The sequence below is a fragment of the Pedobacter zeae genome (assembly GCF_014196715.1).
GTDB classification, from domain to species: domain Bacteria; phylum Bacteroidota; class Bacteroidia; order Sphingobacteriales; family Sphingobacteriaceae; genus Pedobacter; species Pedobacter zeae.
On sequence record NZ_JACIEF010000001.1, the window covers coordinates 1,033,942 to 1,149,284 of the forward strand.

General features: G+C 39.8%; 103 protein-coding genes, 1 tRNA gene, 1 other RNA gene and 1 riboswitch. Of the genes, 48 read left to right on the forward strand and 57 right to left on the reverse strand.

All coding sequences use genetic code 11. The features are described from left to right. The first annotated feature begins 11 nt into the window (after positions 1-11). Positions 12-644, forward strand: coding sequence for a TetR/AcrR family transcriptional regulator (locus tag GGQ60_RS04300; protein ID WP_183760200.1), 633 nt, complete (start codon positions 12-14; stop codon positions 642-644). 210 nt (positions 645-854) lie between these two features. Here GGQ60_RS04300 and GGQ60_RS04305 read toward each other — a convergent pair whose 3' ends face one another. Continuing rightward, entirely contained in the window at positions 855-1,229 is a 375-nt protein-coding gene (locus tag GGQ60_RS04305) for a winged helix-turn-helix transcriptional regulator (RefSeq protein ID WP_183760202.1), read from the reverse strand. Positions 1,230-1,336: 107 nt separating this feature from the next. Between GGQ60_RS04305 and GGQ60_RS04310 the strand changes: the two genes are divergently transcribed. Beyond that, entirely contained in the window at positions 1,337-1,942 is a 606-nt protein-coding gene (locus GGQ60_RS04310; protein WP_183760204.1) for an FMN-dependent NADH-azoreductase, read from the forward strand. Between the two features lie 273 nt (positions 1,943-2,215). On the opposite strand, the gene GGQ60_RS04315 is transcribed toward GGQ60_RS04310, so the two are convergent. The 5 genes from GGQ60_RS04315 to GGQ60_RS04335 form a co-directional block, all read right to left on the reverse strand. Further along, positions 2,216-2,767 (reverse strand): carboxymuconolactone decarboxylase family protein, encoded by a 552-nt coding sequence (locus tag GGQ60_RS04315; RefSeq protein WP_183760206.1) that lies wholly within the window; start codon positions 2,765-2,767, stop codon positions 2,216-2,218. A 258-nt stretch (positions 2,768-3,025) separates the two neighbouring features. After that, a complete protein-coding gene (locus tag GGQ60_RS04320; protein WP_183760208.1) occupies positions 3,026-3,892 on the reverse strand; it encodes a helix-turn-helix domain-containing protein in 867 nt (288 codons plus the stop codon). 523 nt (positions 3,893-4,415) lie between these two features. Continuing rightward, positions 4,416-4,488, reverse strand: a tRNA-Lys gene (locus tag GGQ60_RS04325). Between the two features lie 173 nt (positions 4,489-4,661). Next, positions 4,662-5,360, reverse strand: a complete 699-nt coding sequence (locus GGQ60_RS04330) for an NUDIX hydrolase (protein WP_183760210.1) — start codon at positions 5,358-5,360, stop codon at positions 4,662-4,664. A gap of 1 nt (position 5,361) precedes the next feature. Next, positions 5,362-6,033: an HAD family hydrolase gene (locus GGQ60_RS04335; protein ID WP_183760212.1), complete on the reverse strand. Its 672-nt coding sequence runs from the start codon at positions 6,031-6,033 to the stop codon at positions 5,362-5,364. A gap of 198 nt (positions 6,034-6,231) precedes the next feature. Between GGQ60_RS04335 and GGQ60_RS04340 the strand changes: the two genes are divergently transcribed. Then, on the forward strand, positions 6,232-7,383 hold the full coding sequence (locus GGQ60_RS04340; protein ID WP_183760214.1) for an aldose epimerase family protein: 1,152 nt from the start codon (positions 6,232-6,234) through the stop codon (positions 7,381-7,383). A gap of 144 nt (positions 7,384-7,527) precedes the next feature. On the opposite strand, the gene GGQ60_RS04345 is transcribed toward GGQ60_RS04340, so the two are convergent. The 7 genes from GGQ60_RS04345 to GGQ60_RS04375 form a co-directional block, all read right to left on the reverse strand. Continuing rightward, positions 7,528-8,697, reverse strand: coding sequence for an alpha-hydroxy acid oxidase (locus GGQ60_RS04345; RefSeq protein WP_183760216.1), 1,170 nt, complete (start codon positions 8,695-8,697; stop codon positions 7,528-7,530). 145 nt (positions 8,698-8,842) lie between these two features. Next, the gene (locus GGQ60_RS04350; protein WP_183760218.1) at positions 8,843-9,664 is read right to left on the reverse strand and encodes an amidohydrolase family protein; all 822 of its coding nucleotides are present in this window, start codon (positions 9,662-9,664) and stop codon (positions 8,843-8,845) included. A gap of 11 nt (positions 9,665-9,675) precedes the next feature. Continuing rightward, positions 9,676-10,005 (reverse strand): L-rhamnose mutarotase, encoded by a 330-nt coding sequence (locus GGQ60_RS04355; protein WP_183760220.1) that lies wholly within the window; start codon positions 10,003-10,005, stop codon positions 9,676-9,678. A 1-nt stretch (position 10,006) separates the two neighbouring features. Next, on the reverse strand, positions 10,007-10,861 hold the full coding sequence (locus GGQ60_RS04360; protein ID WP_183760221.1) for a fumarylacetoacetate hydrolase family protein: 855 nt from the start codon (positions 10,859-10,861) through the stop codon (positions 10,007-10,009). Between the two features lie 23 nt (positions 10,862-10,884). After that, positions 10,885-11,649 carry an SDR family NAD(P)-dependent oxidoreductase gene (locus tag GGQ60_RS04365; protein WP_183760223.1) on the reverse strand — a complete coding sequence of 255 codons (765 nt, stop codon included), beginning with the start codon at positions 11,647-11,649 and terminating at the stop codon, positions 10,885-10,887. Positions 11,650-11,867: 218 nt separating this feature from the next. Beyond that, positions 11,868-12,662, reverse strand: coding sequence for an IclR family transcriptional regulator (locus GGQ60_RS04370; protein ID WP_183760225.1), 795 nt, complete (start codon positions 12,660-12,662; stop codon positions 11,868-11,870). Between the two features lie 372 nt (positions 12,663-13,034). Then, positions 13,035-13,679, reverse strand: a complete 645-nt coding sequence (locus tag GGQ60_RS04375) for a YceH family protein (RefSeq protein WP_183760227.1) — start codon at positions 13,677-13,679, stop codon at positions 13,035-13,037. A gap of 175 nt (positions 13,680-13,854) precedes the next feature. Between GGQ60_RS04375 and GGQ60_RS04380 the strand changes: the two genes are divergently transcribed. From GGQ60_RS04380 to GGQ60_RS04390, 3 genes are read left to right on the forward strand one after another with little or no spacing between them, the layout of a single operon-like run. Then, positions 13,855-14,478 carry a (2Fe-2S)-binding protein gene (locus GGQ60_RS04380; RefSeq protein ID WP_183760229.1) on the forward strand — a complete coding sequence of 208 codons (624 nt, stop codon included), beginning with the start codon at positions 13,855-13,857 and terminating at the stop codon, positions 14,476-14,478. Further along, positions 14,475-15,458, forward strand: coding sequence for an FAD binding domain-containing protein (locus GGQ60_RS04385; protein ID WP_183760231.1), 984 nt, complete (start codon positions 14,475-14,477; stop codon positions 15,456-15,458). Before GGQ60_RS04380 ends, GGQ60_RS04385 begins: the two co-directional genes overlap by 4 nt. Positions 15,459-15,460: 2 nt before the next feature. Then, positions 15,461-17,584, forward strand: a complete 2,124-nt coding sequence (locus tag GGQ60_RS04390) for a xanthine dehydrogenase family protein molybdopterin-binding subunit (RefSeq protein WP_183760233.1) — start codon at positions 15,461-15,463, stop codon at positions 17,582-17,584. Between the two features lie 200 nt (positions 17,585-17,784). Here GGQ60_RS04390 and GGQ60_RS04395 read toward each other — a convergent pair whose 3' ends face one another. The 4 genes from GGQ60_RS04395 to GGQ60_RS04410 form a co-directional block, all read right to left on the reverse strand. Then, the gene (locus GGQ60_RS04395) at positions 17,785-19,398 is read right to left on the reverse strand and encodes a S8 family peptidase (RefSeq protein WP_183760235.1); all 1,614 of its coding nucleotides are present in this window, start codon (positions 19,396-19,398) and stop codon (positions 17,785-17,787) included. 207 nt (positions 19,399-19,605) lie between these two features. Next, on the reverse strand, positions 19,606-20,202 hold the full coding sequence (locus GGQ60_RS04400) for a DUF4142 domain-containing protein (protein WP_183760237.1): 597 nt from the start codon (positions 20,200-20,202) through the stop codon (positions 19,606-19,608). A gap of 56 nt (positions 20,203-20,258) precedes the next feature. Continuing rightward, on the reverse strand, positions 20,259-20,705 hold the full coding sequence (locus GGQ60_RS04405) for a GNAT family N-acetyltransferase (protein ID WP_183760239.1): 447 nt from the start codon (positions 20,703-20,705) through the stop codon (positions 20,259-20,261). A 41-nt stretch (positions 20,706-20,746) separates the two neighbouring features. Then, a complete protein-coding gene (locus tag GGQ60_RS04410; RefSeq protein WP_183760241.1) occupies positions 20,747-21,238 on the reverse strand; it encodes a YajQ family cyclic di-GMP-binding protein in 492 nt (163 codons plus the stop codon). A gap of 74 nt (positions 21,239-21,312) precedes the next feature. On the opposite strand from GGQ60_RS04410, the gene GGQ60_RS04415 reads away from it, so the two are divergent. The 3 genes from GGQ60_RS04415 (at position 21,313) to GGQ60_RS04425 (ending at position 24,964) form a co-directional block, all read left to right on the forward strand. Then, the gene (locus GGQ60_RS04415; RefSeq protein WP_183760243.1) at positions 21,313-21,921 is read left to right on the forward strand and encodes a hypothetical protein; all 609 of its coding nucleotides are present in this window, start codon (positions 21,313-21,315) and stop codon (positions 21,919-21,921) included. A gap of 101 nt (positions 21,922-22,022) precedes the next feature. After that, the gene (gene ppk1 / locus GGQ60_RS04420; protein WP_183760245.1) at positions 22,023-24,083 is read left to right on the forward strand and encodes a polyphosphate kinase 1; all 2,061 of its coding nucleotides are present in this window, start codon (positions 22,023-22,025) and stop codon (positions 24,081-24,083) included. After that, the gene (locus GGQ60_RS04425) at positions 24,083-24,964 is read left to right on the forward strand and encodes a Ppx/GppA phosphatase family protein (protein ID WP_183760247.1); all 882 of its coding nucleotides are present in this window, start codon (positions 24,083-24,085) and stop codon (positions 24,962-24,964) included. The genes ppk1 and GGQ60_RS04425 overlap by 1 nt, the downstream gene beginning before the upstream one ends. A gap of 282 nt (positions 24,965-25,246) precedes the next feature. On the opposite strand, the gene GGQ60_RS04430 is transcribed toward GGQ60_RS04425, so the two are convergent. From GGQ60_RS04430 to GGQ60_RS04450, 5 genes are all read right to left on the reverse strand, one after another. Beyond that, positions 25,247-25,600 (reverse strand): DUF5655 domain-containing protein, encoded by a 354-nt coding sequence (locus GGQ60_RS04430; protein WP_229685088.1) that lies wholly within the window; start codon positions 25,598-25,600, stop codon positions 25,247-25,249. Positions 25,601-25,603: 3 nt separating this feature from the next. Continuing rightward, positions 25,604-26,329, reverse strand: coding sequence for a 6-phosphogluconolactonase (gene pgl / locus GGQ60_RS04435; RefSeq protein WP_183760249.1), 726 nt, complete (start codon positions 26,327-26,329; stop codon positions 25,604-25,606). 58 nt (positions 26,330-26,387) lie between these two features. Continuing rightward, a complete protein-coding gene (zwf, locus tag GGQ60_RS04440) occupies positions 26,388-27,902 on the reverse strand; it encodes a glucose-6-phosphate dehydrogenase (RefSeq protein WP_183760251.1) in 1,515 nt (504 codons plus the stop codon). Positions 27,903-27,931: 29 nt separating this feature from the next. Next, positions 27,932-29,347, reverse strand: a complete 1,416-nt coding sequence (gene gnd / locus GGQ60_RS04445; RefSeq protein ID WP_183760253.1) for an NADP-dependent phosphogluconate dehydrogenase — start codon at positions 29,345-29,347, stop codon at positions 27,932-27,934. 87 nt (positions 29,348-29,434) lie between these two features. Then, positions 29,435-30,193, reverse strand: a complete 759-nt coding sequence (locus GGQ60_RS04450) for an ROK family protein (protein WP_183760255.1) — start codon at positions 30,191-30,193, stop codon at positions 29,435-29,437. A gap of 163 nt (positions 30,194-30,356) precedes the next feature. Here GGQ60_RS04450 and GGQ60_RS04455 point away from each other — a divergent pair, with 163 nt between their 5' ends. The 7 genes from GGQ60_RS04455 (at position 30,357) to GGQ60_RS04485 (ending at position 41,918) form a co-directional block, all read left to right on the forward strand. Beyond that, positions 30,357-31,583 (forward strand): sterol desaturase family protein, encoded by a 1,227-nt coding sequence (locus GGQ60_RS04455; protein WP_183760257.1) that lies wholly within the window; start codon positions 30,357-30,359, stop codon positions 31,581-31,583. A gap of 501 nt (positions 31,584-32,084) precedes the next feature. Then, on the forward strand, positions 32,085-35,405 hold the full coding sequence (locus tag GGQ60_RS04460) for a SusC/RagA family TonB-linked outer membrane protein (protein WP_183760259.1): 3,321 nt from the start codon (positions 32,085-32,087) through the stop codon (positions 35,403-35,405). 7 nt (positions 35,406-35,412) lie between these two features. Next, a complete protein-coding gene (locus GGQ60_RS04465) occupies positions 35,413-36,993 on the forward strand; it encodes a SusD/RagB family nutrient-binding outer membrane lipoprotein (RefSeq protein ID WP_183760261.1) in 1,581 nt (526 codons plus the stop codon). A 9-nt stretch (positions 36,994-37,002) separates the two neighbouring features. After that, complete coding sequence (locus GGQ60_RS04470) at positions 37,003-38,541, forward strand: DUF5689 domain-containing protein (RefSeq protein ID WP_183760263.1); 1,539 nt, start codon at positions 37,003-37,005, stop codon at positions 38,539-38,541. Between the two features lie 78 nt (positions 38,542-38,619). Further along, on the forward strand, positions 38,620-40,029 hold the full coding sequence (locus GGQ60_RS04475; RefSeq protein ID WP_183760265.1) for a calcineurin-like phosphoesterase C-terminal domain-containing protein: 1,410 nt from the start codon (positions 38,620-38,622) through the stop codon (positions 40,027-40,029). A gap of 160 nt (positions 40,030-40,189) precedes the next feature. Beyond that, a complete protein-coding gene (locus tag GGQ60_RS04480; protein WP_183760267.1) occupies positions 40,190-41,089 on the forward strand; it encodes a glycerophosphodiester phosphodiesterase family protein in 900 nt (299 codons plus the stop codon). Positions 41,090-41,222: 133 nt separating this feature from the next. Next, on the forward strand, positions 41,223-41,918 hold the full coding sequence (locus GGQ60_RS04485) for a GDSL-type esterase/lipase family protein (protein WP_183760269.1): 696 nt from the start codon (positions 41,223-41,225) through the stop codon (positions 41,916-41,918). A gap of 120 nt (positions 41,919-42,038) precedes the next feature. Here GGQ60_RS04485 and bioD read toward each other — a convergent pair whose 3' ends face one another. From bioD to GGQ60_RS04505, 4 genes are all read right to left on the reverse strand, one after another. Continuing rightward, the gene (gene bioD / locus GGQ60_RS04490) at positions 42,039-42,647 is read right to left on the reverse strand and encodes a dethiobiotin synthase (RefSeq protein ID WP_183760272.1); all 609 of its coding nucleotides are present in this window, start codon (positions 42,645-42,647) and stop codon (positions 42,039-42,041) included. Next, the gene (locus GGQ60_RS04495) at positions 42,648-43,769 is read right to left on the reverse strand and encodes an aminotransferase class I/II-fold pyridoxal phosphate-dependent enzyme (protein ID WP_183760274.1); all 1,122 of its coding nucleotides are present in this window, start codon (positions 43,767-43,769) and stop codon (positions 42,648-42,650) included. A gap of 74 nt (positions 43,770-43,843) precedes the next feature. Then, positions 43,844-44,296, reverse strand: coding sequence for a DUF4890 domain-containing protein (locus GGQ60_RS04500; RefSeq protein ID WP_183760275.1), 453 nt, complete (start codon positions 44,294-44,296; stop codon positions 43,844-43,846). A gap of 78 nt (positions 44,297-44,374) precedes the next feature. Next, positions 44,375-45,151, reverse strand: a complete 777-nt coding sequence (locus GGQ60_RS04505) for an XRE family transcriptional regulator (protein ID WP_183760277.1) — start codon at positions 45,149-45,151, stop codon at positions 44,375-44,377. A 133-nt stretch (positions 45,152-45,284) separates the two neighbouring features. On the opposite strand from GGQ60_RS04505, the gene GGQ60_RS04510 reads away from it, so the two are divergent. Beyond that, on the forward strand, positions 45,285-45,635 hold the full coding sequence (locus tag GGQ60_RS04510; protein ID WP_183760279.1) for a GIY-YIG nuclease family protein: 351 nt from the start codon (positions 45,285-45,287) through the stop codon (positions 45,633-45,635). 236 nt (positions 45,636-45,871) lie between these two features. Here GGQ60_RS04510 and GGQ60_RS04515 read toward each other — a convergent pair whose 3' ends face one another. Beyond that, positions 45,872-49,045 carry a peptidase MA family metallohydrolase gene (locus GGQ60_RS04515; protein ID WP_183760281.1) on the reverse strand — a complete coding sequence of 1,058 codons (3,174 nt, stop codon included), beginning with the start codon at positions 49,043-49,045 and terminating at the stop codon, positions 45,872-45,874. A gap of 175 nt (positions 49,046-49,220) precedes the next feature. Continuing rightward, a complete protein-coding gene (locus GGQ60_RS04520) occupies positions 49,221-51,674 on the reverse strand; it encodes a transglycosylase domain-containing protein (protein WP_183760283.1) in 2,454 nt (817 codons plus the stop codon). A gap of 142 nt (positions 51,675-51,816) precedes the next feature. Between GGQ60_RS04520 and GGQ60_RS04525 the strand changes: the two genes are divergently transcribed. Further along, positions 51,817-52,695 (forward strand): polyphosphate kinase 2 family protein, encoded by an 879-nt coding sequence (locus GGQ60_RS04525; protein WP_183760285.1) that lies wholly within the window; start codon positions 51,817-51,819, stop codon positions 52,693-52,695. Here GGQ60_RS04525 and rnpB read toward each other — a convergent pair. From rnpB to GGQ60_RS04540, 3 genes are all read right to left on the reverse strand, one after another. Next, an RNA gene (rnpB, locus tag GGQ60_RS04530) (RNase P RNA component class A) lies at positions 52,695-53,091 on the reverse strand. The two genes, GGQ60_RS04525 and rnpB, sit on opposite strands and share 1 nt — an antisense overlap. A gap of 131 nt (positions 53,092-53,222) precedes the next feature. After that, positions 53,223-54,245, reverse strand: a complete 1,023-nt coding sequence (locus GGQ60_RS04535; protein WP_183760287.1) for a S66 peptidase family protein — start codon at positions 54,243-54,245, stop codon at positions 53,223-53,225. A 510-nt stretch (positions 54,246-54,755) separates the two neighbouring features. Further along, positions 54,756-54,917, reverse strand: a complete 162-nt coding sequence (locus GGQ60_RS04540) for a hypothetical protein (RefSeq protein ID WP_183760289.1) — start codon at positions 54,915-54,917, stop codon at positions 54,756-54,758. Positions 54,918-55,229: 312 nt separating this feature from the next. On the opposite strand from GGQ60_RS04540, the gene GGQ60_RS04545 reads away from it, so the two are divergent. Next, a complete protein-coding gene (locus GGQ60_RS04545; protein ID WP_183760291.1) occupies positions 55,230-56,528 on the forward strand; it encodes a DEAD/DEAH box helicase in 1,299 nt (432 codons plus the stop codon). A 368-nt stretch (positions 56,529-56,896) separates the two neighbouring features. Here GGQ60_RS04545 and GGQ60_RS04550 read toward each other — a convergent pair whose 3' ends face one another. From GGQ60_RS04550 to GGQ60_RS04565, 4 genes are all read right to left on the reverse strand, one after another. Further along, on the reverse strand, positions 56,897-58,213 hold the full coding sequence (locus GGQ60_RS04550) for an OmpA family protein (RefSeq protein WP_183760293.1): 1,317 nt from the start codon (positions 58,211-58,213) through the stop codon (positions 56,897-56,899). A 237-nt stretch (positions 58,214-58,450) separates the two neighbouring features. Next, entirely contained in the window at positions 58,451-59,113 is a 663-nt protein-coding gene (locus GGQ60_RS04555) for a YdeI/OmpD-associated family protein (protein ID WP_183760295.1), read from the reverse strand. Positions 59,114-59,123: 10 nt separating this feature from the next. Then, on the reverse strand, positions 59,124-59,654 hold the full coding sequence (locus GGQ60_RS04560) for an RNA methyltransferase (RefSeq protein ID WP_183760297.1): 531 nt from the start codon (positions 59,652-59,654) through the stop codon (positions 59,124-59,126). Between the two features lie 56 nt (positions 59,655-59,710). Further along, positions 59,711-60,877: a galactokinase gene (locus GGQ60_RS04565; protein WP_183760300.1), complete on the reverse strand. Its 1,167-nt coding sequence runs from the start codon at positions 60,875-60,877 to the stop codon at positions 59,711-59,713. 76 nt (positions 60,878-60,953) lie between these two features. Here GGQ60_RS04565 and GGQ60_RS04570 point away from each other — a divergent pair, with 76 nt between their 5' ends. Together GGQ60_RS04570 and GGQ60_RS04575 are read left to right on the forward strand one after the other, a co-directional pair. Beyond that, positions 60,954-62,003 (forward strand): aldose epimerase family protein, encoded by a 1,050-nt coding sequence (locus GGQ60_RS04570; RefSeq protein WP_183760302.1) that lies wholly within the window; start codon positions 60,954-60,956, stop codon positions 62,001-62,003. A 3-nt stretch (positions 62,004-62,006) separates the two neighbouring features. Continuing rightward, positions 62,007-62,405, forward strand: a complete 399-nt coding sequence (locus GGQ60_RS04575; protein WP_183760304.1) for a DUF1398 domain-containing protein — start codon at positions 62,007-62,009, stop codon at positions 62,403-62,405. Between the two features lie 461 nt (positions 62,406-62,866). Here the strand turns inward: GGQ60_RS04575 and GGQ60_RS04580 are convergent, their stop codons facing one another. The 4 genes from GGQ60_RS04580 to ribD form a co-directional block, all read right to left on the reverse strand. Then, positions 62,867-63,727 (reverse strand): nucleoside phosphorylase, encoded by an 861-nt coding sequence (locus GGQ60_RS04580; protein ID WP_183760306.1) that lies wholly within the window; start codon positions 63,725-63,727, stop codon positions 62,867-62,869. A 148-nt stretch (positions 63,728-63,875) separates the two neighbouring features. After that, a complete protein-coding gene (locus GGQ60_RS04585; RefSeq protein WP_183760308.1) occupies positions 63,876-64,490 on the reverse strand; it encodes an IMPACT family protein in 615 nt (204 codons plus the stop codon). Then, on the reverse strand, positions 64,477-65,343 hold the full coding sequence (locus GGQ60_RS04590) for an EamA family transporter (protein ID WP_183760310.1): 867 nt from the start codon (positions 65,341-65,343) through the stop codon (positions 64,477-64,479). The genes GGQ60_RS04585 and GGQ60_RS04590 overlap by 14 nt, the downstream gene beginning before the upstream one ends. After that, entirely contained in the window at positions 65,340-66,395 is a 1,056-nt protein-coding gene (ribD, locus tag GGQ60_RS04595) for a bifunctional diaminohydroxyphosphoribosylaminopyrimidine deaminase/5-amino-6-(5-phosphoribosylamino)uracil reductase RibD (protein WP_183760312.1), read from the reverse strand. Before ribD ends, GGQ60_RS04590 begins: the two co-directional genes overlap by 4 nt. An 81-nt stretch (positions 66,396-66,476) precedes the next feature. Here ribD and prmC point away from each other — a divergent pair, with 81 nt between their 5' ends. After that, positions 66,477-67,379, forward strand: a complete 903-nt coding sequence (gene prmC / locus GGQ60_RS04600) for a peptide chain release factor N(5)-glutamine methyltransferase (RefSeq protein WP_183760314.1) — start codon at positions 66,477-66,479, stop codon at positions 67,377-67,379. A gap of 23 nt (positions 67,380-67,402) precedes the next feature. Here prmC and xerD read toward each other — a convergent pair whose 3' ends face one another. Next, positions 67,403-68,302, reverse strand: coding sequence for a site-specific tyrosine recombinase XerD (gene xerD, locus GGQ60_RS04605; protein ID WP_183760316.1), 900 nt, complete (start codon positions 68,300-68,302; stop codon positions 67,403-67,405). A 61-nt stretch (positions 68,303-68,363) separates the two neighbouring features. Here xerD and aroQ point away from each other — a divergent pair, with 61 nt between their 5' ends. After that, positions 68,364-68,780 (forward strand): type II 3-dehydroquinate dehydratase, encoded by a 417-nt coding sequence (gene aroQ / locus GGQ60_RS04610; protein ID WP_183760318.1) that lies wholly within the window; start codon positions 68,364-68,366, stop codon positions 68,778-68,780. Between the two features lie 66 nt (positions 68,781-68,846). On the opposite strand, the gene GGQ60_RS04615 is transcribed toward aroQ, so the two are convergent. Together GGQ60_RS04615 and GGQ60_RS04620 are read right to left on the reverse strand one after the other, a co-directional pair. Next, positions 68,847-69,860: a glycosyltransferase family 2 protein gene (locus GGQ60_RS04615; protein WP_183760319.1), complete on the reverse strand. Its 1,014-nt coding sequence runs from the start codon at positions 69,858-69,860 to the stop codon at positions 68,847-68,849. 19 nt (positions 69,861-69,879) lie between these two features. Further along, positions 69,880-70,185, reverse strand: a complete 306-nt coding sequence (locus GGQ60_RS04620; RefSeq protein ID WP_183760321.1) for a hypothetical protein — start codon at positions 70,183-70,185, stop codon at positions 69,880-69,882. Between the two features lie 39 nt (positions 70,186-70,224). Between GGQ60_RS04620 and GGQ60_RS04625 the strand changes: the two genes are divergently transcribed. From GGQ60_RS04625 to GGQ60_RS04665, 9 genes are all read left to right on the forward strand, one after another. Next, positions 70,225-70,836: a WbqC family protein gene (locus tag GGQ60_RS04625; RefSeq protein ID WP_183760323.1), complete on the forward strand. Its 612-nt coding sequence runs from the start codon at positions 70,225-70,227 to the stop codon at positions 70,834-70,836. Between the two features lie 3 nt (positions 70,837-70,839). Then, positions 70,840-71,961, forward strand: coding sequence for a magnesium/cobalt transporter CorA (gene corA, locus GGQ60_RS04630; RefSeq protein WP_183760325.1), 1,122 nt, complete (start codon positions 70,840-70,842; stop codon positions 71,959-71,961). 211 nt (positions 71,962-72,172) lie between these two features. Further along, a riboswitch (cobalamin riboswitch) is annotated at positions 72,173-72,365 on the forward strand. Positions 72,366-72,463: 98 nt separating this feature from the next. Further along, positions 72,464-74,332 (forward strand): TonB-dependent receptor plug domain-containing protein, encoded by a 1,869-nt coding sequence (locus GGQ60_RS04635; protein ID WP_183760327.1) that lies wholly within the window; start codon positions 72,464-72,466, stop codon positions 74,330-74,332. A 37-nt stretch (positions 74,333-74,369) separates the two neighbouring features. Then, the gene (locus GGQ60_RS04640) at positions 74,370-74,963 is read left to right on the forward strand and encodes a DUF6580 family putative transport protein (protein ID WP_183760329.1); all 594 of its coding nucleotides are present in this window, start codon (positions 74,370-74,372) and stop codon (positions 74,961-74,963) included. Positions 74,964-75,066: 103 nt separating this feature from the next. Then, positions 75,067-76,008, forward strand: a complete 942-nt coding sequence (locus GGQ60_RS04645) for an ABC transporter substrate-binding protein (protein WP_183760330.1) — start codon at positions 75,067-75,069, stop codon at positions 76,006-76,008. A gap of 6 nt (positions 76,009-76,014) precedes the next feature. Then, positions 76,015-76,701: an SIR2 family NAD-dependent protein deacylase gene (locus GGQ60_RS04650; RefSeq protein WP_183760332.1), complete on the forward strand. Its 687-nt coding sequence runs from the start codon at positions 76,015-76,017 to the stop codon at positions 76,699-76,701. Further along, positions 76,691-77,416 (forward strand): Dph6-related ATP pyrophosphatase, encoded by a 726-nt coding sequence (locus GGQ60_RS04655; protein ID WP_183760334.1) that lies wholly within the window; start codon positions 76,691-76,693, stop codon positions 77,414-77,416. The genes GGQ60_RS04650 and GGQ60_RS04655 overlap by 11 nt, the downstream gene beginning before the upstream one ends. A 131-nt stretch (positions 77,417-77,547) precedes the next feature. Continuing rightward, positions 77,548-78,045, forward strand: a complete 498-nt coding sequence (locus GGQ60_RS04660; protein WP_183760336.1) for a glycine zipper domain-containing protein — start codon at positions 77,548-77,550, stop codon at positions 78,043-78,045. A gap of 93 nt (positions 78,046-78,138) precedes the next feature. Continuing rightward, positions 78,139-78,471, forward strand: a complete 333-nt coding sequence (locus GGQ60_RS04665) for a Dabb family protein (RefSeq protein ID WP_183760338.1) — start codon at positions 78,139-78,141, stop codon at positions 78,469-78,471. A gap of 750 nt (positions 78,472-79,221) precedes the next feature. Here GGQ60_RS04665 and GGQ60_RS04670 read toward each other — a convergent pair. Together GGQ60_RS04670 and GGQ60_RS04675 are read right to left on the reverse strand one after the other, a co-directional pair. Next, positions 79,222-79,473, reverse strand: coding sequence for a hypothetical protein (locus GGQ60_RS04670; protein WP_183760340.1), 252 nt, complete (start codon positions 79,471-79,473; stop codon positions 79,222-79,224). Between the two features lie 18 nt (positions 79,474-79,491). Beyond that, positions 79,492-80,184 carry a DUF3291 domain-containing protein gene (locus GGQ60_RS04675; protein ID WP_183760342.1) on the reverse strand — a complete coding sequence of 231 codons (693 nt, stop codon included), beginning with the start codon at positions 80,182-80,184 and terminating at the stop codon, positions 79,492-79,494. A 129-nt stretch (positions 80,185-80,313) separates the two neighbouring features. On the opposite strand from GGQ60_RS04675, the gene msrC reads away from it, so the two are divergent. From msrC to GGQ60_RS04715, 8 genes are all read left to right on the forward strand, one after another. Beyond that, positions 80,314-80,793, forward strand: a complete 480-nt coding sequence (msrC, locus tag GGQ60_RS04680) for a free L-methionine (R)-S-oxide reductase MsrC (RefSeq protein ID WP_183760344.1) — start codon at positions 80,314-80,316, stop codon at positions 80,791-80,793. A gap of 12 nt (positions 80,794-80,805) precedes the next feature. Further along, positions 80,806-81,411, forward strand: coding sequence for a DNA-3-methyladenine glycosylase (locus GGQ60_RS04685; RefSeq protein WP_183760346.1), 606 nt, complete (start codon positions 80,806-80,808; stop codon positions 81,409-81,411). 54 nt (positions 81,412-81,465) lie between these two features. Further along, entirely contained in the window at positions 81,466-81,954 is a 489-nt protein-coding gene (locus GGQ60_RS04690) for a pyridoxamine 5'-phosphate oxidase family protein (protein ID WP_183760348.1), read from the forward strand. Between the two features lie 65 nt (positions 81,955-82,019). Then, positions 82,020-83,309 (forward strand): kynureninase, encoded by a 1,290-nt coding sequence (gene kynU / locus GGQ60_RS04695; protein ID WP_183760350.1) that lies wholly within the window; start codon positions 82,020-82,022, stop codon positions 83,307-83,309. An 11-nt stretch (positions 83,310-83,320) separates the two neighbouring features. Further along, positions 83,321-84,184, forward strand: coding sequence for a bestrophin family protein (locus GGQ60_RS04700; protein WP_183760352.1), 864 nt, complete (start codon positions 83,321-83,323; stop codon positions 84,182-84,184). Beyond that, entirely contained in the window at positions 84,181-85,083 is a 903-nt protein-coding gene (locus GGQ60_RS04705) for a histone deacetylase family protein (RefSeq protein ID WP_183760354.1), read from the forward strand. The genes GGQ60_RS04700 and GGQ60_RS04705 overlap by 4 nt, the downstream gene beginning before the upstream one ends. 41 nt (positions 85,084-85,124) lie before the next feature. After that, entirely contained in the window at positions 85,125-85,808 is a 684-nt protein-coding gene (locus tag GGQ60_RS04710) for a pseudouridine synthase (protein WP_183760356.1), read from the forward strand. A 38-nt stretch (positions 85,809-85,846) separates the two neighbouring features. Continuing rightward, a complete protein-coding gene (locus GGQ60_RS04715; protein ID WP_183760358.1) occupies positions 85,847-86,581 on the forward strand; it encodes a hypothetical protein in 735 nt (244 codons plus the stop codon). A gap of 207 nt (positions 86,582-86,788) precedes the next feature. Here GGQ60_RS04715 and GGQ60_RS04720 read toward each other — a convergent pair whose 3' ends face one another. The 3 genes from GGQ60_RS04720 to GGQ60_RS04730 form a co-directional block, all read right to left on the reverse strand. Continuing rightward, positions 86,789-88,147, reverse strand: a complete 1,359-nt coding sequence (locus tag GGQ60_RS04720) for an MATE family efflux transporter (protein ID WP_183760360.1) — start codon at positions 88,145-88,147, stop codon at positions 86,789-86,791. A 184-nt stretch (positions 88,148-88,331) separates the two neighbouring features. Next, complete coding sequence (locus tag GGQ60_RS04725; protein ID WP_183760362.1) at positions 88,332-88,961, reverse strand: ATP-binding protein; 630 nt, start codon at positions 88,959-88,961, stop codon at positions 88,332-88,334. Positions 88,962-88,970: 9 nt separating this feature from the next. After that, positions 88,971-89,456 (reverse strand): DUF4442 domain-containing protein, encoded by a 486-nt coding sequence (locus tag GGQ60_RS04730; protein ID WP_183761285.1) that lies wholly within the window; start codon positions 89,454-89,456, stop codon positions 88,971-88,973. 368 nt (positions 89,457-89,824) lie between these two features. Between GGQ60_RS04730 and GGQ60_RS04735 the strand changes: the two genes are divergently transcribed. The 3 genes from GGQ60_RS04735 (at position 89,825) to hemF (ending at position 92,372) form a co-directional block, all read left to right on the forward strand. Beyond that, on the forward strand, positions 89,825-90,028 hold the full coding sequence (locus tag GGQ60_RS04735; RefSeq protein ID WP_183760364.1) for a coproporphyrinogen III oxidase: 204 nt from the start codon (positions 89,825-89,827) through the stop codon (positions 90,026-90,028). Positions 90,029-90,130: 102 nt separating this feature from the next. Beyond that, a complete protein-coding gene (locus GGQ60_RS04740; RefSeq protein WP_183760367.1) occupies positions 90,131-91,363 on the forward strand; it encodes an MFS transporter in 1,233 nt (410 codons plus the stop codon). A 94-nt stretch (positions 91,364-91,457) separates the two neighbouring features. Further along, positions 91,458-92,372 (forward strand): oxygen-dependent coproporphyrinogen oxidase, encoded by a 915-nt coding sequence (gene hemF / locus GGQ60_RS04745; RefSeq protein ID WP_373284796.1) that lies wholly within the window; start codon positions 91,458-91,460, stop codon positions 92,370-92,372. A gap of 28 nt (positions 92,373-92,400) precedes the next feature. Here hemF and GGQ60_RS04750 read toward each other — a convergent pair whose 3' ends face one another. The 5 genes from GGQ60_RS04750 to gyrA all read right to left on the reverse strand — a co-directional run bounded on the left by GGQ60_RS04750 (position 92,401) and on the right by gyrA (position 99,492). Further along, positions 92,401-93,099, reverse strand: coding sequence for an endonuclease V (locus GGQ60_RS04750; protein ID WP_183760369.1), 699 nt, complete (start codon positions 93,097-93,099; stop codon positions 92,401-92,403). 14 nt (positions 93,100-93,113) lie between these two features. After that, positions 93,114-94,355, reverse strand: coding sequence for an alpha/beta hydrolase (locus tag GGQ60_RS04755; RefSeq protein ID WP_183760371.1), 1,242 nt, complete (start codon positions 94,353-94,355; stop codon positions 93,114-93,116). Between the two features lie 188 nt (positions 94,356-94,543). Next, a complete protein-coding gene (locus GGQ60_RS04760) occupies positions 94,544-95,689 on the reverse strand; it encodes a tetratricopeptide repeat protein (RefSeq protein WP_183760373.1) in 1,146 nt (381 codons plus the stop codon). Between the two features lie 99 nt (positions 95,690-95,788). Then, entirely contained in the window at positions 95,789-96,877 is a 1,089-nt protein-coding gene (locus tag GGQ60_RS04765) for a tetratricopeptide repeat protein (protein ID WP_183760375.1), read from the reverse strand. A gap of 26 nt (positions 96,878-96,903) precedes the next feature. Further along, positions 96,904-99,492 (reverse strand): DNA gyrase subunit A, encoded by a 2,589-nt coding sequence (gyrA, locus tag GGQ60_RS04770; protein ID WP_183760377.1) that lies wholly within the window; start codon positions 99,490-99,492, stop codon positions 96,904-96,906. Between the two features lie 272 nt (positions 99,493-99,764). Between gyrA and GGQ60_RS04775 the strand changes: the two genes are divergently transcribed. Beyond that, complete coding sequence (locus GGQ60_RS04775; RefSeq protein WP_183760379.1) at positions 99,765-100,976, forward strand: TCR/Tet family MFS transporter; 1,212 nt, start codon at positions 99,765-99,767, stop codon at positions 100,974-100,976. 208 nt (positions 100,977-101,184) lie between these two features. Here GGQ60_RS04775 and GGQ60_RS04780 read toward each other — a convergent pair whose 3' ends face one another. Further along, the gene (locus GGQ60_RS04780; protein WP_183760381.1) at positions 101,185-102,537 is read right to left on the reverse strand and encodes a PhoH family protein; all 1,353 of its coding nucleotides are present in this window, start codon (positions 102,535-102,537) and stop codon (positions 101,185-101,187) included. Positions 102,538-103,328: 791 nt separating this feature from the next. On the opposite strand from GGQ60_RS04780, the gene GGQ60_RS04785 reads away from it, so the two are divergent. Further along, the gene (locus tag GGQ60_RS04785) at positions 103,329-105,488 is read left to right on the forward strand and encodes an FUSC family protein (protein WP_183760382.1); all 2,160 of its coding nucleotides are present in this window, start codon (positions 103,329-103,331) and stop codon (positions 105,486-105,488) included. Positions 105,489-105,613: 125 nt separating this feature from the next. Next, entirely contained in the window at positions 105,614-106,024 is a 411-nt protein-coding gene (locus GGQ60_RS04790; protein WP_183760384.1) for an organic hydroperoxide resistance protein, read from the forward strand. A 199-nt stretch (positions 106,025-106,223) separates the two neighbouring features. Here GGQ60_RS04790 and bioB read toward each other — a convergent pair whose 3' ends face one another. Continuing rightward, positions 106,224-107,225 carry a biotin synthase BioB gene (gene bioB / locus GGQ60_RS04795; RefSeq protein WP_183760386.1) on the reverse strand — a complete coding sequence of 334 codons (1,002 nt, stop codon included), beginning with the start codon at positions 107,223-107,225 and terminating at the stop codon, positions 106,224-106,226. A gap of 102 nt (positions 107,226-107,327) precedes the next feature. After that, positions 107,328-108,677, reverse strand: coding sequence for a magnesium transporter (gene mgtE, locus GGQ60_RS04800; protein WP_183760388.1), 1,350 nt, complete (start codon positions 108,675-108,677; stop codon positions 107,328-107,330). 432 nt (positions 108,678-109,109) lie between these two features. Here mgtE and GGQ60_RS04805 point away from each other — a divergent pair, with 432 nt between their 5' ends. Then, on the forward strand, positions 109,110-110,357 hold the full coding sequence (locus GGQ60_RS04805) for a serine hydrolase (RefSeq protein ID WP_183760390.1): 1,248 nt from the start codon (positions 109,110-109,112) through the stop codon (positions 110,355-110,357). Between the two features lie 105 nt (positions 110,358-110,462). Beyond that, positions 110,463-111,866 (forward strand): sigma-54-dependent transcriptional regulator, encoded by a 1,404-nt coding sequence (locus GGQ60_RS04810; RefSeq protein ID WP_183760392.1) that lies wholly within the window; start codon positions 110,463-110,465, stop codon positions 111,864-111,866. A gap of 804 nt (positions 111,867-112,670) precedes the next feature. Here the strand turns inward: GGQ60_RS04810 and GGQ60_RS04815 are convergent. Next, on the reverse strand, positions 112,671-114,461 hold the full coding sequence (locus GGQ60_RS04815; protein ID WP_183760394.1) for a chloride channel protein: 1,791 nt from the start codon (positions 114,459-114,461) through the stop codon (positions 112,671-112,673). Between the two features lie 75 nt (positions 114,462-114,536). Then, entirely contained in the window at positions 114,537-115,259 is a 723-nt protein-coding gene (locus tag GGQ60_RS04820; protein WP_183760396.1) for an RluA family pseudouridine synthase, read from the reverse strand. Between the last annotated feature and the right edge of the window lie 84 nt (positions 115,260-115,343).

The following is a 115,343-nucleotide window of genomic DNA, read 5'->3' on the forward strand; positions in this document are numbered from 1 at the left end:
AGTTGAATCGAATGGCAAGAAAAGTTACTGATGGACCGGTTAGGAACAAAGAGCGCACTAAATCGAATTTGATATCTGCACTCGGGAAGATCTTGAAAAAGGATGGTTTTTCGGGATTAAATATCACCAGGGTAGCAGAGGTTGCAAAGGTAGATAGGAGACTCATCTATGATTACTTTGGAGGACTTGACGGCTTGGTAAATGAATACCTGAGCAGAAACGACTATTGGAAAATTAATACTGATGACATTGGTCGTATTGTGGAAGCAAGCAAGGCTGATGCCGGAAAGAAATTGACTTACCGGGTGCTGGAAGATCAGTTCGACAGCCTGATCAATAATGAAGAAATGCGCCGGATTATTACCTGGGGCCTGAGCGAAAAGCTTCCGATCCTAAAAGAACTGGATTTGAAACGGGAAACAATCGGCGATCAGATCTTAAGTGAGGTGGTAGATGGATATTTTAAAAATACAGATAAAAACTTCAGGGCCATATATGCACTCTTAATGGGAGGGGTGTATTACCTTACCCTGTATGCCAAAATGCAGGAGAATCCTTTTTGTGGGATCGATATTCAACAGCCCGCTGGCGAGCAAGCCATTAAAGATGCACTTAAACAAATCCTGGATATAACCTATGGCTAGATTCAGAATTAAGGTAGAAAGGCGTTCCCGACGTTTGGGGGAATGATTTAGACTGTTGGAATATTTCGGGTAGCAAAAAACAGCTGCAATCTATTTCTTAATTAATTTATTGATATTTAAAAACACAACAACCATACGATTGGGCTCCAGCTGTTAAAATCGGATCAATCTGTGAAAAACCAAAAAAGACCGCACTTGCAGCCTTCTGATCTAAAAATTCTCTTTAATTTTTCGTTTATGTGTCTTTCCCCACTGTGAGAGCGCAATGATGACAGGTTTTAGCGTTCTGCTGTAATCGGTTGAGATATATTCTACCACCACAGGAATTTGATCTGCATGAACAACTCTTTTTACAAAGCCATTCAATTCAAGATCTTTTAATTCGTTGGAAAGAACTCTTGCAGAAATCCCTTGAATACTTCTTTGCAACTCATTGAACCTTATATTCCCGTTTTCCTGAAGAACAATAATAATTTTCAGCTTCCATTTTCCACCGATTACGTAGATCGCATCTTCAACGGAGGAGAGATTCTCCGAACATTTTTGAGCAGTGATAGGCTCTTCAAAAACTACAGTATCTTCCATAACTACATTTTAACTAACCCGAAGGTTACTACTAACCTTTCGTTTACTACTTACTTTTAATAAGCTAATGTACATAATTTTGCTAAAGAAATTTTAATTATTAAAAAATGAAAAATATACTTCACATTATTTCAAGTCCGAGAGCAGAAATTTCAGCAAGCAGAAAATTAGGAAATGCTGTTGTAGAAAAAATTAAAGAGAAATATTCTGGTGCTGTTGTAAAAGAGCGCGACCTTACGAAAAACCCGGTGCCACTTTTAGAACAAAAGCACATTAATACTTTCTTTTCTCCTGCTGAAAGCTACTCTTCTGAACAGGTAGAAATTCACGAATATTCAACAGGATTAATTGCAGAATTACAGGAAGCCGATATTATCGTTGTGGATTCTCCAATGTATAATTTCTCTGTTCCTGCAACTTTAAGAGCATATTTTGATTTCACTTCAAGAGCCGGATATACTTTTAAATATGACGAAAACGGTCCCAAAGGTTTACTGAATAATAATAAGAAACTATACATTGCTTTTACTTCCGGAAATATTTATTCAGAAGGACCTTATCAAATTTACGACTCGAATGTACCTTACATCAAAAACGTTTTTGGATTTTACGGTGTTTCGGATGCGAGCGTTTTCCGCGCAGAAGGTTTGGCCATTCCGGGGATTATGGAAACCTCTTTGGAAAAGGCAATTGAAGCAATTACTATTGATTAATTTTTTTAGATACAAGTGTCAGAAAACGAAGCCTTCCAATTTTAGGGAGGCTTCGTTTTTTATTTCGGCTTTAATTATTGTTCTCTCGCAGGCTTGCCTGATTATGCAAATCTTTTTACCCAATTACGAGAGAAATAAAAAAAGGCATCAGCCATTTTGTGTTTTTAAAAATGAGAGCTGGCTCTAGCATAGTAGCGTGTTGCTGCATCCCATGATCTCCTGTTTTATGAAATGGTGAGATTAAGGAAGAGCGGCGAAAGCCACCTCCCCAGCTTAGTTAATTGTGGCCGTTTCCAGTTCGGGAGCTAAAGGCCAGTCAACCGGAATATCGGTCAACGCATGCAGGTAGTTGGTGATGATTTTATCACCTATCACCATAACCACGTCGATCAGGCTGGCTTCGGTATAGCCTGCCGCAAAGAAGTTTTCCAGTTCTTCTGATCTTACATGGCCACGGTTTTCAACAGTGCTTTTTGCCAGTTTGGCCAGTGCATCGAGTTTTGGATCAAAGCTGATGTTGGCACGGCGAATGTCCAAAATCTGCTCATCGGTAAAACCATTCATTTTGGCGAATTGTGTGTGCGCGCTCAGGCAATAAGAACACCTGTTTACCTGGCTAACTACCAAATTGATCACTTCACGCTCTTTAGCGCGAACAGATGTTTTTCTGTTTTGTAAAGCGAGGTAATCGCTTAGTGCGGTATCTGAGTGACCAAAAATGGCGAACAGGTTGGGTACGAAGCCTACCATACTTTTCAGGTTGTCGAAAATGTTCTGGTTAGCAGGAGATACTTGCTCTTTGGTTGGGATTGGGAAATTTTTCATAATCTGATTCATTTATTTTGTTATTGTCTTTTGACATTACAAAGGTGCGGTGGTGAGCGAAGCAGAAGAATAGAGAGAATTCCCGACGGCATGTAAAATTTACCGTTAGTGTGCTTTGCGCGCAATGTTCTTAACGGTAAGCAGGATGATAATTTTGCGGAAGAGAATTTTTTATGCAAGAGTGCAGATAACCATACGCGGAGTAGGTTACACAGAAATGTTGTAATTAAACGGGATGAAAGGTAATGTTAACCGGATTTATCTTTCTTGGAAAGTAGATTTTGACTTAGCATTCCGGAAATCAGAAGGGGCGATTCCGATTTGTTTCTTAAAGAAATTACTGAAATAAGCGGCGTCTTCATATCCTAAATCATAAGCAATTTCTTTAGCAGATTTATCTGTATACATGAGCAGGCGTTTGGCTTCCAGGAGAAGTCTGTCTCGGATCACAGTCAGCGGAGATTTATCGTTGTATATCGCGAAATAATTTGCCAGTGTTTTAGGTGATTTATTCAATCGATCGGCGTAAAATTGTACAGTATGCTGTTTACGGTAATTGTTCTCCACCAGTAAATTGAATTTCCGCAAGATATCGAGTTTGTCTTCAGTTAGGGATTCGTTGTTCAGGTATTGCTTTTTAGCTAACCGGGTTACAATTATGATGAGGCGTTTAAGCAGCATTTGCAGCATATCACGCTGTATGGTATCCTTATCATCAAACTCTTCTATAAATACCTGGAGCAAAAGGTTTAATTTTCTTTGTTGCTTTTCATCTAAAGCAATGAACATGATCTCAGCAGAGCCATAGAACAAAAAACCGACGCAGCTTACTTCTTTATCGTGATCTACAATGCAATAAAAGTTTCGGTTATATTGCCAGGCGATGACCTGTTCCGGGTGTTCAAAAGTAAAGGTCTGGTTCACCATTAATGGTAGGACGGTTTGAGAGGTGAGTGTGTATTGGATACCATCTATTGTTACGATCTGGGCTGGTCCATCATTCCATGCAATAGTCAAAAATTTATCTTTGTGATCCCTTTTAAAAAATAAACGGTCGAAATCTGGTTCGTGCAGGTTCAGGTGCAGTTCGCCGGTGGAAACCGGATCGATGTAGTGTAGCTTCATGTCACATTTAGTTGAAAATTTACTGCAAATATAACAATAGGGCAATGGTAGAACGAAAGGTCTGTGCATTCTGAACATTGAATAGGTATTTCACTTGACGCTTCTGGTGGTTTTAGGGATAAGCAATCCAATAACAGTTGAATTTGTAAGGAACCTTTACGATTACAACTTTAAAAACTTCTATTGCTTATGACGGTTTCGAGAGAAGAGTTGTTTGCGCTGAAACTGAAGAAATATTTCTTGACGCATGATAGGAAATTGCAAAATTTGAATATGAAGATTATGACGAATCTATTTTATGGCGTGAATAAAAATCGTCTGCAGAAGATACACTAGTCTTTTCCTAAATCTACTCAAAACGGCAATCACTCTAAAAATCGGTAACTTATTCAAACAAATTTACCAGGTGACCGGCTTACTGGATAAATTGACTTATATAGCCAATATGGAGACGAAATTTAGTCGAAACTGGTGCTTTTTTGATGGCAAAAAACAAAAAAGGCGCAATTTCTTGCGCCTTTCGTGATCCCGCTGGGATTCGAACCCAGGACCACTACATTAAAAGTGTAATGCTCTACCAGCTGAGCTACGGAATCATTCTCCTTTTGTTTAAGGAGGTGCAAATATAGGGATTTATCGTTTTGTTGCAAACATTTTTTTGAAAATATTTTGATGTTTTTTTGCTGCTCAGAACAGGCTATGTTAAGTGCTTGTTTTTAAGTGCAGTATGCATAAATTTATTTTTATGCTGCAACAATTCCTCAACTCGCTATTTACTTGTTTTAGGTATAAAATTTAAAAACGACTGGAATTGCGCCTTGTGTTTATTTTTATCCAGTTTAAAATAAAAGGCTCCACGGCGCGAACTCGATTTATCCTTGTCGCTCTGCTTGATCAATAGTCCGCTGGCGGTAATTTTACGTATAAAGTTCCGGTTATCTATCGGCGAATCGTAAACCTGTTCGTATAAATTCTGTAATTGCGGTATAGTAAACCGTTTTGGTAAAAGTTCAAATAAAATAGGATGGAGGGCTGCCTGGTAGCGGATTTTATCCATAGCGGCATTAACCATCGCATTATGGTCGAAAATTAATTCCGGAACTTCTTTTAATTTAAACCATTCGGCATGGAACTGATCATTGATCTGTTTACTGTATTTACGGATATCGATCAGTGCAAAGTAAACCACCGATACGGTACGTTCAATGGGGTCACGGTCGGGTGCACCATAGGCATGGAGCTGTTCCAGGTAAACATCGTGTAATCCGGTCAATTCCAATAAAATCCTTTTGGCTGCGCCATCAAGATCTTCATTTTCACCAATAAAACCGCCCATTAAACTCCAATTATCTTTAAGGGGTTCTATCGCTCTTTTTATGACCAAAAGTTTTAATTGATCGCCGTCGTAGCCAAAAATAATGCAGTCTACTGCAACAAGAACAGGTTTTTGATTTAAATATTTTCCCATGTTAAAATAGCGTATTTAATTTAGCATCGTTATAATCTGCAATATAACCCAGAATATTCGGATAATTTTCAAATTCTTCGGTTGTATGTGTTGTGGTTAATACCATGCAGCGCATACCTGCATGTAGAGCCGACTCCACACCTTTGGGTGCATCTTCAAAAACCAGGCAATCGGCCGGTGTAATGCCCAGTGCTTCAGCAGCCTTTAAAAAGGTTTCGGGATCGGGTTTGCTTGTATGCACATCATCGGCACTAACAATGGCGCTCAGGTAATGCCTAATATTTAATCCATCTACCACGAAATCGATATTGAAAGGAATAGCCGCCGAGCCAATGGCCATGGGGATCTGCGCAGCCTTTGCACGCTCCAAAAAGTTATCTAACCCGTCTATTAAAGCTAAATGAGGTAAATAACCCGCCTGATAGCGCTTTTCTTTATCTGCCGAAAGGCGTTCTATTTCGGCAGGGCTAAACCTGTCTTTGCCAAAAACACGCTCAAGCACTTCGTGGTTTTTGCCGTACATTTCTTTTTTTACACTTGCATAATCCAGTGCGGTGCCTAAATCTTCGGTCATAATGCTGTACCAGGCCAATGTATGGTATTCCATATCATTAATCATGGTTCCGTTTAAATCAAAAAGAAAAGCTTTAGGCCTGAAATTTAAATTATGCATATACTTGCTAAATTATGTGATTTTTTTTGATGTAGGGAATGATGATCAATATTAACAGAAATAATATATAATCGTTGGCCCGACGTTAATATTTTTTCATACATTAGCCTTAACCAAAAATAAATCTATATGAAAGCATCAGGAGGTTACCAGGTAAAAAACCACTATTGCTTCATCAACTTAAAACAATAATAACTGATGAAAAAAACATTTCTTAAAGCGTTACCCTTAGCTACTTTGTGTTTAGCCCTTACTTTTAGCGCATGCAATTCTAATAAGGATAAAGGCACAGCAAGCAGCACACAGCAAGATTCATTAAAATACAGTACAACCATTGATGGTAAAGCGGTTAAACTTTACACGCTAAAAAATAAACAAGGTGCTTCGGTATCGATTACCAATTATGGTGGCAGGGTAGTTTCGCTCCTGGTTCCGGATAAAAACAATAAATTAACCGATGTGGTTTTAGGATATGACAGTATAGGCACTTACCGTAAAAAAGGAGAACCATTTTTTGGGGCCTTAATTGGCCGGTACGGAAACCGCATTGGCAAGGGAAAATTTACGTTAGAGGGCAAAGAATATCAGTTACAGCTTAACGATGGTGTAAATACCCTGCACGGCGGTACCGATGGTTTTTATGGCAAAGTATGGGATGCTAAACAACTGGATAGTACCAAGCTTGAGTTAACCTATGTATCGAAAGATGGCGAAGCCGGTTATCCGGGTAAACTGGATGTGAAGGTAACTTATACATTAACAGAGGATAATGGGCTGCAAATTGATTACCAGGCAACTACAGATAAAACAACCATTGTAAACCTAACCAACCATGCTTACTTTAACCTAAATGGGGAAGGCGACAGCACGATTTTAGATCACGAACTAACCGTTGATGCGAATGCTTACACGCCGGTAGATTCGACCTTAATCCCAACCGGAAAATTACAACCCGTTGCTGGTACTGCTTTCGACTTTAATAAAGCCAAACTTATTGGCAAACAAATTGGCGATGCCGACGAGCAATTGAAATTTGGTAAAGGTTACGACCACAATTTTGCCTTAACACACCACGATGGTAAAACGCCTGTGGCGGTGGTAAAGAGCCCTAAAACCGGTATTATATTATCCATCATTACCACCGAACCAGGCTTGCAGTTTTACAGTGGAAACTTCTTAACAGGAGCTGATAAAGACGGTAAAGGCGGTAAATCTTACCCGCACCGTTCTGCTTTCTGTTTAGAAACACAACATTTTCCCGATGCACCAAACCACCCGAATTTCGCTTCTACGGTACTCAAACCAGGCGAAACGTATAAAACAAGCACAACCTACAAATTTTCGAAGTAAGGTTAATTTGTTAAAAGGTTAACTGGTTAATTGTTTAAATTGATTAACTGTAAATGAAAGATATACCTCTCAGGTTCATAACCTGAGAGGTTTTTTTATCATAACAGACTTCCGGATAAACTTAGATTTACGATACAGCCAGTTTTATACTGTTAATAACCGCTCTGGGAATTGAGAAATGTTTTCAATCGTGAGCTGTTGCATAATCTGGTACAGATGGGTTTTAAACATATTAATGGTATGCACTCCGCCTTCATCGCCCAATGCTCCAACGCCATACATAAACGGACGACCCATGAAGTTGAATTCAGATCCTACCGCATGTGCCCTTGCCAGGTCAACACCCGAGCGGATTCCTCCATCCAACATGATCTTGAGTTTTGATTTGTAAGCTTCGTTTCCGGCGAGTTTGATTAAAGAATTGATCGATGATTCACCTGCGTCGATTTGTCGTCCGCCATGATTCGAAACAATAACCCCGTCAACACCGATCTGTATGGCTGCCTGCATATCTTCATCGGTGGCTATTCCTTTTAATACCAATGGGCCTTTCCAGATTTCGCGGATGGCTGAAACCTTTTCGATATCAACTTTCCCTGTAAATGTCCGGTTCATAAACTGCCCCAACTGCGACATGTCCATACCTTTTTCCATATAGGGCTTTAAGGTGGCAAATGACGGGATACCATGCTGGAGTGTTTTAATCCCCCATAACGGCCTTGCGAATGCTTGTAAAATATTGCTTACCGACATTTTAGGCGGTATAGAAAGGCCGCTTTTAATTTCCTTATACCTTAAACCGAAGGCGGGAACATCTACCAATACCACCAATACCGGGCACTCAACGGCTTTTAAACGGGATAAAATATCATCCCTTAGTTTGTTTTCGGTAGGGTGATAAAGCTGAAACCAGGCTTTTCCTTCCGAAACTTCTGCAATGCGTTCGATACTGCTGGTTGATACTGTACTGAGCGTATAGGGAATATCATGTTTAGCTGCAGCTTTGGCCAGAATTTCGGGTGCGTTTGGCCACATTAAACCTTGTAAACCAATAGGGGAAATGCCAAAAGGCGCACTATATTTACGGCCAAAAAGCTCAACCGACATGTCAATAGCTCCACCAACACGTAAATAGTTAGGCTTGAGGTATATGTTATCAAAGTCGGTTTCGTTGCGAAGCAGGTTTAGCCCTTCGTTGCAGCCACCTTCTAAATAATCGAATGCAAATTTTGGTATTCTTCTTTTAGCTTTACGTCTAAGGTCAGCTACCGAAGGGTATTGAGGGTGATAAGGAAAGGTAATTTTTTTACTCATTATTTAATTTATTGTCATAGCCACAGGCATTAAAAATTAAAAACTAACACAATATCTTGTAATTTCCGTACTGCACTGTCGGCTACGCTGGGTTTATACCGGTTTGGGCACCGACCAACAGCACCAAACCTATCAAAAAAGCTTTTTATAGCTTATAGAAAGCTTTAGCGTTATCAGAAAAAATCAATTTCCTTTCGTCAGCGGTAAAGCGTTCTGCATATTTATTTACGAGGTTAAACCAATCCTGATAAGGTCTGCTGATCAGCATTACCGGCCAGTCGCTGCCGTACATAATTCTTGCTGTACCAAAATGTTTAAACATGACATCAAAGCAGTTAAAAAGTTCTTTTTCAGTCCAGTTTTTCCAATCTGCCTCAGCCAATAAACCCGATACTTTGCAGCTCACATTTGGATTGGAAGCCAATGTTTTAATGTTGGCTGCCCATGCAGTCAAATCCTGGCTTTTTACATCCGGTTTGCCACCATGATCCAATACCAATGGTTGATCGGGAATTTGATCAACCATTTCTATAATTGCTTTTAACTGATTGTGGTAACACAACAGATCGTAAGTATAATGGTATTTTTTTAGCTGTTTAACACCTGCAATAAAAGCCGGATTGAGGATAAAATCACGGTTTTCGGCCTGTAGTACATGTCGCCAGCCTTTAATGGTTTTATGGTTATGCCAGTAGTTTAAACGTTCGTCCAGATCGGGATTAAGCAAATCTACCCATCCCACAATACCTTTTATAATTTCGTTTTGCCCCGCGAGCCCTAACAGAAAATGATTTTCTTCTTCTGATTGATTCGCCTGTACCGCAACACAACCGGTAATCTGAAGATCCTTATAAACGCTCACCAGGTTCGTGGGAGAAAAATCTTTCCGGATCGCCATCATGTCTTCACTGATCCAGTTATCTCTAACCGGGTCGAAATTCCAAAAATGTACGTGTGTATCAATCATAAAAAAAAGGATTAAAGTTTAAAAATCTGGTCCATCAGGATCCATTTTTCCCCTGGTTTTGCACCTGGCAATGCCTGTTGGAATTTCCACATTAAAGTTTCCCATTCCTGTACTTTCGGGTTGGCCAAATCTGCTTTTGCCTTTTCATCGAAAGAGAAGCTTTCGTTAACCTCCATGATCATAAATAAGCGGTTATCAAGCAGATAAATCTCCATATTTTCGATGCCCGAAGAAATTATGCTTTCTTTAATCTCCGGCCACACCGACCGATGGTAATGCTTATATTCTTCTATCAGCTTTTTATCATCTACAAGATCTAAGGCTAAGCAGTATCTTTTCATGTTACTTTTCGCTGTAAGCTTTAACGGTTTGTTTACTCGAGCCCAGGCCATCAATTCCCAGTTCAACCACATCACCGGCTTTTAAATACCATGGTTCCGGTTTCTGGCCTAAACCTACTCCGGCAGGTGTTCCGGTGGTAATCACATCACCTGGTAAAAGGGTCATAAACTGGCTGATGTATGAAATCATAAAAGGAACATTAAAAATCAGGTTCGAAGTATTTCCATCCTGTAAAGTTTTCCCGTTTACGGTTAGCCAAAGGCGGAGGTTGTGTACATCGGCAATTTCATCCTGTGTAGCAATAAAAGGCCCGATTGGCGCAAAAGTATCGCAGCTTTTTCCTTTTACCCATTGGCCGTTTCTTTCGATCTGAAACTCACGTTCGCTGTAATCATTATGCAATACATAACCTGCAATGTGTTCTAAAGCATTTTCTTCTGAAACATAACTCGCTTTTTTACCCACAACAATGGCTAATTCTACTTCCCAATCGGTTTTTTTGCTGTTTTTTGGGATAATGAGGTCGTCATTCGGACCAACTATTGCAGATGTAGCCTTGAAGAATAAAATCGGTTCTGAGGGAATTGGGGCATTGGTTTCTGCCGCATGGTCTTTGTAATTTAAACCCACGCAGATAATTTTGGAAGGACGTGCCAATGCAGGACCAAGGCGTACACCTTTATCAACCCGTGGCAGATCAGCCGATTCGATATCTTTTTTAAGTTTCTCCAAGCCATCACCACCAAAAAAATCTTCATTATAATCTTTCACAAATGCCGAAACATCATAATAATTATCGTTTATAATTAACCCCGGTTTTTCAGCCCCAGCTTCGCCAAATCGTATTAATTTCATTCTGTTATATTTAAAAATTTGTATTAATTGTTCAAGGTAGTAAATCCGCCATCAATAGGGTAATCGCAACCGGTAATAAAAGAAGCTTCATCGCTGCACAGGTATAAAGCCAGCGCACCTACCTCTTCGGGCTTTGCCATTCTGCCTATAGGCTGTGTTTTAGAAAGCTTTTCGAACATTTCAGCGATATTATCCGGATAGTTTTTCTGTAAAAAACCATCAACAAAAGGCGTATGCACCCTTGCCGGAGAGATAGAATTACAACGGATGTTTTCGCCAATATAATCTTTGGCCACACTCATGGTAATGGCTTTTACTGCTCCTTTTGCAGCACTGTACACGAAACGGTCGGGTAGGCCGACCAACGCAGCAATTGATGCCATATTGATAATTACACCGCCGCCGGCCAAACGTAACTTTGGAATAGCTGCATGCAGACAATTGTAAACGCCTTTAACATTTACATTCATTACACGGTCAAAATCGGCTTCAGGAGTAGTATCAGCCTTTCCGATGTGCGCAATACCTGCATTATTGATCAGAATATTGATCGGTCCAACCTGGTTAAAAATATCGTGAACAGCCTGATGATTGGAAACATCGCAGCCATAGCTGAATGCTGTACCGCCATTTTCCTTAATTTCATTAATGGTATCCTGTGCCTGCTCCGTATTCAGTTCAATAATGTGAACTTCAGCACCCTGTTTTGCTAAAATGGTTGCAATAGCTTTTCCAATACCACTTCCTCCGCCGGTAACTACTGCTTTTTTATTTTTTAATGAAAACATGTATAAGATTGGTTATAAATTATAATTGATTAGAATACAAATAAAATAATTATTCCTGATTAAAAATTTTATCTTCTTGTCTAAATATTAACAGATATTGGCATCGCCGCCCCCGGTACCCGAATATTTCTGCCAGGCGTAAAAAGGCCCAGAATTTTGCGTTTACACTTGAATGTTATAATATTTTGGCCAGCATTCTGCATGTTACCTTACGCTATTCAGCCGTTTGGACATAAAGGGTTAATCCCAATCCTTTCCTCTATTTTTTTAACACATTTATGTGCTTCGGTGAGGATAACATCATGTTTAGTGTCCTGTTCTTTATTGACCGCATTTAACATGGAAATGGTTAAACAGGCCACAATTCTGTTATTACCGGTAATGCCAACAGGAACCGAAAGATCAGTTATACCCGAAACCGGGTCACTGTTTTTGAAATAGGAACCCCTTTGCTGAATATCTTGCAATGAAGCCAAAAAATCTTCTTGCTGAACCTTGGGGTATTTTTTAAAAATGACATTGTTTCTTAAAATGGTATTCCTTTCGTCATCAGGCAGGTAGGCTAATAAAACCTTTCCCGGTGCGGTTAATGGCAACGGAAAAAAGCTTCCTTCTTCAATAGAAAGTGCAATCGGACCCGGACTTTTAGCATGGATAACCACCATTGCCTGGTTCAAATACAAAATACTTAGATGGCAGGATTGGTGGATGGTATTGGCGAGTTCTTCTAACGGAAGTTGTGCTGCTTTGCGCAGTTCGTCAATAGGTGAGTGCCTGTGAGAAAGATAAAAAAGTTTTAGCGAAAGCCGGTATTTACCTGAAACTTCATCGCGCAGGATATATCCGCGGCATTCCAAGCTCATTAGCATGCGGTATATTTCGTTCGGTGTTTTTCCTATTCCGGCGGCAATTTCGGTTTGCGATAGTGGGATAGATTGCACAGATAAATATTCCAGTATATCAAGTCCCTTATCTAAAGCAGGGGCCTGGTACTTCGATTCCTTTTCATTCATAAAGGTTTAAATTTGGCTATTGCATAATTTTGCAATCTCAAACATACAAAATGCTTTACTATTTAACGATCCTGAGCAGAATTGTTAAATGTTCTTGCCTGGATACCAATCATTTTCTCCGCTGTATTTAGGGAAGGTAATGGCAAGAACGATTAATTGAAGGAGGATTTACGTGCTGATCAACCGCTTATTCACTAGGAAAGTGGGCTCGCTGCTAAGAGAAAAGTTTATTTCATTGCCGGCACTGCAATATTGGTATCGGTGTTACAGGCAAAGAAATAAACAAAAAATGGTAGCCGGAATTTTATTAAATCCGGAGAAAGAATATTAAGCTGGTTAAAGATGCAGGAAGGCTGGCAATATGATAATAAACTATTTATTCATCAGTAAATTAACCAGTTCTTTAAGTTCCTCTATTTCTGACTCCAGTTTTTCGATGCGGGTTTCCAGTTCGGTGGTGTTAAAAGTTGGTGCAGTAACCTCTGCTGTTTCCGTTATCGTTTCTACCTGCTCGCCCAAAAGGTGTATAAAGCGGGCCTCTTTTTGTCCGGCTTTTTTAGCCAGTTGTTTTACGAAAGCGGGTTCATCGTCCGATAATTTTTGGAGTTGCTCCAACACTTCTTCTATGCTTTCAAATTCATATAACCGGCCCGAGTTGCTATTGATCTCGCCAGGTGTTAAGGGGCCGCGTAAAAGCAGAAGGCAGATAATGGCCAGCTCTGACGGTAATAGGGGATAAACTATCGCCAGGTTATGTTTGTATTTGGTGGCACGGCTCGATCCGCCTGTTGCGGTTGAGATAAGGCCTTTTAGTTTAAGCTGATTTAAGGTAAGTGTAACGGTTTCTTCATCGTAGTTTACTACAGGATTTCTTGAGCTTTTTTGGTTGCAGGCAGCCGTTAAGCTGTTCAAAGTCATGGGATAATAATCGGGCGTGGTGCGGCTTTTTTCGATGAGCGAGCCCAAAACACGCTGTTCTTCTGCAGATAAATCGGGTAGTGGTTTTACGTTGTCCATTTTATAAAAGTATTAATTGGATGAACATTTTGGAAATTATTTTGTTAATGGTTTAATTACAGTGTGTTATGTAATGTGTTACTCTATAGAATAATTCTAAATTTCGGATTTAATACCATTTGAACGTTAGAATGACGAACTTAGAAGAACATCCTAAAGCTAATCCCATCCAAATATGAAACTTTCTGATCAAAAGCCAAATCAGGGCGATAGCAGGCGCGATTTCCTTAAAAAAAGTTCAGTAATTACGGCCATTGCCTTAACACCGGGCATTGCGGTTAAAGCAGCTGAAAATAATGTTGATGAGCGTTTTGCCGAACTTTTTGAAAAAATCCCCTTAAACCTTACCGTAAATAACAAAGCGTATCAAACATCGGTTGAGCCAAGGGTAACACTTTTAGATTACCTGCGCGAAGAGCTGCATTTAACCGGAACCAAAAAAGGTTGCGACCACGGCCAGTGCGGTGCCTGTACCGTGCATGTAGATGGCCAAAGGGTAAATTCCTGTTTAAGCTTAGCGGTGATGAACGAAGGAAAGAAAATTACTACGATTGAAGGTTTGGCCGAAGGCGATAAACTGCATCCGATGCAGGCAGCTTTTATTAAACACGATGGTTTTCAGTGTGGTTACTGCACCTCAGGGCAGATTATGTCGGCGGTGGCCTGCATCCGGGAAGGGCATGCCGGTTCAAGGGCAGAAATCAGTGAGTACATGAGTGGCAACATCTGCCGGTGCGGGGCTTACCCCAATATTGTGGATGCCATTGTTGATGTAAAGGATGGAGGGGCAACGGTATGATCAATTTTCAGTATTTAAGAACAAGCTCGGCAAAATCGGCCATTGCCCTGTTGTTAAAAGATAAAAACGCCAAATTCCTGGCTGGAGGTACCAACCTGATCGATCTGATGAAGAGAGGGGTTACTGCCCCCGAAAAACTGATCGATATCAATCATGTTCCCTTAAAACAGATTGAACAGGTTGGAAGTAAAATTCATATTGGCGCTCTGGCTACCAATACGGCAGTTGCAGAACATGCTTTGATCAAAGAAAAACTGCCCCTGCTTTCGTGGGCGCTGCAGGCCGGTGCCTCAGCGCAGCTGCGCAATGTAGCTACCGTTGGCGGCAACATGATGCAACGTACCCGTTGCGGTTATTTTTATGATACCGAAATGCCTTGTAATAAACGCCAGCCGGGTAGTGGTTGTGGCGCTATGGAAGGTTTTAACCGCATGCATGCTATTTTTGGCACATCAGAAAAATGTATTGCCGTACATCCCAGCGATATGTGTGTGGCCTTAGCCGCACTCGATGCCGAAGTGGTATTGGCGAATCACAAGGGCGAGCGTAAAATAGCCTTTAGAGATTTTCACCGCCTGGCAGGAGATACGCCACAGCTTGACAACAATCTAAAGACAGATGAAATGATTATCCGTTTGGAAATCCCTGTGAGTAACCTCGCTAAAAATTACCACTATCTGAAAGTGCGTGATCGTGCTTCTTATGCTTTTGCGCTCGTTTCGGTAGCAGCGGCGTTTGAGCTGAACAATAATAAAATTACCGATGTCCGTTTGGCGATGGGAGGCGTGGCGCATAAACCATGGCGTTTAACGGCATCAGAGGATTTCCTTAAAGGAAAAGAAGCTTCCTTATCGAATTTCGAAAAGGCGGCAGAATTGGCCATGAAAGGTGCTAAGGGCTTTGGCGAAAACAATTTTAAGCTTAAACTGGCCCCCAATACAATTATCGAAGCGTTAAATCTTGCAAAATCGAAAGCTTAGTTATGGAAAAGCGCATGTTAAAAGAAGATACGGATAGGGTTGATGGAATTTTGAAGGTTACCGGAAGGGCTAAATATTTTGCAGAATACGAACTCCCTGGGCTAACCTATGGTGTATTGGTAACCAGTACCATTACCAAAGGAAAAATTACCGCACTTGATACAAAAGCAGCAGAAAATGCACCCGGTGTAATCGCGGTGGTTTCGCATTTAAATAAACCGTCTGCAGCAGCTTACGAGCAAGAAGGTGGCCCGCAGATGAAGATTTTTTATACCGATAAAATCTTTTACAACGGACAGCCGATTGCTATGGTTGTGGCCAATACTTTCGAAAGGGCAACTCATGCGGCTTCTTTGGTAAAGGCAACCTATGCAAAAGAAGAATTTAATACCGATTTTGCAAAGGCATTAAAAGATCCGAAAGCCAAAAAGCTTCAGGGACAGGCTGATTATAAACGGGGTATAGAAAATGCCTATAAAACGGCAGAGGTAAAACTCGAAGAAAGGTATTTTCTACCCATAGAAACACATAACCCAATGGAACTGCATGGCATGATTGCCGATTGGCGGCCAAACAACCAGGTTACCGTTTATGCCAAAACGCAGGGTGTAAAATCAACCCAGGGTACCATTGCAAACGTTTTTAAAATCCCACCAGAAAATATACAGGTAAATTCGGAGTTTGTGGGCGGCGGCTTCGGGATGGCTTTACGTACCTGGCCGCTCGAAATCGCAACGGTAATGGCTTCCAAACATATCGGCAAGCCGGTAAAGGTAGTGATTACGCGCGCCCAGATGTTTACCATGGTGGGCAACCGGCCGGCAGCCATCCAAACCATAGGCTTAGGGGCAGATAAGGATGGTAAATTAACCGGTATTACCCACCGTGCTTATGGGGAAACATCAACTTACGAGAACTTTACCGAAGGTGTGGTGAACATGGCCAAATTTATGTACCAGTGCGATAATGTGAATACTTCTTATGCCATTGTTCCGGTAGATCTTGGTGTACCGATCTGGATGCGTGGGCCTGGCGAGGCAACCGGAGCTTTTGCCCTGGAAAGTGCCATCGATGAAATGGCACATGCTTTGGATATGGATCCACTGGATTTTAGGATTAAGAATGATCCCGAAACAGATCAACAGAAAAACAAGCCTTTTTCAAGCAAGAATATTAAAGAAGCCTATAAAATCGGTGCCGAAAAAATAGGCTGGAGCAACCGTAAAAATAAACCCGGTAGTTTGGTTGAAGGACAATGGCAAACCGGATATGGGGTAAGTGTTGGTGTATTTAATGCCAACAGGGGAAAGGCAAGCGTTAAAGGAATTTTAAAGGCCGATGGGTCTTTGCTATTACAAAGTGCAACAAGCGATATCGGTCCGGGAACGGGTACCGGTATGACCTTGATTGCCCATAAACTGATGAAAATCCCGGTTGATAAAATTACGTTCGAACTGGGCGATTCTTCTTTGCCCCCTGCACCCAGCCAGGGTGGTTCTGCTACTTTATCTACTGTCGGATCGGCTGTAAATGACGTTTGTGAGGCTTTAAAATCGACCATTTCCGAACTTGCAATTCACTCGGGGATGGATCCAACTGCGAATTTTGTTGAGGTATTGAAGAAGAACAACCTCCCTGCTATAGAAGTTACCAAAGAGAGCCATAGCGGAAAGGAAAGGGATAATTATTCGATGTATTCTTTTTCCATCCACTTTGTACAGGTAAAGGTTCATGCGTTGACAGGTGTGGTTAAAGTAAGTAAAATCGTTTCTGTGGGCGATTCCGGTACGATTGTAAGTCCGAAAACTGCCCGCAGCCAAATGTTGGGTGGCGCTGTTGGGGGTATCGGTATGGCTTTAACAGAAGAAGCGGTTATCGATCACCGTTATGGCCGGTATATCAATAACAACTTTGCCGATTACCATGTTCCGGTAAATGCCGATGTACCTGAAATCGATGTGAACTTTATCAATAAGCCTGATCCTTATATCAACCCGATGGGTGCAAAAGGGATGGGCGAAATTGCGTTGATCGGCTTTTCTGCCGCGGTAGCCAATGCCGTTTTCAACGCAACAGGGAAAAGGATCAGGTCTTTGCCGATTACGCCTGATAAAGTATTGGGTTAAAGGGTTTAACGAGGGGACAAATATCTCCTAAGGCATTTTAGACCAGGTTTCCTGGCTACCGATGCCCTGACCAATACTGTCATTGTGGAGGAGAAACGACAAAGCCTGCTTCAAGCAGGCTTTGTCGTTTGAAAAACGTCTTCCCGAAATAAGGATTTCCCGGGGAGATAACCTCATTTTGGTAAAAACCGGTATATATTTTACTTCGCCGTAGCTTTACCTGAATAAGTAGCAGCCAGTTTTAGCGCGTTGTATGCATTAACAATACCACCACTGATGCAAAGGTCTGAGAATGGAACAGATACTTTCTCGGCATCAGGCTCTTCGCCTTTAGCGTAGGTTACATTGTGGTTTACTTTGGTAACCGATTTAACAATAATTTCTTTTACCTGTGCAGCAGTTAATTTTGGGTAATAAGAACGGATTAAACCTGCTAAGCCGGCAACCACCGGAGAAGCCATACTGGTTCCATCTAAATGTTTGTATTTAGAACCCGGTACAGTAGAATATATCTGAACACCGGGAGCAAAAACATCTACCTGGGTTTTACCAAAATTTGAGAAACTTGCTTTTAATGTTTCGTCATCTTTAGGGCCGGAGGCTCCAACCGTAATCCACGATGAAATGGTTTTCTCGTCTAAATCTTTGTGGTTAGGGAAATTGTTCTCTACATCGATGTTTTTGTTTTCATTACCGGCAGCCTGTACAATTAATACGTCTTTCGAAGCCGCATATTTCATCGCTTCGTTTACCACTTCTTTGTTCCAGCTATAGGCCTTGCCAAAACTCATGTTAATTACTTTAGCACCATTATCAACCGCGTAACGGATGGCATTTGCAACATCTTTATCTCTTTCATCGCCATTTGGTGTACAACGCACCCCCATAATGGCTACGTTATCCGCTACACCCAAAATACCAAGTTTATTGGTTCTGTCAGCGGCAATAATTCCTGCTACGTGTGTACCGTGCATGGCATCGGGACCGGCTACATCGTTATTGCCGTAAAATTTCTCATTAACATTGTTCGGATCGTCGCCAACAATCGAACGCGGATCGTACTCCAGGTTTAAATTGTAATTAACCTGGCGTGTGTAATAATCGAAGCCTTCTACAATCTGATCTTCGTAAAAATCTTTGAAGCTTCCTTTTTCAAGTTGCTGCGTTAATACATTCTGTATCCTGCCTTCAACTGGTGTAGAAGGTTTAAAGTTTTTAAAATCTTCCAATGTAGGATTTTCTTTTCCGATTTTCTTCACTACGGCATCTAAAGCATTTTTGAAACCGGTAAGGCCTGCAAGATTTTCTTTAGCTTCTGCCAGTTGTTTCTCAAGGTCAGCACGTTCTGCTTTAAACGCTTCCCAATCTTTTTTATCCTTTTCTGCAACATTTGCGTCTGTAGTATTTGCAAAACGTGCCTGATCGCGACGAACCAAACGTGTTAATTCTAAGGTTTCGAAATTGACAGACTCTTTAGGGCCACCAATAAAATTCCAGCCGTTTATATCATCGATGTAACCGTTTTTATCGTCGTCTTTGCCATTACCGGCTATCTCTTTCGTATTTACCCACATCACCCGTTTTAAATCTTCATGGGTAGCTTCTACACCGCCGTCATTGACTGCTACGATAACTTTAACTGATTTTTTGCCTTTTAAAAGTTCTTTATATGCTTTTTCGGTACTGATTCCGAATGTACTGTCGCTTTTAAGATCAAGATTTTGCCAATTGGCTTTTTGGGCGTTGGCCAAAGTAGGCAGTGCAACTACGAGTGCAGCACTAAAAAGTGCCCTGAAAATTTTATTTGTATTCATTTAATTACTTTTGGTTTTAACGGCGAAAGTTAATTTTAATTTTTTTATTGAAAGAAATTGTAACAAAAAATAATGCTTTTAACACATTTTAACTAAAGTGGCGTTATCCTGAACCGACTTAAGTGCGAGGAGGATATTAACCCACAGGATAAAAAAAATCCCGAAATAATTATTTCAGGATTTTTAACTTTCGTAAAAATAGCTTAACTATTTTAAATTAGCCACAATTTTTTTCGCCATTTCATCATGCGATTCGATCACTTTCAGTGTAGCACCTGCCCATGCTTTAACACTTTGATCGCGGTTTTCAGCCCCTGTTTTAAACAAGGCTACCGTTTTAGCATGATCGGTAACCATCATGTCCATATAATGTTTATCAAAGGCGGCTCCGGTTATTTTTTTCATCTCATCCAGATGGATTTGCTGGTCGGCTGGCAGCGCATCTGGTGTAATTACTTTTTTGCTTTGAGCTAACGCTTTTAGTTCGTTATTGGCTTTGGTATGGTCGGTAAGCATCTTGGCTGCAAAGTCTTTTACTTCGGTGCTTTGGGCATTTTTAGCTGCAATTTTAGCAGCCTCAACTTCCATAATCCCACCAACAGCGGCTTTTCTTAAAAAAGTTGCGCCAGCTTCATCAATGCCTGATTCGGTGCTTTCGGATCCCACATCATGGGTACCGTTAACCATTGTCGTATCTCCTGAAACACTGTCTTTGGTAGTGGCTGATTTTTTATCTGCAGTTTGACAGGCTCCCAATGAGAGTACGAATGTAAAAGCGATAGGTAATAAGAATATATTTTTCATGTTTTCTTTACAATTGATGTGTACTAAAAACAAGAGAAACTTAAAAAGGTTTTTCTCTATTCTATACTTCTACTGTAAATATCGGGAATCACAATTCCCATTTGCCTCTCGGGGTTCTCGATTACCGAAAAACCAAATTGCTCATACAGGCCATGCGCATCTAAAGTGGCCAGCTGGTAACGGCGAAGGCCCTGCAGATCGGGGTGGAAAATCATAAACGACATCAATTTCTTCGATAAGCCCAAACCACGGTAACTTTCTTCAATATATACGTCGCAAAGCCATGCAAAAGTTGCCTTGTCGGTAACCCAACGGGCAAAACCTACCTGTTCATGACCTTTATAAATACCAAAACAAAGCGAATGCTCAATAGATCGCTTTACCGTATCAAACGGAATATTTTTAGCCCAATAAGATGCAGTACTCAAATAGTGATGGATGGCCCCGATATCTAAAAGCTCTTTTTTATCTGAAAATATAAATCCGTTTTCGCTGATTTCCATTAGTATGGTTTAATTGGTTAGTGGTTTAAATGGTTAACCTCTCAGTTACGCATGTTAATATATTGCAATGGCTGTCCGAAATCCTCACTTCTGCACAAACTGATTACCGCCTGTAAATCGTCGATTTTTTTTGCGGTTACCCGTACCTGATCGTCCATGATTGACGGTTGTACTTTTAGCCCGCTGGCTTTGATCTTCGCCACCACTTTTTTGGCAGCTTCTTTATCGAGGCCCTCTTTAATGCTGATCTCTTTCCTGATCATATTGCCTGAGGCCTGTTGTTCATCACCGAAATCCAAACTTTTAGGATCAAGGTTCTGTTTCATCATCCTCGAAATAATCGAACCTTCAATGGCTTTTAAGCGCATATCATCTTCGGTAACGATGGTAATGATGTTTGTTTTTTTATCCAAATCGATCGTACTTTTCGAGCCGTTAAAATCGTAACGGTTAAGAATTTCCTTTTTGGCATTGTTAACCGCATTGTCTAATGTTTGCGCATCAACTTTACTTACTATATCAAAAGAAGGCATGGTTTTAGCTTTAAAGTAAAAAAATAAGTAGATTTAAGAAATTAATCTTACCTCACAAAAAAACGAAAAATAATATGAAAACCACTAAACCAAAGTCTCAAAAAAAGATTACCAAAAAGGAAGTCAAAAAACAATTGGAGCAATCTATCACCGATAAATTTTTAGAGGTAATCAAAAGTTTAGGACATGATGTATCTGAAATCAGTACAGAGGTTGGAAAGGCGAGTAAGCGTGTGGCAAAAAAACTGACCAAGAAATTTACCATCGTAAAAGCTGATGTAGGTCAGAAAATTGATGAATTATTAAAAACATCAAAAGAACAAGCAAAAACAGCGAAAAAACCGGTTGAAAAGGCGGTAAGCAAATCAGAAAAGACGGCTAAAAAAGTGGTAAAAAAAGCAGTTGCCAAAGCTAAACCAGTAGTGCAGAGTGTTAAAGTAGCTGCAATAGAAACCGAAGAAAAAGCAGAAAAAATTTTGGCTAAACCTGTTGCCACAACCAAAAAGGCTGTAGCAGAAACAGCTAAGGTTGTTAAAAAAGCAGCAACCCCTGCAACAAAGGTACCGGCGAAGACAGCAACCGCAGCTAAAAAAACAACAGCCCCGGCAGCTGAAGCAAAAAAAGCAGTGGCGAAAGCAACACCTGCGCTTAAGAAAGTGGTTAAAACACCAACAAAAAAATAAATTTGTTAACGTTAACATGCAAATGAATTAACATCAATTTAACAAATTAATATGCAGATTTGAGCATCCCTGTTTTTGACAGGGATTTTTTATTTTTTTAAATGAGCAATAAGAAAATCCCCTTTTTTAACCGCGAAATCAGCTGGCTTTATTTTAACGAGCGCGTATTGCAGGAAGCTGCTGATGAAACTGTGCCATTGATTGAACGTATTAAATTTCTATCCATATTTTCTTCCAACTTAGAGGAGTTTTACCGCGTGAGGGTAGCCACCATGAGCAGGCTCACCAACCTGAACGATAAAGCAAAAGCACTTTTAGGGTTTAATCCCAAGAAAATCCTTAACGAGATTAAAAATATTGTAGTAAAGCAGGAAAGGAAGTTCGACCAGCTTTTTCAGGCTACTTTGATCAACGAACTGGCGCAGAACAGGATTTTTATTTTAAACGATACCCAGCTCAATGTAAGCAGGGGTGAGTTTGTGAAAAACCATTTCAGGGATAAGATCTTATCCAACCTGGTTCCGATTATGCTGGATATGGATAAACCCTTTCCTGAATTGAAGGATAGGTACCTGTACTTCTTCGTTAAATTATCAAAAAAAGATACCAAAGTAAGGGAGAAGTATGCAATCATTGAAATTCCGCCAAATTTACCTAGGTTTTTGGTTCTTCCAGAAACAAATGATCTCAAATTTATCATCCTGGCGGAAGATATTATCAGGTACTGTTTGAATGATATTTTCTACATTTTTACCTACGATAATTTAGAGGCGTATTCAATTCAGCTCACACGTGATGCAGAACTGGACATCGATAAAAATGTGAGCGATAAGTTTATAGAAGATTTAAAAAACAGTTTGGAAAAGCGCAAAAAAGGAAAACCCATGCGTTTATTGTATGATTCGGCCATGCCTTTGGGTATGCTCACTGTTTTGGTGAACAAACTGAAACTGGAAGCCGAAAGCCTCATCCCCGGTAACCGTTACCATAAATTCGGAGATTTTATTGCTTTTCCGAATGTGGGCAAAAAGGAGTTGGAATATGCACCGAATGTGCCACTAAAAGTTCACGATCTGCACCGCACACAGAGCATGTTCGCTAAAGTTGCACAACGCGATTACCTGGTTAATTTACCTTACCAATCGTACGATTACATTATTTTATTTCTGCGCGAGGCGGCGATAGATCCAAAAGTTACCGAAATCCAGATTACGCTATACCGTTTGGCCGAAAACTCTAAAGTGATCAATGCTTTGATCAACGCGGCCAAAAATGGTAAAACGGTTTCTGTTTTACTTGAGCTTAAGGCCCGTTTTGATGAACAGGCCAATATTTTCTGGACTACCCGTTTAATGGAAGAAGGGGTAAAAGTGAATTATGGTTTAACCGATTACAAAGTACATTCTAAAATTTGCCTGGTTAAACGGATAGAAAAGGATAAACCTGTTTACTATGCCAATTTAGCAACCGGCAACTTTAACGAAAAAACTGCTGGCTTATATTGCGATCATAGCATTTTTACAACCAGAAAAGAAATTACCAACGATCTGGTTAAACTTTTTGATGCTTTGAACAAGCGAACGGTAACCAAAGGATTTAAGCACCTGATTGTTTCGCCTTTAGAAAGCCGTTCTAAGCTGGTTAGTTTTATAAACCGCGAAATCAGGAATGCCAAACAGGGCAAACTGGCCTATATTATGCTCAAAGTAAACAGCCTGGCTGATGAAGCCATTATTTCCAAACTTTACGACGCGAGCAATGCCGGTGTTAAAATCCAGTTGATTGTACGTGGCATCTGCTGTTTGGTGCCTGGTGTAAAAGGCTTTAGCGAAAACATTACGGCCATCAGCATTATTGATAAGTTTCTGGAGCATGCCCGTGTTTATATTTTTGGTAACAATGGCAAAAACGACATGTACCTTTCTTCTGCCGATTTAATGAGCCGGAATTTTGAGCACCGGGTAGAGGTGGGGTTCCCGGTTTTGGATAAAGATGTGAAACAGGAAATACAGGATATTATCGATCTGCAATTGCAGGACAATACCAAATCGAGGCAAATTAATGCTTTGAACAATAATAAATATCATAAAAACAGATTAAGTAAAAAGATAAGGGCACAGGTAGACATCTACAACTATTTAAAAACCAAGCATCAATCATAATGTTAAGATACGCAGCTATAGATATCGGCTCGAACGCAGTGAGGCTACTCATTGCTGATATCAGTAAACAGGACGGAAAATATAAATACAAAAAGAATACGTTAATCCGCGTACCATTGCGTTTAGGTGATGATGCGTTTTTAGATCAGCATATTTCGGAGAAAAAATCGGCCGACCTGGTGAAAACAATGGCAGCCTTTAAAAACCTTATGGATGTTTATCATGTATCGGAGTACCTGGCCTGTGCAACTTCTGCCATGCGCGAAGCCCACAACGGGCAGGATATTGTAAAGCTGATTAAAAAAGAAACTGACCTTACTTTAGAGATTATAGAGGGGCAAAGAGAAGCCAATATTATCTATGCCAATCATATCGAGGAGCAGCTTGATGAAAATAAAACCTACCTGTATATCGATGTGGGCGGAGGTAGCACCGAACTTTCTGTTTTTGTAAAAGGTGTACCCGAAGCATCGAGGTCTTTCAATATCGGTACCATCAGGATGCTCGATAACCAGGACAAGGAAGAAACCTGGGAAGAAATGAAAGATTGGGTAAAAGAACATACCAAAGCTTACAAGCATCTTGCAGGTATTGGCACCGGTGGTAACATCAACAAACTTTTCCGCATGTCGGATGAGAAGGAAAATGCGCCTTTATCCTTGCAAAAGTTGAATTCGATGTATAATAAGCTTACCAGCTACTCCTTAAAAGAGCGGATCCATACCCTGGGTTTAAATCCTGACCGTGCGGATGTAATTATCCCTGCCTGCGAAATTTACCTTACTTTAATGAAATGGACAGGAATTAAACAGATTTATGTACCTAAAGTAGGTATGGCCGATGGAATTATTAAGTTATTGATTGAGGAGAAGCTGGATTAAGAAAATTTTCATGGTACTATTCCTTGCAAGGCCGTCATTTCGACCGTAGCGGAGAAATTTATGCTTCGTTAAACACTTCGTAGTTCTCTACTGCGTTGCACTCGGCTCGAAATGACGACTCCTGAGAGAGCTGTCACCCATATTCATTATAAAAATAAATCATCCCTCAGGATGACAAAACGAATGGATATGGGGTATAAGTGATCATGTCAAAAGGAATGTATACACATCCAACCCTGCGATCTTTGAGCCTTCATCTGTGTACTCTGTGCTAAAAATACATCAGCTCATTGCCAGCCTTAAATAACTTTTCACCTCTTCATTTACATCTTCGCTGAAATAAATTCTTAAATGGTGGTTAAACTGATGGGTTCCGGGTACCTGCGCAATTTTGACGAAGCATAAGTTATCTTCATATGCCTGATCGAAAGGGATCACGACATGCACGAAATTTTTGCCCAATTGGGTAATGTATGCGAAAGTGGTTTTAGATTCAATAGCAATCATCGATTTGGTGGCGCGCAGATTAATTTTGCCTATTTCAGCCAATTGCTCCATAAAAAAACGGAATAGCCCTAAGGTATATTCCGTTTTTCCGTTTAAAAAGTCTGACAACTGTTTTTCTTCAGACATCATTTTTTAATCTTCTAATAATTTTGTTGCGGCTTCATCGGTAAACCAGGTTAATTTACCGTCAATAGGATCAATTAACTGAGAAGGGTATAAATCGACATTCTTTTCTGTATCGCCTATTACGTGCTTCAATGCTTCTGCTTTGTTTTCTCCAAATACCAGAAAGGCAATATTCTCGGCTTTGTTAATTAAAGGGGCGGTAAAACTGATGCGGTAGGTATCGAGTTTCTCTACATAAACAGCAGCTACATTCACCTCTTCATCCTTAACTAAGGTGGTATGCGGGAAGATTGAAGCGGTGTGCGCATCGTCGCCCATACCTAAAAGAATCAGATCGAATACGATATCTTCGCCCTTAAAATGCTGATCAATTGCTTTTTTATACTCAATAGCGGCTTTTTCCGGAGCCAATGTGGTATTTACATAAAAAATGTGATCTTCTTTAATGCCCAATGGATCTAAAATGGTCTTTTTTGCCATTAAGCCATTGTAGTTATCATCATCGGCCGGAACGTTACGCTCATCGCCAAAAAAGAAATAAACTTTATCCCAGTCAATGCGGTGTTTACCTTCTGTTGCCAGGTAATGGTAAAGTGCTTTAGGAGAACTGCCGCCCGTAAGTACAAAATTGAAACGGTCGTTCTGTTCGATAGACATTTCTGCAATTTTAATTACATAATCTGCCAGATCGTGGTTAAGTTCTTCTAATGTTTTGTATATGAGTAGATTCATGTTGTAGTAGTTGATAGTTGATGGTTCATGGACATTTGTCCATGAACCATCAACTTAATTATTCCTTATTCTTCAATGGCAGGTTAAACCAGTGGAAACCGTCTCTTGCAATTAAAGCTTCGGCTTCTTCTGGCCCCCAGCTATCAGCAGGGTAATTAGGGAAATTGATAGATTTTTTGCTTTCCCAGGTATTCAGGATCGGCATCACCAGTTCCCATGCAGCTTCTACCTGGTCGCCACGCATGAACAGCGTCTGATCGCCCATCATGGCATCCAACAACAAGGTTTCGTAAGCCTCTGGGGTATCGCCCTCATAAGTTCCCTTATAGTCAAAAACCATATCAACAGGGTTCAATACCATATCCAAGCCCGGTCTTTTGGCCTGAACCTGCATACGGATACTCATTTCCGGCTGGATGCTGATTACCAAGCGGTTCTGTTGCCAGTTTTCGGTTACACCTGAAGAGAAGATCTGATGAGGTACATCCCTGAACTGGATGGTGATTAACGACGAAGTTTGGTTTAAGCGTTTTCCTGTTCTTAGATAGAAAGGAATGCCTTGCCATCTCCAGTTATCAATATGGAATTTAACGGCAGCAAAGGTTTCGGTATTTGAATGCGGATCTACGCCTTTTTCCTGGCGGTAGCCTGGTACTTCTTTACCTTCAACCCAGCCTTTGCTGTATTGGCCGCGAACCGTGTGGAAACGGATATCTTCGGCAGAGAAAGGACGCATGGCCTTTAAAACCTCTACTTTACGGTTCCTGATCTCATCAGCATCGAAATTGATAGGGGCTTCCATACCGATTAAACAAAGCAATTGTAAGAGGTGGTTTTGGATCATATCCCTCAGCGCACCCGAACCTTCGTAATAACCGCCACGATCGCCAACTCCCAACTGCTCGGTTACCGAAATCTGTACATGATCAATATAAGACCTGTTCCACAAAGGCTCGAAAAGGGCGTTTGCAAAACGGAAAGCCATCATGTTCTGAACGGTTTCTTTACCCAGGTAATGATCGATACGGTAGATCTGTTTTTCAGTAAAAATAGTGCTTAACAGCGCATTAAGTTCTTTTGCTGATTCTAAATCGTGACCGAAAGGTTTTTCGATAACGATGCGGCTGTTATCTTCATCCTGTGTCAGTTTATATTTCTGTAAACACTCGGCAATAATAGGAAAGAAGTTCGGTGCAACCGCCAGGTAGAAAATTACCTGAGTACCCGCACCAAATTCTTTTTGATATTTTTCTACTGCTCCCTTAAGATTTTCGAACGTTTTTGGCTGCGCAAAATCGGTAGGGCAATAATGCATGGTGCTGGCGAAATTGTCCCATTTTTCTTTTTTTACTTTTCCGCTGCGCGAAAACTGGTTTACGGCATCTTCTAAAGCAGCTTTATAGCTATCGTCAGTAAATTCGGTTCTGCCCGTACCGATAACCGCAAACTTATTTGGCATGTAACCCTCTATAAATAAGTTGTATAGGGCAGGCGCTAACTTTCTTTTGTTTAAATCACCTGTTCCACCAAATATTACAAAAATGGTAGGGTTTAATGCGGTTTTGCTTTTCATTTTATCTTGTTGTTCGTGAATTAAATAGGTTATGATAATTTATTCCAGTCGGCATGGAAAATGCCTTCTTTATCGATACGCTCAAAAGTGTGCGCACCGAAGAAATCCCTTTGTGCCTGGATCAGGTTGGAAGGCATTCTGCCAGTGGTAATGGTATCAAAATAGGTTAGGGTAGATGCAAATGCAGGGATACCTAAACCCGATGCAATAGCTGCACAGATGCTTTTACGTGTGCCAGCCAAAGTGCTTTTAATGATATTCTGGATACCGGCATCACCGAATAAATGCTCCAATGAATGGTTTTTATCATAGGCCTGGTAGATGTCTTCCAAAAATTTAGCCCTGATGATACAGCCACCACGCCAGATTTTGGCAATTTCCTGCAGTTGCAGATCATATTTATATTCTTTCGAGGCCTGAACCAATAAATGCATACCCTGCGCATAGGCACTGATCATCGAGAAGTAAAATGCATCTTCCAATTCATCAACAGTGATATCGATTTTCGTGTCTTTTTTACCGAAAGCTTCTTCTAAAGAAACCCTCAGGGCCTTAAATTTAGATAAATCGCGGTTGGAAACAGCTTCGTTAATGGTAGGCACCGGTAATTGAAGTTCCATCGAAACCTCTGAGGTCCATTTTCCGGTACCTTTTGAGCGCGCTTCGTCTTTAATCTGGTCTAACAGGTCATTTTGTGTTTCGGTGTCTTTAAACAGGAAAATTTCAGCAGTGATTTCCAATAAGAAAGATTGAAGCCTGCCTTCGTTCCATTTTTTGAAGATTTTATAAATCTCACTATTAGAATAGCCCAACCCGTTTTTAAGGATTCCATAAACTTCGGCAATGAGCTCCATAATGGCATATTCGATACCATTGTGCACCATTTTAACGAAGTGACCGGAAGCGCCCGGGCCAATGTAGGTAACGCAAGGATCGGTACCAACTTTTGCAGCTACCGCATCGAAAACATCTTTTACCACATTATAGGCCTGTTTATCACCGCCCGGCATCATACTCGGACCGAAACGTGCTCCTTCTTCGCCACCCGAAATACCCATGCCGAAGAAATGCAGTCCGTCTTTTTCCAGCTCATCCACGCGGCGGTTCGTATCGGTAAAATGGGAGTTACCGCTATCGATAATGATATCGCCTTTGCTTAAAAGCGGTTTTAATTCTGCAATAACACTATCTACAATTGGTCCGGCAGGTACCAGCAAAATCAGTGTACGGGGCGTTTGTAAACTTGCAATAAAGCTTTCTATATCATCAAACCCTTCTAAATTATGCTTTTTGCCTTCTTCTTCAAGTTTCGAGATCATTTTGCGGTCCTTGTCGTAACCGGTTACCGAGAAGCCTTTATCAGCCATGTTCAATAATAGGTTACGGCCCATAGTACCCAAACCGATCATTCCCAATTTATATTTTTTCGAATCGTTATTTGCCATTTTTTATTTTTTAGAATGCACCCAAAATTAGGGTTTACAAATTAATATTGCAGCTATTGTTGTTAAAAGATTGTAATAAAAGGTCAATTATTTTTGAGGTTCAACTGTAAAGATATTATACTTATCGGCCAGTTTCCAAAGCTTGGCACCGCCTTTAATTCCGTCCCTGTTGGTTACAATCCTGATATTGTCTTCGAGTTTAAAATCGATCTGTTTGGAATTACCGCCACCTATATATAAGGTATCGTAATTAAAAACCGTTTTATAGATTTCGATCACTTTTTTAAGTCTTTTGTTCCAGCGTTCCGGGCCTATTTTTTCGAAAGCCTTATTACCGATGTAATCATCGTAATCTTCTTCTTTATTGATCGGGAAGTGTGCCAGTTCGAGGTGGGGCAGCAGTTCGCCATCAAATAACAAAGCTGTACCAAACCCTGTGCCTACCGTAAAAACAATTTCGAACCCTTTACCATCAACTACACCCAAACCCTGCTGATCGGCATCGTTCACCAAACGTACCGGTTTGCCCAATTCATTGGCCACTCGCTGGGCGAGGTCTACATCGGTCCATTTGCTTTTGGCGAGGTTGGGAGCTGTTTTTACAATACCATTTTTTACGTAACCGGGAAACCCGATCGATACGCGGTTATAACTATCAGGAAAAGGCTTAATCAATTCTACGATACCCGTTACAATATCTTTTGGGGTAGCTTCTGCCGGGGTTTTGCTTTTTAAATATTCGGTAAGCATATTTCCGCTTTCATCCAAAAGAACTGTTTTTATACTGGTACCGCCAATATCGATCGATAATATGTTGTTGTTTTCAGCTTTTTTCTTTGTAGCCATAATTCTGTATTTATAAATCCGAAGTTCTGCAAATAAATTAAAACCACAAACATAAAATCGATAAGGAAGTAATTTATATGCAATAAAATTATCTATAAAATCTATGTATTTTGTAGAATATAATTATGTTTGTTCCGTTAACATAAAAAAGACCACAATTGTTATGACGGTAAATTACCTGGCATTTGCTATACCAGCATTTTTTATTTTTGTATATATAGAGTTTAAAATCGCCAAGCAGCAGAAAAAAGCGGAAATTTTTAAATACGAAAGTACGGTTGCAAATTTTAGTGTAGGTATTGCCGAAAGGTTATTGAACCTGTTTATAGCCGCAAGTTTTTACCAGTTATACCAATGGGTTTATACAAACTATGCCATTTTTAATATTTCTACCAAATGGTACGTATGGATCTTGCTCTTGCTCGCAACTGATTTTGTTTGGTACTGGTACCACAGGTTAGGGCATGAGATTAATTTTTTATGGGCAGCACATATTGTGCACCACCAGAGCGAAGAGTTTAATTTATCTGCAGCGGCACGGATTACCACCATACAGGCTATTTTCCGTAATGTTTTTTGGTGCGCCTTACCCTTAATAGGTTTTCATCCCAACATGATCATTACCATTCTATTGGCCCATGGTGCCTATTCATTTTTTACGCATACCCAATTGGGAGGCAAACTGGGCTGGCTGGAAAATATATTCATTACACCCTCTTTACATGGTGTTCACCATGCATCGGATGAGAAATATTTAGATAAAAACTACGGCGATGTATTTGTTTTTTGGGACAAATTGTTCGGTACTTTTCAAAAAGAAGAGGAAGCCCCAAAATATGGCCTAACACATCCCATTAAAAGTTATAGTTTCATCTGGCAGCATTTCCACTATTACCTGGAAATTGCTGAAGCTTACAGGCGCGCTGATGGATTTAAAGCGAAATGGAATGCTGTTTTTGGCAGTCCGGCTTTAATGGACCAGAATATCAGGCCTATCCTGGAAGAACGCTTTTACCAGAATAAAACCCAGCATGAAGCCAAACCGAAACCCAAATTCAAAATCTACTTAAATAGCCAGCTCATTCTTGTAGTGGCCGTGCTTACCGGAACCACTATGTTTTACGAATACTTAACGCTGGTGCATAAAGTGGCCATATCGATTTTTATTTTGGTGACACTAATCAATATCGGGGCATTGCTCGAACAACGGAAGTGGATTTATTACCTCGAATGTTTCAGGTTGATCCTCGTTTTCGGTTATATTTTCTATACTTTCAACCTGCTTGGATTTTTAATATTTCCTGTAGTTATCCTGATTGCGCTTGAGCGTACCTGTTCTTTACGTAAACTTTACATGAGGCATGTATTTGAGTATGTAAAGGCACATTAAGACTGTTTCTAACACTTTCGATTTTAACAGGCATATAAATGTTACATAATAATGTTTCGTTTTGTTGTGCAAGCTTTAGAGCATGGAGCTGTTTGTAATGAAATTATTACAGGTAGCTTGATCTTGAGGTTAACAACTGTTGTTTTAGTTAGTTTTAAGCTTTGTTTTGGTTAAAATCACCTATTTTCGATGCCCGGTATCATCACACAGGGCTAATCAATTTTTGCAAACATCAACTTTTTTGTCTTTTTAAACATTCAATTAAAAAATATTTTGTATTGCGATGTTTTATTGTTTTTTGTTTCGATTTGTTTTATTAATTTTAAATAACGAAATATATAGTAAGTAAAACCAAATAAATCGCAACTATTAAGCGCCGTATTACTAGGTTTAATATTTACCTAATATATTTTTAACATGAACAGATTTATTTTGCCCGCTGAACCGGACGAAATAAATCAAAGTTATGATGCCAATTGCTAACCGGATATATAAACCATTATGATTAAAAATTTTACTCAACAGATTTCGTGGTACCAATGCGTCCTGCATGTAAAAAAAAGTAAGCCTCATCCTCACCAGAAGAAAAGGTCTGTTTTTTTTCAACCCACACTAAAACGCTTTAGCATTTTTTTATTTGCCGCAGTTATTCAGTTAATTTTTATTAACGGGAGCTTTGCGCAAACCCCTGCTCAAAAGATCGTTGTTAAAGGAACGGTTTTAGACGACCAGGATGGCCAGATACTCGTTGGAACAACTATAACCGATAACAATAAAAAGTTTTTGGGCATAACCGACGAAAAGGGAAATTATTCCATCAGCATTACCAAAGGAACAACCGTTTCCTATACCATGATCGGGTATAAAACCCTTTCAAAAACTTTTAATAACAGTGAGAACGGTGCTGTTGTTAGGTTACAGTCTGCTATGGGGCAGCTCAATGATGTTGTAGTAACTGCTCTGGGTATAAAGCGTTCAGAACGAGCGCTCGGATACGCGATTACCACTTTAGATAGTTCGTCATTTACCAATGCAATGGCCACAAACTGGACAGATGCATTATCCGGAAAAGTTGCAGGGTTAAACTTGGTCCGCAACAGTGGTTTGGCTGCATCCAATAAAATCATTCTTCGTGGGGAAAACAACCTCACGGGTGATAACGAAGCCCTGATTGTTATTGATGGTGTGGTGGCCAGCAGCAGTGCCAAACGTACAGCCGGAACAGGTGGCGGTGTTTATGGTACATCAGGGGATATTTTACCCACCGATTTTGGAAGTGCCATTAACGACCTCAACTCAGAAGACATTGAAAATGTTACGGTATTAAAGGGACCGGCAGCATCTGCACTTTACGGACAAAGAGGTGCAAACGGTGCCATTGTCATTACCACCAAATCGGCAGGTAGCAAAAAGAAAAAGTTTAATATTACCTTTACTTCCAATACCACTTTCGAGCAGATTAACAGGGGGCCTGACATCCAACAGGAATACGGTGCAGGTGTTGGCGGTGCAAGCTATTATAGCTTTGGCACAAGTGCCGATGGTGCAGATAACCATGCAACCAGTTCTACCTACGGGCCAAGATTTGATGGAACCAGCATGTTTTTTCAATATGATCCAGCTACGCAAAAGGGGGGAACAACGCGTACACCGTGGGTAGCTTACCCAAATGCGCTTGATGCATTTTTCAAAACAGGAGTTGAAACAAGCAACTCGTTAACCCTGGATGGAAACGCCGGAAAAGTAGGTTTACGTTTTACTGCAAGCCACGGGGATAACGAATGGATTGTGCCCAATACCAATTTAGAACGCACTTCACTTTCTTTATCGGGCAACAGCAATATCACCAAAAAACTGAATATTGTTTTCAAGGCCAGTTATAACAACAGGCATAGCGACAATTTACCCGCCACAGGTTATGGGAACCAATCGCTAATGTATTGGTTCATGTTTGCCCATCCCAATATGAACCTCGATTGGTTTAAGAATTATTGGGTGGCCGGACAGGAGCAAAGAAAATTTCTTGATTTAACTTCCAGTTTTCCTGAAGGTCCTTACGCAATTTCGGAGCAATACCTGAACGGACAGCGGCGGAACGGTATTTTGGGAAATGTTCAGGCTACTTATAATTTTACCAAGAATTTAAGTTTGCTGGTACGTTCATCTATCGATTTTAACCATGATGTACGTGAAACCAAGCGCCCGTGGGATGCTGCGGGAGCAAAATTTGCACAGGGATCCTATCGTGTGCAGGATATCAATTCGTACGAAATCAACGCCGACTTTTTGTTAAGGTACAGTAAGGATCTTTCAAAAGATTTAAAACTTTCAGCAACTGTTGGGGGGAGCCAGTTAAGAAACAGGTATTATAAATCTGAGCTCCGTGCCGATGGTTTGATTATCCCGGCATACTACAGCCTGGATAACAATCAAAATCCGCTCATTTCTGTACCGGATACAGCCCGGTATAATATCAACAGTTTATACGGCACGGCGTCGCTATCCCTAAAAAACTATCTTTTTTTAGATTTAACCGGAAGGCAGGATTGGAACAGTACCCTGGCATCTCCGCTGCGTACGGATAATGTAGGCTTTTTCTATCCATCAGCAAGTTTATCCTTTATTGCCTCCGATTTTTGGGAAATGCCTTCGCAGATCAGTTATTTCAAATTACGCGGTTCTATTGCACAGGTTGGTAGCGGCGGAACAACCCCGTACCGTACGGCCTATAATTACACATTAGCGGCAAATGGGATTTATCCGGGTGAAGCCATGACAAATCCAACCATATTGCCAAATGTTAATTTGAAACCACTCTCAACCACCACGATCGAGGTAGGTGCAGAACTGAAGTTATTCAAGAGCAGGTTGAATTTCGACTTTGCCGCCTATACCGGAAACACCAAAAATCAGATATTAAGCCGTTCGATTGACAGGGCTTCAGGTTATTCAATAGCCATATTTAATGCCGGGCGTGTGGATAATAAAGGTCTGGAAATGTCAGTGAATGCTACACCTTTACAAACCGCATTATTCAAGTGGACGGTGAATGGTACTTTTTCGGCAAACAGAAATACCATTAAAGAACTTGCAGATAGTTCAGTAATCCTGCGTACAGGACCACTTGGAGGTACCCAGATTGTGGCAAACGTTGGCGGTAGCCTGGGCGATATTTACGGCTATGGATTGAAGCGTTCGCCTGACGGACAGGTTATTTTCGATAACACAGGAAAAGCCATTCCAGACCAGACACAGTTAAAATACCTTGGCAACACCATGCCTAAATTTCGGTTTAGTTTTGGTACAGGCGTAACTTATAAAGGTTTCGCTGCAAATGTATTATTTGATGCACAACTGGGGGCGGTTGCGCACTCCTTAACCTTTGCCAGAATGGCCGGGCTCGGTAAATTAAAATTAACCTTACCCGGAAGGTACGGCGGTTTAATAGGTGAGGGCGTGATGTTAAACCCTGATGGCGTTACTTATAGTCCTAATACTACAGTTGCAACTGATATTGGTGCATTTTACGAAGCGATGTACGGTTCTACCAATGCAGAGGGAAGTACCTTCAGAACAGACTATTTAAAATTCAGGGAAGCCAATATTAATTATACTTTCTCAAAAAGAGTGGTTTCAAGCTTAGGATTGAGCAGAATAACAATAGGCGTATTCGGACGTAACCTGTACACCTGGTCGCCATGGCCAGCCTTCGATCCGGAGTTTGGTACATTATCGGGTAGTGATATTGTACAGGGGTTTGAAGTGGGGCAATTGCCTTCGACCAGGACCTTTGGTGCACGTTTAGTAGTGGGTATAAACTAATAAGAAAATGAAAAAGATTAAATATAATACCAGTTATGCTTTCTTACTGTTTATGGCGACTTCATTTTTCGCCTGTAAGAAAGATTTCGATAAAATCAACACAGATCCGATAGGGGTGCCCGAGGTTTCTGCCGATAAGTTACTGGCACCAGCCTTAACCAATGTGCTGAGCGCCAACTTAATCCGAAACAGAACCATTAACAACGAGTTGATGCAGGTTACTGTTTCTACTTTGGATGAGGTATTGGAAGGCAGGATTTACCGTTACGACATCAGGAGACAATTATCAGACGCGATGTGGAATTCGTGGTATTCGGAATTAACAAATATAAAGGACATCAATACCATCGCCAGCAAACCCAATGCGGTTAACACTTCTTACCAGGCAATTTCAAGAATTGCAGAAGCCTGGACCATGCAATTGTTAACCGATACCTACGGCGATGTGCCTTATACAGAAGCTAACCAGGGTAAGTACGGTATACTGGAGCCGGCATTCGATAAGCAAAAAGATATTTATGCCTCATTGCTGAATAAATTAGAAGAAGCCAACACGCTACTCGCTGCTGGTCAATCCATCGTACCCAGTAGCGATCCGGTTTACAATGGCGATATCAGTAAATGGCGTAGATTTGGTAATTCTTTGTATTTGAGGTTGTTGTTGCGTATTTCGGGCAAGGCAGAAGCAAGTGCCCAGGCTATAGCTAAAATCAAGGAAATAGTTGACACCAATCCGGCTAAATATCCGATCATGACCGACAATACCCACACAGCCCGGATCCTCTGGAATGGTACCAATAGCAGTACGGCTGTTTACTCGTCGCCATTTATGGTTAGTGTTAGGCCGGCTGATTTCAGGGCATCAGCTATTGTCGATTTCTTCATGAATAACCTCACCAGCTGGGAAGATCCGAGGTTAATCCCTGCATATGGGAAAAATGGCGTGAACCGTTGGAGTATAGCTGCAGGACCTGCCGGATATGTTGGTGTGCCAAGTGCCTACCCGATAGGTAGCGGGGCGCCGGTTAAACAGGCATATTTTTATTCTGATGCCCAATCCGGTAATCCCACAACCCTGCAAACAGATGCTTTTACGGGGGTGATGATGAATGTGGCTGAGGTTGATTTTATTTTAGCCGAAGCGGCCGCCAGGGGCTGGATAAATGGCAGCGGCGAAAACTATTATTACAAAGGGGTAGCGGATGGGATCAATTACTGGATTCCAGCATTATATGCAAACGGTAATGATGCAGCCGTACGGAGTTATGCTTTAAAAGGTGATTTTAATTGGGACGATGCGTTACCGTTAGATAATAAAATTGCCGGGGCAAACAGCAAGCTAGAACTGATCCATCTACAAAAGTACTATGCCCTGTTTCTGGTAGATTTTCAACAATGGTTTGAATATAGAAGAACCGGACATCCATTACTCCCGAAAGGAGCAAATCTATTAAATGGCGGAAAAATGCCGGTGCGTTTATACTACCCTATACTCGCACAGTCAACAAATCCAACAAATTATAAAAATGTTTTGGTGGCACAGGGACCAGACGATGTGAATACACTGATGTGGTGGCAAAAACCTTAAATGTTATTGATGATGAAAAATAAATTAAAATATTTTCTTTTACTCGCAGTTGTTGTGGCTATTTACACAAGTTGCAAAAGGGAAGACGATTACCGTTACAAATTCTCGGAAGCCGGATTTATTTCCAATTTCGATTTAAGAAGGTATTATAAAGGATCTGATCTTTCCCTTAATCCTGGTGCCATTGGAGGTGCTATAAGTATCAGGGGAGTAGTGGTTTCTGATTTCAGATCGGGTAATTCGGTGCCTGGGTTGATCGCATTGCAGAATAGCCGTATTAACGGTTCTGCTGATTCGCTCAGGGGGATTTCGTTTAATGTAGGTGCGGCAGCTGCTGACTATATTCCCGGAGATTCACTTCATATTAAACTGGAAGGTGGCGTATTAAAAAAGGTGGATGGAATTCTACAGGTTACCGGGTTAACCAGTTCGGCTATTACGAAAGTGGCATCAGGAAGAACAATTAAATTGCAAGCGGCCAATACAAACACTATTCTGGCCAATCCGGACCGTTACGAAAGCACATTGGTAGCCATTAACAATGCTGTATACGATCCCGAACCTGCAAGTAACGTGGTGTACCTGGGCGATAAAATACTGAATGATGGTTTCGGCACCGCAACCTTGCGTACAAGTGCCAGTGCAACCTTTGCCAATACCCCTGTACAACCTTCCGGTAATTTTACTGGTGTTGTATATGTTACGGGAACGGGCACTTCCAAAAAGATCGAATACCGGATGCGAACAGTTGATGACTTTTTTTATGTTCCGATGCCTAAACTATCGGCTGCTATAATTTCAGGGTTTCTTGCCGACCCGAATTCAACTGATGGAAATTATGAATATATCCAGTTTTTAGCCACAAGAGATATAGATTTTGCAGCTACACCATTCTCTGTTTATACGAATAACAATGCGGGAGCTACTGCGTTTCCAAGCCAGGGCTGGAATACAGGTGCGCTTAGGACCTATAAGTTTAACCTAACCTCGGGATCGGTTAAAAAAGGACAGTTTTTCTATGTTGGTGGTGCCGGCCAAAGGATTAACGGATCTGCTTCAACAGTTGTGCCTGCGTCGAAATGGATATCGCCTGTCGATTATACAAAGGTTCCGGGGGCAAACGGTATAGGAGACGTGACCAGTAACCTATTGGCAAATAGTGGAAATGTTGCTGGTATTGCAATATTTGAAGGCACCAATATTACTCCAAACTCGGTGCCACTGGATGTGATCTTTTACGGTGGAGCCGGGGGAAGTTTTTATACTGCCGGGCCACCTGAATACGGGTTTAGAATTACCATTACCGACAAATTTGCCACCTATGCAGGAAAAGTTCCACAGGAATACTATGGAAAAGGAACCAATGATATTTCCAAACGTTTCGTCGGTTTTCCGACAGCCATAAGTTTTGCCAAGCTGGGCGGCGTTTATAAAGCTGCTAAAGGCGGGTGGGAATCGGTGCGGACAATGACAAGTGTTGCGTTAACCAATACATCAGCACTGAGCGATATCGAAACAGGTGGCGTTACCGCGTTGGTCGAAAAATAAATAACAGGGAAGGCCGGTTATCGCTGGCCTTCTTGTGTTTTATTCATTTATATCCCAATGATTTAATCAGGAAAAAGTATGAACAGAAGATCTTTTATACAAAAATCAACCATATTAACCACCACTTTATTTGTTAGCTTAAAATCGTTTCCATCATCGTTGTTTACTGTTGACGGATGGGTAAGCGGTACGGTAACCAGTAAAGGAAAAGCCGTTGCGGGGACGGTAATTTCTGATGGTTACAGCGTGGTACAGACCGATAAAAGCGGAAACTACCAGCTTAAATTGCACGAACTTGCGCGTTTTGTATGGATCAGCACGCCTTCGGGTTACGAATTTAAAACCGAAAGCAGTATTGCCCGTCACTATTACAAGCCCGATACCGCCGGTAAATTAAATTTCGACCTTAAGCCTTTAAAACAGGATGATAACAAGCATAACTTTATCATTTGGGCCGATCCACAGGTAAAGAACAAAAAAGATGTTCAGCAAATGATGGAAACCTCCGTACCGGATACCAGAGATGTGGTAAAAAGCATGGGTAAAACATTGGTGCACGGTATCAGTGTAGGTGACCTGGTCTGGGATAATTTTGATCTTTTTCCTGCCTACGACGAAGCCATCGCCAAAATAGGAATCCCGTTTTTTCAGGCATTGGGTAATCACGACCAGGATTACCGCCAAGGTGGCGACGATACTTCCGACCGTACTTTCCAGGCGCATTATGGTCCGACATATTACTCATTTAACAGGGGCAAAGCCCATTACGTGGTTCTGGACGATGTACGTTACCTAGGGGTTGAAAGAACTTATGATGGTTACATTACCCCAACCCAGTTAGAATGGCTGGCAAAAGATTTAGCACTAGTGCCCAAGGATGCACTGTTAATCATTTGCCTGCATATCCCGGTTCATAATAGTGTTAAAAATAAAGAAGATTTTTATGCCGTATTAAAAGACTTCAAAAACGTACACATTATGTCTGGCCATACGCATTTTAATAAAAACGTGGTTAAAAATGGTATCTATGAACATAACCACGGAACGGTTTGCGGGGGGTGGTGGACAGGCCCTATTTGTGAAGATGGTACACCCCGTGGTTATGGTGTTTACCAGGTAGATGGAACCAATTTAACCTGGTACTATAAATCAACCGGTAGAGATCGTAAAGAGCAGTTGGATATCTATGTAGATACCTTAACCAATCAAAAAAGATTGATTGCCAATGTCTGGAATTACGACCCGGCATGGAAGGTAGAATATTTTTTGGATGGTAAAGCAATGGGTGCACTGGCGCAGCAGGATGGATACGATCCTTTAGCTGTTAAATTATATAAAGGCGATAAATTACCAAATCCAAGGCCATTTGTCGAACCACGTTCAACCGATCACTTATTTATGGCACATTTTAGCCCGGATGTTAAAAAAGTTAAAGTAATAGCTACCGATCGTTTCGGAGAAAAATTTGAAGCGGAAACTGATGCTTAATGGGCCAAAGTATTGTGAGACGTTATCTCCAACAGCTATTAAAAATTAATATAGATTTAATTGACCGCGTTAAATGAAAACGCCAGATCTGTCTATCTTGGCGATGAACTAATAACCTTAGATGTGTATCAAATTCCATTGTAAAATCCCTTTTTTGGATATGAAACTTAAAAAAACAGCAATCTTTATTTTTTTATCGGCGTTTGTAATAAAATCGAATGCCCAGGAAGTTAAATTCCCCGCATTTAGTGCTGAAGCACACCGCGGCGGACGTGGTTTAATGCCTGAAAATACCATAGAAGCCATGTTAAATGCCATGAAAATTGATGGTATTACCACTTTGGAAATGGATACACACATCTCAAAGGATGGTAAAGTAGTGGTAACACATGACGATTACCTGAGTCCGGCTTTTATGCGAACACCCGACGGACAGGATATCCCCGCAACTGATGCCAAAAAATACCCCATTTTCGGCATGAATTACGATGAAATTAAAAAGTTTGATTTGGGCAGCAAATATTATGATCTCTTTCCTCAGCAGAAAAAAGTAAAAACGCACCTGCCTTTGCTTACCGATCTGATCGATGCGGTACAGCGTGATATCAAAACCCATAAACGTAAACAGTTTTTCTATAATATTGAAACCAAATGCAGCGAAAGCGGCGATGGTATCACTAATCCCAGGCCTGAAGAGTTTGTTAAGCTGTTAATGGAGGTAATCATCAGGAAAAAGGTTGCCGATTTTGTTGTGATCCAATCTTTCGATAAACGCACCATTCAATTGATTCATGAAAAATATCCGAAAATGAAAACTTCTTTTTTGGTGGCAAACAAAAAAACTTATGATGAAAATATAGCTGATTTAGGATATAAACCTTTTATTTTAAGTCCGGTTTGGCAAATGGTGAATGAAGATTTGGTAAAAAAGGCACACGCTGATGGTGTAAAGGTTATTCCCTGGACCGCCAATACACTGGCCGATATCCAAAAATTAAAAGCATTAAACGTAGACGGGATTATTTCAGACTATCCTGATATTTTGGTGCAGGCGAAATAATTACAATATGTTGGAGGGGATTTGGAATCCCATCTGAAATAAATAGCAGGCTTTTCAGGTTCGGAAACCTCAAAAGTCTTTCCGCGACCCTTCTCTTTGGGAACTTGCAATTTAACCCTTAATCTAAACCATTATGAAAGCACTCATCAATAAGTTACATATCGCTATTATAGCATTAATCCTAAGCCATACGGCAGCAGAAGCCCAGGTTGTAAAATGGGACAGCACTTACCGTCCGGGAAAATATGTTGAGCTGGTGGCAAAGTTTAAAGCCGATCCAAAATCGAAAAAAGATTTTGTTTTTCTTGGGAACAGTATCACGGCCGGAACAGATTGGGCGAAACTTTTAGAGCTTCCCCAAGCAAAAAACAGGGGCATTTCAGGCGACATTACCTTTGGGGTTTTAGAGCGGTTGCAGGATGTAATCGATGGTAAACCGGCCAAAATATTTATCCTGATCGGGATCAACGATATTTCGAGAAACATTCCGGACAGCGTTATCCTGGGTAATTATAAAACAATGATTTCACGCATCAGAAAAGGTTCGAAAAATACCCACATTTATTTCAATACCCTTTTGCCGGTAAATAGCGCTTTTGAGAAATTTAAAAAGCACTATGGTAAAGATGCGCATATCCTTTGGCTAAACAACGAAATCAGGAAATTTACGGCTAAAAACGTAACCATTATCGATCTGTATCCAAATTTTATTGACCAAAACAAACAATTAAGGGCCGAACTTACCAAAGATGGTTTGCATCTTTTGCCTGAGGGGTATCAGGTGTGGGCCGATTTTCTTAAGAAAAGTGGTTACCTGACCGAAAAATAAAATGTATGAGCACCTTAAGGTAGATTGAAAATCCAAAGTTAAACGGGGTTGATATTGTAATCCCGACCACTCAAAATCTCAGGCCCTGCAGGCTTTCGAAACCTGCGGGTCTTTAAGTGCTTATATCAATATATTTTCACCAACTGCAGCAACCTGTTCTTTATTAATCAGTTTTAAGTTGGGTATGTGGCCCAATTTGTTTATTTTGGCATACTGCCGGATATACCTTTCCGTTTCGGGGTTTTCATCCCCGTTAAAAATAATTCCCTTAACCGGAACGCCGTACTGTTTAAGCAAATTGATGGATAAAAGCGTGTGGTTGATGCTACCCAGGTAATTTTGAGATACCAATATCACTTCTGCATCCAGTTTTTTGATCAGGTCGATAATCAATTCGGTTTCATTTAAGGGAACCATTAAACCGCCTGCACCTTCAATAATCAGGTTGTTTTCGGTTAAGGGTACCTTAATTTTGTTGAGGTCGATTTCAATTCCGTCTAGCCTGGCCGATAGATGTGGAGATAGGGGTTGCGTTAACCTGTAACTTTCGGGGTGGATAACCGTTTTTTTGTTACTGATTAAATTTTTTACTGTTAAGCTGTCGCTGCTTTCAAGGTCTCCGGATTGTATGGGTTTCCAATAGTCTGCTTTTAATTTTTCGGTTAAAACAGCGCTGGTTATTGTTTTTCCAATGCCTGTTCCAATGCCTGTTATAAAGTATGTTGCCATTTAACTCAATTCTTTTAAATGTTCTACTAACGAAATAATCTCTTCGTCGGTATTAAATGTGTGAAGACAAATCCGTAGCCTTTCTTTTCCCTGTGCTACTGTTGGACTTAATATGGCTCTTACATCAAAGCCTTTATTCTGTAATGCGGTTGCCGCCAGTTTCGTTGCCCCGTTGGAGGAGAATAAAATCCCCTGAATGGCGCTTTCGCTTTCTAAAGCATTGATATTCTGTTCTTTTATGTTTTTCCTGAACAGGCCGATTTTTTGATGGATCAACTGATGATCGATTTTATCCAAAAGCTGATAAGCCGAGCGGATGGCTATAATGTTATGAATCGGTGCTGCAGTGGTATAAATAAATGACCTGGCAAAATTAATAAGGTAATGCCTTAAACTGGTACTTCCTAATATAATTGCACCGTGTGTGCCCATTGCCTTGCCAAAGGTAACAATACGTGCAAATACTTTTCGGCTGAGGTTTAACTGACTGATCAATCCTTCACCTTTTTTACCGAAAATACCTGTGGCATGTGCTTCATCTACAATTAAATTGGCCTGATAGGTTTCGCAGAGGTTTGAAATTTCTTTCAATGGGGCGCTATCCCCATCCATAGAATATACACTTTCTACCACCACAAAAATATTTCCTTTTGCCAGTTTAAGCCTGGCTTCGAGATCGTTGATGTTGTTGTGTAGAAATTTATAGCGTGTTGCATAACTTAAGCGGCAGCCGTCGATAATGCTGGCATGGATCAGTTCGTCGGTAATAATGGTATCGCCACGCTGTGGAACGCTTGAAAGCAAGCCTACATTGGCATCGTAACCAGAATTGAAAATCAACCCGCTTTCGGCCTGATGAAAACCGGCAATAAACTGTTCGGTTTCTTCGGTATATGGGGTATTACCGCTCAGCAGCCTCGAACCTCCGGCACCTGTTACATAGTGGAGCATTGTTGCAACAGTTTTATCAATTAGTCTTTTTAATTCAACCGAGCGGGCAAAGCCTAAATAATCGTTCGAACAGAAATCGACAGGGAATTGGCGGACAGATAAATTCCTGATCGAAAGATTATCTTTCCGTTCCTGAAGTTTGCCATTAAGGAACTGTTCTATTTTACTCATCGGTCAAAAGTAAAAAAAGCGCCCCGGATTACCGGAACGCTTTTAAAAATATAATTAATTACGCTTTACTCTATTTATCCTTGCGAAGGGGGATTCGAAACCACCGGCGCTTTATCTTTTTTGCCTCTGCCTCCAAACTCTCTTCTCATTTTTTCGCCCTTTTCTCTGGCTTCGGCACGGAAAGCATCCATTTTTGTTTTCTGATCAGCAGTTAAAACGGCATCAATTTTGGCTTTTTGTTCTTCCATTGCTGCCTTGCGTTCTTTCATTTTACCTTTAATATCGCTTTTGTCTGCTGTTCTCCAGGCATCCATTTTTTTTGCATTTTCGAGCTCAATAGCATAAATTTTTGTTTTTTGATCTGCAGTTAAACTCAATTGTTTGTCAAGCCTGGCAGTTACTTTTTCAGCTCTTTGCTCAGCAGTCAATTTAGGCATTGCCCTTCTTTCACGTTTGGTTGTGTCTTGAGCAAATGCAGCAGTTAAACCCATTACTGCAATTGCCATTGTTAAAATTACCTTTTTCATGTTATGTTTTTTATGTGTTTGTTAATGTAATAGATACATAAAAAAGCAAACGGTTTAATCGGTACCTGTTAAAAAATGTTAATTCTTATTTAATTGTGAAATTGATTTCTGCATCTGCGCCATCATCTGGGTCAATGTTTCCATTGTAGGATCTGGTGCAGGCTCAGGCAAAGAAGTAGATATATAGGCTTTGGCTTTCCAGATTTCGAGGATATCATCAGCCGCAATGGTATAGGCATCGTATACCTTATTATCTGATATTAATTTCAGGTCTTTATTTTCCCTGAAACGGTTGCCGGCCCTTTTGTATACCACACCTTCATTTTTACTGATGATGATATAAGTTTCGCCGGTTTTTACTTCATTCCAGTTGTCGAGATACTCGCCAATAATCACACTCCCCGGCTGAACAGGTAACATACTATCGCCCATAATTTCAAAGGCCCTGAATGTGCCCTGCCTTAAAGCCGGCAAAGGAAGTTGAAACTTCGGTAGGTCGCTGATGTATTGAGGATCTGAAAAACCGTTCAAATAACCAGCACTTGCCTTAACAGGAACCAGTTCGATGTTTTCTCTATCGTTCTGGTCAACAGAAATGCTCAGTACACGCAGGTTAGACCCCTGGCTTTTTGGCTTGGGTTTCCAGTTGTCGTTTATTTTTTCATTGATGAATTCATCGATGGTGAGATCAAAGTATTCTGCTATTTTTTTTAGTAAATCGTATTTAGGTTCAGCCCGGTCTTCCTCGTAAGCACCGATCAATGATCTCTTGATCTCCATGATATCAGCGAAATTCTGCTGTGTATGGCCTTTTTTCTTCCTGAGGTACTTTAAATTATTTGAAATATTTGACATAAAAATAAATTTTAAAATAAATTTGGAATTACTAAAATAGTTAGTAATTTTATGCTCATAAAGTTAGTAATATTATTTTGAATTGCAAGAAAGTATACTAAATAGTTTAGTTTTAATTTTTAAAGACCCAATCATGAAAAAGTTTGTTTATATCGTTACCGACAGAAATCGTACAAGTATGCACGTGGGCATGAGCTCTGATTTAATGAAGACACTGGATTTCTACAAACAAATGCCAAACTTATTTTTTGATAGCGGACAGCAGTTAACCAGGCTAGTTTATTTTGAGGAGTTTAAAACAGAAGAACAAGCTTTGGTACGTTTTAAATCGATCAGCAGGTTTACACGCATGCAGAAGGAACGTTTGGTTAGGTCTTGTAATCCAGATTGGATTGATTTAACCATAGGTCTCGATTTCGAAAATATTCTTTTACACAGGAATGCCACCAATCAGGTGAAACTTTCATTCTCCAGCTTATCGTAAGCAATTTTAAAGGTTAAATAGAAAATTACTATGAAAAATATAAATATGTTTAATTAATGCCTGAATGATTGCTTACCTGAAGCCCATCATTCAGGCATTGTATGTATTATTTTTTAGTAATTGATGGTTAAAATTAACCTCTTTGTTTCCAATAGTTACAAATTTGCATAGTTCAACTTTCCAAGTATCCAGGCTTCTTTACCGTTTACGAAACCAGAATTGAGTTGAAGAATTGATTACCAGCCTGGTGCAAATGTTAAACCAAATACCCCGGCTTTAACGTCTTTTCTTTGAAAAGGAATTGCATAGTAGGGTTCTAATACAAAGTAGCCAAAAACATTTACCCGCAACGATACACCAACACTCATCACCGGCACACGCTCTGTTGTAGCCAGGTAGGTAACCGGGTTTCCTTTGTCATCTTTAACCGGCACTCCTTTATTATCTAATAAGGTTTCTGTAGTATAGGTCGGCTCACTCTTAAATTTCACCTTGGTATCATTGGTCCACGCTAAACCCGCATCAAAAAACAAATTCAGATCCGAAAATAAAAACTTCGATGGGATTGCTGTTAATTTCTTTGGACCAGTAAAAGGTAAGCGGACCTCAAAATTGAAAACTGCTATCTTACTTCCTGTTAGCTGGTTGATATCAAAAGATTCGGACGATTGTGCGGAGGTACTTTTGTAAATCGAATTCGATTCATAACCTCTGATTAAATAAGGATAACCAAGGTACATCGGATAAAGCCTGTCGGCATCTTTACCAATTCTAAAAGTATTATAACTTCTTACCGCAAAAGTTACCGGTTTTGCTCTCCAGTATTTACGGAGATCAGCAGTTACACCAGCAAAATTATAGGTACCTAGGTATTTTTCACCGCTTACACGGTACCTGTAGCCATCAAGCGGAGCGGTTAAGCCGAAAATAGAATTATCGCCAACAAAACCAGCATTTAACTGATAGAGCGTAAACGAATTGAAGGGGATACCATAATCTTGTGAAGCTACATCATTAGAAATCCTGCTCTTATCAGAACCAATATAGTTTCCGAATGAATTATAATAGTTACTGTACCTGTCAATCCTGTAGCTATAATGAGAAAATGCACCACCTAACTCAAAACGGTGTATTTTACTAAATGGATATGCCCCATAAACCTGTAGCTGGTCTTCGAAAGTTCTGATGATATCGGTTCTGTCGGCGAGGGCATTAATGGTTTGGTTGTTGCCCGTAGGGATATTCTCGTAACCATAGGATCTGAACCCTGATACATAGGGGATATGTGAAATGGCCGCTCCCCAGTTGATCCTGCTTTTTTGGTTGATATAACCTACCAAACCACCGAAGTCATAAATTTCTCCATTCACCGATAAGTTTGCCACAATCTGATTGGTACCCAAAATGTCGCTGAACATCCCCACAATACCGCCGGCAATACCTGTTCCGAAACGGCTGGTAGAAACGCCAACACCGCTGTTAGCCAGATAATCTAACCTGAATTTGGGCCTGTAAGGTACCGTCTTCATCGAATCGGCAACGGTTTTTTCAAAACGATCAAAATTATTCAGGTTGGAATTGATGATGTTTACCCCGATATTTTCCATAGGAGGGAGGATTGCAGCATCGAAATTTTCATCCTGGTTACCGATTCGTTTTGCTTTAAAGCTGCTTAATTTAGCGTTATATAAAGTATAGCGTTGATAACGGTAATAACTGTACACTATTTCGTCGGTTGTGGATACTGAAATGGCCGGAGAAAATTCGGTAATCCCACTGATACCGGTAAAATAATCGGTCAACTGATCTACCGTGTTATCCGCGAAATTGTATTTATATAAGTTTCTGAAACCGTCTCTGTTGGAAAGGAAATAAATGTTCTGGCTGTTGGCAGAAAACTGTGCATTTAAGTTATTTGCTCCCGGAAAAACATCAAGATTGGTGACCGTTTTTGAAGCAATATCATAAACAGCCAGGTTGATCGGAAATACTGCATTAATCACATTGGCCTGGATAGCTGCCCGGTCTGAAGAAAATACCAGTTTTTTGCCATCAGGTGAATAACTTGGTGCATAATCAGAATAAACGTCGTTAGTAATCTGCGTAACCTCTTTGGTATCGAGGTTATAAGAGAAAATGTCGCTCTGACCTTCAACCATACCCGAAAAAGCAATATCTTTTCCGTTTGGCGACCAGGTTAAATTGCCAAATTGTTGCACCTGGGCCATAGGAATCTGAGATACTGTTGTTCCATTAGCCACGTTGATAATCATCATCTGGTTTTTCCCCTGACTGAAAATACTGAAAGCAAACTGTTTACTGTCTGGCGACCAGGCACCGGCAGATTCGATAAAGTTAAAATCATCAATATGTCCGTTAGAAAGCTGGCTGCTTAATTTCCTGATAATACGCCCGGTTTTGGCATCAGCAAGAAACAGATCGATGCCAAAAAGGTCTTTTTCAGACATAAAAGCCAAGTATTTTCCATCAGGACTAAGCGCAGGAGCCACGTTCATATTACCTGCGTTCTTATTGTCGATGATTTTTGTACCCGTAATCTTAATCTGCGAACTATCTGCTTTTAACATTGGTTTGTAATGTGCATCAATGGAGTTTTTCCAAAGGCCCGACAACGTTTTATCATCATATCCGAAAGTATACCTGATAGCGTTTTCATAACCATATTTTGCGGTATTCTTAAATAAAGGCACAATAGTGGTATCACCATATTGCGAACCGATATAAGTCCAAAAGGCCTGACCATAACGATAAGGAAAGTACTTGTTGGAATTGGTTAAGTCTTTTAATGAAGGAATATCGCGGTTCAGCATGGCATCGCGCATCCACATGGAGGTAAATGCGTCTTTTTTCCCGATTGACAGGTATTCGGCCATCCCTTCAACCATCCAAAGTGGTGTTTGGCCAACATTTTCAAGGCTGATTGAATCTTTTTCGAGTAGCAGGTGGTATTGGAAAGCGTGAACAAGCTCGTGACCTAAAACATGCCTGGTTTGACTGTTAAGTTCCATAACAGGCATAATTACCCTGTTTTTAAGAGCTTCGGTAACCCCACCCGTTCCAATGCCTATTTCTCCGTTAAGTGCTGTTGTTTGTTGGAAATCGGGATGGTTATTGTATAGAATGATCGGGTTTTTCTTTAAAAAAGTATCTCTAAAAACCTCCTGGTGCATTTTATACCAGGTTTCAGCATCTTGAGAAAAACGTTTTAAAAGTTTTTCATTTTTGATGTAATAGTAAATCTCGAAATGAGGTGTTTGTAAAACCTTGAAGTCGAGTTTTTTATACCTCACCTTATTCTGTCCGAAATATTGTGCTTTAACAGAAAAAGAAAGAATAAGCAGGAGCAATAAAGAGGCATATCGCTTTAATGTGGTAGAGCCTATTTTCATGTGTGTGGTTTTAGTAGTTGTAGTTCAATAATTTGCAAAAATGAAATGTAAAGGATTTGGAAAATAAAAATAGCAATTGTTTAAAACAGTATTGAAATTTTAACACTTTTTAAAAGTTTATTACCTGTTTTTGTCCAGGTAATAAATGATTCGTTTCATTCGGGCTGAAAAACGATCACTGGTTGTTATTTTCATTTTTCTTCCTTTCTTTCTCTTCCTGACGTTGTTTTCGCCTCAGCTCGCGTTCTTCTTTTCTGGTTAGTGGTACAGTAGGGGTAACAATCGGTTGAGCAGGTTCTGTTTTCTTCTCTTCTTTTTTAACCTCGGGGTCCGGAGTTACGGGTACTTCAGTCACCGGTAATTCTGTAGGAACATTAAAATCTGCAGAATCGACTGCTACACTATCTGTAGCGCTGGTATCCCTTACAATTCTTGGACTAGGGCAGTTATAGGTTCGGGTAATATCAACGGTTGCTTTGGGGAACGGTCCGTAGGTATAGCCAGAATGAGGGTCGAGGTATACTTTTTCCATAAACTTGGCAAAGATTGGTAAAGCCGTTCTCGATCCTTCGCCCTGTTCGCCATTTTTAAAATGTGCAGTTCTTTCATCACATCCTACCCATACACCGGTTACCAGGTCTTTGGTCAGGCCCATGTACCAGGCATCTACATAATCAGAAGAAGTGCCTGTTTTTCCACCGATCTGGTTATTTTTCTTAAACAGGTTAGGCCATTCCCATAGCGCCTGCGAAGTACCTTCGGGTTCTTCCATACCACCACGAAACATATAGGTCATCAACCAGGCAATTTCTTCACTTAACACCCGCTTGGTTTTAGGCTTAAATTCTTCGATTACATTATTGTCCTGATCGGTAATCTTTTCTACCAAAATAGGATCGGTTTTAATCCCTTTGTTCATGAACGTAGCATAGGCTTTAACCATCTCGTAAACGGTAACATCGTTTGATCCTAAACTTACTGATGGGACAGACTCTAAATGGCTATCGATACCGCACTCATGTGCATATTTAACCACATTATCCCAACCTACTTTTTCGGTAACCTGGGCAGTAATGGTATTTACTGATTTAGCCATGGCCCAGCGTAAGCTCATTTCGCGGTAAGAAACACTGTAATCGGCATTTTTTGGCTCCCAGTATTTGGTTTCCCCCTTATCCTGATACTCAATTTTAACCGGTTTATCGGTAAATTTATCGCAAGGACTCATGCCTTGTTCCAAAGCAGTTAAATAAGCGAAAGGTTTAAACGTAGAGCCCGCCTGGCGTTTTGACTGGTTAACATGATCATATTTGAAAAAGTTATGGTTAATACCACCCACCCAAACTTTAATTTTTCCGCTGGCCGGCTCCATGGTCATCATGCCTGTGTTCAGGATTTTTCCGTAATAACGGATCGAATCCATGGTCGAGAACAGGGTATCGCGATCGCCTTTGTAAGTAAATATCTGCATCCTCTTCTTTTTGTTGAAATAGGCTTTAACAGAATCAGGGTTATTCGGGAATTTCTTTTGTAAAAGCGCGTAAATTGGCAGGTTTTTCATTGCCCTGTCCGGGTAATCTACTTTTTGTTTTTCTGAATCGTACCATGGATCTTCATTACCCCAAACACTGTAAAACCTGCGTTGCAAAATCCTCATCTGATCGGCAACAGCTTCTTCGGCATATTTTTGAAGTTTGGAATCGATAGTCGTGTAGATTTTTAATCCGTCTTCATAAAGGTCATAACCATTATCCGTGCACCATTTTTCTAAATATTTTGCCACGGCTGCCCTTAAATAAGAGTCGCCGTCACTACCATCCTGCATTTTACCCTCTTTTAATTTGATGGGTTCTTTTGATAATGCCGCCAAACTGTCTTTGCTCAGGTAATTGTACTTATTCATTTGTGCAAGTACTACATTTCTCCTTTCCAATGCTTTCGCCGGGTTTTTGGTTGGGTTATATAGGGTAGTACCTTTTAACATGCCCACCAGCGTGGCTGCATCGGTAGTGGATAAATCTTTAGCTTCTTTATCGAAATAAATCCGGCTGGCTGTTTTTATTCCGTAAGTATTGTTCCCAAACGAAACAGTATTGAGGTACATCGTAATGATATCGTTTTTAGAATAATTAGCCTCTAATTTTACCGCAGTTTGCCATTCTTTTAATTTTACAATTAAAGTTCTTACCAAAGGGATTTTAACCAATAACCCCTGCGATTTATTGTAACGTGTACGGTAAAGGTTTTTTGCCAATTGCTGGGTGATGGTACTTGCGCCACCATCTTTACCCAAACCTATCACCGCACGGCCTACCGCCTGTACATCGATACCCCAATGTTTGTAAAAACGTACATCTTCTGTGGCTACCAGTGCCTGTATTACACTGGGAGCAATTTCCTGGTAGCTAACCGGAGTTCTGTTCTCTTTAAAATACCGTCCAATGAGTTTTCCATCTGCTGTGTAAAGTTCTGAGCCTACACGAAGGGTAGGTGCTTTGATGTCATGAACACTTGGAGAATAGCCAAACAACCATAAAAAATTTAGCTGAAGCGCAGAAAAGAAAATTATTATAAAAAATAAAACTATGGTGAAATAACGTAAATACTTGTTTTTTATCTCTTTAAACATATTAGACAGGGCAATCTTTAGGTAATTACTGTGGCGTTAAATATAAAAAACTCTATATGCAAATTAACGTATTTAATTTACTTATTTTTTAGTTCTATATTTAAATTACAGTTGCATCAATTTATCTAAACCATACTTGATCATGAAAAACGAATTTAAAGGCTTAATTGTACAGGGCGACAAGAAATTTTCCTTAAAAAACCATAAAACCGACTTTACCGGCGGCTACAATAAAGAGAAAGCAAAAGATGCGTTGGTAAATTCGAAAATAGAACTTAACCACATGCAGGAAAAATTATATGCATCAGGAAAATATTCTCTGCTGATCATCTTTCAGGCCATGGATGCCGCTGGGAAGGACAGCGCTTTAGAACATGTAATGAGCGGGCTAAATCCGCAGGGCTGCCAGGTTTACAGTTTTAAAGTACCTACGTCTAAGGAATACCAGCATGATTTTTTATGGAGACATTACAAGGCCTTGCCTGAGCGCGGACGGATCGGTATCCATAACCGGTCGCACTATGAGAATGTTTTGGTTTGTAAAGTACATCCTGAATATATATTGAACGAAAATATTCCTGGTTTTTCAGATGTAAAAAAGGTGAACAAAAAATTCTGGCAGCAACGTTATAAAAGCATTAAAAACTTTGAAGAACATTTAACTGCCAACGGAACGGTAATTCTAAAGTTCTTTCTGAATGTAAGCAAGGCGGAGCAGAAACAACGTTTTTTGGACAGGATAGAAGACCCAACCAAAAACTGGAAATTTTCTTCCGGAGATATTAAGGAAAGGGCCTTGTGGGACGACTATATGAATGCTTACGAAGATGCAATCAATGCCACCAGTAGCGAAGAATTGCCCTGGTATATTATACCCGCCGATAAAAAATGGTTTACCCGGTTGGCCATCAGTGAAATTATTGTAGATAAACTAAAAAGTTTAAATCTTGAATTTCCGGTATTGGGAGAGGAAGAAAAAGCTAAACTTAGTGAAACCAAGAATATTTTACTAAGTGAATAAAAAAATGCAGGTCTATAAGCCGGGTTCTGTTTCCTGATTGCTCAGGCTTCTATCATTTATCTACTATAAACGTTGCCGTTTATCTCTAACGACCTACCCACTAACATCGGACGGGCAGCCCTTTATCCCGATATAAAATCGGGACGTTAGCCTATTTGGTCTTTCAACTCCCGGGGTTTACAAACCACTGCAGTCGCCTGCAATGCTCGTGCGCTCTTACCGCACGTTTTCACCCTTACTCCGACGTGAAGTCGGAGCGGTATATTTTCTGTTGCACTAATCCGTAATTCAGGTTTTCATTCCTGAATCCCTTTCCGTTAGAAAGCGGGATGCCCTGTGTTGCCCGGACTTTCCTCTCTCCAGATAAATCCGGACAGCGATAGAACAACCTGCATTTTGCGCAAAGATGGTGTTTTTTGACTACAAAGGCACTAAGAACACGAAAAATTATTGAAAGCTATGCTGTACACCAAGTTTAAACATCAAAAATACCATAAATGATTAATGGTTGGCCATAGGAAGAATACCTATACCGTTCGTAAGGTTGTACCGGTTTCGTTTACGATAAAGGTATGGTTTACACCACATCTTAAGGCAAAATTATTCCGTTGGTGGCCAACGGGAAAATCGAAGGCAATGGGATACTGATATTCCTTAACTTTTTCGAGAACGATTTCATAGATGGTTTTACCGAATTCCTCACCCGCATCATCCGGTTTCACTTTAAAACCGCCCACAATTAAGCCTTTCAGGTTTTTCAATTTGCCACTGCGCTTTAAATTCCACAACATCCTGTCAATACTATAAAGGTATTCGCCTGTATCTTCTACAAAAAGGATCTTGCCTTTCGTATCCAGATCTGAAGTGCTTCCTGCGAGTGTTTCGATAATGCTCAGGTTACCGCCAACCAAAATGCCATCAACTTTTCCCATCCGGTTATTGCTGTTAACAGGAGCGGTGTAGGCGATCTGTTCGCCCATCAAAGCATTTTTTATAGATAATATGGTGTCAATCTGTATGGGTTCAGCCTTGCTCCAATCGTCGGGGAAACTGTTGCACATTTTTGAATGAATTGATGCAATACCGTAATTTCTGGCCAAATGGCAATGTAATACGGTAATATCGCTAAAACCAATGATCCATTTCGGGTTTCTTTTAAAGGAAGAAAAATCAAGTTTATCAATAATCCTTACAAAACCATAACCGCCACGGGCACACATTATTGCCTTGATATTGGGGTCATCAAGCATTTTCTGAAAATCTTCCAACCTTTCCTCATCTGTTCCGCCGTAAGTAAAATCGCGTTTGCCGATGGTATCGCCAATTTTGATAACAAACCCCCAATTTTGCATCTGTAAAACCGAAGGTTGCGTTTGTTCTAACGTGATATAACCTGCCGGACTGGTTATTCCGATAGTATCGCCGGGTTTCAAATACGGAGGTGTTTTAAATGATGAGCTTTCATTTTCTGCCGTGTTTGCCAGCGCTTTAAATGCAGGTAGAACTGTTACAGCGGTAATAAATGAGGAAAGAAAATGTTTTCTATTCATTTAAAAGGAGATTTTTTTGGTTGATACGGCTAATATATGATTTAAAATATTGGCAAAAAAGAAAAGGGATTTATATCCATAAATCCCTTTTTAAACCAAACAAATAATCTGTAAAAGATTAGTATAATGTGAATTGTATAAATAACCCTAATTGAAATAAAATGTTTGGAGATTGATGAAAAATAATCTCTAAAAAAGAAATCGTCTGGCTTTTACCAGTAATTTGGGGATAATGCCAGGCTTCGATCAGTCGCCCTGATTCATTGCACGGGTATTGTGTGGTAAATGCCGACCTGATTTCAACACCAGGGATAGCCGGAAAAGTTAAAGGCTATCCCTCGCGGATAGCCTTTGCTAACAACAAAACAAATATAAGATAACCAAATCTTACCTGACTGAGCAGAATCAGGTAAAGTGCTATGAGATACACTTTGCGGCCTAGTAATGGATTCGAACCATTGTAAAGGATTTATGAAACCCCAACCTTCCAATCGGTCAACTGGCCTAATTTTATAACTGTTTTAGTGTCAAATAATCTTTTAGCTCTAAAAACTGCTCTTTAATTATCCTATCTTCATCCGTTATGTATTCATACGCTTCTTTTTCTTCTTTTGCCGGATAAGGAAGGGTTTGATATTCATCAATAGTAGGGTATTGAAAATAGATTGACATGATTTTAGCTTTTTAATTGTTCGACATTGTTCTTTTTAATTAATGTTCAGCAAATATATAAATTAAGTATATAATATCTATCTATTTAGTAGTATTTATTTGTGTTTTGATGCAAGTGCTTTATTTTCAGTGTTTTATTTTTTAAAAAAAATAAATGGGAATTAAAAAAGCTACTTACTGTGCTCTGGATAAACAGTTTACTGGTTTAAAGTGCCATAGGTTAGGGAGATCCGTATAGCTGGCATTAAATTCAATTTCAGAAAAGCTAATTATTTTAAGGATATTTGCATTTTAATCATTAAAACAGCAACTGTGTCTTTAGATAAATTAAAACTTAGTAAACCACTTGTAGCGGCCATGACGGATGCCGGATTTTTAACCCCAAAAGAAATCCAGGTTAAAACCATGTCGCGGATTTTAGGAGGTCAGGATGTTTTGGCGGTAGGCCCTGAGGGTTCCGGAAAAACCACAACCTATGTTTTAGCTACTTTGATGAAATTGAAGTATGCGTTTGAAGAAGCACCAAGGGCCCTGATTTTAGTGCCTGATGCCGAGCATGTAGATCATGTATTGGAGCAGTTTAAATTGCTTAACCGCAACAGTACCTTCAGGATTTTGGGAATCGATAGCCGTGGCGCGATTGATACACAGATGAATGAAATAACCGATGGCTGCGATATTATTGTAGCTGTTCCTGATAGGGCACGGGCCTTATATTTAAAACTGGCCCTGAATACCAATAAAATTCAGTTGTTTATTGTTGATAATGCCGAACTTATTGTGAAAAAAGGCTTACAGCTACCGGTTGTAGAATTGGCAAACAGTGCTTATAAATCGCAACATATAGTATTTACGGAAGTAATTCACGATAAGCTGAAACACATGATTTCTCCTTTCATGAAAGATTCGGCAGCAACGGTTGAAGTAGATGAAATTGGCACTGAACGTGCTGAGGTTTATCCTCAAATGTTATATCAGGTACCTAATTTCCGAACTAAACTGAACCTGCTTACCTTATTATTAGCTGATACCGAAGTTTTTGATAAGGTAGTGGTTTTTGTCAATACACGCTTAACGGCACAAACGGTATATAAAAACTTTAATGTTAATAAAACGGGAGAGATCAGCATTTACCGGCCCCTGTTTTTTGATGATAAGGGTTACGATGATATTGAAGACTTTAAAGATCATCCCAGTGCCAGGGTTTTAATCGTCGCAAATGAAAATCTTGGAGATTTAGACCTTCAGGGAATCCCTATTCTTTTACACTTCGAACTGCCTGAGCAAAAAGAAACATTGATACAGCGTATTGTTAAAAGAGGCGAAGAAGAAGTGATAGCAATTACCTTTTCTACGGATATCGAGCTGATTGAAGTGCGCAAAATAGAACAGGCCATTGGCCAGAAACTGGAAGTGATTGAATTACCAGAAGATTTAAAGGTGGTTGATGTGGCTGCTAAGCCTAAGAAAAAGAAAGCCGGTGCTGAAGATACCGATGATGAGCGGGGCGCTGCTTTTCATGAAAAAAAAGCCAGCAACGTGAAAAACTACAATTATAGTGCAGGTACAAAAGCTAAAATGACTTACAAAAAGAAAAAGGGCTTGTCTTAATCATATTTCCCTGACCAGGACCAGTTCATCATGGTTTGATTAATAATCTGTGCTGAAGATGTTTCATAAATGGTTTTATTTCTGGTCGTCACCCTGGATTTATTTCAGGGGCTATTTTGCAGGAAGATGCTGAGCACGATGTAGCTACAAGGCAATTGAAAACACTATTTCTGCTGGTGAAATAAATGCAGCATAACGATCTTGACTTTTCAATATTTCAAAATGTTATTTACACATGAAAAATTATCAAATGCAGATTAATAGCCAATCACGGTCAGCATGACTTGGTAACTACAGCGTTTTCATAAAAATAAAAAGCTCCCTAAAATTTATTTTAGGGAGCTTTTTTTGTTAACCGTTATTTACAGTTAATATAGAGTAAACTCTACACGACGGTTTTGTTGACGACCAGCTGCAGTTTTGTTGGTTGCAATTGGTTGGTCAGGGCCGTAACCGGTAGCTTCGATACGTGATGCATTTGCACCCTGAGATACTAAATAAGCTTTTACTGCTTCGGCTCTTTCTTTTGATAAACGTAAGTTTAATTCTCTGCTGCCAGTATTATCAGTATGGCCAGCTAATTTTAAACTAAAGTTTTTCTCTACCAATAATCCGGCAACACGGTTTAAAGTAGCATAAGATTTTGAACGGATGGTTGATTTACCCAAATCAAACTCTAAGTTTGAAATTGCATCTTTAACCACTTTACGATCTTCTTCAGTAATTACCTTAGTTTCTTTGATTACCTCACGTTGAACTTTGATTGGACAACCAGAACCATCAACAACTGTTCCTGAAGGAGTGCCAGGGCATTTATCGAATTTGTTTGCTACACCATCATTGTCATCGTCGCCCAGATCTTTAGCATATTGTTCTCTATCACGTTGTGCATTTTGCTCTGCGGTTGATAATGCTCTTCTTAATTCAGCACTTTCTTCAGCACTTTGTTTGCGTAGGTTGGCCAACGAGCTATAGTTTTGCAACTGAGGTTTATCTTTACTTCCCAATGCAAACTCTAAACCTGCATGAGCATAAGCAAATCTATCGTTAGTACCTGTATTTACGCCATCGAATTTAGCCGATTTAACAAAATTCACGTCGTAACCTAAATCGATATTGATACCTTTAGCTACACCTAATTTTAATCCTGCTCCAACCGGTACAAACCAGCCTTCTCTATAGTAACCAGCATCTTGTGTATTCGCTGGTGTTGTAGTAGCACCAGATGACATATAACCAGCACCTGCTTTTAAATAAGGAATTAAAATTGCGTTTTCCTGATTGATGTTGATGTTAGCTACATTCCACACTGCAGATAAAGCACCAGACCATTGAATGTTGGTTTTGTAACCTGTGTTTGCAATAAAACCACCTGCGCCGTTCGATACTCTTAGTTCTTCAACTTTACCGGCTAAGAAATCAGCCTGAACACCCAATTGTGGTAAAATTTGTTTTTTAATATAACCACCGTAACCGATATGCTCAACAGGAGTTTCGAACTGATGGTTCGAATTGCCGAAAATGGTTCTTGGGGTTAACAAACCTCCGTGTACACCTACCGACCAGGTGCGGAACTGGGTAGGAGAGAAACGACCAGACGCTGTAGGCGTTTCCTGTGCAAATAATTGTGATGATAATCCAAGTAAGGCAACCAACATTGTTGATTTAGTAATTCTCGTATTCATGTTTTTCTATTTTTTAAATATTAGTGTCTTAACAGTTTTTATATCGTACTGTTTTACTCTGGCTAAGAAAAAATCTTGCCAAAAGACCTAATTTTTATACAAATAGCCTATTTATCAGAAGATTAGGGGCTGAAAAATATTTCACGAAAAAGTTACGCAACAACGGCAATTACTTTCTTTTTTGTATAGTATTCTGTACAATAACGCCATTTTGATTGAATTTATTGCGCTGGAATTTTATTTATCTGATGGATTTTTCTTCCGGTTTAACAGCATTTCTATCGTTTTTTCCAGTCTGCTGCTACGTGTTTTTTCCTGCTTTGCGGTTAAAATCCAAAGTACATATTCTTTTTTGTGAGAATAGGCAAGCGTGTTAAAATAGGCATAAGCCCCGGTATGAGCAGCTAAAAGTGTTTGTAAATCTTCAGGCAGTTTCACGGTTTTGTTTACCGGATCTATATAGTCGCCAAATTCGTTGGTTTTAATATCATCGTTCCGAATGCCTGATGTTTTTACTTCTGAGATGAATTTCAACCTGAGTGCTGTCCAGGTTTCGTTTACAGCGGCGGCAGCACATGGCCTTAGGCCAAAAACGTCCAAATCCTCCCAGCTTTTCATCAATTCCAGGTCTGATGGTATCTTTGACGTCTTTTTGGGATAAAACACCCAATATATCGTTTTAGCATCCATAAACCCGATATTATCTTTAATCTGCGCGTTTAATTGTGCTTTATTGATAGAAAAAGTAATCAGTGCGTTAAAATCAGCTGCATCCTGGTAATGCATCACCACATCTGATGGGATATCTCCAAATACAGCAGCAGCATTTTCTGGAGCATCAACTATTTTAACTTTAAAATTCGGTTTAATCTGAAGTTTTTTTAAAAGCAGGTTCTTCATGTCAGTGCGCTTACAGCCTCAATTTAGCAAAGAAATCCCAGAATACAATGCCTGCAGAAATTACAATATTGAATGAATGTTTGGTGCCGAATTGTGGAATTTCAATACATTCATCTATTTTAGCCATAACCTCATCGCTTACGCCATCAACTTCATTGCCGAATATTAACGCATATTTTTTATGGGGATCGGGGTTGAAAGTATTTAACATGGTACTGTTTTCTGCCTGTTCAATAGCAACAATTTCATAACCCAGTTCCTTTAATGCTTCAACAGCCTGTAAAGTATCCGCATAATGGATCCAATCAACCGATTGTGTGGCTCCCAAAGCTGTTTTTTCTATTTCGCGGTGGGGCGGTTGTGCGGTAATTCCGCAGAGGATGACCCTTTCGAGTGCAAAACCATCTGCAGTGCGGAATATCGACCCTACATTGTGCATGCTGCGCACATTATCCAAAACCACCACAACAGGCAGCTTTTCCTGTGCTTTAAACTCTTCGATATCCGGACGGTTTAACTCGTCTAATTTTAATTTTCTCATTATTTTAAAAGCATTACACGGCTTGATACACCAATGGGGTATATTTTGGTCGGTGTTTACTGATACGTATCTGTTATTAAATGCGGGCCATCACCAATTTCACTAACGTAAATGGTAGCAGGATAACCTATTCTATCAGTATAATAAGCTGTGAGGCGTTTTGCAAAGTCTTCTTCGTAGCCTTTCTCCAATAAAGCAATGGCACAGCCACCAAAGCCGGCGCCGGTCATGCGTGCACCGATCACAGCCTGATAATCCTTACAAAAATCTACAATAGTATCCAGTTCTTTTCCGCTTACCTCATACAAGGTTTTTAAAGATTCGTGTGAAGCATACATCAAGCGGCCAAACTCTTCCAGATTCCCACTATTTAAAGCTTTTGCAGCTAAATGAACCCGGTCATTTTCTTTAACCACATGAGTAGCACGGTTTAAAATGACCTTATCCGTGATTAAATGGTTATGAAGGGCAAATTTTTCAGCATTCAATTCGCAAAGATAATCAAGTCTAATTTCTTGGTTTAACTGTTGGAGTGCTGTTTGACATTCGGCTACGCGCTCATTATATTTCGAATCGGCCAGCTCGCGCGGTTTATTGGTATTGATGATCACCAGAACGTAATTGCCCAGGTATACATCAACCATTTTGTATTTTAAGGTTTCACAATCCAGTACAATGGCTTTGTTTTTCTCGCCAAAAGCTACTGCAAATTGGTCCATAATTCCCGAATTAAGGCCAATAAATTTATTTTCTACATTTTTGGCAATTTTCACCAGCGCCAATTTATCGTAACCCAGGTTAAAATAACTGTTCAATGCATAAGCGGTGGCGATTTCGATCGATGCAGAAGAAGAAAGACCAGATCCGATCGGAATGTTTCCATAAAAAAGGAAATCGATCCCGCTAAATTCTTTTCCGTCTTTAATAAATTCGTTGATTACCCCGATCGGATAATTGGCCCATATGCCTCCGTTCTTATCAGTTAAAACATTGCTTTCAACCACTGTTTCAATTTCGAAATTTAAGCTTTTAAACCTGAATTTGTTATCGTGATTAGGAGCTATGGCCACCCATGTACCAAGGGTAATGGCACAGGGCATTACCAAACCTCCGTTATAATCGATGTGTTCGCCAATGAGGTTAACGCGTCCTGGAGTGAAGTAAATGGCATCGGGATCTTTATGGTAGAGAGCAGCAAATTTTTCCTTAAGGTTAATGTCCATTTGGCTAAAATATATTTATTAAAATCATTAATAATAGTATGTTTGTTTAGGAAACAAAAGCCCTAAGTTACAATTTATGAGCGTTCAGCAAATACCCACCGGAAAAATTATTAATGGCGAAGAAGTTATCGCAATCGAACTAACCAATAGTAAAGGCACTTATGTTAAATTATTTAATTATGGTGCAATCATCAACAAATTTATTGTCGAAAATGCGAAAGGCGAAAAGCAGGATATCGTACTTGGTTTCGATACTTTTGAGGAATACCTTAACCCGGCTTATTTAAGCAGCTATCCTTACTTAGGTGCAGTAGTAGGACGTTATGCCAATCGCATTAAAAATGGAAATTTCACCATTGATGGCGAGAATTATCAGCTGGTGCAAAATGCGGGAACGGATACTTTGCATGGTGGGATAGAGGGTTTTGATAAAAAGGTTTGGGATATTATCGAGATTGGTGATGGACCGCAACCATCAGTTACCATGCAGTATGAAAGTGTTGACGGTGAAGAAAATTTTCCCGGTAACCTGATCATCGATCTGACTTTCGAACTGACCGAAAATGACGAATTGATTTTAAGCTATGAGGCAGAGACCGATAAGGCTACAGCTATTAATTTAACGCATCATGGTTATTTTAACCTGGCTCCTAATGGTGGTAATATAAAAAACCATCAACAGCAAATCTTTGCATCACACTATCTAGAGCAGGATGATAATTATTCGGTAACCGGTAAACTGATCCCTGTTGAGGGAACTGCGCTTGATTTTACCAAATTAAAGCCAATTGGGCAGGATTGGAATGAAGAAGAAGGTTACGACCAAACCTTTGTACTGGATAAAACTTACGGGGATTTATCATTGGCAACCAAAACAATTGAGGCCGAAAGCGGTTTAGTTTTAAGTGTGTACACAACAGAACCCGTAGCGCACTTGTATACCTCGAAGTATTTAGCGGTAAAAAATGGCAAGGGTGGAAGAGATTATGGCAATTTTGAGGCATTTTGTGTAGAAACACAACATCACCCCAATGCGATTAATATTCCGGCATTTCCAAGTACAGTGTTAAGGCCAGATGACCTGTATACACAAACAACCATTTATAAAGTTTCATTAAACAAATAAATTATGTTTACGATTGAAGACATCCGGGCAGCTGAATTAAAAATTAAGACTGGTGCAGACTTTCCTGAGTTTATAAAAGAAATTAAGGAGCTGGGTGTTAAACGGAACGATGTTTATGTTAGCAATGGTTTATCGATCTATTTTGATGACGAAGACAATGCCCTTCAAGCCAGCCCTGATGAATATCCCGATCTGATTATTAATGAAGAATCGTCGGCCGGTAAGCTGGAACATGCGTTAAAAGTACATCAACAGGGCGAAACAGATTATTTTACCTTTTGTAAACAGGCTGCAGATGCCGGCGTAGAGAAATGGGTAACTGACCTGGAAGAAATGACCTGCACTTACCTGGATGCAGAAGGAAATGAACTGGTAAAGGAGAAAATACCTTCTGTAAAATAAAAATAGGTTGTATCGCTTTTAATTTCATCTCCAATTTGTCACATTGAGCTAGCCTTTACTGAGGTTTGACGAAGTATCGAAACGCCTTTAAGGTATTTTAAAAAAGGTCCTTCGACAAGATACCATTAACAGGTTCTATAGAAGGATCGTCATTTCAACTGGAGCGTGCCGATTTTTCATCGGTAGCGAAATGGAGAAATCCATAGAGATAGATTTAGCTTCGCTGAGCACTCTGTGGTTCTCGACTGCATTGCACTCCGCTCGAAATGACGACCCGTGGGAGGGTCGTCATTTATATTGATTTTTATTAAATAAATTATCTTTCGGGATGACCATACTGAAGATACAGCTCATTTTTTACAAAAAATGTGAACCTTATTATTGGCTGCAATCATCTTTGTATCAACCACAGCATGACCGTTATCCCTACCGAAGTGAACGTTTTGATAACCCTGCTTTAATTAAATCCTTTCCAGCACTGTTTTAATGGCCTGTTCCACCATTTTATTGGGATTGCTGCTAAATTCAAAATTAACCCTGCTGGCCAGGATGGCATTAACCGAAAGTGCTTTGTGACCTAAAACTTTAGCCAAAGCATAAATACCGGCTGTTTCCATTTCTAAATTGGTAATGCGGCGCCGGTTGCTCCTAAAACTATTAATTAATGAAATAAAATCAGGAACTGCATTTTTTGCCCTCACCAGCCTGCCCTGCGGCGCGTAAAAGCCTGGAGCTGTAATCGTTATACCCTGATGCATATCCTTTCCAATGGTGTTTAGCAAGGTATCATCTGCTGCTGTTAAATAAGGATTAATGTTTTCCAGGTGTCCGAAATGCGCTTTTATATCATTCATTAAAAGCTGTTCATCGCCTGATAATTGTTGTTGGTAATAACTCATCAGGGCATCCATGCCCAGGCCATGCGACGATGCCAAAAGGGTTCCCATGGGGATATCAGGTTGCACGGCACCGGAAGTACCTATACGGACAATAGTTAAACTGGTTAGTTCTTTTTTAATTTCACGGGTTTCGAAATCGATGTTTACCAAAGCATCAAGTTCATTAAAAACGATATCGATATTATCTGTTCCGATGCCCGTTGAGAGTACTGTTAACCGCTTTTTGCCTACAAAACCGGTATGGGTAATAAATTCGCGTTTACCTTTTTTTAACTCCACCTGGTCAAAGTATTTGCTCACTTCGCCCACACGGTCTGGATCGCCAACGGTAATTACCGTTTCGGCAATATCTTCAGGCAGAAGATTTAAGTGGTAAATACTGCCATCAGGGTTGATAATTAGGTCGCTTTCGGATATCTTCATATTTGATTGTTTTTGCCCACAGATTCCGCTCATGAAATACAGGTTTAACTGTGTTGATCCTGTTTATCTGTGGTAATTAATTTTGATCTGCTCTCCTTGTTTGCAGGCTGTTGTTTCGCAGATCAACACAGATCGGTAACTATGGTGATTACATCGTACAGAGGTATTTTAGTTTAACACCTTCCATTTTATCAAATTTACTTAAAACCTGATTGAGTTGCGCTTTTCTGACTTCAAATTTTAAAATGCAATCGGTATCAAAATTTTGTACCAGAATATGTAAATTTTCTTCTTTGCTCAATTTCATTACTGCATTCATCTGCAGATATTCAAAATGGGCCTCATACACATCATTTACGGTTTTGTTAATGATTTTCGAAGCTTTAATCGCCTCTATACTGGCATTTTTGTACGCATTAATTAAACCTGGTACACCCAATAAAGTGCCGCCAAAATAACGGACTACTACAATCAGAATGTTGGTAATGTCTTCTGACAACAGGCAGTTTAAAATTGGCCTGCCAGCGGTACCGGAAGGTTCGCCATCATCATTTACCCTAAAAACCGACCGGTTTGGTGTTAAGCGGTATGCGTAACAGAAATGATTGGCTTTTGCGTGAGCGGCACGCAGGGAGGCAATAATCGGTTTTACTTCTTCTTCACTGCTGATTGGATAGGCAAAAGCCATAAACTTGCTGCCTTTATCTCGAAATATGCCTTCTGAGACACTTCCAATGGTTTTATAGGTGTCATCGAACAACATGCTGTGATAATGTTATAAAGATTACAGCAGCGATAGCCAAAACTATTCCCACATAATTTAGTTTACTTAATTTTTCTTTAAAGGCAAGTACGCCGATCAGTGTACCTGCGATGATCACACCTAAGTTCATGGCGGCAAATACTGTAGACGGGTTTTCTGCAAATGCCTTGTGTGCTTTCAGGTAAAAAAGGATATTCCCGAAGTTAAAAAAGCCCAAAATAAGTCCGCAAACTATATTAACCAATTGTAATTTAATTTTGCCCGAAATGAGCAGAATGATCACAATGAGCAGGGATACAACGAACGACAGGCAGAAAACGGTGAAAAGTGAGGTGGTATAAGGTAATTCTTTGTATAAGGCAATCTGTTTAAAAAGAACATCAATTAGCCCAAAGCCCACAAAAACCATTATTGGATAATGTAAATTTCCTTTTCCGTCTTTCTGATCCTGTTTGCGCAAAAAAGTTAAAATAATTGCGGCGAAACCAATAACTAAACCAATGATTTTAAATTGGTTAAAATCTTCTTTAAAAATAAAGTAAGCGGCTAATATGGGGATAAAAAGCGATAAGCGTTGGGCAATATCAGTTTTAACAATACCAAGGTTTTTAACCGATGCGGCAAGGAATAAGAAAATTGAGGGTAATAGTACAGCCAATGTAATATAGACTGGCCATGGTGCACTGGTGGTAACCAGTTTTAAATCGGGTTTAAAAAAAAGAGAACATAAGGTTAGTGCAGCGAGGTAGTTAACGGTAACTGCCTGTATAATACTGATCTGGTACCGCTTTGCCAATTTTAATAATATGGCAACCGTAACGCTGCAGCAAATACTTAAAATAATGTATATCATTTATTTATGTTGTTTATATAGATAGATAGTTGATCGTTTCCAATCTGAACCTGCTCTTTAAGATTTCCGTTTATGACGGGTGAAGGAATGCCCTCCATCCAGCTTTCTGATGAGCTGAAGATGCGCGCTTCATCCCACAGGTTGGAGGATAAAAACTGGTTCAGGATATTTGCGCCGCCTTCAATTATTACAGATTGTATATCCATTAAATAGAGTTGAAATGCAATTTTTTGCGCCAGGTAAAATTGCATGTCTTCCATTTGTATATACTGGACATGACCAATGATATCGGTTTTAATTTCGTTAAAAATGATGGTTTTTGCTTCAGTATTGAAAATGTGATTGGATAGTGGTACCTGCAGGTTTTTATCGATCACTAAGCGGATAGGGTTTTTACCTGGCCATTCCCGTGCCGTTAATTGCGGATTATCTGTAATCGCCGTCTGTTTTCCGATCAGGATGGCATCTTCCTCTGTGCGCCATTGATGTGCCAACCGTTTGGCTAAAGCGCCGGTTATCCACTTTTGTTGGCCACCTTTCGTTGCAAAATAACCATTAGCTGTTTCGGCCCATTTTAAAATAATGTATGGCCTTTGCTGTTGTATCCTGGTGAAAAACCTTCTGTTAAGGTAGCGGCATTCATCTTCTAAAACGCCGGTTAATACTTCAATTCCTGCATTTTTAAGCTTTTCGATGCCTTTGCCATCAACACTTGAAAAAGGATCTCTATTGCCGATAACTACTTTTTTAATCTGGTGTTTTACAAAAAGATCGGCGCATGGCGGGGTTTTACCAAAATGTGCACAAGGCTCGAGACTTACGTAAGCAGTTGCCTGTTTTAGCATGGCCTCAGCCTCATGCCCGTATCGATCAAACACAGCTTTAACTGTATTGGGTTCTGCGTGTGCTTGTCCGTATGCCTGGTGATAACCTTCACCGATAACCTTGTGGTTTAACACGATTACGCAGCCTACCATTGGATTTGGACTTACATGGCCCATACCTAGCAGGGCTAACTCTAAACAGCGTTTTATATAGAATTCATCGCTCATTAGGGCAAAAGTAGTAAAAAAAGAGTCATAGGCTTATCAAAACAGATTTGTTATCATCTCAAATAAGTAATTTTGCTGTTCATGAACATAGGAACACTCGAGGAGCATTACAGATTAGAACTTTCACCTTTATACGAAAGTGACGAGGCAAAAGCCTTATTTAGCCTTGCTGCTGAGCAGGTTTTGGCTTTGCCTCCTGCTAAGTTGATGATGCATAAGGACGAAACCTTAAGTTTCATCAATACGCAAAAGCTTTTAAGTATCCTGAACGACCTCCAGACCGGTAAGCCTATTCAACACATTTTAGAGGAAGCCCATTTTTATGGGCTGGTTTTTAAAGTCAACGAAAATGTACTCATACCAAGGCCCGAAACAGAGGAGCTGGTTGAATGGATCATTTCAGTTTACAGTCAACAAGGTTCAGCTAATAGTTTTGGAGGGCCTAAAAAGCTTCGTGTACTTGATATTGGAACGGGATCTGGTTGTATCCCGATAACGCTTAAAAGACACCTTCCAAATGCAAAGGTATCTGCACTGGATATTTCTACTGAAGCTATTGCCATTGCACAAGAAAATGCCCGGCAAATCGGGGTCGAAATCGATTTTATAACAGCAGATATTTTAGCATTTAAATCTGAAGAAAAATTTGATATAATAGTAAGCAATCCTCCTTATATCAGGGATTTAGAGAAAAGCGAAATGCATAACAATGTCCTAATGCACGAGCCTCATTTGGCCTTGTTTGTTAGCGACAAAAATCCATTGATTTTTTATAAGGCGATAGCTGATTTTGCTAAAACAAATTTAAATCCCGGGGGAGAGCTCTTTTTTGAAATCAACGAATATTTAGGTGAAGAAACAGTTGAGATGATGGCTAATAAAGGCTTTAAAAATATTCAATTAAGAAAAGATATGCAGGGAAAAGACCGGATGATCAAAGCAGTGTTTAATGGAGGAGGGGTGCTGTGTAATGATAAAGTGTAATCAGCAATGAACCTTGACCAAAACTAAGCCCTTGGATGAAATTGTGTAATCACCTCTCTTAGATAATCGCGGTCTATATGGGTATAAATTTCTGTGGTGGTAATGCTCGAATGGCCCAGCATCTCCTGTACTGCACGTAAATCGGCGCCACCTTCAATTAAATGTGTTGCAAATGAATGCCTGAGTGTATGCGGACTAATTGTTTTTTTTAATCCGCTGGCAACTGCAAGACTTTTAATCAGGTTAAAAATAGTAATACGCGAAAGTTTGGCCCCAAAGCGGTTTAAAAATATAAAATCTTCATGCCCCTTTTTAATATTTGTATGCACACGTACCTCATTAATATAAATATCGAGCAATTTTAATGCTGTGCTGCCAATGGGTACCAGGCGTTCTTTATTACCTTTCCCGATTACCTTGATAAACTCGATCTGAGGAAAAAGACCCGAGATCCTTAATTCAGTTAACTCGGTTACGCGTAAGCCACAGCCGTACAATACTTCTATAATGGCCTTGTTGCGCATCCCTTCAGGTTTCGAGGCATCAATGGTGGCGATAAGTTCGTTAATCTCATGAATATTCAGTGTATCAGGTAGTTTTCTGCTCAATTTAGGCGCCTCCAATAATGCTGTTGGATCATCGGTAATCACATCTTCAAGCAGGAGAAAGGAGAAAAAAGCCTTCAGCCCTGATATTACCCTTGCCTGCGTGCTTGCTAGCATACCCAGTTCGTTTAACCACGAAATAAAAGATTTTAGGTGCGTTATGGTAATATCGGTTAGTTTGGGTGTTTCGTTAACCGACTTAAAATACTGGGCAAGCTTATCAACGTCATTCAGGTATGCCTCTACAGAATTTCGCGATAACGACTTTTCCAGTTTTAAATACGACTTAAATCCTTTAATATATGATGGCCAAAGCATGCTTTTATTTGAGATTTTTTATAACATTGCAACGTTACAACATTTAACGTTACAACAGACCATGAAACTACAAATTATTAACGGGCCAAATTTAAACTTATTGGGGGTTCGCGAGCCATCTATTTATGGAAATACCAGTATCGAGGATTATATAAAAGAGTTAAAAACGGTGTATCCTCAGATAGAAATTGAATATTTTCAAAGTAATGTAGAAGGCGAAATCATTAATAAATTGCACGAAGTTGGCTTTAGTTACGATGGAGTTGTATTAAATGCCGGTGGTTATACACATACTTCAGTTGCCATTGCAGATGCTATAGCTGCCATTAAAACCCCTGTTGTTGAAGTACATATTTCTAATATCTATGCCCGCGAAGAGTACCGTCATGTTTCGCTGACAGGCAAAAACTGCCAGGGTGTTTTAACAGGCTTTGGCATAAAAGGTTACCGCCTGGCTATCGAAAGTTTGCTGATTTAAGTGAATCTAAACCCGTATTATAGCTGGTGAATACTACCATCTGAGACCATTTGATGAAGAGAGAATCTAGGTCAAATTCGAAAAATATTTAATTTTCCTGATAAAGAATGCCCAAACAATACTGTTATTATATACCCCGGTATGTTTGGCATAATCTTTTTGGGCTATTTTACGCTTTTTATTAGTTTTTGATAAAGATTTAAGGAAATGCCAGTGGCCTTTGCTTACAGCCATGGTGAATTTAGGTTTTCCGGTAAGCAGAAAGTGCCACCAGGCGATAAAATCGATAAACATGCGAATGGTAATCCTGAAAACAGCGTCGCCTGCAGGGAGGTTTTTCTGCATGATGATGAGGTTGTTCCTGAAATTAAGGTATGTTTTAAATGGATTTTCGGTTTGTAAAGTCCCGCCGCCAACATGGTATACTTCGGCATCCGGACAATACATAATTTTGTAGCCCAGGTTTTTTAATCGCCAGCACAGGTCTATTTCCTCCATGTGGGCGAAAAGATCGGCATCCAGGCCACCAGCTTCTCTCCAACATTTGCTTTTGATAAAAAAGGCTGCACCACTCGCCCAAAAAACCTCTTGCTGTTCATTATACTGACCGTTATCTAGCTCATAAACATTAAAAAGCCTTCCTCGGCAGAAAGGAAAAGCGTAAATATCCAGGTAACCCCCGGCAGCTCCTGCATATTCGAACTGATTTTTGTTCAATTGCCATTTAATTTTAGGCTGTGCTGCTGCAATCTTTGTGTCACTTTCCATTAGTTGAATAACGGGTTTGATCCAGTTTGGGCTTACTTCCACATCCGAATTGAGCAGAATAAAATAATCGGCCTCTACACGTTCCAAAACCTTGTTATAACCTCCTGCAAAACCGTAATTCCTGTCGTTGTGGATAATTTTAACAGTCGGGAAATTCTCCTGTAAAAATGAAACCGAATCATCTGTTGAAGCATTATCGCCTACAATAATCTGCAGGTTATCATATTCAGAAAGCAAAATTCCTGGTAAAAACTGCTTTAAATATGCTTTTCCATTCCAGTTTAAAATTACAATGGCTACTGATGGGTTCATTCTTTTATCCGGGTTTAATTTACAGCACTAATGGCGCTACAGCCAGTGTTGAAGCTGTTCTTTTTATAATGTTTTCTAAAAATAAATGCGAAATATTCGGTTTCTTCTTTCTTGGGAAATTTTTTTCTGTTGCTTTTATTTCAACAGCAGGTATTTCCGGGAAAGATTGGGTTAAACGCTTCCTGGTAACTTTTTTTTGGTAGCCAGTTATGTAATAAAGCAGATAATATAGTAATCTTGCAAAAATAAAGCGCAAAGGCAGGGAGAGGGGCAATAACAGGTATAGAAAAAATATGCCAACTTGCGGAATCCCTCTTTTAATCATTATTTTTAAAACGTTTCAGCTACAAACATAAATTTTCAAATGCAGAATACAGCTATACTTCCATTATTTTATCTTCCACCGGTAGGTTATTTTAGTTTATTGCAAAACCTGGCAGAGGATTTCTTAATTGAAAAACATGAACATTTCGCCAAGCAGACTTACCGCAACCGGGCCAGTATTTATTCGCCCAATGGCAAACTGGATATTACTGTGCCGGTGGTTAAAGGTTCGAAGGTGCATACTAAAATGAAGGATGTGCGCATCAGTTATGGTTTTAACTGGCAACGTTTGCATTGGTTAAGTTTAGAAAGCTGTTACAGGAGTTCTGCTTATTTCGAATTTTACGAAGATGAACTGTCGCATTTTTATACCAAAAAGTTCGATTTCCTGTTCGATTATAACCTTGAGCTTTTAGAGTGGCTGAACAAAAAAATAAAATTGAACAAAAGTTTTAATGTAACAGGCGAATATTTTGACGATATCAAACCAGAACTGGATTTTCGTTCAGCCATGAACCCTAAAAAACAGGAAGATATTGTAAACAATAAGCCATATTATCAGGTTTTTGAAGATAGACATCAATTTTTACGCAACTTAAGCATAGTTGATCTGTTATTTAACCAGGGCCCTCAGGCCCGGCTATATTTGTAAGATATGGGAAAAAACAAGCCACGTAACCGTCATAAACACTATAGAGTTCCGGCGCCAGGCACCAGTCCGGGCTTGTATGCCATTGATGAAGATGCGTTAAAACCAATCATTGTATTGCACGCCTACAATGAAAAGAGCTATAAGAAAACTGAACTGGAAAACATCAATAACATCGATAAACTGGTTGAGGATAAAGATTTCTATTACTGGTTCGATATCAAAGGCCTGGCTGACCCCAATATCTTTGAAACCCTGTATGCAAAGCTCGACATCAGCAGGCTTGTGCTTGAAGATATCACCAGTTCTTATCAGCGGCCAAAGCTGGATGAATACGATAATGATAAATACATTTTTTCGGTAAGCAGGCATTTATATTTAAGCGATGATAATATGCTCTGCAATGATCAGATCTCTTTTATCTTGTCAGAACGTACATTAATTACTTTTCAGGAAACTTACGCTGATTGTTTTGAGCCGGTAAGAAAACGGTTGGAAATAGGGAAGGGCAACATCCGTATTGGTGGTAGCAGTTATTTAATGTACGCCATTATGGATGTAATTGTAGATAACTATTTTGCGCTTTTGAATTTTTGGGGAGAAGAATTGGATGCAATTGAAGACCGGTTATACGATCATCCTGATAAAAGGATCATGTATGATACACAGGCCATTAAAAGATCGTTGATTACCATCAGGAAGGTAGCCTGGCCGGAAAGGGATAAATTGAACGATATTATCCGCACCGATAGCCCATTAATATCTGATCTGACCAAAACCTATATGAAAGATGCTTACGATCATTGCATTCAGATTATAGACTTTATTGAATCTTTAAAAGAGATTGCATCGGCCAATATTGATATGAATCTATCGATCATCAGTAACCGGATGAACGAAATTATGAAGGTGTTGACCATTATATCATCCATATTTATCCCATTAACCTTTATTGCAGGGATTTACGGGATGAATTTTAGCAGGGAAGATCCGGCTACAGGAAAGATACTGAAAGATAATATGCCTGAATTGTATGCACCACATGGTTATTTATATACCTGGGGAGTGATGGTGCTGATTGCAATTTTACAGGTGATCTATTTTTGGCGCAAAGGATGGTTCAAATAGTGCTTATAAAGCATTTAAAATGTGGTAGTTAAGTCGGGTAGATTCGTCATAACACCCTTTATGTCCCGGATGAGGCATAAAGGGGGAAATTAATGGAGGAATCGTGCTTTAAATCAAGCTCATCAGCTTACATCTTCGATGATAGAGGTGCATAGGTTATACCTAACTGCACAAACAAATTCAACAGATTTTATATTGTAACACTTTTTCTTACCTTTGCGGCGCTTTTGGTTCCCGGCTTACAACCGGGATTAAAAGGGAATACAGTGTAAATCTGTAACTGTCCCGCAGCTGTAAGCTCTGTAACGGTTTTTCTATTCTTTCGCCACTGTCCCGACATGTTGGGATGGGAAGGCAGAAAACCGGGAGTAAGTCAGAAGACCTGCCTTTAGCATTAATTTCATAGCTTTCGTGGATTGAAGCTGGAGTTGAAGTACTTAACGTTTACGTATTTTCATTTCTTTTACAATCTGTTGGCTATAGGTAAAACTAACCATCAAAAATGAACAAAAAAACAATTTTAGCAGCCGCCGGTTTAGGCGTGGTACAGCTAATGATTAGCCAATGGGCTAACGCGCAGCAAAAAGACACTTTGCAGCTTAAAGACGTGGTCATTTCTGCCACTAAAAACGATCAAAAACAATCACAAACCGGTAAGGTGGTCAGCATCATCAGTAGAGAGGTGTTGGAACGCAGCAATGGTAAATCGTTACCGGAACTCATCAGCGAGCAGGCTGGAATTATTGTAGCCGGCGCCAGCAGCAACCCCGGACTGAACAAATCGGTTTTTTTCAGGGGGGCGGGAAGTGCCTATGCTGTTGTTTTAATTGATGGTATTGTGCAGAACGATCCATCAGGAAACGGTGGTGCATTCGATTTAAGATTGCTTTCCATCGATCAGATCGATCACATCGAAATTTTAAGAGGCGGACAGTCTACCATTTATGGTTCTGATGCCGTTGCCGGAGTAATCAACATCATTACTAAAAAAGGTGGTCCAAAAGGCAATACCATTTATGGTGTGGCCAGTGCAGGAAGTTACGAAACTTATAAAGGAACTATTGGTTTAAATGGTGGTGTTGAAGGGTTTTCCTATAACATCAATTATACCCATGCCAAAACCGACGGGATTTCAGAAGCAGCAACGCCAGTAGGAAGCACAGCCCAATTTGATAAAGACGGTTTTAAAACCGATGCCTTAAATGCAAATTTCGGTATCAAATTGGACAATCATTTCTCGGTTAATCCATTTGTACGTTATTATTTCGGTAATTATAAATTTGACGGCGGCGCATTTGCCGATGCAAACAACTATTCTATCCTGAAAAACTTTGCTGCGGGTACCAATGCGAAATATGAATTTGCTACCGGTAAAGTAACGTTAAATTATAGTTTCGAAAATACAAGAAACGATGCGCATAGCCAGTATCCTAGCCTTAACGAGGGAAGGGCATCTTTGCTGGATTTATTCTATAATCAAAAATTGAACAACAAACTCGATTTATTGGTAGGTATCGATAACCGTGTATTGAAATTATCATCAGTAGCAAATAAACCGGAAACAAATATTTTTGCCGCCTACGGATCATTGTTCTTACACGATTTAAGTGTATTCAACCTTGAAGTTGGCGGACGTTACAATAAACATGAGCAATATGGCGAAAACTATACCTATTCAATTACCCCAAGTATCAACATCATAAAAGAAATTAAATTATTCGGAACGGTTTCAACAGCATTTAAAGTGCCTACCTTAAATATGCTTTTTGGCCAGTTTGGTGCCAATCTTGATCTGAAGCCCGAAAAATCAAAGAATTACGAAGCTGGTGTTAACTTTAGCTTTGCTGATGACAAATTCAGCTTGCGTTTAGCCGGTTACAAACGCGACTTAACTGATGCCATTATTTATGTTTATCCTACCGGTTACATTAACCAGGTAAGCCAAAAAGTCAAAGGATTCGAGGTAGAGCCGGCAGTTAAATTCGGTGTATTCAATATCAATGCGTACTATGCCTATGTAGAAGGAAACGAATTTAATTTTATAGATAATGCCGTTGCCAATTATCTTTTCCGCAGACCGAAACATACTTTTGGCATCAATGCAGGTGCACAGGCCACAGATCATTTATACGTAAGTACCAATTTCCGTTATTTTGGCAAACGTAACGATGGTAATTTTACCACTTATACGGTAGATAATCTGCCTGCTTACCAATTGTTAAATGCTTATGCAGAGTATGCTTTGGCTAAAAAACGTGTAAAATTGTTCTTCGATGCCAAAAACATCCTGAACGAAAAATACAACGAGATTATCGGCTATAATAGTATGGGTTTCAATTTTAATACCGGTGTAATTTTTAATATACACTAATAAAAATTAACTTTGCTCAACGAATAACCAAAATACAATGGCTCATTTAAAATTTAATCCCCGTAACTTAGTACTGCTCTTAATGATATTAGCAATTACGGCCTTGCGTTTGCTGATAACATTTAATTCAGATGAATTGAAATTTGCTAATTTTTCCTCAATCGGGGCAGTAGCTTTATTTGGTGGTGCCTATTTTAAAGATCAGGCCAAAGCTTTTGCTTTTCCGTTACTGAGTTTGTTTTTAAGCGACTTTATTTTAGCCTCCACTATTTTTAGTAAATATAGCGGCGATTCTTTTTTATACGAAGGCTGGTATTGGACCTATATTGCCTTTGCTTTAATGGTTTTAGTTGGCAGGATTCTGCTTAAAAATGTAAATGTGGTAAATTTATTAGCCTCAACATTAAGCATTGTGCTTATTCACTGGTTGGTTACCGATTTAGGTGTTTGGATCAATAATCCGGCCTATACCCAGGATTTAGCAGGTTATTGGAGCTGCCTGGTAAAAGCCATTCCATTCGAAATCAGGTTCTTGGAAGGAACCGTTATTTACGGGGCTTTACTTTTTGGTGCTTTCGAAATTTTAAAAGCTAAATACCCGGTATTAAAATTAGAAGCGCAAGCGGTATAAAATACCAGATTTAAATAGAAATCCTCTTTTGATTCAGTTCAGAAGAGGATTTTTTTTATCTTAGATAACTAATTACTTTTTTAATTAATACATTTTACATCCAATGAAGGTTGTTTCCTTTTTACCTGCTGCTACCAAAATGATCTATGATATGGGCCTTCAGGATTACCTCTATGGCGTAACCTTCGAATGCCCGAAAGAAGCAGCCGATCAGCCCAAGGTAGTGCGTTGCATATTGGAAGGTAAAAACTACTCCAGTATAGAGATTGACCGGATTTTTTCGGCATCCAAAGCGCAGGGTAAAAGCCTGTATTGGGTAGATGATGCACTTTTAGAAAGCATTGCACCTGATGTTGTTTTTACGCAGGATATCTGTGAGGTATGTAATATTGATACAGTTTGTACCGAAACGGCTGTGATGAAACTAAGCAAGCAGCCACTTTTGGTTCCGCTTTCGCCAAATAACCTGCAGGATGTTTTCGAATGTGCCATCACTATTGCAAGGGCATTGGGAAAGGAAGAAGTCGCTTTTGCTTACCTGGCCCGTTTGCAGCAGAAAACCGATCAGATTTTAGATCAATTACGCGAAAACCGATCTCCTTTAAAGCGGGTGATGCTGATGGAATGGATAGAACCAATATACAATTGCGGACACTGGATTCCCTTCCAGATTGCCGCTGCCGGAGGGGTAGATATGCTTTCGAACCCTGCAGGCGATTCGATTGTTACTCCTTGGGAAAAGATTGTGAAATATAATCCTGAGGTTCTGGTTATTGCACCTTGCGGCTTTGATCAGAAACGCAGCCTGGAAGAAATGAGCCTGCTTACAGCGAAAGCCGGATGGGAAACGCTCGAAGCAGTAAAAAATAACCAAGTATATATTGCCGATTTTGATATGTTTACCCAGCCCAGTATAGGAACCTTGATAGAAGGTATCGAAGCCTTAGCTTGCATGTTCCATCCCCGAATCTTTAAAGCTGATGGAAATGTCGCTAAGAAATTTATCAATTACACGCAGTCTGTTCAATCACTCCAATCGGTGTAATATTTTATGAAATTAGTTGTTTTAACAGGGGCAGGCATCAGTGCCGAAAGCGGATTGAAGACTTTCAGGGATGCTGATGGCTTGTGGGAAGGATATAATGTGTATGATGTAGCTACACCAGAGGCCTGGGAAAGAAACCCGGAGTTGGTGCAGGAGTTTTATAACGAAAGAAGACGCCAGGTTTTAGCAGCCGAACCTAACCGGGCACATCAGTTACTTGCTGCACTCGAAAAAGACTTTGACGTTGAAATCATTACCCAAAATATCGACGACCTTCATGAAAGGGCAGGATCTACAAAAGTTACCCATCTTCATGGCGTAATTACCAGATCGCAGTCAGATCTACGACCCGATTTAACGTACCCTATTCAGGGAACAGAAATCAAAATGGGAGATTTATGTGAATTGGGATCTCAGCTCAGGCCCCATGTGGTATGGTTTGGCGAGGCGGTACCCATGATTGAAGTTGCCGCAAAACTTTGTAAACAGGCAGATATATTTGTACTCATTGGTACTTCACTGGCCGTTTATCCGGCAGCCGGATTAATTGATTTTGTACCCGCTATTGTAGATAAATATATCATCGATCCGCGTATACCCGATGTTAAACGGTATAAAAATGTGATCAATATCGAAAAAAATGCCGTTGAAGGTGTAGCCCAACTTAACGAAATTTTATTGAATGCCCGGTAAAAAGATCTGTATATTCAACTGGAGCGGTGGTAAAGACAGTACGCTGGCACTTCACTATGCCCTGCAGGATCCCGGGCTGGAAATCCGCTACCTCATTACAACCGTTACCGAAAAATACAACCGCGTTTCAATGCACGGTGTAAGGGAAGCTTTGCTGATCAGGCAGGCTGAAAGTATTGGCATTCCTTTGTATCAGATCCGTTTAGGTGAAATGCCCGATATGGAGACTTACGATAATACGATGAAAATGCATCTTTCGAAATTTAAGGAAGAAGGCATCACCCATTCTATTTTCGGAGATATATTTTTGGAGGATTTGCGTTTATACCGCGAAAACAAATTAGCCGAAATTGGTATTGAGGCTATTTTTCCGCTATGGCAAAAAGATACCAGGCAACTGGTCAGTGAGTTTATCAACCTGAACTATAAAACCATCATTGTTTGTACACAGCAACATTTAAAAGATTTTTGTGGAAAAGTAATCAACGAGGAACTGATTGATCAGCTCCCTCCGGAAATTGATCCCTGCGGAGAAAATGGTGAGTTTCATACATTTGCATTTGAAGGGCCTGTTTTCAGGAAGAAAATTAATTTTTCGGTTGGTGAGCAGGTTTTCAGAACTTACAATACACCCGCAAAAGCAGGGCGGGATGACGATTCTCCCTGTGTTTCAACAGCACTTTCCGGCTTTTGGTATACCGATTTGGTAGAATAATTTTTTCTTTCTAAAACATTTTGGCATCATTTTTTCTTTACTATTCATAATTAACTAAATCGCACATTCAAAATGAAACTGTTTAGCATGGTTAGGTAGCTAAACTGGCGTCATATTTAAAATTTAAAGTTATGAAAAAGATATTGGTAGTAATCGCATTAAGTTCTGTTATGTTTGCTTGTAACAATAAGGAAAAAGAAGAAGCAGCATTAAAACAACAACAGTTAGAAAAACAAATGGCTATTAAAGCAGTAAAAGACAGTTTACGGTTAGATAGCTTTAAGAAAGCTGAAGCGGCTAAAGTAGAACAGGAAAAAGAAGCTAAACGCCAGGCCGAATTAGCCGCAGCCAGAAGGGCAGGTGCAGCGTCATCAAGATCGTATGCAAGTTCTGGTGGTAGCTCAAGTGGTTCATATGGTGGTACTCAGCCAACAGCTAAGAAAAAAGGCTGGAGTGATGCTGCAAAAGGAGCTGTAATCGGTGGAGCAGCAGGAGCTGTGGGTGGTGCCTTAATCGATAAGAAAAAAGGTAGAGGTGCCATTATCGGTGGATTGGTTGGTGCCGGTGGCGGTTATCTGATCGGTAGAGGAGAAGACAGGAAATCAGGCCGTGTGCAACCTAAAAACTAGGCTTTTTTAAGATAAAAGGAATCCCGATTTTACATCGGGATTTTTTTATGCCCAATTAAAAAGGTTTAATATATTTACATAAAAAAATACCCAATGACAGAAACTGCAGATAAAGGCCAGATCCAACACTTTGTAATGTTTTGGTTAAAACCACAACTTACCAAAACTGAAATAGCAGACTTTGCTAACTTTTTTGAGAGTTTAAAATCCATTAAATACATCAAAAGTCTAAGTTATGGTTTAGCAGCCAATACACCGGTACGCCCCGTTACCGATAATTCTTTCACTTACTCGCTTACCATAACGTTCGCAAACATTGCCGATCATAATGCTTACCAGGAAGATAAAACGCATTTAGACGCAGTAGAAAAATTTTCTAAAAACTGGTACAGGGTTGTTGTTCACGATACGGTAGTTTCGGTTTAAGCTATCGGATTTAGCCAAAGATTTCCAGATGATATTAATCGCAGATGCGCAAAGAGAAACCTGTGTTTTTCTTTGCGTTTCTTTTTTTATCACCTGAAATTTTCCTGCGTTTCGTCATTTCTAGCGGAGTGTAAGGTAGCGGAGAAATCTATTACTCCAGGTTTCTATAATTTAACCTTTATCTACTCTTGTAAAAGATTGCTTCATCTGCCTAGATTACCGTGCTTCGATTCGCAACGACTAGGGTTTTTAACCCTGTTATCCGCGCGTCACCAACAAAATGAACCAATGGACGATCTTTAGCCACAGGTTTACACATAGCAGGCTTTTCGTTTTTACCATGAGTTTTCGTCATTTCGACCGGAGTGCAACGTGTTGGAGAAATCTACTCATTCAAATTTCTATAAATCAACTTTTATCTACTCTTGTAAAAAGGTTGCTTCATGTTACCCGAACTTCTGCGCTTTGTCTGCAATGAAGAGTTATTAAGCTTTGCTACCTGTATGCGCTGGCAGATCAATCAATAGCAAATAAGCCTGTAGACTAGCAAACTTCTCATTTATTTGGCAAAATTAAGCCTCAGAATTATATTTTGTTAAATGATTTAAAAATCAAAATATCAGTACTTTATGCTAAATTATATTAATTAAAAGTATAGTTTTGGTGTGGTTTTAAGATCAAAAAATGCCCGAAAATTCAGAATATAATTCTGAATATATGTTTAATCAATTGTTAATCAGTTGTTTATGTCTAATATTGATGTCTATTGTAGGCTGCCGTGAAGTCGGTACGCATCACCTTAAACCTTTCGATAACAGTCTGGATAAATTCTTCATCTAAAATTTCGAACACGTCATTTACGCCGCCCCCGCTCAGGTCGAGTTCGGCCAGTTTATAGCTTTGTTCGAAAGTGCCCTGTTCAAATTTGATGATGAATTTCTGATTCATGGAAAAAATGGTGATCTTACATTCCGGGTGTGGAAGTTCCGCTACTACTCTCATGCTGATTTTAAGTTTTAATTATTGTGTATTGATTTTAATGCCATTTAAAGTGCCCCAGCTTTCAATAATCGCGAAGCGGGCAAACAGCTCTTCTTTATACCACTCGCGCGCCCTGGTGAGTCTGATAACGTCTGAATGATCGTGAGATTGGTAGGCATAAGCCTTCATACTTTCCGCATTTTCCCATATTGAAAAAGTAGCCTGGTCAAAAAATGGATTTTCGCCAATCCCTGCTGAAAGGATAAAGCCAGGGGCAGCCCTCATGGCATCCGCGGCTCTTTTTACATTGCTCCTGAATTCCTTTAGCTTATTAAATCTGATGGCCGCCCTAGTAATCACTGCAATTTTTCCGGTATGATTTACAGCTGTTTTTTTTGTCTTAAAAGGCTCTTTTCCTGACCATAATCCATGACTAGATAAAGGATTAAGTAAGATAGTAAAGCTTTCGCAACCAAATAATTTAAACCATTTCATTACGAATGATCTGAAACTGAAGTCATCATAAGTTGCCCGGTCATCCCAGGTAGTTAATATGGCCCAGTGCCGGTAATCGGCAGGGAGGTCTACCTGTGCATCTTTGCCGCTACCCATCAATTTCCAAAACCTGCACCCTTTGTTTAGCCATAGCGGGATTCTGAGGATTGCCATGCCAATAAAGGCAAAGGGGATGGTAAAGCTCCGGAATTTGGTGATGGTTAATGCTACGATCATAATGATTGGTTGACCTGTCAAAACTAAGGAATTTAAAGATAGCTTATCATTCAAATTTTCGTCATTAAAATCAAAGTTTCCATACATTTCGCAAATCATGATTAACTTTGGGTTACACAAAAAAATAAAATGGCAGAAGATTTAGTTATTACCAGGGATACTTCGAAAGAAGAACAATATCAATCGATCATTCCACAGATTGAGGCCTTACTGCAGGGAGAAACAGATTTTATCGCCAATCTTGCAAATGTTGCCGCAGCACTTAAAGAGCAGTTTGGCTGGTTTTGGGTAGGCTTTTATTTGGTTAAGCATGATGAACTTGTTCTTGGTCCGTTTCAGGGGCCGGTAGCCTGCACGAGGATCAGCAAAGGAAAAGGTGTTTGTGGTACTTCATGGGCTGAAGCCCGGACCATTATTGTTCCCGATGTGGATGAATTTCCAGGACACATTGCCTGTGCATCTGCTTCAAGATCTGAAATTGTCCTGCCTTTGATCGTTGATGGTAAGGTTATCGGTGTGCTTGATGTGGATAGTGAAGTGTTGAGTAAATTCGATGAAACAGATCAGCTTTATTTAGAGCAGGTTATAGCTATTTTATTAAACCGGTAATTTAAGAAGATAGTGAAGTTAAAACCAGGATATTACCTGAATGAAGATGTGGTGGGGCTCGCAAAAGATCTGTTGGGAAAGGTGTTGTATACCAAAATTGACGACGAAATTACAGCCGGAATAATAGTAGAAACGGAAGCGTATTTTGGAATAAAAGATAAAGCCTCCCATGCATATGGCGGTCGCCGTACCAACCGTACCGAAACCATGTACGGTGCCGGTGGTATTGCTTATGTATACCTCTGTTATGGTATGCATCATCTTTTCAATGTGGTTACTTCTGTTGAAAATGATCCTCATGCCGTTCTGATCAGAGGGGTAGAGCCGCTGGTTGGTATAGAAATTATCGAAAAGCGCAGGGGGATGTCTGGTACAAAGGGAGCTATTTCTGCAGGACCCGGATCTGCTGCAAAAGCACTGGGGATTGACAGGGCCTTCAATACAAAAAGTCTTTTAGGTGATGAAATCTGGATCGAGGATCATGGTATCCGGTATGATGAAGAAAATATCGCGGCTACGCCTCGTGTGGGTATTGCTTATGCCAAAGAGCATGCCCTGTTGCCCTGGCGATTCTTTGTAAAAGGCAATAAATATGTGAGTAAGCCAAATAAGGTGTAATAAAATAAAAACCTTTTAGTTTGCTTCCTGTTTCTCTTTCATATACAGAAAATCATGAAAAACGAGAAAAATATAGCAATCCTTAAAGAGATGGCAGAAAGTGTGAGAACATGTATGTTTACCACCTTTTCTTCAAAAGACGAATTTGGCAGCAGGCCTATGGGTACTGCGAAAATAGAAGATGACGGCAGTTTGTGGTTTTACACCAATGCATACTCTCCAAAAACAAAAGAGATTTCAAAAGAAAATAACGTGCTGCTCGCCTATAGCGATCCTTCTAAAAATACTTATTTAACAGTTAAGGGGAAAGCTGAATTTGTGGAGGATAAAGTGCGAAAAGAGGCATATTTTTCTCCCTTTATTAAAGCTTGGTTTCCGGATGGAATTGAAGATCCACGATTGACCCTGATTAAAGTTACCCCTGAAGAGGCTGAGTACTGGGATGCATCTGCATCAAAAATTGTGGTATTATTCAGCCTATTAAAGGCGGCAGTAACTGGTACTACACCTGACCTCGGCCAGCATGAAACCATGAAGTTTTAGTAAAATATAACAAATTGGAAAGCAGGATTGGAAACAATACCTGCTTTTTTTGTAATATTGGCGCAATGAATTTCGAAAATACCCTTTCATTTGCTCAAAAGCAGGACGAGGCTGACCAGCTTCGTCATTTCAGGTCAGATTTCTTGTTCCCTAATCATAATGGAAAAGATTTTATTTACCTGTGTGGTAATTCTTTAGGTCTTCAACCTAAAGTAGCACAGCAGGTATTGAAACGCCAGTTGGACAACTGGGCCAATTATGCTGTGGAAGGCTGGTTTGATGGAAATGAGCCCTGGATGTTCTATCACAAAGAGTTAAAAAAGCTTATGGCGCCAATCGTGGGTGCTTCACCTGCTGAAGTTTGCCCCATGAATACCCTTACGGTTAACCTGCACCTGTTGATGGTTAGTTTTTATCAGCCCAAAGGCAAGCGCTTTAAAATCATTATGGAAGGTGGTGCATTCCCATCCGATCAGTATGCAATAGAAAGCCAGGTGCGGTTTCATGGTTTTGATCCAAAAGAAGCGATTATAGAGGTTTTTCCGCGTGAAGGAGAGGAAGTACTTCGGACAGACGATATTGTGGCTCAGATCAAGGATAATGCTGATCAGATTGCCCTGGTATTATTTGGCGGGATTAACTACTACACCGGGCAATGGTACCATATGGAAGCTATTACCAAAGCCGGCCATGAAATTGGAGCCATTGTAGGCTGGGATTTGGCGCATGCAGCCGGGAATGTTCCGTTAAAACTTCATGATTGGGGGGTGGATTTTGCCTGCTGGTGTTCTTACAAATATCAGAATTCTGGTCCCGGAGGTATCAGTGGAATTTTTGTTCATGAAAAACATTTTAACAATACTGCTTTAAGTCGTTTTGCCGGCTGGTGGGGTTATCAGGAAAGCAGTCGCTTTAAAATGGAAAAAGGCTTTGTTCCTGAGGCCGGAGCGGATGGCTGGCAGGTGAGTTGTACCCAGGTTATGCCAATGGCTTTATATCATGCATCCCTTCAGATTTTTGAAAAGGCGGGTTTTATTGATCCCTTAAGAAGTAAGAGTATTACTTTAACTGAATATCTTGAGTTTATTATAAATGAGGTAAATAAGTATTTAGGATTTGAGCAATATAAAATCATTACGCCAAAAAAAGCCGAAGACAGGGGTGCACAGTTATCCATTATTGCCCGGCACAAGGGCAAGCAGATTTTTGATGGTTTAATGGCCAATCATGTTCTTGGAGATTGGCGCGAACCTGATGTGATCCGTTTAAGTGCCGTGCCGCTCTATAATTCTTATGAGGACGTTTATGTAGCCGGACAGGTGTTATTAAAAGTGAGTAACGATATCTTAAAGTAAAACGAATAGAAATGATCAACTACAATCCTAAAAACTGGAGTGCCTTCATTTTCCATATCCACAAAAGTGATACTTTCAGAAAACTGTGGCCTTTAATGCTTGCCGTTGGTTTCTTTTCAGGTTTGGTGGCTTTTGCCGAACTGAATTTCTTCCAGCTTTCAAAGAGTAGCTATGTGACCAATGTTGGTATGATGCACAGTTTATTGGGTTTTGTTTTATCGCTGCTATTGGTATTCAGGACCAATACTGCTTACGACAGGTGGTGGGAAGGCAGGAAGCTTCTGGGATCATTAACGAATGTGAGCCGTAACCTGGCCATGAAAATTAAGGCGCTTAAACTTGCAGATGAAGATGTCCGTTTTTTCGAGTATGGAATACCTAAATATGCTTTTGGCTTAAAAGAGCACCTGCGTGAAAAATTATATTTCGGTAAAAACAGTTTTTTGATCGAAGTAGAAGAAGGCAAACATATTCCAAACCAGATTGCAGGCAGTTTAATCAACAGGCTTTACGGATTGCTCGAGAAAGGAGCCATCTCCCAGGAGCAGTTTATTGTATTATCAGGCGATTTTAATCAGTTTACCGATATCTGCGGTGCCTGCGAAAGGATTAAAAATACGCCGATCCCATTTTCATATAGTGCCTTCATTAAAAAGTTTATCTTTATTTATGTGGTTACCCTGCCGTTTGGATGGGTGTTCAGTTTGGGCTATTTTGTGGTTCCTATTGTACCCTTTATCCTCTATGTATTAGCAAGTTTGGAGCTTATAGCTGAAGAAATAGAAAATCCATTTGGTTATGATGCCAACGACTTGCCTGTAGATCAGATTTGCACCAATATCGAAAAACATGTAGGGGAGATTTTAGGCAAATGATCAAAATTGCCTGGCACCCAATATACGTACATCCTTTACCGGAAGGGCACCGGTTTCCCATGTTAAAATATGAACTGATACCTGAGCAGCTTTTGCATGAAGGCACTATTGAGCACCATAATTTATTTAGTCCCGACCTGCTTGGTGAGGAAGTGGTGTTGTTAACTCATCAAAAAGCGTATTGGGAGCAATTAAGGGATCTGACCCTTTCGGCCAAAGATCAACGGCGCATAGGTTTTCCTTTAAATGCACAGCTTTTGGAACGGGAACTGCGGATTGCGAAGGGTACAATTGATGGTTCCTGTTTTGCTATGGAGCATGGCATTGCGTTTAATGTGGCAGGCGGAACACATCATGCCGGCAGCAATTGGGGTGAAGGTTTTTGCTTGCTGAATGATCAGGCAATATCAGCTAATTATTTGTTAGATAATGATTTAGTTAACCGTATTTTAATTATTGATTTAGATGTACACCAGGGAAATGGTACTGCAGAAATCTTCAGGCATGAGCCTCGGGTATTTACTTTTTCGATGCATGGTGATAAAAATTTCCCTTTCCGGAAAGAGATTTCCGATTTGGATGTGCCATTGGAAGATGGCCTGCAGGACGAGGACTATTTATCAATCTTAAACACCAACCTTAAAAAAGCATTCGAAAAAGCCCGGCCTGATTTTGTATTTTACCTTTCTGGTGTAGATGTGCTTTCAACTGATAAACTGGGTAAACTGGCCTTGAGTAAAGCCGCCTGTAAAGAGCGCGATAGGATGGTGTTGCAGGCCTGTAAGGATAAAAATCTGCCTTTACAGGTCAGTATGGGTGGAGGTTATTCGGTCCATATCAAGGATATTGTGGATGCCCATTGTAATACTTTCCGCCTGGCTTTTGATTTATTTGCATAGGCAGCACCCAGAAAATATAATATCCTTATCTTCGCGGCAATATGTTGGAGATTATTTACCAGGATGAGCATTTAATTGCAATTAACAAACCCCATGGCCTTTTGGTACATCAATCTTCTATTGCCAGGGATGCTACAGAATTTGCCCTGCAGCTGCTGAGGGACCAGGTAGGCAAGCACGTTAGTCCGGTACACCGCTTAGACCGTAAAACTGGCGGAATCTTACTTTTTGCTTTTGATAAGCAATCTGAAATTGCTATGCATCAGCAATTTATGAATGCAGAAACTGATAAAAAGTATTTGGCCATACTACGAGGCTTTACGCCCGATACCATGGGTATCGATTATCCCTTGTCTAAAGAAAACGGGACGCTCCAGGATGCTTTTACCGCTTTCAGAACGTTGCAAAGGGCAGAGATTGACGTAGCGTTCGGCAAGCATCCAACATCGAGATACTCGCTGGTAGAAGCTACACCTAAAACCGGAAGGATGCATCAGTTGAGAAGGCATTTCAGCCATATCCTTCATCCCATTATTGGAGATCGGACACACGGTTGTAACAAACAGAATAAATTTTTCAAGGAGCAATGGAATATGACAACGATGCTGCTTCATGCTTCTGAACTGGAATTTATTCACCCTGTAACCAAAGAAAAAATACATTTAAAAGCCGGTTTACACGACGAATTTAAAAGGGTAATGGATTTCATGAAAATGGAGCATTAACACAATTTTTGCTTTTAAAATCTGTTTATATAGCATCTATGATTAAATACCTACGATTTACACTCCCAGTTTTAGCGCTTTTTGCCGCCAGTTGTTCTTCTGTTTATATGCCAAACGTTCCCAATACGCCAATGTTGAGCAAACAGGGCGAATTTAGCGGCGGTGCACACATCTCACTAAAAGGCAATGCCAGTATTAATGGTGCTTATGCCGTTTCAGATCATATTGGTGTACTCTTTAGTGGTTCGAGGATGAATAGTGAACGGAAAACAAAGGATTTTGGACATAAACTGATTGAGATCGGTGGCGGTTATTTTGATACTTTTGGTCCTGATGATAACCGGATCATCGAAATTTATGGTGGTGTAGGAAAGGGCTGGAGCGATATCACTTTCCGTGATTTTAAGAATGATATGTTGGTTAGCAGTGAATTGCAGGAGATAGATTACCGCAAAGCTTTCTTGCAGGTTAATTATAGTTCTAAAAAGAAGAACAACCTTCATTTATTTGGAAAGGATTTTCCGATTAATTATGGCACGGCATTAAGGATCAGCCACGTAAAAATGGACCGGTTCTTTTTAAATGGAGTAGTGCAACCGAAAGAAGATAATATTTTCTTCGAACCCGTTTTTTTTACGCGTATGGCACTCAGTAAAACTTTTCAGCTCCAATATACCACGAGTAGTAATATTGGCTTAAAGAGCCGTAAATATATGTCTGCCGGCAATTCTATCTTTACCATTGGTGTAGTAGTGAATGTTGGAGGGAAGTAATACAGTTGCTATGAGTAAGAAATTATGTACTTTAGATTTCTCCACTTCGGTCGAAATGACGATTCGTGTTAGGACAAACTTCTCATTTTATTATGCAGCTCGCGTCATTTCGACTGAAGCGTAGCGAAATGGAGAAATCTGTCTCTAAGAAATTATGTATTTTAGATTTCTCCACTTCGGTCGAAATGACGGTTCGTGTTAGGGCAACTATCCCTCTTTTAAACTCCTGGTCTTATTCTGAAGCCTTAAAAACAATAGGACAGAAGCAGTCAGTAAACCCAGGGTTAACCCGTACCAGATTCCATTTACACCCAGGCCGAAATGAAATCCCAGTAAATATCCTATCGGAATACCCACTACCCAATAAGCTAAAAAGGTAATAATGGTCGGGATGTTTACATCGCCCATACCACGTAAAACGCCTAATCCTACCACTTGGGTCCCGTCAAATAATTGAAAAAATCCGGCAATGATCAATAATTGCGCTGCAATTGGGATAACCATTACATCTTCTGTATAGATAAAAGGCATGATGTTGTTGGCCAATACAAAAATGACGGCTGTACACGACATAAACAGCAAAATAACATGGTAACTGGCTATTGCTGATTTGCGCAGGTCATCAAAATTACGTTTTCCAAAGTTATTTCCGGTTTTAATGGTTGCTGCTGAAGCTACACCACTGGCAATCATATAGGTCATTGCTGCCAGGCTGATTGCAATCTGGTGTGCGGCCTGTTCTGCTGCACCAATGGTACCGATCAGCACGGCAGCACCGCTAAAAGCGCTGATTTCAAATGAATACTGCATCGCAACAGGCATGCCGATCTTAGCAATTTTAATAGCCCTTAACCTATCGTAGAAAGTAGCTTTAAAACTGATCAGGTATTTTTTAAAATGTTGTGAGCGTAATACATAAACCGACATGACGGTTGCCATCAGCAGCCTATCGATCAAAGTACTTAGGCCTACACCGCTAACACCCATTGGTTTGATGCCGAACATGCCTTTTACAAAAATAATCCCCAGGATGATGTTGAGGGCATTTCCCCAGATGGAAACAAACATAGCCTGTTTGGTAAAACCCAAGCCTTCTGCAAACTGTTTAAAAGTTTGAAAAATCAACAGGGGGATGATGGAAACCGATAATAGGTTGAGGTAGGGTTTGGCATAATGCACTACTTCCGGTGTTTGTTCGAGGTGATCGATTACGAAAAATATTCCCAACTGCACCAATATGTACAAAAAAATCCCAACGCAGATATTGATGATGAGGCTATTGGATAAGAGTTTACCACATTCATCGTAATTCTGACGGCCGTTTTCCTGGGCAATTAGGGGTGTTAACCCATAGGAAATACCCAGGCCGATCACTAAAATGAGTATAAATATGCTGTTAACCAGCGATACAGCAGCTAATTGAATGGTATCGGTAAAATGACCAACAATAATACTATCAGCCATTTGCACCAGTGTATGGCCTACCTGCGAGCCAACAATTGGTAACGCCAAATGAAGGTTTTCTTTGTAATAGGGTTTATATTTGGTATAAATTTTAGAAAACATAGGTTTGCAAAGGTCGGGTTTTTAAACCTCAAAAAATAGGAATGTAGAAAAGTTAGTACGCGGTTTTTAATAAACGTAATCGTGGTGCTGAATTTATTTCAGTATTTTAGATATGAAATCTCTTGCTTGGGCCCTGAAACAAGTTCAGGGCGACGGCTTTCAGTGGAAAAGCCCGTAAATACAACTATCTCACCGCCGTAAAGTACTCTTCTTTCTCGCTGGTATGCGATTTAATTACATTGGTTAAAATTAAGTTGACCAATACCTTCTGGGCTTTTCGGTACGAACTCCGTAACAGCTTGCTAAATTCTTTCAGTGTTATTTTTTCGTGCTGTTCCAGGTACTCGAGTAATTTTTTTTCGTTTTCAGAATAGGAGATCAGTACTCCTTTATTTTTATGTTCCTGTTTCAATACTTCAACAATAATACGGCTCGCCAATACACTTTTATCGTCAATACGGATGTAAACCCACCATTTTTTCTGATCATCAAGTGCATAATGCGGTTTGGTATCACTTTCAGGGATATTAACCACTAAAACCAGTTTATCGTCTACATAAATTTCTTCAAAATGCGGTTCAATAGCAGGTTTACAAAACTGATGTGCAGAAGTTAAAATCATGTATTTTTCTTCTTCTTCCGATTTAACACCCTTAATTGAGCCATTATCGGCTACACCTATCAATAACTTACCCCCTTTATTATTGGCAAATGCGACCAGGCTCTTGGCAATTTTTTCAGTACTGGTAATGGTTTTCTTAAAATCGAGCATTACACCTTCGCCCTGCAAAATTAAACTCTTAATACTCGGCATAATCTAAAATTAATAGGCAACCCTTGGCATTTCGCCTTGGTGCAGGTTTCGGATATAGACTTCATTCATAACGGTCGCACACAATTCACCACTTTTATTGGTAATTTCCATTGGATAAGCTTTTACAAATTTTCCAACGGTTTTTAAAGCATGCTCAGCCTCGTTCAACATTTCATCGGTTACGGTTATGGTAAAATATAAGGTAGAACGACCAGGTTTTAAGTATTGTATAGAGGCACTTTTAAGCCAGACACGCACCTTAAACCCACGTCTCTGCATCAATTGATCAAACAACAGGGCGTAAAAAGGATCTGTTGCAGCATAAATGGTTCCTCCAAAAATAGAGCCATTATAATTTTTATTCAGGAAGCTCTTGCTTAATTTAACCGTACAGCTTCTAAATTCATTTTCAAATTTCTGAACCCAAATGCGCTGGAAAAACAAAGGCGGGTAAAAGCGCATTACCCATTTCAGGGTGTTTTGAGAAATAATCATATTCACTAATATCAGAAAGTTTTATCATCTTTTAAAGTTTTGGCCGGGTTGTTTCAGTAATATTTCGGTAATTTACCTCATTTGGTATTCAGGTTAATCCTATTGGCCTGTTAGCGGCTTTAAGTAACATAGCCTACAGTTTAGCCTTCGGTTAAATACCCGGCTGTATGGATGGATCGTGTTGTGCACCGTGCTCAAATAAACCTCTAAATCTGCCGAATAATTTAAAAAATCATATCAATAGCATTTATTTTGTATTGTAATCTATTAACAATCAGTATGATATATTTAAAAATTTTATTTTTTGAAGAAAAAAACAAAACCAAATGATTAAAAGGTTGTTAGGTTGATAGATAACAATAAAAACTATGAAAAAAATAATCTTAAGTCTTGCTTTTGCGGGTTCTCTTATGATAGCCACATCAGCATGCAATTCGTCAAAAAATATGGCTGGTTCTTCAGACAGTACAAAGACGGATTCGACCACTACGGCTCCAATGGACACGACAGCTAAAAAAGTGCCAGATACAACAAAAACGCCACCTGACACTACAAAAAAGAATCTTATGTAGGATCTTAAAAGCCACTCTGACACGGGGTGGCTTTTATTTTTAAAAATCTATTTTAAATATTTGTGTTATTGCGTACTTTCAGCGATTAAACCAGATATTTAAATGGATCATCAAGCAAAAACCAACAACCGTAATGTAATTTTCTTAGTCATTGTTGCCGCCCTGGGCTATTTCGTTGATATTTACGACCTTGTTTTATTCTCTGTAGTTCGCCTGAAAAGCTTTACTGACATAGGTGTTTCTGCCGAGCACATGCGTACCGAAGGGGAGTATGTAATTAACATGCAGATGTTCGGTTTATTGCTTGGCGGATTGCTCTGGGGAATTATCGGCGATAAATTTGGCCGTATTAAAGTGTTGTTCGGTTCAATCTTAATGTATTCTTTAGCCAATATAGCCAACGGTTTTGCAGCTGATGTACATACCTATGCCATTATCAGGTTTATAGCCGGCATTGGCCTGGCTGGAGAACTTGGAGCCGGAATTACTTTGGTTACAGAAACTATGGACAAAGAAAAACGCGGTTATGGAACCATGGTTGTGGCCGGAATTGGTTTATTGGGTGCAGCAGCAGCAGCTACCATCGGAAAGCATTTCAGGTGGGAAACCGCTTATTTTGTAGGTGGGGGAATGGGGCTATTGCTATTGCTTTTACGGGTGGGTACATTCGAATCAGGGATGTTTAAACATGCCGAACAAAGTTCGGAGGTTTCGAAAGGCAATTTCTTTATGCTTTTTTCTGACCGCAAGCGGTTCTTAAAATACCTGGCCTGTATCTGTTTAGGACTTCCGCTGTGGTTTATTGTGGGGATTTTGGTTACCCAATCGCCAGAGATCGGAAAGGCACTTGGTGCAAAAGAACTGCTTAACGCCGGCACCGGTATTATGTATACTTACTTTGGTATAGCCATTGGCGATGTGGTTTGTGGGGTTCTGGCACAAGTTTTAAGATCGCGTAAGAAAACCGTGCTTATTTTTCAAAGTTTATCTGTAATTACGGTACTTGTTTATTTAAACAGTAAAGGTTTAACAGAAAGTAATTTTATCCTGATCTGCCTGTTTATGGGCTTCGCAGTAGGGTATTGGGCTACATTCGTAACCATTGCAGCCGAACAGTTCGGTACCAATATCCGTTCGACGGTAACCACCACAGCGCCGAATTTTGTACGCGGTGCCTTGATTCCGATAACTTTCGTTTTCGAATTCTTTGTTCATCGTTATAATATCGTATCGGCCGGATTTATTGTCATGGGAATTGTAACGGTAATCGCCATGATTTCGGTTGCTTCGCTAAAGGAAAGCTTTAATAAAGACCTTAATTATTTAGAAAAATAGCGTTCGGTTAGGCTACGGACTAAAACAGCAATGTCAATAAAATGTACTATATCAATATAAATCAGCTTTGCTGTTCGAATAGCCTTAAATTTGTATGGAAATAGAAAAAGCCATCATGTTTAAAGAAGAAGTAGCAGAGCGGTATAAACAGATTCAGGATGAAATCTGTCGCGGATTGGAAATTGCCGATGACAAGGGAAAATTTGAAGAGGAATTGTGGGAAAGAAATGGTGGGGGAGGCGGCCGTACCCGGATTATGCAGAACGGTGCCATCATCGAGAAGGGTGGTGTTAATTTTTCTGCGGTACATGGTCAACTACCCGATGCGGTAAAAAAAGCGTTTAATGTTACCGAAGATGATTTTTTTGCAACTGGCGTTTCTATCGTAATTCATCCAAACCATCCTCTGGTGCCGATTATCCACATGAACATCCGGTATTTTGAATTAAATGAAGAAACCCGTTGGTTTGGTGGCGGTATCGATTTAACCCCGCATTATGTGTTTGAAAATGATGCCCGCTTTTTTCACCATAAATTAAAACAGGCCTGCGACGAGTTCAAAGCTGATTTTTATCCAAAATTTAAAATCCACGCCGATGACTATTTCTTTATTAAACACCGTGAAGAAACGCGCGGAATTGGTGGTATTTTTTATGATCGCTTAAAACCTCAAAACACCGGTTTATCCTGGCAGGAGATTTTGGATTTTTCCATCAATATCGGCGAAACATTTTTACCGGTCTATACCGAACTGATAGACCGTAACCGGGATAAAGAATTTACCGAAAAACATAAAGAATGGCAATATCAGCGCCGTAGTCGTTACGTAGAATTTAACCTGGTTTATGATTCAGGAACAAAATTCGGACTGGAAACCAATGGCCGGATCGAGTCTATTTTAATGAGCTTGCCTCCTCAGGCCAACTGGGGCTACAATGTTCAGCCAAAAGAAGGTTCAGAAGAATATAAAACACTGCAATTGCTTAAAAAGGGGATAAATTGGGTGTAAGTGCTCCTATAGGATAACGGGTTCTTTATTAAAATAAAGTCAGCGGCGCCTGTACTTCATGAAAACCGGCTTTCAGTTTTCCGGTCCTAAAATCGTTTACCATGTTGTGTGCCATACGTGTTGGTTCGGGGATACGATAATTTCCAGTGCATTTTTTTATGATTTCCAGGCTTTGATCAGCGGTAATCAGGTAACCTGCAGATACAAAAACCGGGGCAGAATTGATTTTGGTACGCAAAGCAAAACCCAGGGTTTCGCCATGACTGTTGATTTCTGTACTGCTTAATTTCCTGTTTTCTGGAACATGGTTTTCTCCATACAGAAGGCTTTTGGCGCATCCAATGGTGGCCTGATTGGCCAGGATCCCGAAATGCGATGCAACTCCCATGCGGCGCGGATGTAAAGTTCCGTTGCCATCCAACACGACCACATCTGGTTTCGAGCTTATCAATTCCCAAACTTTTAATAAGGCCGGCACTTCTTTAAATCCTAAAAAACCTGGTTTATACGGAAAATTGGTTTCGTAGGTTTCGAGTGCAAAAGATTTCAGGATCATATCAGGATAACTTAATATCACCATTCCGGCATACATCGTTGAACTGTTTTTATTAAATGAGATGTCTGCACCGGCAATCGTTTCGATTTTTTGGACCGGGTGAAATTTTAATTGCCTGGCGAGCTGGATCTGGTAAGCAGTAGCCTCTTCGAAACTGTAATGATCGTACATTATTTTAGTACAGGTTAAGGCTGTAAATTGTTTTGAAGTTCTTTTAAGCGCAACTTAATTTCATCTGAAGCAGGATCCAGTGCACCGGCTTTTTTATATGCCGTAATTGCTTTTTGTTTCTCCCCATTTTTGGTATATGCTGCGCCAAGTGCCATGAAGGCTCTCGGAGAAGAGGGATAATTAGCGGTATTCATTTTCAGCAGATCAATGCCATTTTTTAAAGTTGCCGGATATTTGATGAGCCATTGCGCCCAACCGTTAAAATACGATTCATCCGGTATAATCGGATATCCAAACTTTTGGGATAATGTTTTATAATGGTCCATAATAATCTCAGAATTTATCTTTTGGTCGTTTATTGGCGGAAGTTCCCATTGGCGATAAACGAACCGGAGTCCGTCATAATAGGATATTATGGGAACAGTCATGTGACTTTCGTTAGGATAACCCTTGTATTTAAAATCTAATCCTTTAATATTCTGTTTTTTGAGTAAAGAATCAAACTTTAGTACATCAGTATGGAACTGAGGATCAGATGATGCGCCTTCGTTGCCATCACTAAAAAAAAGTGTTTTTGGTAAAACAGGAATAGTTTTCAGTTTTTTATCAGCGAGCTTGAGCAGGAATTTTTGGTCCCACCAAAATGAAGGGCTTGCTGCAATATACGCATTGAACAGATCCGGGTGATTAATCAGGCAATTGATAACAGTGAGTGCACCAAAAGAATGCCCTGCAAAAATGCTATAAGGAAGCGTTTTGTAATTCGAATTAACATAGGGCTGAAGCTCTTTCTGAATGAACTGAAAAAACTGTTCATTTCCTCCACTGTTTTTGTACGGAGACTTGCCAGAAGTGTCAGCTTTTCCAAAATAATCCAGAATGCTATGCGATGGAGTGAGGTCACGATTACGGTCTGTATTGGTAATTCCAACCACAATGAGTGGTGGAATAGCATATACATCTTGCCGGCTAAGATATTTAGAATATTCTACCATTTGGTTAAAATGGTTGTCAGCATCAAGAACATAAATTACCTGGTACCGTTTCTCTGATTTTTCAGGTGCATAAATCAGTAGCTTTCGGTCTTCGTTTAAAATGTTGGAATGCAGTGTTACAATTTCGCCGAGGTTGGCTTTAACCGGTTCTGATTTTTGAGCTTTTGTTTTAAACGAAAAAAGTAGAATTACAAAAATAGATATGAATTTAAAACGAGCCAGGTTCTTTAAGGAATTTACCTTTAGCAATAGTCGTTTCATAATTGCCTGAGCGTTTATAAATTAAAGGATACTTAAAGCTACGTAAAAAACATTTAATGATTTAATTTTTCGTCAGATTAATACAACTGTTTCACTCTTAATTGTATATTATTATTTGTCCTATAATTAATATTATGTTAAGTTGTAGTTTCTGCTACATCCCTATCAATGTGGATTTGCCTGATTATCTAGAGTTCCTGAAGTTTACGGTTAAGCTCCTGAACTTTGTCGGTATGTTTCTTTTTGGTATAGATATCGATGAGTAGCTGTACGGTTTTTTTATCGTTCGGGTTAATTTCATTTGCGCGCTGCAAGGCAAATTGAGCATGGTTAATTAATCCATTGTATTTGGAAGCTTTATCGGCATCATTTTTATTGAGCGTTTCATTTGCAGTATTGATATATGCCAAGCTCAGTTGATACAATGCGTCGAAATAATTTTGATCTGTAGACAAAGCTTTATTGTAAGCCAATATGGCTGTAGCATTATTTCCGCCAACCTGTTGCAGGTAGCCATAAAGAAAATACAATAGTTTATTTCCTTTTTCTACTTTTAAATTATTTTCAATAAGTCCCTGGGCTTTACTATAATTCTCGGTATCAAGTAAAAGATTAATGTAATCGTTAGTTAGAAAGCGATTGAACGGATTAAGCACAAGACCATCTTCCAGCGTTTTAATAGCGGTTTCATTTTCCGATTTCACCACGTACATCTGCGCCATTTTCTGAAAAACAGACGGATTTCTGATTCCATTTTCTTTTGCGCGTTTAAAATAGGTTAAAGATTCGTCGTAAGCCTGGATATTTAACGCGCAAATGGCTGTGTTTAAGGCTAATGTGGTGTCAGCAGGAAAATTGTCAGATACTTCTTTCAGATCGGTAAAAGCCTCTTTAAATTCGTTGTTGAAAAACGCTTCATTGCCCTTCTCCTGTTTTTTGATCAGGATATTATGGCTCGAGGCCTTGATCATTCCACCATTGTCGTTATAACGGTCTAAAGATTTTGCTTTTTCAATCGCCTCTACCGCACTATCGTAAAATTTATTGGCATTGTTCGGATCCGTATCAATTAATGATGCAAATGACGTGAGATATGATTTTATCGACCAGGTTTCGGTCCAGTTTTTTGTTTTATTGTCTTTTTCTGCAGATTCTATCGATTTTAAGCCTTCATTAATAATCGATAATTGCTTCTTCTCATCCTCTTTATTGGCTATTGAGGCCTGCAATTTACCTACAGCATTCCTGGCAATCAGGATCTGGCTTTTTTGAGCTACAGCATTAAAAGAGATGAAAATTAAGGCGGTTAAAGATATTTTAAGGCAGTTCTGCATAGAATAATGTAATGAAGGTAAACTGTAATAAACCATAAAAATAAACATAAAAAAAAGAGCCCCGAAATTTCAGGGCTCTTTTTTTTATGCGGACTCGGATTATTGTTTAGGCAAAGCGTCTAAACGTTTCTTAATATCGTCGTAATTTTTAGTATCGTTTCTAAACGCATAAATTGTTTTCAGTGTTTCCAATGCGCCCTGGTTTTTCGCATCGATCTCTAATGCCTTTTTATAAAAAGGAAGCGATTTATCTAACAAAGCATTCATTTTGCCAGTTACTTCGTTAAATTCCTTCACTTTTTTAGAGTCGATTTTATTTCTGTCGGCCTGTAATTTTAAAGCCTGACTAAAATAGATATTACCCAGTAAAACCTGATAGTTAGCATTATTAGGTTCTTTTGTCGCCAGGGCTGTTAACATCTGCTCAGATTTTGCGGCATCACCCCTATCGATATAAATCTGTGTTTCAGTCTTGATCCAATCGGTATTATCAGGGAATTTTGCAGTAGCTTCTTTAATTAAGGCCAATGCAGCGGTAGTATCTTTTTGTTTGCTTAAAACAGCGTTGATAATTTCAGAATATAAATCTTTAGACTGTGGAGAGTTTAAAGAAATTACCTTTTTAAACTGGGTAATCATGTCCGGATAATTTTCGATATTCCTTGCTGCAATACCTGCATTTAAATACATGGCAGTATCTTGAGGATTGATTACCGTGGCCGCTACAAATTTTTCATAAGCTCTTTTGTAATCTTTCTTATTGTAAGCGATTATACCGCCGTTCCTAACAGCATTGCTGATGTTGGTTTCAGCCAGATTAATGTTGTCTTTTTCATTTCCTTTGGTATCCAGTTTTTTAGCTTCCGCAATTGCATCCTGGGCAATTTTCAAATTGGCATCAGCATTTGCTGCACTGGTTGAATCTAAAATAGCTACAGAAGAAGCAAATAATGCGCGGTACGACCATGCTTCAGGCATTACCTTAGATTTCTCATCTGCAATGGCTTTATCGGTATGGGCCAGTCCTTTTGCCAATGATTCCAGTTTTTTCGCCAGAGGTGTCGATGCATTTGCAGAAGTTAGCTGGAATAATCCCCAGTCGTTCTTTGCTGCGGTTACTTCACTTTTCTGAGCAAAAGCAGCACTTACCGCACCTGCCAGAAATATACTTAGAACTACTCTTTTCATAATTTTTATTCTAATCTTAATTTTAGTTAATTTTCCTCTTCGGTTTCGTTATTTGTATCCTCCTCCTCTTCAGTGTCATCCGCTTCTGGAGTGGTATCAGCCTCTAATTCCTCACCATCTACCACTACACTTTCCAGATCAACTGTTTCTTCTTCATCCTCTTCATGATCGATTTTGGTTACCGATGCAATTTCATCATCACCTTTTAACGAGATCAGACGCACACCCTGTGTTGCACGTCCCATTACCCTTAAAGCTGATACCGGAATCCTGATCACAATACCCGAACGGTTAATGATCATCAGGTCTTCACTATCCGTAACGTCTTTAATGGATACTAATTGTCCTGTTTTCTCGGTAACATTAATGGTTTTCACCCCTTTTCCACCACGATTGGTTACACGGTAATCTTCAATATCAGTACGTTTTCCATAACCTTTTTCTGACACCACCAACACGGTAACTTCAGGATTGTTAACAGCAATCATGCCAACAACTTCATCCTGGTCGTGAGCGAGCCTAACACCACGTACACCGGTAGCTGTTCTACCCATCGGACGCACGGTTTTTTCGTTAAAACGGATGGCCCTTCCTGAGCGTAAAGCCATTACAATTTCGCTTTCGCCATTGGTTAAACAGGCTTCCAATAGGATATCGCCCTCGTTGATGTTGATGGCATTGATACCATTTACACGCGGGCGTGAATAGGCTTCAAGAGAAGTTTTCTTAATGGTACCTTTTTTAGTACACATAATAATGAAATTGTTCTCTAAGTATTCCTGATCTTTAAGATTTTTAACCTTGATATAGGCTTTGATTTTTTCTTCTTTAGGGATATTGATAATGTTCTGGATGGCCCTTCCCTTACTGGTGCGAGAGCCTTCAGGAATTTCGTACACCCTTAACCAAAAACACCTTCCGGCTTCGGTAAAGAACAGCATGTAGTTGTGGTTGGTGGCCACCAGCATGTGCTCAATAAAATCTTCATTCCGTGAGGTACTACCCTTCGATCCTTTTCCGCCCCTGCCCTGCGCTTTAAATTCGCTAGCAGGTGTACGTTTAACATATCCTTCATGAGAAATGGTGATGACAACTTCTTCATCATCGATAAAATCTTCCATGCTCATGTCTTCGGCAGAATGAACAATGGTCGTTTTACGTTCATCGCCGAATTTTTGTTTTACTTCCTCTAGCTCATCTTTGATGATTTTCATACGTAAACCCTCATCTGCGAGAACAGATTTCAAATATTCGATGGTTTTCATCAATTCTGCATATTCTTCTTTGATTTTATCCCGCTCCAGTCCTGTTAAACGACGTAAAGTCATATCGAGGATTGCACGTGCCTGAAGATCGCTCAAACCGAATTTTTCCATTAAACCCAGGCGGGCATCCTCAGGAGTTTGCGAAGCACGGATCAATTTAATTACTTCATCTAAATGATCTAGCGCAATTAAATAACCTTCTAAAATATGTGCACGTTTTTCCGCTTCAGCCAGTTCATATTTGGTGCGGCGAACAATAACATCATGACGGTGATCTACAAAATGTGCAATCAGGTCTTTAAGGTTCAGCATTTGTGGCCGCCCCTTTACCAATGCAATGTTGTTTACACTAAAAGAGGTTTGCAGCGCTGTATACTTATATAAGTTATTTAATACGATGGAAGCATTGGCATCGCGTTTAATTTCGTACACGATACGGATACCATCTTTGTTCGATTCGTCTTTAATGTTGGCAATACCTTCCAGTTTTTTCTCCCCTACCAATTCGGCAGTACGCTCAATCATCTGGGCTTTATTTACCTGGTAAGGAATTTCGGTTACGATAATCAGCTCGCGGTCTTTAACGCTTTCAATTTCGGCTTTGGCACGCATTACAATACGGCCACGCCCGGTTTCAAAAGCTTCTTTAACACCGGTGTAACCATAAATGATACCACCTGTAGGGAAATCCGGAGCTTTTACAAACTTCATGAGTTCTTCTACTGTAATATCGCGGTTATCGATGTAGTTTACCACACCGTCTATTACTTCGGTAAGGTTGTGTGGTGCCATATTAGTGGCCATACCTACGGCAATACCACTCGATCCGTTAACCAGGAGGTTAGGGATTTTTGAAGGTAAAACGGTTGGTTCCTGCTCGGTATCATCAAAGTTTAACTGAAAATCAACGGTATCTTTGTTAATATCAGCAACCATTTCTTCGGCAAGTTTACTAAAACGGGCCTCAGTATAACGCATTGCAGCTGGCGAATCGCCATCGATGTGACCAAAGTTTCCCTGTCCATCTACCATCGGGTAACGCAGGCTCCAGTCCTGGGCCATACGCACCATGGTAAAATACACCGATGCATCACCGTGCGGATGGTATTTACCCAATACCTCTCCCACAATACGGGCAGACTTTTTATAAGGCTTACCACTCGTTACACCCAAACCAAGCATGCCATAAAGCACACGGCGGTGTACCGGTTTTAATCCATCGCGTACATCAGGCAATGCCCTCGATACGATTACCGACATTGAATAATCAATGTAGGCCGATTTCATCTGCTCTTCTATGTTAATTGGAATGATTTTGTCGTTCTGTTGATTCTCTAAATCTTCTGCCATAAATTATTATTCTCGTTACTTAAAACGATATTAAAAAAGGTATTACTATAACCTTGCGAATTTAACAAAATTATGCCGAATTAAGGCATTGTGGAAAAGTTTTGACCTTTGTTAGAGGTTTTTTATTCCCAGGTAGATTTTAATTTACTGAAGGCCAGTTTAAGAGTTTTTGAATTAAATCCATCCGATTTCAAAAACCTGGTAGATTTGTAGAGAACTAAAATTGAGTTTGTGGCTTAATTCTAATACTTTTGCGTTTCAACCCAAAGAAAATGGCTAACAAGAAAAAATCTGCAATGAGTTTTATTATGATTACCCTCCTGATCGATTTTACAGGTTTTGGGATCATTATTCCGGTTTTACCAAAACTTATACAGGATTTTACCGGCGGCGGTTTTGGTCTGGCTGCTGAATATGGCGGCTGGCTTACGCTGGCATATGCATCGGTGCAGTTTATATTTTCGCCTATTATTGGTGCCATGAGCGATCGTTATGGCCGTCGCCCCGTGTTGTTAAGTTCGCTTTTCGGCCTGGGCATCGATTATATTTTCCTGGCTTTTGCCCCTTCTATTATCTGGTTATTTGTTGGGCGGATTATTGCGGGTATTACCGGCGCAAGCTTTACCACGGCTCAGGCTTATATTGCCGACATTTCAGCACCTGAAAAGCGGGCACAGAATTTTGGCCTGGTAGGTGCTGCTTTTGGTGTAGGCTTTATTTTGGGCCCCGTGCTGGGTGGTGCTTTCAGTCATTTTGGTACCCGCGTGCCTTTTATGGTAGCAGCTGGATTATCGTTGATTAACTGGCTGTATGGTTATTTCATTTTACCCGAATCGTTACCAGTAGAAAAACGCAGGGCCTTCGATTGGAAAAGGGCAAACCCGATCGGTTCATTGCGCAGTATAGGTAAATACCCGGCCTTATTGGGCTTAATGGCTACCTTATTCTTATTGTATTTTGCCAGCCATTCGGTTCAAAGTAACTGGACCTTCTACACCATGGAAAAATTTAACTGGGATGCATCCTGGGTAGGTTATTCACTGGGTTTTGTAGGTTTGGTTATCGGTGTTGTGCAAGGTGGATTAATCCGGATAATTCTACCCAAGATTGGCGAAAAGAAAGCCGTTTATTTTGGTTTAATGCTGTACGTAATAGGTTTTGTGGCTTTCGCTTTTGCAACAAAGGGCTGGATGATGTTTGCCTTTATGCTTCCGTATGGTTTGGCTGGAATTGGCGGACCGGCTATGCAGGGGTTAATTTCGAACCAGATCCCGGCAAATGCGCAAGGCGAAATGCAGGGTGTTTTAACGGGTTTACAGAGCCTGGCTGCTATTTTTGCACCCTGGGTTATGACACATATATTTGCTTATTTTATTGAAGGCCAGGCGCCTGTTTATTTTCCGGGTGCGCCATTTATATTGAGTGCGGTTTTAACGTTGATCGGTTTGTTTATCGCCTTCAGATCGTTGAAGAAATACCACTAGCACAAATATCTTATTTCCCGCAGTCCCAAGAAGATCAGCGCAGATTAAAAAAGCGTTCAATCTGTGTTTTTTTGTGAAATCAGCGGGAGGTAAATAAGATTAGTCCTTATCAATTTGCCCACAGATTTAAGAAGATTAACGCAGACTTAAAAAATGTACTCTTATCGCGTTTTCTGCGGAATCAGCGGGAGGTAAATGAGATTAAACTTTATAACAACTCGTTCGCCAGGTTGGCCAGCTCACTCCGCTCCCCTTTATGTAAGGTGATATGCGCATATAATGGATGATTTTTCGCATTTTCTATCAAATATGATAAACCATTACTTTCCGAGTCGAGGTAAGGCGTATCAATTTGGTAAATATCGCCGGTAAAGACAATTTTGGTATGTTCCCCTGCCCTCGAAATAATGGTTTTCACTTCGTGTGGGGTTAAATTCTGTGCTTCGTCTATAATAAAGAAAATTTTGGTTAAAGTTCTGCCTCGGATAAAAGCCAAGGGCGCGATGGCAATCTTTTCAGTGGTAATTAATTCGTCTATTTTATCCGACATTTTATCATCACCGGCGAATTGCTCTTTGATGAACCGCAGGTTATCCCATATAGGTGCCATAAAAGGATCTGTTTTCGATTTGGCATCACCCGGTAAGAAACCAATGTCTTTATTGCTCAGCGAAACAATTGGCCGGGTAACATAGATCTGCCTGAAGTTTTTGCGCTGCTCTAAAGCACTTGCCAAAGCCAATAGCGTTTTACCTGTTCCGGCATTGCCCTGTATGCTCACCAGTTTAATGTTGGGATCGAGCAGCGCATGTATGGCAAAAGCCTGTTCAATATTTTTGGGTTTGATTTTAAAAACGGGGCTGGTAGAAACTGCCGAAATGGTTTTTAAGCTGTTGTTATAAAATACGCTGGCATTTTTCCGTTTATTTTTTAAAATATAAAAATGGTTGGCATTTTTTGCCGGCAATCCAATATCGTTGGCTGCCAAAAAAGGGTGTTGTTTCACCGCTTCGATTATTTCGGGCGAAAAATCGGTTAATTCTGTTTTACCGGCATAAAGTTCATCTACATTTTTAATTTTTCCGGTTTCATAATCCTCGGCATTTAACGAAAGTGCTTTGGCCTTCAACCTTAAACAGATATCTTTTGAAACCAGTACCACATGTTTATGCGGATATTCGGCTTTTAAACTTAAGGCAGCATTTAAAATTTTATGGTCGATTTTACCTTTCCCGTATACTTCCTCGGCATTTACTACCAGCTGATTTTCATTCAGGATTACCTTAAATTTACCAGAATTGGCTTTTTTTAATGGCGTCCAGTCGCTGATGAGTTTCTGCCGGGCCGTTTCATCTATTAAACGGATAAAGCTCCTGGCCTCAAAATTACGGGTATCGTTGCCGCTCTTAAAATTATCGAGCTCCTCAAGTACCTGGATCGGAATGGCTACATCATGTTCGTGAAAATTGTTGATCGCATCATGATCATACAGGATTACGGAGGTATCTAAAACGAATATCTTTTTTAACGGACTGGAAATTAATTTACCTTTTTTGGCCATTTGGTAAATTTAATATTTTAGTGATAAAATAAGGCAAATTGATCGAATGATCTTTTTTATTTAACCACAGATAACACGTGTGTATTTGGGCTTAAAAGCAGCATTATGCTCAGGGCAAAATAAAAACGGGGACTTCTTCTTTCGATTCTTTCCCCGTTTTAACTTTAAAAACAACCGTGGTTGTATTTTAAAGCATCAAATCGTTTGTTACTTTGATCTTTCCGTTTTCGTTAGGTTTTGCAACTTTTACGATCCGTGAAAATTTATTTCCAACTCTTCCATTCGTAAACTTCTTAGTTTTCCATAAGCTCTGTCTGGGCCTTTTCGATTTTCTTATCTTCCGACCTTGCGGTGGCAATGTATATTCTTAATCGGTTTAACCCTTTCAGAAATCAATCGTTTTCCCTGTAAACATTCCGAAACAATTTCCCTTTCGGTTCTTTATCTCTTTTGGATTGCTTTATCAGAATTCAAAGTACTTCGTATTTGATATGATCTAATTTAGAACGAAAAGCTTCATTTGTCAAGTGAAATGTAAAGGTTTTTATAAACAAAGTTATTCACTTAAAAACGTTGGTTATCAACATTTTATATTTCTTAAATAGGTATTTGCATAGCGCTTTAAGCATGTTGGCCATGGTTATTAACAATTGGCCGGTATTTACTTATAAACAATTATTATTGTTTTGTTAATCAGTTGTTTACCGATTTTCTGCTTAAAAATTTAAAAAAAGCAAAAAACTTAATTTTAATCGCAACAAAAAAAATAGCTATTATGTTATTTTTGTAATATGCAGATCAGGCAACCCATTAGAAATATACAGGACTTTTTATTGAGTACGTACTTTGCCGACGGTCTCCGTATTACTATTGGTGTGCTGCTCCCCTCTTTAATTCTTGCCCAGTTTGGTATGTTAAAATATGGGATGACCTTGTCGCTCGGCGCTTTATGCGTAAGTGTGGTCGATACCCCGGGTCCGATGGTACACCGCAGGAATGCGATGCTCATTACCACTGCTTTAATTTTTACCTTTTCTATGATCACGGGTTTAACCAATAAAAACCATTTTTTTATCGGATTTTTGTTGGCCATATCGAGCTTTGTTTTTTCGATGTTTTACATCTATGGTGTCAGGGCGGCAGCGGTAGGTACTGCGGTGCTGTTAATCATGGTATTAAGTATTGATGACATCAGGCCCTGGCAAGAAGTATTGTTATCTGCGTTTATGGTACTGGTGGGTAGCCTTTGGTATACCGGTTTAAGCTATTTTGTTTACCGCTTGCGACCTTTCCGTCTTGTACAGCAATCCTTAAGTGATTCTATTATAGAGGTTGCAGAGTTTTTACGCGAGAAAGCCAAATTTTATCATCAGAACAACAACTACGATAAAACCTATACCGAACTGTTACAGCTTCAGGTTTCCGTTCATGAAAAACAGGATGCTGTGCGCGAATTACTGTTCAGGACACGCGAGATCGTAAGGGATTCGACACCAGAAGGACGTTTTCTTTTATTGGTGTTTGTAGATATGGTTGACCTGTTTGAGCAGGTAATGTCTACCTATTATAACTACCAGCAGCTGCACGATCAGTTTGATAAGGCAGGGATTTTATCTGACTATGAAATGGCTATTAAACGGATTTCTTATGCACTGGATGATATAGCCTTTGCTTTAAAAAGTGGTAGAACGCCAGTTATTTCGAAACGTTTGCTGATCGAAATTGAACGGTTGAAGATCAAAATCAATAACCTGGAGAAAAATAACGAAAACCAGGAATACAATACCCTGGGTATTATTGCACTGAAGAACATTGAGGTTAACATCGAAAATATCCTTGCCAGGGTAAAAACCATTTTCAGTTATTTTAAGGTAAGGAACAGTAAGGAAATCCGTCAGGCGGAAGTAGATACCGAGAAATTTATCACCAGGCAGAAGTTCGATTTTAAACTGTTTACCGAGAATTTAACTTACAGTTCTTCAACTTTCAGGCATTCGTTAAGAGTTGCTGTGGTTATGCTTTTGGGTTTTGTGGTATCACAGCTCCTTAATTTTTCGCATAGTTACTGGATTCTGCTTACCATCCTGGTGATCTCAAAACCAGGATTCAGTTTAACCAAAGAGCGTAATTACCAACGCTTAATCGGCACTACCATAGGCGCATTTATCGGTATGGGCGTGGTAACATATGTAAATGATAAAAACACGCTGTTTGTAATCCTGTTGATCTGCATGATCGGTTGTTATAGTTTCCAGCGGAAGAACTATGTGGTAAGTGTACTTTTTATGACCCCCTATATCCTGATCCTCTTTGATTTTTTGGGTATGGGAACCATTGCCCTGGCCCGAGAAAGGATTTACGATACCTTTATTGGTTCTGGGATTGCGTTGCTGGCCAGTTACTCGCTATTCCCAACCTGGGAGCATGAGAAACTTAAAGAAGCCATGCTCGATATCCTGAAGGCCAATAAAGCATATTACGAACAGGTAACTAAATTATATTTCGAAAAGAACTATAACCGCACAGAATATAAGCTGGCCCGGAAAGAGGTTTATGTAAGTACTGCCAATTTAGCCTCGTTATTTCAACGGATGTTCTCTGAACCTAAAAGCAAACAATTGTTTATTGAAGAAGTGCACCAGTTTACGGCACTTAGCCATTTGTTGTCTTCTTATGTTGCAACGCTTTCGCTTTACAATAAGGAACATCAATTTATCTTCGAAAGTTTCGATGCCTTAAAACCGGTTGCCAATAACACCAATTATTTGTTAGATGCTGCAATAGACAATTTGGAGCAAGGAACCGGCGCAATTGACCATGTGCCACTCATCCGGTTAAATGATAAGGGCTTAGCGATAAAAAAAGGTGAAGATTTGGTTCCGGAACAATTCGATCTTATCCAAAAGGTAGCTTACGATATCTACAAACTCTCGGTAAAAATTAAGATTTAATTTAAAAAATTGATCTTGTAGTAGCTTCCCTGGTTACGATTTCTAATGCGAAGTGGGTTTTGGGGAACAAACCCTGTTAAAACAAAGGCGGGCATAAATTGTTAATTAGGGATATTAAAAAATTTATGGAAAAGCTATATACCGCTGAAGTTACAGCTATTGGAGGAAGAGATGGGCATATTAAATCGAGCGATGGAATTTTAGATTTCGATTTAAGAAAGCCAAAGGAACTTGGCGGACAGGGAGGTGCCACCAATCCGGAAGAATTATTTGCTGCTGCCTGGGGACCATGTTATCTAGGGGCGCTGGCTAGTGTAGCAGAGCGCGAAGGTGTGGATGTTAGTGAAGCTAATGTGAAAGTATTGGTTTCCTTTAACAGAGATGGTAATGCTTTTGTACTCTCTGCAGATTTAGATGTTCACATTCCGGGCATTTCGCATGAGGAAGCACAGCTTTTGGCTGATAAAGCACATCGGGCATGCCCCTATTCTAAAGCTACAAAAGGAAATATTGAAACAAGGGTAACTGCAGTATAAACAGGTTAGTTATTTTCTTGTTAAGGCGAGGTCAGATGTTACCATCTGACTCTAAAATAGATGATAAAACAGGACTTGATTTGGTGTCAGTTGGAAACAACTGACATCACGAATAAAAAGAAAGAATGATAATAAAAAATCCCGGTTAAGCCGGGATTTTTTTATTTATTATACGGGCACACTAAAATTATACTCCCGGTTAAACAGCTTCTTCTTTAATCCTTGTGTTTTCAGGACGGCCATTTTTGAAAGCCTCGCGGGTTTTTAAACCCAATAGTTCAAACATGGCCATATCATCTGTAAATGCAGGATTTGGTGTAGTTAATAATTTGTCGCCTGCAAAAATAGAACTTGCGCCGGCCATAAAGCAAAATGCCTGCTCTAAGGTACTCATTTCATTTCTGCCTGCTGACAAACGTACCACCGAGTTTGGCATTACAATACGTGCGGTGGCAATCATTCTCACCATATCCCAGATCGGAACCCGCGGCTGGTTTTCTAAAGGTGTACCTTTTACCGGAACCAAAGCATTAACCGGAACCGATTCAGGATGTTTCTCCATGTTCGATAAGGTCTGCAACATCGACACACGATCTTCTACCGTTTCGCCTAAACCGATAATACCTCCGCTGCAAACGGTTAATTTTGCTTTACGGACATTTTTAATGGTATTTAAACGATCATCGTAGGTTCTGGTCGAAATAATACGTTTGTAATCATCTTCAGATGTATCGATGTTATGGTTATAGGCATATAAGCCGGCATCAGCCAAACGCTGTGCCTGATTTTCGGTAAGCATACCCAAAGTACAGCAAACTTCCATATCCATATCGTTCACAGCCTTAACCATTTCAATAACACGGTCAAAATCGCGGTTATCGCGTACTTCGCGCCAGGCTGCACCCATACACAAACGTGATGCACCGCCTTCTTTAGCCTTAACAGCAGCACTAACTACCTGGCTAACCTGCATTAAAGGCTGTACTTCTAAATCGGTATGGTAACGGGCAGCTTGCGGGCAATAGGAACAATCCTCTGCACAACCTCCGGTTTTTATAGAGATCAATGAACTAACCTGAACTTCATTGTAATCTTTATTTTCCCTGTGGATAGTAGCGGCTTCGTAAACCAGATCCAAAAATGGTCTGTTATAAATTTCGTATATTTCTTCTTTTGTCCAATCGTGTCTGGTTGTTTGCATGTGGATCAGATTTAATTTTATTCGTCTTAGTTTAATTCGCAGGCCGCCTATTCAGTTTTTCAGATATAGAATCCCGAATTCACAAAACCGGGCAGGTCCTGATTATAATAAAAGTTTACTGGCCAACCCTAAAATCAAGAGGAAGCCAAAAACGTCGGTAAAAGTAGTAATAATTATAGATGATGCAATGGCAGGATCTATACCTACACGTTTTAAAATAAGTGGAATACCGGCCCCTGTAATACCCGCAATGATCAGATTACCCGTCATAGCCAGGAAGATAACCAATCCAAGCATTGGATTTCCATCAAAAAAGAAGGCAAAAATAAATACGATTAATCCGTTAGCGGCGCCATTAATTAAACCAACTGTAAATTCTTTTAAAACTGTTCTGTAAGCTTGTTTATCTGTTAAATCGTAAAGTGAGATACGCCTCACCGTTACAGCAAGCGCCTGGGTGGCTGCATTTCCGCCCATGCCGGCAATAATGGTCATATAGGCAGCCAACGAAGGAATCAATTTAATGGTTGGATCGAAATAACGCACCACCGATGAAGCTAAAAAAGCGGTACCCAGGTTGATAATCAGCCATGGTAAACGCGATTTTACGGCTTCTATCCAGTTACCGCTTAATTCCTCATCTTCTGATACCCCTGAAATTTTGAGGATATCCTCAGTGCTTTCCGCCTCAATTACATCGATCACATCGTCGAAAGTTACCCTTCCCAATAATTTCTGGTGTTCATCTATTACCGGAATACTGGTTAAATTATATTGAGAAATCAGGTTGGCTACTTCTTCCTGGTCGGTATCAGGATGAACATAAACGGCATCTATTTTAACCAATTCGGTTATTTTGGCATTGTGTTTTGCCTTAATGATGTCTTTTAACGAAACAATGCCTTTGAAAACTTCCTCGTCATCTACCACATAAATGGTATAAAACTCTTCCATTTCCTCACTTTGACGGATAATTTCGTCAATTGCATCTTTTTTGGTCAGGTTGATGTTTACACAGATCAGCTCTGTATTCATCAAACCACCGGCCGTTTTTTCGTCGTAGGTTAAAAGGTTCCTGATTTCTGAGGCATGATCTTCGGTAAGGTCTTCCAGGATTTCGTTCTGCTCATGATCTTCCAGTTGCGAAATAATATCGGTTGCATCATCATAATCCAGCTCCTCAACAATTTCGGTACGTTTATCGGGATGAAGCTCAAAGAGTAAATCTTCCGGATGCGATTCTTCATCCATTTCCGAAATGATCTCCGAAGCTATCTCTGCAGGAAGTAAGTTTATAATGTGCCGTTGTTCGGATTTATCCAAACGTTCGAACAAAATCGCAATTTCTGAAGCATGGTATTCCTCTAAAACTGCCTTTAAAGTTTCATCACCAGCTAAAATTGCATTTTTAACCTTGAGTACGTCGCTTTTATCTATTTCGAATGACTGCATCTATAACCTAACCAAAACGTCCTAAAGCCATAAATATAATTAAAAATTGATTTTAAAACCCCTTAAAATTTATTCTAATCTTTTTATTTATCCTATTGAATAGTAATTATTCATTTAGAATCAGATAACCAGCTTACGGTGGTTAAGATTAAACCGATGAATAGCAAGGGATTAGTATCCACATTAACTTGAATTATCATTCTGTAAAGCGGAGATAAAAATATTCGGGTTTGTGGCAAAATGATTGGAAATCAGCTGAGGGGTTTACTGCTGTGTAACAGTTAGAGATTACAGGGTAACCTCTTTTAACTCCCGGTACAATACCCTGCACCAAAAGCGGCCAAAAGAATAAAATTAAACCATATGTAAAATGCATGATGCAAGATGGGGCTTTCTGATAGAAAAACTTAAATTAGGAATCAAATTATACCCATGAAAAGGATTTTAATGATTGCATTTTCGTTGATGAGCTTATCTGTTATGGCACAAAAAACCGACACTGTTTTTCTAAAGAAGCTAATGGAAAGCAAACCTGAACTTTTTTCTGCAGTACTCCATCGGCCAGGCTATAATCAAATACAGATCCTTTATACCCAAATTGACCGCGATGCCAGGAATAAACCTATTTTCAAAACCTTTAGTTACGCATTAGATCCGCGCCATTATTTTTATCCGGCAAGTACAGTTAAACTGGCTGCCGTAATTTTTGCCCTCGAAAAGGTAAATAGGCTAAAAAGTACCGGTTTAACCGCTAAAAGCATCATGATTACCGATAGTGCCTATAAAGGGCAAACAAGAGTTTCGAAAGATACCAGTGCCAGGAACGACTTGCCTTCTGTTGAGCATTATATTAAAAAAATACTGCTTACCAGCGATAACGATGCTTTTAACCGGTTATTTGAATTTATCGGCCGTGCAGAAATCAATAAAAAGTTAAAAGCAAACGGGTTAAATGATAGCCGGATTCTTAACCGCTTAGCCATTGGCGATGCCGGCGAATCGGCTAAACATACCAACCCGGTTAAATTTTACAATGGCCGTAAATTGGTGTATGATCAACCGGCACAATATGATCCAAAAGATTATGAACTGCAGTTAACCAATCTGGTAATGGGTAAAGGTTATCTGGACAGTGCCGATAAGTTGGTGAACAAACCATTTAGTTTAGCTGGTAAAAATGCTTTTTCCATTAACGATCAGCAGAAATTGATGCAGAAACTGATCTTTCCTGAAGCTTTCCCGGTGAATGAACGATTGAAGCTCACTGCCGAAGATTATAAGCTGATTTATACTTATATGAGCAAATACCCAACAGAAAGTGATTTCCCAAAATATGATCCGAAAGAATTTTGGCCTACTTATGCAAAAATGCTTTATTACGGACGGGAACAGGTAACGCCAGATCCCAACATCAGGATTTTTAATAAATATGGCGACAGCTATGGTTATATTATCGATAATTCTTTCTTCGTTGATTTTAAAAATGGTATCGAATTTTTCCTGACAGCGGTGGTTCACAGTAATGAAGATGGGATTTTTAACGATAACAAATATGAATATGATACCGTTTGTTTCCCCTTTATGAAAAATCTGGGGCAAAGTATTTACGAACTGGAATTAAAACGGACAAAAAAGTTTAAGCCAAACCTGAACAAATTCAAAATGGATTATAATCGTTAAAACCTTTCTCTTGTTTAATGGTTTATAGCCTATAAATTGTCTAAAAAACTATACATTAATTAAAAAATAATATATTCGCATTTCAAATAGAAGAATACATCTACAATGGCTAAATTATTAATAATTGACGATGAACGAGCGATAAGGAGTACTTTACGCGAAATTTTGGAATACGAAAATTACGATGTTGAAGATATCGATAACGGTATTGATGGCCTCGAAATGATCAAAAAAGGAAATTTCGACCTGGTTCTTTGCGATATCAAGATGAATAAAATGGACGGTATGGAAGTGCTCGAACAGGCACAGATCATCAAACCGGATTTACCTTTTATCATGATATCCGGGCATGGAACCGTTGAAACGGCTATCGAAGCCAGTAAAAAAGGAGCCTTCGATTTCATCTCGAAACCACCTGATTTAAACCGTTTACTGATTACGGTCCGAAATGGTTTAGACCGTGGAACTTTAGTTACTGAAACCAAGGTTTTAAAGCGTAAGGCAAGCAAAACCCGCGAAATTTTAGGCGTATCAGAGAGTATTTCAAAAATTAAGGAAACGATTGAGCGTGTTGCCCCTACTGATGCCCGTGTATTGATTACCGGTGCAAATGGTAGTGGTAAGGAATTGGTAGCCCGTTGGTTACATGAAAAATCGAACCGTGCAGATAGTTCATTAATTGAAGTTAACTGTGCTGCAATCCCATCTGAACTGATTGAAAGTGAATTGTTTGGTCACGAAAAAGGCTCATTTACGTCTGCCGTTAAACAGCGTATCGGCAAGTTCGAACTGGCTAATGGCGGAACTTTGTTCCTTGATGAGATTGGCGATATGAGTTTATCAGCCCAGGCAAAAGTATTACGGGCTTTACAGGAACATAAAATTTCGCGCGTTGGCGGTGAAAAGGAAATTGAAGTAAATGTGCGCGTTTTAGCGGCAACCAATAAAGATTTATTAAAAGAAATTGAAGATGGTAATTTCCGTATGGACTTGTACCACAGGTTAAACGTAATCAATATCCATGTACCACATTTAACAGAACGCATTGACGATATTCCTATAATTGCCCAGAACTTTTTAGAAAGTATATGCAGCGATTACGGAATGCCGGTTAAGAAAATAAATGATGCTGGAATGGCCGCATTACAGGCTTTACCATGGACAGGTAACGTACGTGAACTGCATAATATGATCGAACGATTGATCATATTGAGCGATAAGGTAATTACCGAGAACGATGTACGTGCTTTCGCGAATCCGGGGGGCGGAACCAATATCGGTGCGGCTAACAGCACACAGCATGCAGCGGCAGGCAGTTCGGCATTAGCCTCTTCTTTTGATTCATTTAGCAATTTCCAGGATTATAAAGACCATGCTGAACGTGAGTTTATCAAATTCAAACTGGAAAAAAACAATTGGAATGTTTCAAAAACAGCTGATGAGATTGATATTCAAAGAAGCCACTTGTACAGTAAAATTGAAAAATTTGGCTTAAAGAGAGCGGAATAGCCCCTACAAAAGTTGAAAAGTTATCATATTGGAATGTTTGAAGGTTCTCCGGACAACATTCCAATTTTTTATACATTTCGTCATCTCGACTGAAGTGCAGCAGAATGGAGAGATCTGTATTTTAAGATTTCTTCCTCCAGCTTTGCGATCTAATAAGATCATTTGAAACTTAAAGGTGCTTGGAAACAGCCGGTACCTGAACAATTCGTAGCGACTAATGCATTGAACTTTATAACATTGAAAAATTTGGCTTAAAGAGAGTGGAATAGCCCCAACAAAGGTTGCAAAGTTATCATATTGGAATGTTTGAAGGTTCTCCTGACAACATTCCAATTTTTTTATACATTTCGTCATCTCGACTGAAGCGCAGCGGAATGGAGAGATCTGTATTTTAAGATTTCTTCCTCCAGCTTTGCGATCTAATAAGATCATTTGAAACTTAAAGGTGCTTGGAAAACAGCCGGTACCTGAACAATTCTCAGCGACTAATGCATTGAACTTTATAACATTGAAAAATTTGGCTTAAAGAGAGCGGAATAGCCACAACAAAAGTTGAAAAGTTATCATGTTGGAATGTTTGAAGGTTCTCCGGACAACATTCCAAATTTTTTATACATTTCGTCATCTCGACTGAAGCGCAGCGGAATGGAGAGATCTGTATTTTAAGATTTCTTCCTTCAGTTTTGTGATCTAATAAGATCATTTGAAACTTAAAGGTGCTTGGAAATAGCCGGTGCCTGAACAATTCTTAGCGACTAATGCATTGAATTTTATAACATTTCAACTTTCCAACATTAAACAATCTTAACTCAGATAATCGTTCTGCCTCATCAGCAAAGCCCTGTACTTATTAAAGATAGCTGTTTTAGAAACAAAGCCTAGGTATTGATTCTGTGCGGTAAGCACAGGTAAAATCCACACATTATCCCGTTCCATTTTCTCCAGTACCATTTTCAGGTCATCGTTTTCTGTTATGGTATTCGGTGCAGGCCGAACCAGGCTCGAAGCCAGTAAATTATCCTGATCGGGATGATTAATCATTTCATTAAAAAGCTCCTCGATATAAATAATGCCTTTAAAATTACCCAGCTCATCGGTAACGGCACAGATATTTTTATGCGATTGCAAAATTTCATTCATCTTAACCGGAATACGGTCGTTCATCTGTAACTGGGGATAACTTTTCTCGATCAGGTATTTCAGTTTCATCTGGTTTAAAACCGTTGTGTCTTTATCCTCGTGAGATAGTAATTCTCCCTTATCGGCCAGTGCCTTGGTGTAAATGGAGTGTTTTTGCGAGCTGCGGTTAATGGCATAAGAAATCGCAGTGGTGATCATTAATGGAACCATTAGAATATATCCCCCTGTAATTTCAGCAATTAAAAAAATACCGGTTAAAGGTGCATGCATAATGGAACCTAAAGCAGCGGCCATACCCGCCACGATAAAATTAGAAACATTAAGCTGTGCTATTCCCGACAGGTTTACCACATAAGCAAAGATAAACCCGATTAATCCTCCCATAATTAAACTGGGCGCAAATGTACCACCATTACCTCCCGCACCTAAAGTAACAAGGGTGGCGATAGATTTCATAAAGATGGTAACTACCGTAAATAGTACAACCACAGCCGAAACTGAGCTATAGTCGGCAAAAATACTGTTGTTGATTACCGTATGATAATCACCTTTTAACAGCCCTTTTATCGTAATGTAGCCTTCACCATATAAAGTTGGAAACAGAAATACGAGAACTCCCAGCAGCAAACCGCCAACCATTACTTTGGTGTAAGGATGTTTTATTTTGTAGAATAATCCTTTTACCGCATAATTTGCTTTGGTAAAATAGATAGAAAATAAACCAATAAAACACGCCAGTATAACATAGTAAAATAAAGCATTAACCTGCCACCCTTCGGTAACCAAATAGAAAAGTTGTTGGGTGTAAAATAATCTTGCCACTACTGCTGCGGTTGCCGCCGACAACAGAAGCGGAATAAATGCAGGAATGGTAAATTCGGGCAATAAAATTTCGATGGCAAACACAATGCCCGCTACCGGACTGTTAAAAGCACCCGCAATACCGGCAGCTGCGCCACAGGCCACAAGCATGGTAACCTCACGGTACGATAAACCCAATACACGGCCAAGATTGGATCCGATTGCTGATCCACTCGTTACAATTGGAGCCTCTAAACCTGTGGAGCCACCAAAGCCAACCGTAACTGCTGCAGTTATAATCTGGGAGTAAATATTATGTGCTTCTACCTTGCTTGATTTTTTTGAAATGGCATAAAGCAAAGGCGTTAAACCCGTTTCGAATTTGCTTTTACGGATAAAGTATTTGATGTACAAAACCGTTAAGAAAATACCGATCATCGGAAATATAAAGTACAGGTAATATTTATACTTCCAGTGCCAATCTGATTGGAGGAATTCTTCAATATGGTGAGTTAAACTTTTTAAAGCGGCAGCGGCCAGTCCAGCTAAAATCCCAACAATTACAGCAAGGATAATTAAGAAATTACGGTTTGATATTTTAGATTTCCGGTACTGGTTGATCTTATCAAGGTAATTTACAAATCTGATGTACATTCTATTGTTTTTTAAATAGAGGGCGATGGCCAAAAGTAGCAAAAACAAAGAAAGACGCCAATTTAAAGACTTCTTTTATGCGTCGAACTTGTCCAGTAATTTAATTAATGTTGCAAAATCTTTAGGGTATGGCGCATCGATCACAATATCCTGATCATCAAGTCCTTTAAAAACCAAATGACGGGCATGTAAAGCAAAACGTTTCATGATTGGTTGCTCATCTTCGCCTTTGGTTAATCTATAGCCCCTTTTAATCGAAGAAAGAAAAACGGGTTTACCTTTATACATTTCATCACCAACAATAGCAGCTCTTTGCGTGGCCAGGTGGATACGGATCTGGTGCATTCTGCCGGTAATGGGTTTGCACTCTACCAAAGTATAGTGTTTGTAGTATTTTAAAGAATTGAATATCGTTTCAGCCCGTTTTCCTTCAACCCTGTCAATGGTTACATTTTTATTGCCATCGTTTAAAATGGGTAGGTCAACAGTTAAATCATCAAAAATAACATGGCCATCAACCACTGCATGATAGGTTTTACTTACCTTTCTTCTCTCGAACTGCATAGAAGCATGGCGGTAACCTTCAGGGTTTTTTGCAATAATTAAAGCGCCGGAAGTTTCTTTATCTAAGCGGTGACAAACCTGTGCATCATCACTGTATTGTTTGGCCAAGCGCAACACATTGGTTTCACCAGATCCACCACGCTCATCAAGCGAGGCTAAAAATGGTGGTTTGTTGATCACAATAAAATCGTTGTCTTCAAAAAGAATAAGGTCTTTAAAATTGGTAAATTTCAAACTGTGCTTTAATTAATGAAGTGCAAAAATACGATTTTATTTTTTTAAGACGGCCGTCACCCCGAATTTATTTCAAGGTTTAAT

Coding starts and splice junctions, on each gene's coding strand:
- GGQ60_RS04725 (WP_183760362.1), bottom strand. CDS start 88,961: ATGCCGAGTATTAAGAGTTTAATTTTGCAGGGCGAAGGTGTAATGCTC.
- prmC (WP_183760314.1), top strand. CDS start 66,477: ATGAACATAGGAACACTCGAGGAGCATTACAGATTAGAACTTTCACCT.
- GGQ60_RS04550 (WP_183760293.1), bottom strand. CDS start 58,213: ATGAATACGAGAATTACTAAATCAACAATGTTGGTTGCCTTACTTGGA.
- GGQ60_RS04370 (WP_183760225.1), bottom strand. CDS start 12,662: ATGAATGAAAAGGAATCGAAGTACCAGGCCCCTGCTTTAGATAAGGGA.
- GGQ60_RS04735 (WP_183760364.1), top strand. CDS start 89,825: ATGAAAAAAATAATCTTAAGTCTTGCTTTTGCGGGTTCTCTTATGATA.
- GGQ60_RS04790 (WP_183760384.1), top strand. CDS start 105,614: ATGGAAAAGCTATATACCGCTGAAGTTACAGCTATTGGAGGAAGAGAT.
- GGQ60_RS04755 (WP_183760371.1), bottom strand. CDS start 94,355: ATGAAACGACTATTGCTAAAGGTAAATTCCTTAAAGAACCTGGCTCGT.
- xerD (WP_183760316.1), bottom strand. CDS start 68,302: ATGCTTTGGCCATCATATATTAAAGGATTTAAGTCGTATTTAAAACTG.
- GGQ60_RS04665 (WP_183760338.1), top strand. CDS start 78,139: ATGACAGAAACTGCAGATAAAGGCCAGATCCAACACTTTGTAATGTTT.
- aroQ (WP_183760318.1), top strand. CDS start 68,364: ATGAAACTACAAATTATTAACGGGCCAAATTTAAACTTATTGGGGGTT.
- GGQ60_RS04515 (WP_183760281.1), bottom strand. CDS start 49,045: ATGAAAATAGGCTCTACCACATTAAAGCGATATGCCTCTTTATTGCTC.
- mgtE (WP_183760388.1), bottom strand. CDS start 108,677: ATGCAGTCATTCGAAATAGATAAAAGCGACGTACTCAAGGTTAAAAAT.
- GGQ60_RS04810 (WP_183760392.1), top strand. CDS start 110,463: ATGGCTAAATTATTAATAATTGACGATGAACGAGCGATAAGGAGTACT.
- GGQ60_RS04565 (WP_183760300.1), bottom strand. CDS start 60,877: ATGGACATTAACCTTAAGGAAAAATTTGCTGCTCTCTACCATAAAGAT.
- GGQ60_RS04455 (WP_183760257.1), top strand. CDS start 30,357: ATGACGGTAAATTACCTGGCATTTGCTATACCAGCATTTTTTATTTTT.
- GGQ60_RS04480 (WP_183760267.1), top strand. CDS start 40,190: ATGAAACTTAAAAAAACAGCAATCTTTATTTTTTTATCGGCGTTTGTA.
- ribD (WP_183760312.1), bottom strand. CDS start 66,395: ATGAGCGATGAATTCTATATAAAACGCTGTTTAGAGTTAGCCCTGCTA.
- GGQ60_RS04750 (WP_183760369.1), bottom strand. CDS start 93,099: ATGTACGATCATTACAGTTTCGAAGAGGCTACTGCTTACCAGATCCAG.
- GGQ60_RS04425 (WP_183760247.1), top strand. CDS start 24,083: ATGTTAAGATACGCAGCTATAGATATCGGCTCGAACGCAGTGAGGCTA.
- GGQ60_RS04715 (WP_183760358.1), top strand. CDS start 85,847: ATGATTAAATACCTACGATTTACACTCCCAGTTTTAGCGCTTTTTGCC.
- GGQ60_RS04320 (WP_183760208.1), bottom strand. CDS start 3,892: ATGAAGCTACACTACATCGATCCGGTTTCCACCGGCGAACTGCACCTG.
- GGQ60_RS04645 (WP_183760330.1), top strand. CDS start 75,067: ATGAAGGTTGTTTCCTTTTTACCTGCTGCTACCAAAATGATCTATGAT.
- GGQ60_RS04310 (WP_183760204.1), top strand. CDS start 1,337: ATGAAAAATATACTTCACATTATTTCAAGTCCGAGAGCAGAAATTTCA.
- GGQ60_RS04740 (WP_183760367.1), top strand. CDS start 90,131: ATGGATCATCAAGCAAAAACCAACAACCGTAATGTAATTTTCTTAGTC.
- GGQ60_RS04410 (WP_183760241.1), bottom strand. CDS start 21,238: ATGCCTTCTTTTGATATAGTAAGTAAAGTTGATGCGCAAACATTAGAC.
- GGQ60_RS04590 (WP_183760310.1), bottom strand. CDS start 65,343: ATGATATACATTATTTTAAGTATTTGCTGCAGCGTTACGGTTGCCATA.
- bioD (WP_183760272.1), bottom strand. CDS start 42,647: ATGGCAACATACTTTATAACAGGCATTGGAACAGGCATTGGAAAAACA.
- GGQ60_RS04510 (WP_183760279.1), top strand. CDS start 45,285: ATGAAAAAGTTTGTTTATATCGTTACCGACAGAAATCGTACAAGTATG.
- GGQ60_RS04400 (WP_183760237.1), bottom strand. CDS start 20,202: ATGAAAAATATATTCTTATTACCTATCGCTTTTACATTCGTACTCTCA.
- corA (WP_183760325.1), top strand. CDS start 70,840: ATGGGAAAAAACAAGCCACGTAACCGTCATAAACACTATAGAGTTCCG.
- GGQ60_RS04570 (WP_183760302.1), top strand. CDS start 60,954: ATGAGCGTTCAGCAAATACCCACCGGAAAAATTATTAATGGCGAAGAA.
- GGQ60_RS04720 (WP_183760360.1), bottom strand. CDS start 88,147: ATGTTTTCTAAAATTTATACCAAATATAAACCCTATTACAAAGAAAAC.
- pgl (WP_183760249.1), bottom strand. CDS start 26,329: ATGAATCTACTCATATACAAAACATTAGAAGAACTTAACCACGATCTG.
- gnd (WP_183760253.1), bottom strand. CDS start 29,347: ATGGCAAATAACGATTCGAAAAAATATAAATTGGGAATGATCGGTTTG.
- GGQ60_RS04430 (WP_229685088.1), bottom strand. CDS start 25,600: ATGATGTCTGAAGAAAAACAGTTGTCAGACTTTTTAAACGGAAAAACG.
- GGQ60_RS04815 (WP_183760394.1), bottom strand. CDS start 114,461: ATGTACATCAGATTTGTAAATTACCTTGATAAGATCAACCAGTACCGG.
- GGQ60_RS04405 (WP_183760239.1), bottom strand. CDS start 20,705: ATGGAAATCAGCGAAAACGGATTTATATTTTCAGATAAAAAAGAGCTT.
- GGQ60_RS04660 (WP_183760336.1), top strand. CDS start 77,548: ATGAAAAAGATATTGGTAGTAATCGCATTAAGTTCTGTTATGTTTGCT.
- GGQ60_RS04540 (WP_183760289.1), bottom strand. CDS start 54,917: ATGTCAATCTATTTTCAATACCCTACTATTGATGAATATCAAACCCTT.
- GGQ60_RS04520 (WP_183760283.1), bottom strand. CDS start 51,674: ATGTTTAAAGAGATAAAAAACAAGTATTTACGTTATTTCACCATAGTT.
- GGQ60_RS04655 (WP_183760334.1), top strand. CDS start 76,691: ATGCCCGGTAAAAAGATCTGTATATTCAACTGGAGCGGTGGTAAAGAC.
- GGQ60_RS04780 (WP_183760381.1), bottom strand. CDS start 102,537: ATGGCCAAAAAAGGTAAATTAATTTCCAGTCCGTTAAAAAAGATATTC.
- GGQ60_RS04350 (WP_183760218.1), bottom strand. CDS start 9,664: ATGATTGATACACACGTACATTTTTGGAATTTCGACCCGGTTAGAGAT.
- GGQ60_RS04375 (WP_183760227.1), bottom strand. CDS start 13,679: ATGGACAACGTAAAACCACTACCCGATTTATCTGCAGAAGAACAGCGT.
- GGQ60_RS04330 (WP_183760210.1), bottom strand. CDS start 5,360: ATGGGAAAATATTTAAATCAAAAACCTGTTCTTGTTGCAGTAGACTGC.
- hemF (WP_373284796.1), top strand. CDS start 91,458: ATGGAAATAGAAAAAGCCATCATGTTTAAAGAAGAAGTAGCAGAGCGG.
- GGQ60_RS04305 (WP_183760202.1), bottom strand. CDS start 1,229: ATGGAAGATACTGTAGTTTTTGAAGAGCCTATCACTGCTCAAAAATGT.
- GGQ60_RS04670 (WP_183760340.1), bottom strand. CDS start 79,473: ATGAGAGTAGTAGCGGAACTTCCACACCCGGAATGTAAGATCACCATT.
- GGQ60_RS04355 (WP_183760220.1), bottom strand. CDS start 10,005: ATGAAAAGATACTGCTTAGCCTTAGATCTTGTAGATGATAAAAAGCTG.
- GGQ60_RS04360 (WP_183760221.1), bottom strand. CDS start 10,861: ATGAAATTAATACGATTTGGCGAAGCTGGGGCTGAAAAACCGGGGTTA.
- GGQ60_RS04580 (WP_183760306.1), bottom strand. CDS start 63,727: ATGAAGATATCCGAAAGCGACCTAATTATCAACCCTGATGGCAGTATT.
- GGQ60_RS04775 (WP_183760379.1), top strand. CDS start 99,765: ATGGCTAACAAGAAAAAATCTGCAATGAGTTTTATTATGATTACCCTC.
- GGQ60_RS04635 (WP_183760327.1), top strand. CDS start 72,464: ATGAACAAAAAAACAATTTTAGCAGCCGCCGGTTTAGGCGTGGTACAG.
- GGQ60_RS04485 (WP_183760269.1), top strand. CDS start 41,223: ATGAAAGCACTCATCAATAAGTTACATATCGCTATTATAGCATTAATC.
- GGQ60_RS04335 (WP_183760212.1), bottom strand. CDS start 6,033: ATGCATAATTTAAATTTCAGGCCTAAAGCTTTTCTTTTTGATTTAAAC.
- bioB (WP_183760386.1), bottom strand. CDS start 107,225: ATGCAAACAACCAGACACGATTGGACAAAAGAAGAAATATACGAAATT.
- GGQ60_RS04300 (WP_183760200.1), top strand. CDS start 12: ATGGCAAGAAAAGTTACTGATGGACCGGTTAGGAACAAAGAGCGCACT.
- GGQ60_RS04625 (WP_183760323.1), top strand. CDS start 70,225: ATGCAGAATACAGCTATACTTCCATTATTTTATCTTCCACCGGTAGGT.
- GGQ60_RS04615 (WP_183760319.1), bottom strand. CDS start 69,860: ATGAACCCATCAGTAGCCATTGTAATTTTAAACTGGAATGGAAAAGCA.
- GGQ60_RS04380 (WP_183760229.1), top strand. CDS start 13,855: ATGAAACTTTCTGATCAAAAGCCAAATCAGGGCGATAGCAGGCGCGAT.
- gyrA (WP_183760377.1), bottom strand. CDS start 99,492: ATGGCAGAAGATTTAGAGAATCAACAGAACGACAAAATCATTCCAATT.
- GGQ60_RS04450 (WP_183760255.1), bottom strand. CDS start 30,193: ATGGCTACAAAGAAAAAAGCTGAAAACAACAACATATTATCGATCGAT.
- GGQ60_RS04415 (WP_183760243.1), top strand. CDS start 21,313: ATGAAAACCACTAAACCAAAGTCTCAAAAAAAGATTACCAAAAAGGAA.
- GGQ60_RS04585 (WP_183760308.1), bottom strand. CDS start 64,490: ATGTTGTTCGATGACACCTATAAAACCATTGGAAGTGTCTCAGAAGGC.
- GGQ60_RS04465 (WP_183760261.1), top strand. CDS start 35,413: ATGAAAAAGATTAAATATAATACCAGTTATGCTTTCTTACTGTTTATG.
- GGQ60_RS04460 (WP_183760259.1), top strand. CDS start 32,085: ATGATTAAAAATTTTACTCAACAGATTTCGTGGTACCAATGCGTCCTG.
- GGQ60_RS04345 (WP_183760216.1), bottom strand. CDS start 8,697: ATGAGTAAAAAAATTACCTTTCCTTATCACCCTCAATACCCTTCGGTA.
- GGQ60_RS04500 (WP_183760275.1), bottom strand. CDS start 44,296: ATGAAAAAGGTAATTTTAACAATGGCAATTGCAGTAATGGGTTTAACT.
- GGQ60_RS04650 (WP_183760332.1), top strand. CDS start 76,015: ATGAAATTAGTTGTTTTAACAGGGGCAGGCATCAGTGCCGAAAGCGGA.
- GGQ60_RS04525 (WP_183760285.1), top strand. CDS start 51,817: ATGAAAAACGAATTTAAAGGCTTAATTGTACAGGGCGACAAGAAATTT.
- GGQ60_RS04700 (WP_183760352.1), top strand. CDS start 83,321: ATGATCAACTACAATCCTAAAAACTGGAGTGCCTTCATTTTCCATATC.
- GGQ60_RS04760 (WP_183760373.1), bottom strand. CDS start 95,689: ATGCAGAACTGCCTTAAAATATCTTTAACCGCCTTAATTTTCATCTCT.
- GGQ60_RS04340 (WP_183760214.1), top strand. CDS start 6,232: ATGAAAAAAACATTTCTTAAAGCGTTACCCTTAGCTACTTTGTGTTTA.
- GGQ60_RS04785 (WP_183760382.1), top strand. CDS start 103,329: ATGCAGATCAGGCAACCCATTAGAAATATACAGGACTTTTTATTGAGT.
- GGQ60_RS04315 (WP_183760206.1), bottom strand. CDS start 2,767: ATGAAAAATTTCCCAATCCCAACCAAAGAGCAAGTATCTCCTGCTAAC.
- kynU (WP_183760350.1), top strand. CDS start 82,020: ATGAATTTCGAAAATACCCTTTCATTTGCTCAAAAGCAGGACGAGGCT.
- GGQ60_RS04390 (WP_183760233.1), top strand. CDS start 15,461: ATGGAAAAGCGCATGTTAAAAGAAGATACGGATAGGGTTGATGGAATT.
- GGQ60_RS04690 (WP_183760348.1), top strand. CDS start 81,466: ATGAAAAACGAGAAAAATATAGCAATCCTTAAAGAGATGGCAGAAAGT.
- GGQ60_RS04730 (WP_183761285.1), bottom strand. CDS start 89,456: ATGATTATTTCTCAAAACACCCTGAAATGGGTAATGCGCTTTTACCCG.
- GGQ60_RS04395 (WP_183760235.1), bottom strand. CDS start 19,398: ATGAATACAAATAAAATTTTCAGGGCACTTTTTAGTGCTGCACTCGTA.
- GGQ60_RS04560 (WP_183760297.1), bottom strand. CDS start 59,654: ATGAGAAAATTAAAATTAGACGAGTTAAACCGTCCGGATATCGAAGAG.
- msrC (WP_183760344.1), top strand. CDS start 80,314: ATGGCAGAAGATTTAGTTATTACCAGGGATACTTCGAAAGAAGAACAA.
- GGQ60_RS04710 (WP_183760356.1), top strand. CDS start 85,125: ATGTTGGAGATTATTTACCAGGATGAGCATTTAATTGCAATTAACAAA.
- GGQ60_RS04705 (WP_183760354.1), top strand. CDS start 84,181: ATGATCAAAATTGCCTGGCACCCAATATACGTACATCCTTTACCGGAA.
- ppk1 (WP_183760245.1), top strand. CDS start 22,023: ATGAGCAATAAGAAAATCCCCTTTTTTAACCGCGAAATCAGCTGGCTT.
- GGQ60_RS04505 (WP_183760277.1), bottom strand. CDS start 45,151: ATGTCAAATATTTCAAATAATTTAAAGTACCTCAGGAAGAAAAAAGGC.
- GGQ60_RS04385 (WP_183760231.1), top strand. CDS start 14,475: ATGATCAATTTTCAGTATTTAAGAACAAGCTCGGCAAAATCGGCCATT.
- GGQ60_RS04765 (WP_183760375.1), bottom strand. CDS start 96,877: ATGAAAAGAGTAGTTCTAAGTATATTTCTGGCAGGTGCGGTAAGTGCT.
- GGQ60_RS04535 (WP_183760287.1), bottom strand. CDS start 54,245: ATGAATAGAAAACATTTTCTTTCCTCATTTATTACCGCTGTAACAGTT.
- GGQ60_RS04555 (WP_183760295.1), bottom strand. CDS start 59,113: ATGAAGAACCTGCTTTTAAAAAAACTTCAGATTAAACCGAATTTTAAA.
- GGQ60_RS04470 (WP_183760263.1), top strand. CDS start 37,003: ATGATGAAAAATAAATTAAAATATTTTCTTTTACTCGCAGTTGTTGTG.
- zwf (WP_183760251.1), bottom strand. CDS start 27,902: ATGAAAAGCAAAACCGCATTAAACCCTACCATTTTTGTAATATTTGGT.
- GGQ60_RS04805 (WP_183760390.1), top strand. CDS start 109,110: ATGAAAAGGATTTTAATGATTGCATTTTCGTTGATGAGCTTATCTGTT.
- GGQ60_RS04495 (WP_183760274.1), bottom strand. CDS start 43,769: ATGAGTAAAATAGAACAGTTCCTTAATGGCAAACTTCAGGAACGGAAA.
- GGQ60_RS04620 (WP_183760321.1), bottom strand. CDS start 70,185: ATGATTAAAAGAGGGATTCCGCAAGTTGGCATATTTTTTCTATACCTG.
- GGQ60_RS04640 (WP_183760329.1), top strand. CDS start 74,370: ATGGCTCATTTAAAATTTAATCCCCGTAACTTAGTACTGCTCTTAATG.
- GGQ60_RS04365 (WP_183760223.1), bottom strand. CDS start 11,649: ATGTTTTCATTAAAAAATAAAAAAGCAGTAGTTACCGGCGGAGGAAGT.
- GGQ60_RS04475 (WP_183760265.1), top strand. CDS start 38,620: ATGAACAGAAGATCTTTTATACAAAAATCAACCATATTAACCACCACT.
- GGQ60_RS04675 (WP_183760342.1), bottom strand. CDS start 80,184: ATGATCGTAGCATTAACCATCACCAAATTCCGGAGCTTTACCATCCCC.
- GGQ60_RS04575 (WP_183760304.1), top strand. CDS start 62,007: ATGTTTACGATTGAAGACATCCGGGCAGCTGAATTAAAAATTAAGACT.